A 114,287-nucleotide genomic window follows, 5' to 3' on the forward strand; every position below is an offset into this window, starting at 1 on the left:
GAGGGGGTTTTTTTGGGGGGGGGCCCCTCCCCCCCCCCCAAAGCAGCCCATCCAATCACTTCAACGCCGGATCGCCCATGTTCATTTTCTTCCAGCCCTGCAACAGCACCTGCGCCTTGGGTTCATGGCCGTTATTAAGGTAGTACTGGATCAACGCCAGGCGCGCATTGCGGTTGGCCGGCTGCACTTTCAGCAGTCGTTCCAGTTCTGCGCACGCCTCATCGATTTTGCCGCTGTCGTGCAGCGCCACGGCCAGCACATAGCCAAACTGCGCACTCTGCGGTTCGAGTTGCGCGGCTTTGCGCAGGAACGGCATGGCCTGGGCGGACTGGCCGGCGCGCACCAGTGACAAGCCCTGGGTGTGTTGCAACAGGGCGGCGTCCGGGTGCTCTTTCAGGCTCTGCGCCAAGAGCGCCTGCGCCTCCTGACGGCGGCCATTGGCCTCCAGCCATTGCACCAGCGTCACCAGGGCCGGGTAGAAGCCCGGATCACGCTTGAGCGCGGTTCGCAGTAAGCCCTCGACCTCGTCACTGCGTCCGCTGGCCTGATACAGCATGGCCAGGTTGAGGTTGGATTCGGCACGCTCGGCGAGGCTCTTCTGCACGTTTTCGTACTCGCTGATGGCCGCCTCCCAATTGGCCCGTGCACTGCCCAGACCCGTGTTAGCCACGCTGAGCAGGTCCCTGGCTGCGGCAATGCGCACGGCTTTCACCGGATCGCCGAGCAACGGCGACAGCAGCGCGGCGCGTTCCTCGGGCGGCAGGAACGCACTGATGGCGTGGACCGCGCTTTCACGCACTTGCGGAGCCGGATGGCTCAGGTCCCTGGTCGCCAGTTTCAACGCCTGTTCGCTCGGATACAGCGGCAGCTCAGCGAGCAGGGTCGCCCGTTGAATCGCCGGCAGGTTGCTGCGTTGCAGCTGCTCGTAGAGTGCCTGCGCCGCGCCCGGCTGGCCGTTGCGAATCAACCACAGGCTTTCGTCGTAGCGCGGGGCCTGGACGGGGCTGGCATTGGCGGTGTTCCACAATTTGAACTGCTCGGTGACCTTGTCGCCTGCCTTGCCCTGGTGACAGCTCAGGCAGGCGTCCGGTGTGCCGAGTCTTGCCGCACGCTCGGGGTTGGGAATGCTGAAACTGTGGTCATGGCGGAAGTCGTTGCCCATGTAGAACTTGCCGGGCATGTGGCAATCCACGCACTGCGATCCGGGCTGGCCCATGGCGTGACGGGTGTGTTCGATGGAGTCGTAGTTCTTCGCTTGCAGGCCCTTGCCATCGACGGTTTCCACGGTCGTCTTGCCGGCGGTGTTGTGGCATTGCAGACAGACGCCATTACCCGGCGCCTTGAGCTCGGCGCTGTGCGGGTTGTGGCAATTGCTGCAGCGCACACCCTTGTCGAACATCTTGCTCTGGGCAAAGGAGCCGTGTTCGAACACTTCGTCCTTGATCTTGCCGTCCAGGGCATACAGCTCTCGGGTCAGGGGGCTCGGCAGGTAGTCATCCATCAGGCGCTTGCCAACGGTGTAGCCGTCGTCCAAGGGTGCGCGGCGCGAGTGGCAGCGGGCGCAGGTTTCGATTTCGACGGTGGCGTTCTTGTCCTTGAGATCGACGGCGAAACCGGCGTGGATCAGGTCGGTCTTCTTCGCGGCCCATTCCAGGTGATTCGAGGCCGGGCCGTGGCAAGCCTGGCAGCCGACCCCGAGGCTGTTCCACTGACTGTCGAAGGTATTTTTCGCCGCATCGAAATTACGCTTGAAACCGGTGGTGTGGCACTCGATGCACATGAAGTTGGCGTTCTGGCTCGGTTTGCTCCAGTGCAGCGGGTCCTTGAAGGTCACACCCTGGCCCGGATACAGATGAAACCAGCGGTGCTTTTCGGTATCCCAGGCCACGCCCAGGGCTTGCAGTCGACCTTCGCCGACCTCGATCAAGTACTGCTGCAAGGGGGCAATGCCGAAGGTGTAGGCCACCTTGAAGTCGGCGTTCTTGCCATCGCTGCCGGGGGTGTTGACCCAAAAGCCGTCGTCCTTGCGCGAAAAGCGGGTGGTTTCGTTTTCCGCCTTGAAGGTGACGTTGTTGAAGTCGCCGAGCAGGGTGTCGGCGTTGGCTGGCTGCATCGCCAATTGGTGATGGGAGCCTTGCCAGTCCTTGACCTGTGCGCTGTGGCAGCCCTGGCATTGTTGCTCATCGACCATTTTGGCCGGCGCCAGGGCAACGGGTAGAGGTTGTGGTTTGGCCGGTTCAACCGCGGCTTTGCTGATCGGCGCATAGGTCACGGGTGCCGGATCGTTGCCGAACAGAAACCAGCCGATGCCCGCGACCGCCAGCAGCAAAACGCCAATGGTGACGGGAAACAGGTAGCGATTGATCAGGGGCGGTTGCGAATCAGGGGTGGCGGTTGCAGCTTTGTTTTTATGTTTCGGCATTGCGACTTCCCTGGTCCAGGTGCGTTTTCCAGCAGGCATGCGTGCTGCGAGAGGCAGCTTTGCCGGATGGTCGGCGTCTGTCAAATGACGATTGTGATCGGTGATGCGGCGTTGTGTTGCCCAGGTCGTGGGCAATGGAAAACTGCATAGGGTGCTGTTGGCAGGTGTTCATTCTTCGATGGGGCGGGCGCAGTCCCTATCCGATGATGCCTTATTGAACACCTCAGCCAGGTTGATCTATTGCGTTGGCTCTGTTGAGACAGCATCGAACGGATAGATCCGACGCCATTCGGCCGCCATGTCGACGACGGTCCAGCCACGTTTATTCGCTTCGTTCAGGGCCTTGTCCAGACGGCCGATCTGCGACTCGCGGTCATAGGCCCACTCGCGCTTGGCGTCGGTGTGATGCACCAGGCCCATGAAGCGTTTGCCAGGCCCGGCAGCGGTCCACTGCAGCATTTGCAGGTCGCCGTCGGAGTTGCCGAACGCCAGAATCGGCCGCTTGCCGATGACCGCGTCGATGCTTTCCGGTTTGCCCGGGCCGTCGTCGTTATGGGCCAGTTTTGGTGTGCGCAGGATCGACGCCTGCCCATCCTTGTACTGAAACACTGTTACGAAGGTGGTGCCGATCACCTGCTCGGGCGGGATGCCATAAACCTTCTGGGCGAAGGCGCGCATGAAACCGGTATCGCCACCAGAGACGATGTAGGTCTTGAAGTCTTCGCTGCGCAGGTAGTCGAGCATTTCCAGCATCGGCTGGAAGATCATCTCGGTGTAGGGCCTGCCGGTTTTCGGATGGCGAGCCTGGCTGAGCCAGGTCTTGGCGTAGTCGTCGAAGGCCTCGGTGGTCATGCCGGTGTGGGTCGCACCGAAGATCTTCATCATGCCGTCCAGCCCGGTTGCAGCCAGCGCCTTGTGATCGTTTTCCAGTACCGCCTTGAACGGCTGGGTGGTTTTCCAATCCGGGTGTTGTGGCGCGGTGCGCTTGACCTCTTCCAGGGCAAACAGCAGTTCGAAGTACATCGGCTGCTCGCTCCACAAGGTGCCGTCGTTATCGAACACGGCGATGCGGTCTTCGGGTTTGACGAAGTCCTTGCTGCCTTGATCGGTCACCGCCTGCACGAACTCGATGATGTTCTTTTTCGCTGGGCCGTCGTTCCAGGAGGGCAGTGGTTCGGCGGCCTGAGCCAGCAGTGGCAGGCTTAAAGCCAAGGCTAATAGCAGCTTCAACCCGTGAAAGTGGCGGTGGCTGATCGGGTTCGTCATGGGCGTTCCTTCGAGTGAACCGGATTGAGTGTTTGCAGTCCGGGAACGGCAGCTCATTTGCTGCATTCGGCCTGACTATGGAGCGTAGTCAAGGATTCCCTGCTTGGGGTGCGGAGCTTGATCGTTAGTCGCTCCAGGTGACCTGTATAGATAACGGGGTATTTGGCGGCCGTTTCGACGTGAGTGTGGGGGCTGAATCGACGAAACCCGCCGTCTGCGTGAAGGCAAAAGGTGGGTTTCAAGGATCTGTGGTGAGAGGGCCCCAACGCGGTAGACGCGATTTATCGAGAAAAAGGTTCGACAATTCCGGAGGCGCCCGCGCACCCGACAGGCAATCACCTCGTCACAAAGGGTCAGAGGTGATCAGCGGGGAACAAGATTATCCAGCACCCGGTTAACAGCCAGTTCTCCCAGCATGATCGACTGTTGAATACCCAGCAGCGTATTGCTCTGGGACCCCTTCAGATACCTCGCGAAGTCACTGGCAGTGCCGAGGGTTGGATTGGCGTCGTACCTGCGGTTGTACCCTGGCCGATACCGTCGGCCCACAGATGGAAACCCTTGGTGCCGCCGGCCAGCGAACACCTTGGATCGACGACATCGCCGATCTCACCGACCGACCCCTTGGTTTATCCCGGCAGCCCGACCATCCCCGTCCTACCGCCAATCGAGACGTTTCCGGCTGTTGATGAAGCGGAGATTGGTGCGAGTATTCCGGGGTTTCCGGGGGATATGGAATTGCCTTCGCCGGATGCCCTGTTTCGTGATCGACGGGACGATCCGGGAGTTGCGACCGGAGTGGGGAAAGCGGTTTCGGGGGTATGGTTGGGGGAGGCTGCGCGAGCGCAGGGAGCGCCTATACCTTCGCAGATTGCTGATCAGTTAAGAGGGCGTGAGTTTGCTAATTTTCATCGGTTCAGGGAGGCGTTTTGGAAGGCGGTGGCAGCGGACACGATTTTAAGTGCTCAATTCAGTGCTACCAATCTGAGATTTATGGGCAAGGGTACTGCGCCCTTCCCGAGCACGAATGATCAGTATGGTGGTCGAGTAAAATTCGAGCTTCATCATCAAGTGGAGATTGCGCAAGGAGGAGCGGTCTACGACATGGAAAATATTGTCGTAATGACACCGAGACGACATGTTCTAGAGCATAAAGGAGGAACACAACCATGAAAGAAAACTCACGTCTCGAAGACTACACGGAGTCTGAATTTTTGGAGTTTCTTAGAGAGCTTTTTGAAGGTGGAGGAGATTTGACTGCGGATGAATTTGATAAATACATGCTAAAACGCATCAAGCACTTTGAGCTGGTCACCGAACATCCAAACCGTTCAGATGTCATCTTCTACCCAAAGGAGGGCCAGGAAGACAGTCCCGAAGGCATCCTGAAAGAAGTCAAAGCATGGCGTGCCGCCAATAATAAACCTGGGTTCAAGCCAGAATAACTCACACCTCGACGAAGGCAACATCGAGATTGAGCGCGAGAGGTACATGCTCTTCACAAACAACAGGGGTGGTACTAATGGATGTGGTAAAAGTAATGGAGCTGATAGCAGGAGTTGGTCGAACGTATAAGTCGTTGCTGGCAAGCGGAATCATTCCTGCCAGATCTCTTTTTGAACTCTATCCTGGGTGCGATCGGCTGGATCTTGAGGTCGAAGATGGCGTAGAGCTGACGTTTTGGTATGAAACTAAAGTGTTGGATAGTTTATTTTTTACTTTGATTGAAACAATGCTTACTACGGTGAAATATAAAGGCGACCTTCCTGCTCCCTACAGAATGGCCATGACCCAGTCCGATGTGCATGCGCTCTTCGGTCAACCAATGGAATCAAGAGGTCCAATCAAAATGCCAGAACCTATGGGCCAAACAGGTGGATGGGAATCCTATCTGCTGGATCCTGTTGTTTTTCCAGGCAAGAAGGTCGTATTTCAATATACAGCGGCAATGGAAGTTAAAACCTTGGTCTTTACATTGGTCGATAAAGATCATGATTAAAACCTTGCTGTAGCGGCTGAGCTTTGTGAACAGTTGTTCAGGGGTGTAAATTGCGGGCTTGATGAATGTAGATTCGTCTAAATATAACGTTGTTTTCCGTTTTCGGATATTCGATCCTGCCGCTAATCGAGATGATTGCGGCTATTGATGAGGAGGAGAATGGTGCTGGTATTTCAGGTTTGTGGTTTTTTGAGTGCGCTTCATTATCGGAAAGAAAATAAGTGCGAATTAAAGTCGAAACTCGCCATTTCGTATAGGTAGCCCAGCGAAGCGGAGTTTTCGTAACGGAAAATTTGATTGTAATGATGTCAAGGCAGTACGTTGATTTTCATGGACAAGGAAGTTAATCATGATTTTCAAAGAGAAACTTGAAGACTACACAGAAGCTGAATTTTTGGAGTTTTTACGCGGCCTTTATGAGGAACGAGACGACTTGTCTGTAGAAGCGTTTGATAATTTCATCGCCGATGGGGTGCAGCATTTCGAATGGGTGACCGAACATCCAGATCGCTCTGATGTGATTTTTTATCCTAAGGAAGGATGTGTGAGTACACCTGAGGATGTCCTAAAGGGTTATTAAGGAATGGCGTGCCGCCAATAACAAGCCCGGTTTCAAGTCTGATAACAAACCAGGGCGGATGCGCGAGGGCCTTTGATCGTACCCACGATTTGCAGATCAAAGTGGAGGACGTAAAACGTTTGAACTTCACCACAATGTCGAAGTTTCGATGGGCGGTGATGTTTATGGGATTGATAATATTTCGGTTGTGACACCACAGCGTCATATGCAACTACACCGGGAAAGAAATCATCATGATCTTTAAACAGAGATTAGAAGACTACACCGAAGCGGAGTTTTTGGATTTCCTTCGAGGGTTCAGCATTTATCCGGACGGATTGCACGGTAAAGCGTTGGAGGCATATTTGGATCGCCTTCTCACACATTTTGAAAAAGTCACAGAGCACCCAGGCCGTTCAGACGTCATCTTCTACCCAAAAGAGGGCCAGGAAGACAGTCCCGAAAGCATCCTGAAAGAAGTCAAAGCATGGCGTGCCGCCAATAATAAACCCGGCTTCAAGTCTGAATAACTCACACCATCTACGATGGCAGTTGCTTGGAAGGCTGTTGCGGTGGATGCATTACTAAGTGCGCATTTAATATAGGTAACATCGAAAGAGTGCGAGATGGTTCAGCTCCATGCTCCACGAGGATTGATCAAATCGGAGGGCGGAAGACATTCGAGCTCCATCATCAAATTGAAATTTCAAAAGATGGCGCTGTTTATGATCTGGATAATTTATTGGTAATGACCCTGAAGCGTCATATTAAACTGCATAAAGGTAACCATAATGATCTTTTTTAAAGAAAAACTCGAGGATTACACTGAGGCGGAATTTCTGACTTTTTTGGGCGAGTTTTTTCATCAGACAAGCAGTTTAAAAGGGCGAGCGCTTGAGGAGTATCGAGACAGACTCTTAAGCCATTTTGAGTTAGTCCCTGAACATCCAGACCGCTCGGATGTGATCTTTTACCCAAGAGAAGGTCAGGAAGACAGCCCCGAAGGCATCCTGAAAGAAGTCAAAGCATGGCGTGCCGCCAATAATAAACCCGGCTTCAAGTCAGAATAACTCGGCGGTGGCTCAATTTTCATGGCAGAACACCACTGGTGCTCCACTCGCCACCCAGTGCGCTCCTGTGCTGCATTTCGGATTTTCCAGTCGTGCAGATGCCCAGATTTACGGCCTTAGCACGCCGTTGTCAGAACTGGTGCCTATCGAAGGTATGGATTGGCAAGCACTGGCACGGAGCAGGGCGGAGATAGAGATCCCATTCAGGATGAGTTCTGCCGTCATTACCGCCACACCTGGCACCTCGCTCCTGGGCATGCAGGGTGTCAGTTCCATGTCGCAGGTTTTCGTCACTGCGTCTTTGTCTGGACACTCAACTCCCAAAGTGCGGGTGAGGCCGGCCTATCCAGGCCAGGGAGTGAGTGCGTACAGTTTTACTGCTGATGGCGCAGCGCCGGTTACGATTTCCTGGGCCGGCGAGATTTCTCTTGAAAACAACAAACCTGGGAACTGGCAACAATCACGTTCGTTGCTGTTTGTTGAATCTCCTCCCGTCCCGGTTCTGACGCCCTTGGGCAATAACGAAGGTGTCCATTTTGACGACTACATTGTGGTTTTCCCTACCGCGTCAGAGCTGGATCCTCTTTATGTCATGTTTAGAAACCGACATGAGTATCCCGTCTAGCAGGTGATCGCCGAGCATTCGATCACGTCCATTGAGACTGGAAATACTCGGGACGTGATCGCACGAATCGTCGTTACCTGCTCAGGCACAAATATTCAGCACTTCTTATGCCCAAACGCCCGCTCTTCCTGCTCGCGCAGTTCCGGCGTGAACTCTTCGCCGAAATCCTCCATTTCGAACACCTGGCGGATTTCGATCTCGGCTTCAGTGCCGGGCATCGGATTTGGGCAGCGCTTGACCCACTCGATGGCCTCTTCTTTGGATTTCACCTGCCACAGCCAGTAGCCGGCGATCAGTTCCTTGGTTTCGGCGAAGGGGCCGTCGATCACCGTGCGCTTGTCGCCCGAGAAGTGCACGCGGGCGCCTTTGCTGCTGGGGTGCAGGCCTTCGCCCGCGACGAGAATGCCGGCCTTGGCCAGTTCTTCGTTGTAATTGCCCATGGCGGTCAGCAATTCGTTGCTGGGCATGACGCCGGCTTCGGAGTCCTGACTGGCTTTGATGATGATCATGAATCGCATGGTTTCGATCTCCGCTGGTTTTGAGTGAGTCAATTTATAGTCGTACGGCGGAGGGCCAAATCGACACTGTTGCAAAATAAATCGCCTACGAAGTCGATGCTCGTATTTCTTAATGAGTCCGGGGGCGGCTGGGGAGGGCGATTGCCTATTGGGGCGGGCAAGCCGGGCTCCCACAGGGTTTTGTGGTGATTGTGCAAGCGCCGGATTTCAGATTGCTCGACGACTGTTCACAAATTGTATCCAGAGTAGGTCGTCCGACAATTTCGTGGTTAACTTCGACCTCTTCAAATTTCTCTACCACAACGTTCAGAAGGACTCCGTTCATGGCTCAAGTCACTCTTAAAGGCAACCCGGTTCAAGTCAACGGCCAACTGCCTCAAGCCGGTTCCAAGGCGCCAGCCTTTTCCCTGGTTGCCGGCAATCTGTCCGACGTCTCCCTGAAGGACTTCGCCGGCAAGCGCAAAGTGCTGAACATCTTCCCAAGCGTCGACACTCCGACCTGCGCCACGTCCGTGCGCAAGTTCAACGCCCAGGCCAATGACGTCGCCAACACCGTGGTGCTGTGCATCTCCGCTGACCTGCCGTTCGCCCAGGCCCGTTTCTGCGGCGCCGAAGGCCTGGAAAACGTACAGAACCTGTCGACCCTGCGCGGTGCCGAGTTTATTCAGAATTATGGCGTTGCCATCGCTGACGGCCCGCTCAAAGGCCTGACTGCCCGCGCCGTGGTGGTGCTGGACGAGAACGACAACGTCCTGCACAGCGAGCTGGTCAAGGAAATCGCTGAAGAACCGAACTACGAAGCGGCACTTGCTGTACTGAAATAAGCCTGCGTTTACATTTGTTAACGGCCTGGCCCTCCCCAGGCCGTTTTCATTTGTGTTTCAGTGTCTTGGATAAATCTCCTGATACGTAAGCCGAAAGTAAATTGCCGGTAAAGGCGCTTTGCTTAAAACCCGCCAGTGCTTATCGTTCAGCCTCATGTAAAAGAAGCCCACGCGCCTAATGGTTGATCACTCAATGCAATCCTCCGCCCCCCGTAGTCCTCGTCGCTGGCTGTTTGGCCTGCTTGTCCTGTTGGTCATCGCTGGTCTGTGCTGGAAATTCTGGCCCGGCAGCGCTGTGCCGAAAGACGCTGCGGGTCAAAAAGCCGTTGCCGGACACACGGGCAAGTCAGGCGCGATGCGTCCAGGGTTCGGCGGTGCGACCGGGCCGGTTCCGGTGCGAGTGGCTCCCGCGGTCAAGGGCGACTTCCCGCTGTACTACAAGGCGCTGGGCACTGTCACGGCGCTCAATACCATCAACGTGCGCAGCCGCGTTGGCGGTGAGCTTGTCAAGATCTATTTCGAAGAAGGGCAGATGGTCAAAGCTGGCGATCTGCTGGCCGAGATCGACCCGCGCCCCTACCAGAACGCCTTGCTCCAGGCCGAAGGCACCTTGCTGCAGAACCAGGCTCAATTGAAAAACGCCCAGGTGGACGTCGAGCGTTATCGTGGCCTGTACCGTGAAGACAGCATCGCCAAGCAAACCCTGGACACCGCCGAAGCGCTGGTGGGACAGTTCCAGGGCACGGTCAAGACCAATCAGGCGGCGGTCAACGACGCCAAGCTCAATCTGGAATTCACCCGGATCCGCGCACCGATCGCCGGGCGCGTCGGTCTGCGGCAACTGGACGTCGGCAACCTTGTCGCAGCCAACGACACCACGGCGCTGGCGATCATCACTCAGACTCAACCGATCAGCGTGGCCTTCACCTTGCCGGAAAACAGCCTTGAGGTCGTACTGGCCCGCTATCGCAGCGGCGCCAAGCTGCCGGCCGAGGCCTGGGATCGCGGTGACACCAAACTGCAGGCCACCGGCGTGTTGCAGAGCCTGGACAACCAGATCGACGTCACCACCGGCACCCTGAAATTCAAGGCCCGCTACGATAACCGCGACCAGTCGCTGTTCCCCAACCAGTTCGTCAATGTGCGGCTGTTGGCCGACACCCTCAAAGACGTGGTACTCGCGCCTTCCGCGGCGATCCAGTTCGGCACCAATGGCACGTTCGTCTATGCCCTGGACGGCGACAAGAAGGTCAAGATTCGCCAATTGAAAATCGGTGCCAGTGACGGTGTAAATACCGTGGTCACTGAAGGTCTTTCCGCAGGTGATCGCGTGGTGCTGGAGGGCACCGATCGCCTGAAAGACGGCAGCGACGTGGAAGTGGTCAACACCCCCGAGGACGTACCGACCAGCCCGGCCGGCCACCTGCAAGGCAAATCGGCGGCCAGCGCGACTGAGCAGACCACCGACAAGGCGAAAAAGGGCGGCGCATGAATCTCTCGCGGCTGTTCATCCTTCGCCCGGTAGCGACCACCCTGAGCATGCTGGCCATTATTCTGGCCGGCGTGATCGCTTATCGACTGTTGCCGGTCTCGGCATTGCCCCAGGTCGATTACCCGACCATCCGCGTCATGACCCTTTATCCCGGCGCCAGCCCGGACGTCATGACCAGCGCCGTGACCGCACCACTTGAACGGCAGTTCGGACAGATGCCCGGCCTGACGCAAATGGCGTCCACCAGCTCCGGCGGCGCCTCGGTGCTGACCCTGCGTTTCAGCCTCGACATCAACATGGACGTCGCCGAGCAGCAGGTGCAAGCCGCGATCAACGCCGCGACCAACCTGCTGCCCAAGGATCTGCCGGCACCGCCGGTGTATAACAAGGTCAACCCGGCCGATACCCCGGTACTGACCCTGGCCATCACGTCCAAGACCATGCTGTTGCCCAAGCTCAATGACCTGGTCGACACGCGCATGGCACAGAAAATCGCCCAGATCAGCGGCGTCGGCATGGTCAGCATCGCCGGCGGCCAGCGCCAGGCGGTGCGGATCAAGGTCAACCCCGAGGCCCTGGCGGCCAACGGCCTGAACCTGTCGGACGTGCGCACGCTGATCGGCGCCTCCAACGTCAACCAGCCCAAGGGCAACTTCGATGGCCCGACCCGGGTTTCGATGCTCGATGCAAACGATCAACTGACGTCGCCCAAGGACTACGCCAACCTGATCCTGGCTTACGCCAACGGCGCGCCATTGCGTCTCAAGGACGTGGCCGAGATCGTCGACGGTGCCGAGAACGAACGCCTGGCGGCGTGGGCCAACGAAAACCAGGCGGTGCTGCTGAATATCCAGCGCCAGCCCGGGGCCAACGTCATCGAGGTGGTTGACCGGATCAAGGCCTTGTTGCCGAGCATCACCGACAACCTGCCGGCCGGCCTCGACGTGACGGTGCTGACAGACCGTACCCAGACCATCCGTGCCTCGGTCAAGGACGTGCAGCACGAGTTGCTGATCGCCATCGCGCTGGTGGTGATGGTGACGTTCCTGTTCCTGCGTCGGGCAAGCGCCACGATCATTCCGTCGGTGGCCGTGCCGCTGTCGCTGATCGGTACCTTTGGCGTGATGTACCTCGCAGGCTTCTCGGTCAACAACCTGACCCTGATGGCCCTGACTATCGCCACCGGTTTCGTGGTGGACGATGCGATCGTCATGCTGGAGAACATTTCCCGATTTATCGAAGAGGGCGACAGTCCGTTGAATGCGGCGCTCAAGGGCGCCAGGCAGATCGGTTTCACCCTGATTTCCCTGACGTTGTCGCTGATCGCGGTGTTGATTCCGCTGCTGTTCATGGCGGACGTGGTGGGGCGGCTATTCCGCGAGTTCGCCATCACCCTGTCGGTGGCGATCCTGATTTCCCTGGTGGTGTCCCTGACCCTGACGCCGATGATGTGCGCGCGGTTGCTCAAGCGGGAACCCAGGGAAGAAGAACAAGGCCGTTTCTATCGCGCCAGTGGCGCGTTCATCGACTGGATGATCGCGGCCTACGGGCGCAAGTTGCAGTGGGTGCTCAAGCACCAGCCACTGACCCTGCTGGTGGCCATCGCCACCCTGGCGCTGACGGTATTGCTGTACATGGTCGTGCCCAAGGGTTTCTTCCCGGTACAGGACACCGGGGTGATCCAGGGGATTTCCGAGGCGCCGCAGTCGATTTCCTTTGCCGCGATGAGCGAACGTCAACAGGAACTGGCCAAGGTGATCCTGGCCGATCCGGCGGTTGAAAGCCTGTCATCGTATATCGGCGTTGATGGCGACAACTCGACGCTCAACAGCGGTCGGTTGCTGATCAATCTCAAGTCCCACAGCGAGCGCGACCTGAGCGCAATGGCAGTGATTGCCCGACTGCAACCGGAGCTGGACAAACTGGTCGGCATTCGCCTGTTCATGCAGCCGGTGCAGGATTTGACCATCGAGGATCGTGTCAGCCGGACGCAATATCAATTCAGCATGTCGTCGCCGGACTCCGAACTGCTCAGCCTGTGGAGCGGGCGGCTGGTCGAGGCCTTGGCGCAACGGCCGGAGCTGACAGACGTCGCCAGTGATCTGCAGGACAAGGGCTTGCAGATCTATCTGGTGATCGACCGGGATGCGGCATCGCGGGTCGGGGTCTCGGTGTCGAACATCACCGATGCACTGTACGACGCCTTCGGCCAGCGGCAGATTTCCACCATCTATACCCAGGCCAGCCAATACCGTGTGGTGCTGCAATCGCAGTCCGGGGAGAAGATCGGCCCGCAGGCGCTGGAGCAGATCCACGTCAAGACCACCGATGGCGGTCAGGTGCGATTGTCCAGCCTGGCGCACATCGAAGAGCGCCAGGCGCAACTGGCGATCACCCATATCGGCCAGTTCCCGGCGGTGATGATGTCGTTCAACCTCGCGCCCGGCGTGGCGCTGGGGCATGCAGTGCAGATCATCGAACAGGTGCAGAAGGACATCGGCATGCCGATTGGCGTGCAGACCCAGTTCCAGGGCGCGGCCCAGGCTTTCCAGGCGTCGCTGTCCAGTACCTTGCTGCTGATTCTGGCGGCGGTGGTGACCATGTACATCGTGTTGGGCGTGCTGTACGAAAGCTACATTCACCCCATTACCATTCTCTCGACCTTGCCCTCGGCGGCAGTCGGCGCGTTACTCGCGTTGATCCTCAGCGGCAATGACCTGGGCATGATCGCGATCATCGGCATCATCCTGCTGATCGGCATCGTGAAGAAGAACGCGATCATGATGATCGACTTCGCCCTGGACGCCGAGCGTAATCAGGGCATGGACCCGGAAACGGCCATCTACCAGGCGGCCTTGCTGCGCTTCCGGCCTATCCTGATGACCACCCTGGCGGCCCTGTTTGGTGCGGTGCCCCTGATGTTGGCCACCGGATCGGGGGCGGAATTGCGCCAGCCGCTGGGCCTGGTGATGGTGGGCGGTTTGCTGGTCAGCCAAGTGCTGACGTTGTTTACCACGCCGGTGATCTACCTGTATTTCGATCGCCTCGGTCGGCGCTGGGGCCGCACGCCTGAATCCGTGGAAGCGGTAGAGCAGCCATGAACCTTTCCGGTCCTTTCATCAAGCGTCCGGTCGCGACCATGTTGCTGAGCCTGGCGATCATGCTGCTGGGCGGTGTCAGCTTCGGCTTGTTGCCGGTGTCTCCGCTGCCGCAAATGGACTTTCCGGTGATCGTGGTGCAGGCCAGCCTGCCTGGTGCAAGCCCGGAGGTCATGGCGTCCACCGTGGCCACGCCGCTGGAGCGTTCCTTCGGCGCCATCGCCGGGGTCAACACCATGAGCAGTCGCTCCAGCCAGGGCTCGACCCGGGTGATCCTGCAATTTGACCTCGACCGCGACATCAACGGCGCCGCGCGGGAAGTGCAGGCGGCGATCAATGCCTCGCGTAACCTGTTGCCCAGCGGTATGCGCAGCATGCCGACCTACAAGAAGGTCAACCCGTCCCAGGCGCCGATCATGGTGCTGTCGCTGACCTCGGATGTGCTGGAAAAAGGCCAGCTCTATGACTTGGCATCGACCATCCTGTCCCAGAGCCTGTCCCAGGTGCAGGGGGTCGGCGAGGTCCAGATCGGCGGCAGTTCGCTGCCGGCGGTGCGCATCGAACTCGAACCTCAGGCGCTCAATCAGTACGGCGTGGCGCTGGACGATGTGCGCAACACCATCGCCAATGCCAACGTGCGCCGGCCCAAGGGCTCGGTGGAGGACAGCCAGCGCTTGTGGCAGGTCCAGGCCAACGATCAACTGGAGAAAGCCAAAGACTACGAATCGCTGATCATTCACTACGCCGACGGAGCAGCCTTGCGCCTGAAGGATGTGGCCAAGGTCAGCGACGGCGTCGAAGACCGCTACAACAGCGGGTTCTTCAACAACGATTCGGCGGTATTGCTGGTCATCAACCGGCAGGCCGGCGCCAACATCATCGAGACGGTCAACGAGATCAAGGCCCAGTTGCCGGCGTTGCAGGCGGTGCTGCCGGCCAGCGTCAAACTGAACCTGGCCATGGACCGCTCGCCGGTGATCAAGGCCACATTGCACGAAGCGGAAATGACCCTGTTGATCGCCGTGGCCCTGGTGATTCTGGTGGTGTTCCTGTTTCTCGGTAACTTCCGTGCGTCGCTGATTCCGACCCTGGCGGTACCGGTGTCGCTGGTCGGCACCTTTGCGGTGATGTACCTCTATGGCTTCTCGCTGAACAACCTGTCGCTGATGGCGCTGATTCTGGCCACCGGGCTGGTGGTGGACGATGCCATTGTGGTGCTGGAGAACATTTCCCGGCACATTGATGAAGGTGTGCCGCCGATGAAGGCCGCGTACCTCGGTGCCCAGGAAGTCGGTTTCACCCTGCTGTCGATGAACGTGTCGCTGGTGGCGGTGTTCCTGTCGATCCTGTTCATGGGCGGGATCATCGAAAGCCTGTTTCGCGAGTTCTCGATCACCCTGGCGGCGTCGATCGTGGTGTCCTTGGTGGTCTCGCTGACGCTCACGCCGATGCTTTGCGCCCGTTGGCTCAAGCCCCATGTGCCGGGCCAGGAAAACCGGCTGCAGCGCCGGAGCCGGCAGGCCAACGAATGGCTGGTCGGAAAATACGCGACGAGCCTCGACTGGGTCCTGCGTCATCGTCGGTTGACCTTGTTGAGTCTGTTGGTGACCGTTGGCGTCAACGTTGCGCTGTACGTGGTCGTGCCGAAAACCTTCATGCCGCAACAGGACACCGGCCAGTTGATCGGTTTTGTGCGTGGCGATGACGGCCTGTCGTTCAGCGTGATGCAGCCGAAAATGGAGACCTTCCGCCGCGCCGTGCTCAAGGACGAAGCGGTGGAAAGCGTTGCCGGTTTCATCGGTGGCACCAACGGCACCAATAACGCCTTCATGCTGGTGCGTCTGAAACCGATCAAGGAGCGCAATATTTCGGCGCAGAAAGTCATCGAACGTCTGCGCAAGGAAATGCCCAAGGTTGCCGGGGCGCAACTGATGTTGATGGCCGACCAGGACCTGCAATTCGGCGGTGGTCGCGAGCAGACCACCTCGCAGTATTCCTACATTTTGCAAAGCGCTGATCTTGGCGAGTTGCGCCAGTGGTACCCGAAAGTCGTCACGGCGCTGAGGGCCTTGCCGGAGCTGACCGCGATTGACGCCCGTGAAGGCCGTGGCGCCCAGCAAGTGACCTTGATTGTCGACCGCGACCAGGCCAAGCGCCTGGGGGTCGACATGAACATGGTCACGGCGGTGCTGAATAACGCCTACAGTCAGCGGCAGATTTCCACCATCTATGACAGCCTCAACCAGTACCAGGTGGTGATGGAGGTCAATCCGAAATACGCCCAGGACCCGATCACCCTCAAGCAGGTTCAGGTGATTACCGCTGCCGGTGCGCGGATTCCGTTGTCGACCATCGCTCACTACGAAAACAGCCTGGAAGATGACCGGGTCAGCCACGAAGGCCAGTTCGCTTCCGAAAGCATCTCCTTTGACATGGCCGAGGGGGTCACGGTGGAGCAGGGCACGGCGGCCATCGAGCGGGCGATTGCCAGGCTGGGGATGCCGGAGGACGTGATCGTGAAAATGGCCGGCACCGCCGATGCCTTTGCCGCTACCCAGAAGAGCCAGCCGTTCATGATCCTTGGCGCACTGGTGGCGGTTTACCTGGTATTGGGTGTGCTGTATGAAAGCTACATCCATCCGCTGACCATTCTGTCGACCTTGCCCTCGGCCGGGGTCGGCGCGTTGCTGTCGATCTATGCCCTGGGCGGGGAGTTCAGCCTGATCTCGTTGCTGGGCCTGTTCCTGCTGATCGGCGTGGTCAAGAAAAACGCCATCCTGATGATCGACCTGGCCCTGCAGCTCGAACGCCAGCAAGGCATGGCGCCGCTGGAGTCGATCCGCAACGCCTGTCTGCAACGTTTACGGCCGATTCTGATGACTACACTGGCGGCGATCCTCGGAGCCTTGCCATTGTTGCTCAGTCGTGCCGAAGGGGCCGAAATGCGCCAGCCACTGGGCCTGACCATTATCGGCGGGCTGATCTTCAGTCAGGTGCTGACCCTTTACACCACCCCGGTGGTTTACCTCTATCTCGATAAGCTGCGCCATCGCTTCAACCATTGGCGTGGGGTGCGTACCGATGCTGCTCTGGAAACTCCGCTATGACTGACCGTTCGCTTTACAACCTGACTGCACCGATGATCGCGGCTCGAGGCTCGCGTTTGTTGAGCCTGTCGCTGTGCGTGGCGATGCTCAGTGCCTGCGCCGTCGGCCCCGATTACCAGCGCCCGCAAACCGCCTCGCCGGCGCAGTACAAGGAAGCCGCCGGCTGGCGTCAGGCCAATCCCAGCGATTCCCTGGCGCGCGGCGCGTGGTGGGAGTTGTACGGTGATCAGCAACTCAATGGGCTGGTCGAGAAACTCAATGCGTCCAACCAGACCGTGGCCCAGTCCGAAGCCCAGTATCGCCAGGCCCAGGCCCTGGTGCGCAGCGCACGAGGCGCTTTTTTCCCGACGGTGGACCTGACCGTCGGCAAGAACCGTTCAAGCCAGGGCACCGGCAGCAGCAATTCCAGCCTGACCAGTTCTTCCAGCGGCATTCGCGACACCTACACCGCCCAGGCGGGCGTGAGTTGGGAAGCGGATGTCTGGGGCAAACTGCGCCGTGGCCTGGAAGCCGACACCGCCAACGCCGAGGCCAGTTTTGCCGATCTGGCGGCGATGCGCCTGAGCCAGCAGTCGGAACTGGTGCAGAACTACCTGCAATTGCGCGTGATCGATGAGCAGAAACGTCTGCTGGAAGCGACCGTCGAGGCCTATCAGCGTTCGCTGAAAATGACCGAGAACCAGTACCGCGCCGGGGTTTCCGGCAAGGACGCGGTGGCTCAGGCGCAGACGCAACTCAAGGGTACCGAGGCAGACATGGTCGATCTGATCTGGCAGCGTGCCCAGTTCGAAAACGCCATTGCGGTACTCGTCGGTCTGCCGCCCGCCGAGTTCAGTCTGGTGGAAATCAACAGCATCCCGGCATTGCCGCAAGTGCCACTGAGCCTGCCTTCGCAATTGCTTGAACGACGCCCGGACATTGCCTCCGCCGAGCGTTCGGTCATGGCTGCCAACGCCAACATCGGTGTGGCCAAGGCGGCCTATTACCCGGACCTGACGCTGAGCCTGAATGGCGGTTACAGCAGCAGCACGTACTCCAATTGGATCAGCCTGCCTAACCGTTTCTGGTCGGTCGGCCCGCAACTGGCCATGACCTTGTTCGACGGTGGCCAGCGTTCGGCGGAAGTGGACCGCAGCGAAGCGGCCTACGATGAAACCGTGGCCAAGTACCGCCAGACGGTGCTCGACGGTTTCCGTGAAGTGGAAAATTACCTGGTTCAACTCAAGGTGCTGCAAGACGAAGCGGTCGTGCGTCATCAGGCACTGGATGCTGCCCGTGAGTCTTTGCGTTTGACCCAGAACCAATACAAGGCCGGGTTGATCGCGTACATCGATGTGGTGGTGACCCAGGCGGCGGCCCTGAACAATGAGCGCAGCAACCTGAGCCTGCTGCAAAGTCGCTTGATTGCCAGCGTGCAGTTGATTGCGGCGTTGGGGGGCGGCTGGGATGGCCAGCTTCAAGTGAGCGAAAACCGGTAAGGCAATGCCTGTAGGCACAGGTGGAGAGAGGTCGAACAAGCGTTTCATCGACTTGCTGGCCTTTTGCTAATTTTGTGAGTGCGTTCTCAATTGGAATCAGTACAATCGCCGGATTTGCCCTGCCGAGAATGAATTCCATTACGGAGGGTGTTGGCGAGAAGTCTCATGCTTATCGGCAGTTATTCCCCCACCCTGGTTATCATCTCCCTTTGTGTCGCGATTCTCGCTTCGTACACGGCCCTCGACTTGAGCGGACGCATTGCCACGGCCAAGGGACGGGCCGTGCATTTATGGACGGCGGGTGGTGCTTTTGCCATGGGCATTGGCGTGTGGTCGATGCATTTCATCGGCATGCTCGCGTTCAAATTGCCCATCGACCTGGGCTACGACCTCACCTTGACGCTGTTGTCGCTGTTGATCGGCATCCTGTCTTGCGGCTTTGCGCTGTGGCTGGTCAGTCAGCCGCAACTGCCGGCCTGGCAATTGGCTTTCGGCGCAGTGGCGATGGGGACCGGCATCAGTGCCATGCATTACACCGGCATGGCGGCCATGCGCATGCAGCCTGGTATCGATTACGACCCGACGCTGTTCAGCGCATCGCTGCTGATCGCGGCGGGCGCCTCCGGTGCGGCGCTATGGATCGCATTCCGCCTGCGCCAGCACGCGCCGTATGTGCGCCTGATCCGTGGCGGTGCGGCAGTCATCATGGGGATTGCCATCGTTGGCATGCATTACACCGGCATGGCGGCTGCGCGTTTCGCGGATGGCAGCTTTTGCGGCGCTGCCGTCAATGGCTTGAATGGCAAAGGCCTGGACAACCTCGTCCTGATCACCACCCTGGCGGTGTTGAGCATTGCCTTGCTGACATCGATCCTCGATGCGCGGCTGGAGGCCCGCACCGCTGGCCTTGCCCAGTCGCTGACCGAAGCCAACCGCGAACTTACCCAACTGGCCCTGCACGACACCCTGACGGGCTTGCCGAATCGGGTCCTGCTGGCCGATCGCATCGAGCAGGCGATGTCCAGGGTGGACGCCGAGGGCGGTTGTTTTGCGTTGATGTTCATCGATCTGGACGGCTTCAAACCGGTCAATGATGCCTTTGGTCATCATATGGGTGACCTGTTGTTGCGCGAGGTCAGCCTGCGTTTGCGTGAAGAACTGCGTAGTCAGGACACCCTGGCGCGAATCGGCGGCGATGAGTTCGTGCTGCTGGTGCAACTGGGTGAGCAGATCGATGCCATGGGCCTGGCGGCGCGCCAGGTCGGATTGATCGCCCGTTCGTTCCGGGTCGCCGAACATGACGTGCAGATCTCTGCCAGCATCGGCATTGCGCTCTATCCGGGCAATGGCCAGACCGTCCATGAGTTGCTGATGAATGCCGATGCGGCGATGTATCACGCCAAGGGCGCAGGCAAAAACGGTTACAGCTTTTTCGATGCCTCGATGAACAGCAACGCGCGCAAGCAGCTGCAACTGCTGCAAGACCTGCGCAACGCGCTGGACCGGAACGAATTCAGCCTTCACTACCAGCCCAAGTTCGACGCCGGCACGGGTCGGCCGGTCGGTGCCGAGGCGTTGTTGCGCTGGCAGCACCCGACGCAAGGCATGTTGCTGCCGGACAAGTTCATCCAACTCGCCGAAAAGACCGGGCTGATCATTCCGATTGGCGACTGGGTGCTCAATGAAGCCTGCCGCCAGATGCGTGAGTGGTACGTGCTCGGCTACACCGACTGGCGCATTGCAGTGAACCTTTCTGCCATGCAGTTCTGCCATGTCGGCCTGGTACAGAGTGTCGCCAAGGCGCTGACCACGCACCAACTGCCGGCCAACAGCCTGACCCTGGAAATTACTGAAACCACGGCCATGAGCGATGCCGATGCGAGCATGACGGTGCTCCAGGCGCTGTCGGACATGGGCGTTGACCTGTCCATCGATGATTTCGGTACCGGCTATTCCAGCTTGATGTATCTCAAGCGTCTGCCGGCCAACGAACTGAAGATCGACCGCGGTTTTGTGCGGGATCTGGAGCGTGACAGCGACGACGCCGCCATCGTTTCCGCCATTGTCGCCCTGGGCCAGGCGCTGGGCTTGCGGATCGTCGCCGAAGGCGTGGAAACCGGGATGCAACAGGACTTCCTGACCCAACTCGGTTGCGACTCATTGCAGGGTTACCTGCTCGGGCATCCATTGCCGGCCGAGCGTTTCATCGTGGAAATTCACCGTTCGGAGCAATCGGCCGTCGTCTGATCGGTGGCGAGGGAACTCGTTCCCTCGCCATATCGAATGGCAACAGACCCATGCAAAAACCGAAGAGGACGGTTATCCTTCCCCCCGGTTCGCTTACGCTTGAAACGGGGAAAGCTTGTATGGACAAAGTCATTGTTATCACCGGCGGCAGTCGCGGCATCGGTGCCGCCACAGCCCTGTTGGCCGCCGAACAAGGGTACCGGATCTGCATCAACTATCAGTCTGATGAACAAGCGGCCCAGAGCGTGCTGGATAAAGTCCGCGCACTGGGCGCTGAAGCCATCGCCGTGCGTGCCGATGTCAGCATCGAAGATGAAGTGATCGCGTTGTTTCACCGGGTCGATACCGAGCTCGGCCGGGTCACCGCACTGGTGAACAACGCCGGCACCGTGGGACACAAGTCCCGTGTCGACGAAATGTCCGAATTCCGTATCCTCAGAACCCTCAAGACCAATGTGCTGGCACCCGTTCTGTGCGCCAAGCACGCGATTCTGCGCATGTCGCCCAAGCACGGCGGGCAGGGCGGCAGCATCGTCAATGTGTCTTCGGTCGCCGCCCGCCTGGGCGCGCCCAACGAATACGTCGACTACGCCGCGTCCAAGGGTGCACTCGACACCTTCACCATTGGCCTGTCCAAGGAAGTGGCCGGCGAAGGCATTCGTGTCAACGCCGTACGTCCCGGCTACATCTATACCGATTTCCATGCGCTGAGCGGCGATCCTGATCGGGTCAGCAAACTCGAGTCGGCGATACCCATGGCCCGGGGCGGGCGTCCGGACGAAGTGGCGGAGGCGATTGTCTGGTTGCTGTCGGACAAGGCGTCCTATGCAACCGGGACTTTCGTTGATTTGGGCGGTGGACGTTAGACCTCTGGATTGTCGCTCCCACAATTGACCGAGTCGCCCTGTGGGGGCGAGCCTGCTCGCGATAGCGTCCTTTCAAGCGACATCTGAACGTCAGAAGGACCTGACAATCCGGCCCAACGTCTCCATCGCCTTTTCCGCAGCCTCGTTCCACGGGCTCCCGTAATTCAATCGAATGCAATTCCTGAACCTTTGGGTCGGCGAGAATATAGGCCCCGGCGCAATGCTGATGCCCTGGGCCAACGCCATCTGAAACAACTTCAGCGAATCCATCTGCTCCGGCAATTCCAGCCATAAAAAGTAGCCGCCCGCCGGTTGGCTGACGCGAGTCTGTGCCGGGAAATAGCGGGCAATGGCTGCGAGCATCGCGCTTTGCTGTTCTTCCAGCGCGTACCGCAGTTTGCGCAGGTGCCGGTCATAGCCGCCGTGCTGCAGGTAGTCGGCGATGGCGGCCTGAGCCGGCATTGAGGCGCAAAGCGAGGTCATGAGCTTCAGGCGTTCGATTTTTTGCGCGTAGCGGCCGGCGGCCACCCAGCCAATGCGATAACCGGGAGCAAGGCTTTTGGCGAAGGAGCCGCAATGCATCACCAGGCCTTCGGTATCAAACGCCTTGGCCGGTTTCGGTGCCTGTTGACCGTAATACAACTCGGCGTAGACATCGTCTTCGATCAGCGATACTTGATGGCTACGCAGCAGCTCCACCAGTTCCTGTTTTTTCGCCTCGGGCATGGTGGCGCCCATGGGGTTCTGGAAACTGGTCATGCACCAGCACACCTTGATCGGGTGACGTTCCAGGGTTTGTGCGAGCACGCCGAGGTCGATGCCGTCGCGCGGATGCACCGGGATTTCCACGGCTTTGAGTTTCAGTCGTTCGAGAATCTGCAGGCAGGCATAGAACGCCGGGGCTTCGATGGCCACCAGGTCGCCGGGTTGGGTCACGGCTTGCAGGCACAGATTCAGTGCTTCCAGTGCGCCGTTGGTGATCAGCAGTTCTTCCATGGGCAGCATCAGCCCGCCGACCATGTAGCGCAGGGCGATTTGCCGACGCAACTGCGGGTTGCCCGGCGACATGTCGGTCACGACCATGCGCGGGTCCATCGCGCGACTGGCGCTGGCCAGCGACCGTGACAACCGTTGCAATGGAAACAGGGTCGGGCTGGGGAACGCCGAGCCGAAGGGCACGGTGTTTGGGTCCTTGATCGAATCGAGGACCGAGAACACCAGTTCGCTGACATCGACTTCGGTCGATTCGTTGACCTGGCTGCTGATCTCCGGCTCGGAAAACGGCCGCGGTGCATGGGCATTGACGAAATAGCCGGAGCGCGGCCGGGCGCGGATCAAGCCGCGGCGCTCAAGCAGGTAGTAGGCCTGGAACACCGTGGAGGGGCTGACGCCGTAGGTCTGGCTGGCGTAGCGTACCGATGGCACGCGCTGCCCGGGGCCGAGAACGCCGGAGCGGATCAGTTCAGCGATGTCATCGGCGAATTTTTCGTAGCGTTTCATCGGTATCCCGCGATGGAATCGAATCGAATGACTGTGGCCAGGGCGCTTGTTCCCTGACCACAAAGGTGTGCATCTTAAAGGCTCAACGGTTCATTGGCGCCACAAACCGGCTCTTGGCCACGCTGTAGATGCCGGGCTCGTCGCTGTCGACGATTTTGAAGCTGATGCTTTTCGAGCTGCTTTCCGGCCGTTCCGTCGTCATTGCCACCGACACCGGCACATCGACGATCTCGCCGGGCGCCAGGCTCAGTTCGGTTTTGCCCTGTAACTGGAAACCGTCGCCGTCGACCAGCGTCAGGTGGTAGTCCTGGCGCTGCTGGGTCTTGTTGATCACTTTCAGGCTGTAGATGTTTTCGATCTGCCCCTGACTGTTCTCGCGGAACAGGCCGCGGTCCTTGCTCACGTCCAGCGACACCATGGGTCGTTCGACCAAGGCCAGCACCAAAGCGCCGATCATCACCAACAGCACGGCGGTGTAGCCGATCAGCCGTGGCCGCAACAGGTGAGTCTTGCCACCTTGCAACTGATGCTCCGAGGTGTAGCTGATCAGCCCGCGAGCGTAGCCCATTTTGTCCATGATCGAATCACAGGCGTCGATGCAGGCGGCGCAGCCGATGCACTCCATCTGCAAGCCGTCGCGGATGTCGATGCCGGTTGGGCACACTTGCACGCACAGTTGGCAATCAATGCAATCTCCCAGCCCGACTTGCGCCGGTTTGACCTCACGCTTGCGCGGGCCACGGTTCTCGCCACGGGCGACGTCGTAGGAAATGGTCAGGGTGTCTTTGTCAAACATCACGCTCTGGAACCGCGCATAGGGGCACATGTGCATGCACACCGCCTCACGCAGCCAGCCGGCATTGATGTAGGTCGCACCCGTAAAGAACAGCACCCAGAACAGGCTGACACCACTCAGTTGCAAGGTCAGCAGTTCTTCGGCCAGCGGTCGGATCGGCGTGAAGTAGCCGACGAAGGTCAGTCCGGTCAGCAGGCTGATGGCCAGCCACAGCGTGTGCTTGGCCGAACGGCGCATCAGTTTGTTCAAGCCCCAGGGCGCGGCTTGCAGTTTGATGCGCTGGTTACGTTCGCCCTCGGTGATTTTCTCGCACCACATGAAGATCCAGGTCCAGGAGCTTTGCGGGCACGTATAGCCACACCAGACCCGGCCGGCGAACACGGTGATCGCGAACAGCCCGAACGCGGCAATGATCAGCAGGGCCGAGAGCAGGATGAAATCCTGGGGCCAGAACGTCGCGCCGAAGATGTGGAATTTGCTTTCGGACAGGTCCCAGAGCACCGCTTGGCGGCCACCCCAGTTCAACCACACGGTGCCGAAGAACAGCAGAAACAGAAAACCGGCACCGCTCATGCGCAGGGTGCGGAACAAACCGGTGAAGCTACGGGTATGGATCAGGTTGTCACTGGTCTTGACCTTCACCTTCGGGCGTGAAGGTTCATGGATTCTTACGGTCGGGGCGCTTTCTACGGTTCGGACGGGGATTCTCTCGCTCATGGTCTTTCGCTCATCAGCCTCCATCAGGCATGAGCACTATGAGCGGCCATCTGTTTGCATAACAGACTCAGGTATTGCAATAAAAACAGGATCAGATGAGTGCCGCGTGCTCCCCTGCGGCAAGTTGAAGCACCTTTCGCAACGGGACGCGGGCGGCTATATCAGGTGTTTGCGGCCGATGTTGATCCGGGTCAGTCAAATCACCGAATCACTGTCCGTCGCCTTCAGGTGTCGGCGACCGTCGACCGCGCCAGCGAGGGTCAATGCGTCGGCTTCAGCTTCGGTGATGTAAATGTGCTGGCCGTTGATGTCCACCGCAGACATGGCTTTTTCCGCGTCGGTGACAATGGTGACGTCGGTGCACAGACGAATTTCTTCGCCGTCTTCGGTGGTAAAGAAGCAAGTCTGGTTTTCGATGCGCACGGTCATGGAGATGTCCTTCTTTCAGCGGGATCTACAGTGTTAGGGCACGCCCGGCGGCCATCGTTCTGTGCAACCGATTAATGGTCGGCGCTGTCCACCCTCCATGACCTTTTCAAGGACCACGCCATGAACGCCTGGTGGCACGAAGTCTGGGTGACCCTGCAAGCCGAATTCGCTGACATCGCAGACGCCTCGCAATTGACACGCATCACCGTGCGCCTGCTGATCGCCGCGAGCCTGGGTGGCATTCTCGGCTTCGAGCGCGAGAGCAAGGGCAAGGCGGCCGGAGTGCGCACCCACATGCTGGTGGCGCTTGGCGCGGCGCTGTTCGTATTGGTGCCACAGATGTCCGGCTCCCAGGCCGATGCCATGAGCCGGGTCGTGCAGGGCGTCATCGCCGGCATCGGCTTCCTCGGCGCCGGCACCATCCTCAAAAACCAGGAAGGCGACGAAGGCCACGTCAAAGGCCTGACCACCGCCGCCGGCTTATGGATGACCGCCGCCATCGGCGTGTCCGCCGGGTTGGGCAGGGAGGCGACGGCGGTGTTCAGTACGGTGTTGGCGTTGGTGATTTTCAGTGTGGTGCCGAGAATCGTGAAGGTGCTCGAAAGGAAGAACGACCACCTGTAGGAGCGAGCCTGCTCGCGATGGTCGTTAACGATGACGCGGAAAACCAGACACTCAGCGGTGCTCGTTATTCCAATGCAATCGGGCTCGCTCCTACAGGTACAACGGTGAAAGATCGTCAGCCTATGGTCATTCCGGCGTAACTATCACCGGCGGCATGGTCTTAGGCGGTTCTTCCCGTGGTGGCGTGGTGTCGGGCGGATCCTGCTCGGGCACAGGTTGCGGGTCCGTCGGTGGGATCACCGGGTTGTCGATATTCGGATCGGGTGTTTGTCCGGGGAATGGATTGGTCATGGTCTAGCCTCCAGTGGCACATGGCGTGAGTCGTGCTTAAGTTGATTGACCGCCACACCACGGATTTGATTCCGGCCAATTGCCGATGAACTTTTCCGGGCGCCCGGCGCTCGGAACCTAAGTGAGTTCATTGGGATGACAACCAGACACAAGAGCGTCCATGGGGCGTAACGGAGAGATGCTCGATGACGACTGAAAAACCGACAGAACTGAGCTACAACCCGCACATGCCGCTGTCACAGGCGCTTTTACTGCCACGAATCGTGATTGAAGACACCATGCCGACCCTCGACGGTGGGCAGTTTGCCATCAAGGCCGTGGTGGGGCAGGACGTGGTGGTGACCAGTAAAGTGTTTGCCGACGGTCACGACAAGCTCGCGGTACGGGTGCGTTGGCGCGCCGAGGGCGATGAGGTCTGGCAGAGCGAAGTCATGACGGACCTGGGTAACAACGGCTGGCAGGGCCGCTTCCGCGTCGAAGACCAGGGGCGTTATGTGTTCTGCATCGAAGCCTGGATCGATCAATTCGCCAGTTTCCGCTACGAGCTGGAAAAAAAGCACATGGCCTCGGTCCCGGTCAGCCTGGAGTTGCAGGAAGGCCGCCATCAGGTTCAGCAAGCGGCCGAGCGCACCGAGGGGCAACTGAGCGAACAACTGACGGCGTTGCACCATCAATTGTCCGGGTTGCTCGAAACCGAGCAGGTCGCGTTGTTTCTGCACCACCGTAGCGCCGAGTTGATGGCCCAGGCCGATCACCGTGCTTACCTGAGTTTGAGCCCCGAGTATCCGGTTGATGTCGAGCGCGAACTGGCGCAGTTCGCCAGTTGGTATGAGTTGTTTCCACGCTCGATCACTGACGATCCAGCGCGCCACGGCACCTTCAACGACGTGCATTCGCGTTTGCCGATGATTCAGGACATGGGCTTCGACGTACTTTATTTCCCGCCGATTCATCCGATTGGTCGCAGCTACCGCAAAGGCCCGAACAATTCCCTGAGCGCCGGGCCGGACGACCCCGGCAGCCCTTACGCCATCGGTAGCGAAGAGGGCGGCCATGAGGCGATTCATTCGCAACTGGGCACCCGCGAAGACTTCCGTCGGCTGGTGGTGGCCGCGTCCGAATACGGGTTGGAAATCGCCCTCGACTTCGCCATTCAGTGCTCCCAGGACCATCCGTGGCTCAAACAGCATCCCGGCTGGTTCAACTGGCGGCCGGACGGCACGATCAAATACGCCGAGAACCCGCCGAAGAAATACCAGGACATCGTCAACGTCGACTTCTATGCCGCCGAGGCGATTCCCAGCTTGTGGATCGAGTTGCGCGACATTGTGGTGGGCTGGGTCGAGGAGGGCGTGAAGCTCTTTCGCGTCGACAACCCGCACACCAAGCCGTTGCCGTTCTGGCAGTGGCTGATCGCCGATGTGCGTGCGTTGTATCCCGAGGTGATTTTTCTCGCCGAGGCTTTTACCACCCCGGCGATGATGGCGCGGCTGGGCAAGGTTGGTTATTCCCAGAGCTACACCTACTTCACCTGGCGCAACACCAAGCAGGAGCTGGCGACCTATTTCACCGAGCTGAACGAATCGCCGTGGCGCGAATGCTACCGGCCGAACTTCTTCGTCAACACGCCGGACATCAATCCGGCGTACCTGCACGATTCCGGGCGCCCCGGGTTTCTGATTCGCGCGGCACTGGCGACCATGGGCTCAGGTTTGTGGGGCATGTATTCCGGGTTTGAGCTGTGTGAGTCGGCAGCGATTCCGGGCAAGGAGGAATACCTGGACTCCGAGAAGTACGAGATACGTCCGCGGGACTTCACCGCGCCGGGCAATATCATTGCCGAGATCGCCCAGCTCAATCGCATCCGCCGACAGAACCCGGCGCTGCACACGCATTTGGGCCTGAAGGTCTACAACGCCTGGAACGACAACATTCTGTATTTCGGCAAGCGCAGCGTCGATGGCAGCAATTTCATCCTGGTGGCCGTCAACCTCGACCCGCATCACCCGCAGGAGGCGAATTTCGAATTGCCGCTGTGGGAAATGGGCTTGCCCGACGATGCCACGACCCACGGGGAAGACTTGATGAACGGCCATCGCTGGACCTGGTACGGCAAGCACCAGTTCATGCGGATCGACCCGGCGCACCAGCCGTTCGGGATCTGGCGGATTACCGCGTCCTGAGTCCACCACAGGTCATAACCACACTGGAATGGGTGATCGGCTCAGAGGCTATTACGAATTCGACAGGAGTTTCCAATGGCGAAGAAACCCAAGGCAGCGACCTTCATCAAGGACCCGCTCTGGTACAAGGACGCAGTGATCTATCAGGTTCATGTCAAATCGTTTTTTGACTCCAACAATGACGGGATCGGCGATTTTCCCGGCCTGATCGCCAAGCTTGATTACATTGCCGACCTCGGCGTCAACACCATCTGGCTCTTGCCGTTCTACCCCTCGCCACGGCGCGACGATGGCTACGACATCGCCGAGTATCGCGGCGTCCACAGCGACTACGGCACCCTGGCGGACGCCAAGCGCTTTATCGCTGAGGCGCACAAACGCGGCTTGCGGGTGATCACCGAACTGGTCATCAACCACACTTCGGACCAGCACGCCTGGTTCCAGCGTGCCCGCAAGGCCAAGAAAGGTTCGGCGGCGCGGGATTTCTACGTGTGGTCCGATGACGATCAAAAGTACGACGGCACGCGCATCATCTTTCTTGACACCGAAAAGTCCAATTGGACCTGGGACCCGGTCGCCGGCCAGTATTTCTGGCACCGTTTCTATTCCCACCAGCCGGACCTGAACTTCGATAACCCGCAGGTCATGAAGGCAGTGTTGTCGGTGATGCGTTACTGGCTCGACATGGGCATCGACGGTCTGCGCCTGGACGCGATCCCGTACCTGATCGAGCGCGACGGCACCAACAACGAAAACCTGCCCGAGACCCACGACGTCCTCAAGCAGATCCGTGCGGAAATCGACGCCAATTACCCAGACCGCATGTTGCTGGCCGAGGCTAATCAATGGCCGGAAGACACGCAGTTGTATTTCGGCGACACAGACAAACAGGGCCTCAACGGCGACGAATGCCACATGGCCTTTCACTTTCCGCTGATGCCGCGCATGTACATGGCGCTGGCCCAGGAAGATCGCTTCCCGATCACCGACATTCTGCGCCAGACCCCGGAGATTCCCGCCAATTGCCAGTGGGCGATTTTCCTGCGCAATCACGATGAACTGACCCTGGAAATGGTCACCGACAAGGAACGCGATTACCTGTGGAACTACTACGCGGCCGACCGTCGGGCGCGGATCAACCTGGGGATTCGGCGTCGCCTGGCGCCGTTGATGGAGCGGGACCGACGCCGGGTGGAATTGCTCAACAGCCTGCTGCTGTCGATGCCTGGCACGCCGACGCTGTACTACGGCGATGAAATCGGCATGGGCGATAACATCTACCTCGGTGACCGCGACGGTGTGCGCACGCCGATGCAATGGTCGATCGACCGTAACGGAGGCTTTTCCCGCGCCGACCCGGCCAGCCTGGTGCTGCCGCCGATCATGGACCCGCAATACGGCTACCTCTCGGTCAACGTCGAAACCCAGGCCGGCGACCCGCATTCGCTGTTGAACTGGACCCGGCGCATGCTCGCGGTGCGCAAGCAATCGAAGGCGTTCGGGCGCGGCACGTTGAAAATGCTTTCGCCGAGCAACCGCAGGATTCTGGCCTACACCCGGGAATTCACCGGGGCGGACGGCAAGCACGAAATCATTCTGTGCGTGGCCAACGTGTCCCGCAGTGCGCAGGCCGCTGAGCTGGACTTGTCGGCCTACGTCGGCATGGTGCCGGTGGAGATGCTTGGCGGTAACGCGTTTCCGCCGATCGGACAGCTGAATTTTCTCCTGACCCTGGCCCCTTATGGCTTCTATTGGTTCGTCCTGGCGACGGAAAACCAGATGCCGAGCTGGCACGTGGAACCGGCCCAAAGCTTGCCGGACTTCACCACGCTGGTGCTGAAAAAACGCATGGAAGAACTGCTCGAAGCCCCGGCGCGACGTACGCTGGAGCAGGACATCTTGCCCAACTGGCTGCAAAACCGCCGCTGGTTCGCTGGCAAGGACGCGGCCATCGAGCAGGTCCATCTGGCCTATGGTGTGCGTTTTGGTGATGCCACGCACCCGGTGCTGTTGAGTGAAATCGAAGTCACCAGCGGTGGCCAGACCAGTCGTTACCAACTGCCGTTCGGCTTCATTGCCGAAGACCAGGTCGGGACGGCATTGCCGCAGCAATTGGCACTGTCACGGGTTCGACGTGGGCCGCAGGTCGGCTTGATCACCGATGCCTTCAGTCTCGAGAATTTCATCCGCACCGTGTTGCAGGGCATGCAGGACCACCTGGTGCTGCCTTCGGACGGTGGTGAGATCCGCTTCGAGCCGACCGCCGAGCTGGCCAGGCTGGGGCTGACGGCTGAATCGGAAGTGCGTTATCTGTCCGCCGAGCAATCGAACAGTTCAGTGGTGATCGGCAACAGCCTGGTGTTGAAGCTGATCCGCAAAGTCGCCTCCGGTGTGCACCCGGAACTGGAAATGAGCGCGTATTTGACTCAGGCCGGTTTCCGCAACATTTCACCGTTGCTGGGCTCGGTGGTGCGCCGGGATGCCAAGGGCGAGGACAACTTGCTGATGATTGCACAAGGCTACTTGAGCAATCAGGGCGACGCCTGGGAGTGGACGCAGAACAACCTGGAGCGGGCACTGCGCGACGAACTGGCGGACGCCATGTCCGAGCAGGAACAACACTACAACGCGCTCGGTGAATTGAAAGATTTCGCTGCCATGCTGGGGCAGCGCCTGGGGGAAATGCATCAGGTGCTGGCCGCGCCGAGTGACAATCCGGATTTCGCTCCGCACCTCACTACGCAAAAAGAGGCACTGGCGTCGACCAGGGATGTCGTGGCACAGATCGAGCATGCGCTGACGTTGCTCAAACAGCATCAAACGGAACTGACCCCGGCGGACAAAACCCTGGTCAGCCGTTTACTGGATAACAAAAAAGCCATCCTCAGTCATGTGCAGGAACTGGGCAAAAAATCCGCAGGCGGCCTGAAGATTCGCGTGCATGGCGACTTGCATCTGGGCCAGGTATTGGTGATCAAGGGTGATGCTTATTTGATCGACTTCGAAGGCGAACCGGCGCGACCGTTGCATGAACGTCGTGGCAAGCACAGTCCATACAAAGATGTGAGCGGCGTTTTGCGATCTTTCGACTACGCTGCGGCCATGGCCATCAACGTTCATAACGTTGATAACACTGCTGAAGCCCGCTCGGCTCGCCAACGGGTTTCCGATCGCTACTTGAGCGAAGCGCGGCAAGCATTTGTCGACGCTTATCGGCTGGCGGCAGCTAGTCTGGGTCATGCATGGCAAGATCCTGAAGGCGAGGACGCCGCGCTGGCGTTGTTCGGCCTGGAGAAGGCAGCGTACGAAGTGGCCTACGAGGCAGAGAACCGCCCCACATGGCTGTCCGTGCCGTTGCACGGTTTGTACGGGTTATTGAACGGGCTTAAACCCTTTTCCGATCTTGGTGGAGAGTAGTCATGAGTTTCTCGAACAAGGAACAGGGTCAGTACAAAGAAGCCCTGCTACCCAGGGCGCGGGACATCGATGCGCTGGTGCGCGCCGAACATCACGACCCCTTTGCAATTCTTGGTCCCCACGGCGATGGCGCCGGTGGACAGTTCATTCGGGCTTATCTGCCGGACGCCTTGAGCGTACAGGTGGTGGCCAGGGACTCTGGAGAAGAACTCGGCAATCTGGAACCGACACAGACACCGGGGTTATTCGTCGGGCACTTCGACCGGGCGCAGTCCTATCTGCTGCGCACCCGCTGGGCCGGTGGCGAGCAGATTGCCGAAGACCCGTACAGCTTTGGTCCACTGCTCGGCGATATGGATCTATACCTGTTCGCCGAAGGCAATCACCGCGACCTGAGCAGCTGCCTGGGTGCGCAACTGATGACGGTCGACGGGGTCGATGGCGTACGTTTCGCCGTGTGGGCGCCGAATGCCAGGCGGGTGTCGGTGGTCGGTGATTTCAACGTCTGGGATGGTCGCCGCCATCCGATGCGTCTGCGTCATCCCACGGGGGTCTGGGAGCTTTTCATTCCGCGCGTGCAGGCGGGGGAGGCGTACAAGTACGAGATTCTTGGCAAGGACGGGATCCTGCCGCTGAAGGCCGACCCCATGGCCCTCGCCACGTCCCTGCCGCCGGACACGGCCTCGAAAGTGGCCCCACCGCTGAAGATCGACTGGCAGGACCAGGAATGGATGCAGTCCCGTGGCGAGCGTCAGCGCCTGACGGCGCCGCTGTCCATTTACGAACTGCACGCCGGCTCGTGGCAATGTGAGCTGGATGATCTGGGCGAAGTGGCTCGCCAGTACACCTGGCCGGAACTGGCCGAGCGGCTGATTCCGTATGTGAAGGAACTGGGCTTCACCCACATCGAGCTGATGCCGATCATGGAGCACCCGTTTGGCGGCTCGTGGGGTTATCAGTTGCTCTCGCAATTCGCCACCAGCGCCCGCTACGGCACCGGGGATGAGTTCGCGGCCTTCGTCAATGCCTGCCACCAGGCCGACATCGGTGTGATCCTCGACTGGGTGCCGGCGCATTTCCCGACCGATACCCATGGCCTGGCGCAATTCGACGGCACGGCGCTGTACGAGTACGGCAATCCACAGGAAGGCTTTCATCAGGATTGGGACACGCTGATCTATAACCTTGGCCGCACCGAAGTGCATGGCTACATGCTGGCGTCGGCGCTGCACTGGCTCAAGCATTTCCATGTCGACGGCCTGCGGGTCGATGCCGTGGCGTCGATGCTGTATCGCGATTACTCGCGCAAGGCCGGCGAATGGGTGCCGAATCGCCATGGTGGTCGGGAAAACCTCGAAGCCATCGACTTCCTGCGCCACCTCAACGACGTTGTGGCACAGGAAGCACCGGGTGCCCTGGTGATCGCCGAGGAGTCCACCGCATGGCCGGGCGTCAGCCAGAGCACGCAACAGGGCGGCCTGGGCTTCGCCTACAAATGGAACATGGGCTGGATGCACGATTCATTGCATTACATCCAGCAGGACCCGGTGTACCGCGCCCATCACCACAACGAGCTGAGTTTCGGCCTGGTCTACGCCTGGTCCGAGCGCTTTATCCTGCCGATCTCCCACGACGAAGTGGTGCACGGCAAGCATTCGCTCATCGACAAAATGCCCGGCGACCGCTGGCAGAAATTTGCCAACCTGCGGGCTTATTTGAGCTTCATGTGGGCGCATCCGGGCAAGAAACTGTTGTTCATGGGTTGTGAGTTCGGTCAGTGGCGCGAGTGGAATCACGACCAGCAACTCGATTGGTATTTGCTGCAGTACCCCGAACACAAAGGTGTTCAGAAGCTGGTGAGCGACCTCAATCGGCTGTATCGCGAAGAGCCGGCGCTGCACGAGCAGGATGATGTACCGCAAGGGTTCCAGTGGCTGATCGGCGATGACGCCATCAACAGCGTGTATGCCTGGTTGCGCTGGAGCAAGGACGGCAAGCCGGTGCTGGTGGTGGCGAACTTCACCCCGGTGCCGCGTGAGGCTTATCGCATCGGTGTGCCATTTGCCGGCCGCTGGGCCGAGTTGATGAACAGTGATTCGGCGACCTATGCCGGCTCCAATTATGGCAACAGCGGCGGGGCGTTCACCGAGGAAGCGCCGAGTCATGGTCAGGCGCTGTCATTGGTGCTGAATCTGCCGCCGTTGGCGGTGCTGATGTTGCGCCCCGAGGGCTGATCCGAAAACGCCTCGCCACATCGCGAGTCAACTCGCTCCGACAGGTTCCGTGTGGCCCTTGTGGGAGCGAGCGTGCTCGCGATGGCGTCAGCCCGGTCAACAGTCTTTTCGAGGTCTGACCCTCACCACCGCATCCGTACACCCAGGCTGGCGATCAACCCGTTCAAATCATTTTGGTCGACGTCACTGCTGTAATCGGCGCTGACGTACAGGCTCACGGTCGGGGTCATTCTGGCCACCAGGCCCAATCCCAGCTCGACCGTCGACGAGTTCCGGCTGCTGCTGATCTTGTCGACCTGATCGAGGGTCACGGTATTGCCGGTGTTCACCGTGTGCCACAAGTTGGTCCGCACGTAGGGCTCCACGGGCAGGCCATTGATGTCGTAACTCCCTTTCAATTTGGCGCCGACCCGGCCACTCCACGACGACAAGTCGATGGAGGAGGCATTGCCCGAGCCTGCGTAAGGGGTGTCCAGGGTGATCCGTTGATTGATCAATTGCGCCTGGGGTTCAACCACCCAGTGTTCGCCCAGGCTGATGGGGAATCCGCCTTCCATCGACAGCGTCATCGCGCTGCCCTCGGCGGCTTGCCGCACACCCTGTTCGTTGCGGGTATAGCCATTGACCCGGCCGCCACTGGCCGTCAAGTCCACGTGCCAGCCTTGTGGCCCGATCAGGCTCCAGTAGGCGCCGAGGCTTTGGCCTTGCAGGCTGAAGGTGTCGCTGTTGGCGTCGGATTGGGCGCGATTGGTGAACAAGCCCGTGCTGTTGCCCTGGATCATGCTGGTGCCACCGATCAGGCCGACCCGCTGAGTACGGCCATTACCGCTTTCCAGGGTCATGAGTGCCGGGCCTTTGAGTTGACTGGCACCGGCAGTGGAAAGGCCTTCGGCGAGAACATCGTTTTGTGCCTGGCGCGAGGCCTGTCCGTACACCTGATCCCAGGCAGCAGGCGAGGCATCTTCGGTCGTCAGGTGCGAACTTCGAAGATCGGGCATGGCGCTGAAACGGCCGGGATACGTGGAAACTTGTGCGGGCAAGAAGAGCACCGGGACGTCCTGGCGATACCAGGGCGAAGTCTCTTCCTCGACAGGCGAGGCCTGCGCTTCCATGGAAGAGCACAGCAGGAGTGAGCTCGAGACTGTGCAAAAAGTGATTTTGATCTCTTGTTGGGTGAATGAAGTTTTCATGGGGGTCTACCTTGCAATCGCATGCCGTTCTCGCTTTGCCGTCTCTCCTACCCCGAATGAGGGGCGACCGATGGATGGGGGCAAGCCGGGGGCCGCCCGTGTATATGGGTGACTTGGGGGCTTGCCCCTGATTGTGGTTCCGGGGGTAGTAACGTGAATTCAAGGAGACCGCTGCCACTGCGTCAAGAAAATGGCCGATAAATGGTATGGGTATTTTAGGGGGTGTAAGTGGCTGATTTTTTGGCGCTCACTAAGTTCTTGTTTAATGGCGCAATCGCCAAAAAAGTCACGAGCTAGAGCCTTTGCTCAGTTTTACCAACTGATCCTGATACCGGCATTTCCCATCGTTCCCCGCAGGTGCTGACTGTCGATATTGCTGGAGAAGTCGGCACTGGCGTACACGCTGACGGAGGGCGCCAGCGTCAGCACGGCACCGATACCAAGATCGGCGTAGGAAGATTTTTGCCCGGTGTCGATATCGGTGTTTCCGGCAAAGGTGACCGTATCGGTGCCGGAAAACGTATGCCACAGGTTGGCTCGCAGATAAGGTTCCAACGGCAAGCCACTGACCTCGTAGCGGCCCTTGAGCCGGGCGCCGAGACGGCCGGTCCAGGCTGGATCGGAATCGAACGATACCTGCGAGATTCCATCGTTCTGGCTGTCGAGGCTAATGTTCTGATGGATCACCTGCGCCTGGGGTTCGATCACCCAGTCGCCTGCCAGGGGGAAGGGGTAACCGGCCTCCACCGAGAGCGTCACCACGTGCCCCTTGTTATCGAGCTTGAGGCCGCGCTCGGAATGGCTGTCGCCGTCGAGCCAGGTATACATCGCCACCGTGTCGATGTACCAGCCCCTGGCGTCCGTCAGGGTCCAGGACGCACCGAGGCTGTCACCTCGCAGCTCGACCTTGCCCGCGCGTTTGCCTTCGAAGCCCTGGTTGAAGCCGTCGACATCACCCTTCAAGCGGCTATGGCCGACGAAGAACCCGCTGCGTTGGGTTTGGCCCTCGGACGTCTGCGAGGCGTACAGATCGTTGCCCACCTGGAAGCCGTCAAGTGAACCATCGAGCCGTGGCGTGACGGTGCCGGCCCATGTCTGGTCGACATTCTTGCCATAGACACGACCCCAGCCCGCGCCGAAGGTCCCGGTTTCGCTCAGCAGGCGTTGATCGCCCTGGCGATCGTGGAAAGTGCCCAGGGCGGTCAGGGTCAGTTGCGCAGCCGCTGGCGGCAAGACGGACCAGACCGGCACTTCCGCACGGTACAGGGGAATTGCGGCGGCACCGGGCTGGGCAATGGGCAGCGGCGGGCTACCGGCAGCGGCGACCGGCGTTGCCACCACTGGCACCAGAATCGGCGGCAGGGCCGGGTCGGGGTTAGGGACGGCCACCAACGGCACGGCGACGACGGAGGAGCGCAGGTACCAACTGTTTTCGCTGCCGGCGGTGATACCGCCCTTGTACAAGACGTAATCGAACGCACCCGCCGACACTGGCGTTTTCAGGGTAAAGGCACCGTTGTCGCTGATGGCCGTCCCCTGGGCCTGAACCACCTGGATGCCGTTCTGTTGGGTCAACGCACCTGCGCCACCGAGGTTGCTGACGCTGATCGAGGTGGTGCCGGTCAAGGTGCCGTCGATGACCACCAGCTTGTCACTGGGCGAATTGTCGTCGCCCACGGCACTTTGCAAAAGCAGTTGCCCGTTGTTGCCCGAATAATTGCCCTGCACGGTCAGGGCATCATTGGTGCGCGTATTGCCGCCGCTCAGGTCGATCACCCCGGCGTTGTTCAGGGTCGCACGCTGGCCAGCAATGGCGGGCACGATGCTGCCCTGGCTGGACGTCAGTACGCTGCTGCCATCGATGTTGAATACACCCGTGCCGCTGCTGCTGTCACCGAGCACGAAATTGCCGGCGAGGTCGAATTGCGAACCGTTGTTCAGGTTGACGATTTCCCAATTGATGTAACGGGCGGCGCCGGCGGATGTGGTGTGGTCGAAGGTTAATTGATCGGTGCCCGTGCCACCGTCGATGCTCGGGGTCAGGGCAAGGGTGGTCTCACTCAGATTGCGCACAATGGCTGTGTCATTGCCATCGCCCATCAGGATCGCCGAGCGGATGATGCCGCCACCGTCCCACACAAGTGTGTCATTGCCGGCGCTGGCGCGGATTTCACCGGCGATCTCGCCGCCTGTCACCGTAATGTTGTCATTGCCACCGCTGACACTGATGTTGCCGCCAATTCGACCGCCCGCCACGATGATGGTGTCGTTGCCAAATCCGGTGACCAGATTTCCCAGGATCTGCCCACCGGACATATCGAACGTATTGTCGTCGAGCTTCATGTCTACCCGGCCGATGGTGCCTCCGGTCATCTTCGCGAAGTCTCCGTCTTCGAAGGCGCCGACGATCGTCCCGCCGGTCATCAGGAAATTGTCGAAGCCCTCGCCTTGCGCCAGAGACTGGATGCGTCCGCCGTTCATGATGAAGGTGTCGATACCGTTGTGCTGATGGACTTCGCCGGTGATCACCCCGTTGTTGATTTGCAAAACATTGGCGCCATCGCCCTGGTCAAGTACGCCAGCGAGGGTGCCGGAGTCCATTTTGACGGTGTCGTTGCCGCTGCCAAACGTCACATTGCCATTGATGGTGCCGGTGCCATTGGTGGGGAACGTCAGGGTGTTGTTGCCCGCCAGATCGGTCAGCGGTCCACTGGTGGCGCTGTCACAGACGAAGTTATCGTTGCCAGCGGTGGGGGTGAGGGTGCAAGCGGCGAGGGTGGAAGGTGACCAACTGGCACACAGCCAGAGGGAAAAGGCGCAGGCGCTGTAACGGAACTTGGGAAGATCTGGCCATGGATTCATGCTCGTCTCCGCATCGGGACCGGCGGCTGATTGGCCACGGCCTCAGCGTCGGCCGTGCGTCAGCCACTCTCGGCAGCGCGAGTTGCGAGACAGCATCGGGAGGCAATCTCCCGTCATCCAGATTTCTTCGGCAACGCTCGCTACGTTGTTTGCCTATCCGTAGGGGCTTTCCTGCGGATAGGGGCAACGTAGCAGCAGCGTCTAGTTGTATCTACTGTCAGAAATACCAGCAATGACCAGCGTTGCGGCTGATGCAACGGTTTTTCGGGGCGATTTAAACCGTCACAAATGCACTTCCACCGCCAATGGCAGGTGATCCGACAGGTGCGTCCAAGGTTTGCTTCCGAGGATTGTCGGGTGATGGCTACTGGCATTGCGCAGGTAAATGCGGTCCAGGCGCAGCAGGGGAAACCGCGCCGGATAGGTTTTTGCGGGGCGTCCGTGGTGGCGTTCGAAGGCTTCATGAAGGTCGTCACGACGGGCGAGGGCGGCGTTGCCTTGCAGCTGCCAGTCGTTGAAGTCGCCGGCAATGATCACCGGCGCGTCGACAGGCAGGGACTCAAGCAACTGACAGAGCAGCTGCAATTGCAGTTGGCGATGGCTTTCCAGCAAGCTCAGATGAACGCAGATCGCATGGACCTCGGCGTGGCCCGGCACATCGAGTACGCAATGCAGCAGTCCACGCCGTTCCGGGCCGGTGATGGAAACGTCGAGGTTGCGGTGTTCGCGAATCGGGTATTTCGACAACAGGGCATTGCCGTGATGGCCATCCGGGTAGACCGCGTTGCGCCCGTAGGCAAAATCGCTCCACATGCTGTCGGCGAGGAATTCGTATTGCGAGGTGGCCGGCCATTGGTTGTAGCGCGAGGCGTGACGCTCGTGTTCGCCCACCACTTCTTGCAGAAACACCAGATCCGCCGACGTACTGCGTACCGCTTCACGCAGTTCCGGGAGGATGAAACGCCGGTTGAGGGCGGTAAATCCCTTGTGGGTATTGACCGTCAGTACGCGCAGTCGATGGATGGCCGGGGGTGTGCTCGATGGCACTGATTCAATCGTGTCGCGTTTGGAGTTGCGGACCACTTTCACGCCTCTGAATCCGGGTTGCTTATGTATGCGACTGATACACAAGCGGGCAGTTCAGTTTGAGTCAGGCAAGGATAGTCCTCACGCGCGCATTGGCTGTTGGTCGTGTCAGACAAATACGATTTCGTAAGGCAAACGCATCCGCTCCAGCAACACCCGTGGCAGCATCGGTGCAAGGCCGATCGCCGGTTCGCCATCGAGTTGGCTGGCATAGGCGTGGGTGGCGTGGCTCTTGCGCGCGACCGTCCAGCTGTCCAGGCGTACCTTGCGCGCGCGGTGCCAGGGGATAGAGCCGTAATCACGCGCCGGCCAGTGCCAGGCCCAGACCGGCACTTCATGGAACGTTGCACCGGCCATGTTCGCGGCATTGGCGCTGGCGCGGCCCACGGCATCGTGGTCGCTGACGCCATCCTCGCTCCAGGTGCTGAATACCACGTCGCCGGGGCGCAGGTAGCGCGCAATGAATTGCGTCAGTTTCAACTCATGGTCGGCCAAGGCGTTGTCGGTAAAGCCGCCCCGAATCCATTTCAGGCTATGCATGGGCAACCCGAGGCGACGCAAGGCTTCGACACTTTCCTGGGAGCGAAACACACTGAGGCGTTTTTCCGACCACTGCCGGGATCCCTGATGGCTCGCGCTGCCGTCAGTGACCGAGATCAATTGCAGCGGGTGAGCGCTGGCGCTGAGCAATTGCAGCAGGCCGCCGCAGGTCACCACTTCATCGCCGGGATGCGGGGCGATCACCACGGCGCGAGCGCCAGGGGGGACCAATGACTGAGTACCGATTACCGGAATGTTGTCCAGTTGCGCGGCGCTGTTCCAGATTTGTCCCGACTGGCTGCTTTCACAGAGGGATACAGGTTTCATGGGCTACGTCCTTGTTCCTTATTGCCTTCAGTCGTGCGCAAGCCTTGTACATGACCAGCCGGCAGACCCGTGAGGGCGGGTTGATAGCAATGCGCGGCGCTCCGAACCCTGGAACGCCGCGCATCGAGTATTGCTCACGGACACGTATTCGTCGATCTGAAACAAATTTTTATCCGCCGGGAGTCCGGCTCATTTCAATCCTCTTCTTCGTGCTGCAGTTCGAACAGCAGCAGTGAACGGCCCGTCACTGAATACTCGTGGCCGAACTCGAAGCGCTCCTGGCCGCGAATCGACGGTTGATTGGTATCGACCATACAGGTCCAGAAGCCGCCATCGGGCACTTCCGGCAAGGTGAAATTGACGATGTCGTGATGGGCGTTGACCACCAGCAACAGGGTGGCGTCGGCCCCCTGGCGGCGTATGCCGGTTTCCTGCGCACGTCCATCCAGCAGCATGCCCAGGCAACGATTGTGCGCATCATGCCAATGTTTGGTGGTCATCTCGCTGCCATCCGCGGCCAGCCAGGTGACGTCCTTGACGCCGATATCCTCATTGAAATTGCCGACCAGGAAGCGCCCGCGGCGCAGGATCGGATAGGCCAGGCGCAACTTGATCAGGCGTTTGACGAATTTGAGCAGGGCCTTGCCGTCTTCACTCAGGTCCCAATTGACCCAGCCGATTTCGCTGTCCTGGCAATAGGCATTGTTGTTGCCGTCCTGGGTGCGGGCGAATTCGTCGCCGGCCACCAGCATGGGCGTGCCTTGGGACAGCAGCAGCGTGGCAAAGAAATTGCGCATCTGCCGCTGGCGCAGCTCATTGATTTGCGGGTCGTCGGTCGGGCCCTCGACCCCATGGTTCCAGGACAGGTTGTTGTTGCTGCCGTCCTGATTGTTTTCGTCGTTGGCTTCGTTGTGCTTGTCGTTGTACGACACCAGGTCGTTGAGGGTGAAGCCATCGTGGGCGGTGACGAAATTCACCGAGGCATAGGGCCGTCGGCCGCGCTGGTTGAACATCTCGCCGGACGCGGTCATGCGACTGGCGAAATCTGCCAATTGCCCATCGTCGCCTTTCCAGAACGCACGCACGGTGTCGCGAAACTTGTCGTTCCATTCCACCCAGCCCGGCGGGAAGTTGCCGACCTGATAGCCGCCGGGGCCGCAATCCCAGGGTTCGGCAATCATCTTCACCTGACGCAGCACCGGGTCCTGGCGACAGGCCACGAGGAAGCTGTGACGCTCGTCGAAGCCATCGTGGTAGCGCCCCAGAATGGTCGCCAGGTCAAAGCGGAAGCCATCCACGTGCATCTCCTTCGCCCAGTAGCGCAGGGAGTCGGTGACCATTTGCAGGACGCAGGGATGGCTCAGGTCCAGGGTGTTGCCGGTGCCGGAATCGTTGATGTAGAAGCGCTTGTCGTCAGGCATCAAGCGGTAATAGGAGGCGTTGTCGATGCCACGCATCGACAGGGTCGGACCTTGTTCGTTGCCCTCGGCGGTGTGGTTATAGACCACATCCAGGATCACTTCGAGGTTGGCTTCGTGCAGGTGCGCGACCATTTCCTTGAATTCGGCGATCTTGCCGCTGGCCAGGTAACGCGGGTCGGGGGCGAAAAACGCGATGCTGTTGTAGCCCCAGTAATTGGTCATGCCCTTGTGCAGCAGATGCTGGTCGTTGACGAAAGCATGAATCGGCAGCAGCTCCACGGAGGACACGCCGAGCTTGCGGATATGTTCCAGGACGTCGTCGACCATCAACCCGGCGAAGGTGCCGCGCACGTTCTCGGGGACGGAAGGGTGACGCATGCTGATGCCGCGCACATGGGTCTCATAAATGATCGTTTTTTCCCACGGTACGCTGACCCGGTGATCGTGGCCCCAGGTGTGCGCCGGGTCGATGACTTTGCATTTGGGGACGAAGGGCGCGCTGTCCCGTTCATCGAAACTGAGGTCGGCGTCGGGATGGCCGATGGTGTAGCCAAACAATGCCTCGGACCATTTCAACTGGCCGACCAGTTGCTTGGCGTAGGGGTCGATCAACAGCTTGTTGTGGTTGAAGCGGTGACCGTTGGCGGGATCGTAAGGGCCGTAGACGCGATAGCCATAGATCAGCCCTGGATGGGCGTCAGGCAAGTAGCCGTGGAAGGTCTCGTCGGTGTATTCCGGCAGTTCGATGCGTTCGAGCTCGACTTCGCCGGCATCATCGAAAATGCACAGTTCGACCTTGGTGGCGTGGGCGGAGAACAAGGCAAAATTGACCCCCAGACCATCCCAGGTCGCACCCAGTGGAAAGGGCAGGCCTTCACGAATTCGCGAGGCCTCGACTTGAGGGGCTGGCGCGGTTTTCTTCGGACTGGGCATAGGTGCTCCTGCAAAGTGAGGTACAAAACGCCGCAATCTGTGGGAGCGAGCCGGCTCGCGATTGCGGAGTGTCAGGTAACGCATGTGTCGAGGGTCAATCGTCCTCGCGAGTCGGCTCGCTCCCACAGGTTTTGTTGAGGGTGAGCGTCCGTCGGTGGCGAGCGGACTCGCCACGCGTTCGATCAGGAAAAAGCCCGGGCCAATCAGACCGCTGGCGGTTTACGCGCGGCGCGAGGCTTTTTGCCGGCGGCTTTTTCTCCGGGTGGAATCACGGTCGAGGCTGCCGCCGGCTTGGCCTTGGCTTTTGGTGCGGCCGCCTTGACCTCGCCAGCCTTGCCATTGGCGGTTTTGCTGACGGCCGGTTTGCTCGCAGGCGCTTTTGCCGGTTGTTTCGGCGCCAGCGCTTCAGCTTCGGCGAGTTTGCGGGCCATCTCCCAGTGACGGCTTTCCTGGCCTTCGGGTTTCCCTTCGGACTCCCAGATCTGATAGGCAAATTCGCGGATGCGTTTATCGTCGGTACTCATCGCAATGCTCCTGAACTGAACTCAAGTGTCGGTAGTTTGGATAAAGAGATTGACCGGGAAGTCCCCCAGCGCGGCGCTGATCATCAGCTCCCTGTTTTTTGTGACTGTGATGCTTGAAAAAAGTCCCTTTAGATTCTCGTCAGCGGTCGCGAACGGCACATGGATTCGCGTATCGCCCCACAGCGGCGCGTTCACCTGCGGTTCGGCACTGTTTTCCAGCAGCGCTGCGCAACGGATTGGCACGATGACGATGGCGCGTTTGCCCTCCCATTCACGAACAAATCCCAGCACTCGATGGGCCTGGCTGCCGACGACTTCGAGGGCCTGGTAAGTCCCCCGTCGAAACAGTTCGGCGTGCTCGGTGCGTACGTTCAAGGTCTGCGCAATCAAGGTTTGCTTGATGCGCCCGTCGCGCCAGTTCGCCAGTAGATCAGGCAGATTCACGGCTTGCTGCAAGGCCTGTTGGCGGCTGGCGTAGTCCACTGGCCGGCGGTTGTCCGGATCGACCAGGCTGAAGTCCCAGAACTCGGCGCCCTGATAGAGATCCGGGACCCCCGGCACGGTCATGCGCAGCAAGGTTTGCGCCAATCCGTTGAGTGCCCCGGGCACGGCAATCGCGTGCACGGCCTTGCCGAGCGCCGTGCGCAGAAAGTTGCCCTGCGGGCTCAACAGCAGGCGCTGGATGAAGGTTTCAACCGCTTGTTCGCAGGCGTCGTTGGGCGCGCTCCAGCTGCTTTGCAGCTTGGCTTCACGCAGGGCTTTGCGTTGCCACTGCCAGAGGCGTTCGGCGTAGGCCTGCAGCGCCGGCTGATCGTCAGCGTTCAGGTCCAGCGGCCAACTGCCGAGCATCGCTTGATACAGAATCAATTCATCACCCGCCGATGGCTGCTGATCATCGTCACGCAACGGGCGGGCGAGGGCGCGCCAGAGGCCGATCTGTTCGACGTACCACTGACTGCGTTCGCTCAACACCGCCAGGCGCGCGCGAGCGTCTTCGCCGCGCTTGTGATCGTGGGTCGCGGTGGCCAGCAGATTGTCCGGGAACTCGGCGAGACGCTGTTCGCATGCCGCGTGAAAACCCTCGACCGGCGCGCTGAACCGTTCGGTGCTGAAGCCGACGTCGTTACGCGACAGCAGCACCGCCGAACGATAGAACGCGGTGTCTTCCACGGCCTTCGCCGCGGCCGGTGAGGTCAACTGCTGAAACCGCACGCAGGCATGTTTGAGGCGTTTGCGCGCGCGTCCGGCCGGGTATTTTCGCCACCGCTCGCCGCCCAGCCAGCGGGCCAGGCAATCGAGTACCGGCCAGTCCGCTTCGCCCAGGGTTTGCCGGGCACCGTCCATGGCCTGCTGGAAAAAAAACTCGTCCTGGGCCGATCGCCCGAGGGGGCTGATGTAGGTGCGGTACACCGGAAAATGCACGATCAGTTCCTGCAGTGCCCGGCGGATCGCGCCCAGGGTCAGGTCGCGGGTCATCAGGTCTTCCCGGGCCACTTGCAGCAGCGCCTGGGCGACACTTTCGAAATCCCCGGCCAGGGAGCCGTTGAGGATCTGTTGCCGGGCCAGTTGCGCTTCCGCACGGAAATCGGCGGGACGTTCGCTGTGCCGCTGCCAGATTTTGCCCAAGGCCTGCTCGCCTTGGGGATCGTGTTGCAGCAACGATACCTGGTTCATGAATTCATAGCCGGTGGTGCCGTCCACCGACCAGTCGCGATGCAGGGTTTCGCCTTCGCCGAGTATCTTCTCCACGTAGATCGGCAGGTGCCGGTCGGGGACCAGGCTGTCGACCCGCCGCCGCAGCTTGCGGCAGTAACCCCGAGGGTCGGCGAGGCCGTCGATGTGGTCGATGCGCAGGCCATCGACCAGTCCTTGCGCCACCAGCTGGAAAATCTTTGCATGGGTCGCCTCGAACACCGCCGGGCGTTCGACCCGCAGGCCGCCGAGTTCGTTGATATCGAAAAAACGCCGCCAGTTGATGTCATCCGCAGCCGTGCGCCAACTGGCGAGGCGATAGCTCTGGCGTTCCAACAGGTTATGCAGGCACTGGAAACCTTCACGGGTGAGCGAATCGTAGGCTTTCAGGTTGTGCTCGATGGCCTGGAACACGGCCGGGTCGGTGGCCAGTTCACGCAACTCGTCCTGCAAGGGGATCGCCAGGCTGTGGGCATCGGTCTGGTAGCTCAATGTGCTGAATCGATCGGCCAGGGATTTCAGCGGCTCGATGTCGGATTTGAGCAGCTCGCCGTAGGTCATCGGGCAAATCGGAAAGTGGTGTTCGTAATGCTCGACAAAAAACGCGCCGTGTTGCGCATCGAAGCGCAGGGGCAGGGTGCCGTCCTGCAGGGCGACCCCATAGTCGCTGCCGAGGAACGGCAGCAGCAGTTGCCCCTCCATCAACGGGTCGGCGGAGTGCCACTGGATATCGAAGAACTCGCCATAAGGGCTCAGGCGACCCCACTCAAGCAAGTCCAGCCACCAGGGATTGTCACTCCCGCCGACCGCCATGTGGTTGGAGACGATATCGAGGATCAGCCCCATGCCTTGTTCGCGCAACGCGCTGACCAGGCGGCGCAACGCCGCTTCCCCGCCCAGCTCCGGGTTGACCGTGGTCGGGTCCACCACGTCGTAGCCATGCATCGATCCGGCGCGGGCGCGCAGCAGCGGCGAGGCATAGACATGGCTGATGCCGAGGCGGGCGAAGTACGGCACCAGCGGCACCGCATCGTCCAGGGTAAAACCCTTATGGAACTGCAGTCGCAGGGTGGCCCGCAGCGGCTGCGTTGGCAGCGTGCTCATTGGTCACGCTCAGCCGCCTGAAGCCGCGCGCAGGCAAGCAATTCCAGGCGTCGCGAGGCGTCCGGGTCGTCCAGCAGGGCCTCGCTGTAGCCCGGCAGGCGTCGTGACCAGTTGGGATGAGTATCGATGGTGCCGGGCAAGTTGGCCTGCTGTTCGATGCCCAGTGCATCTTCCAGTGGCAGCAACACCAGCGGCGCACGGGTATGGCCCAGGAAACGCACACTGGCGTCGAGCACCTGATCGGTCTCGTGGGATTCTTCGCGAAAGTTCTGCGGGTCCTGGCTCAAGGCCCTTCGCAGACCTTCACGTTCGCGTTCGCGGTGATGGCGCCACTCGATTTCAGCGTTGGCATCGATGAGGTTGAGCCGCGCGTTCCAGTCGATGTCGCGGCCATGCCACCAACCGTTGAGGGTTGGCAAATCATGGGTGCTGGTGGTCGCCAGTGCGTTGTCCGGCCAGTCGAGGATCGGCTTGAAGTGGGTGTTGTCCTGTTCGAACAGCAGCACTCGCATGCCCAGCATCGAACGGGCGATGAGTTTTTCCCGCAGACCTTCGGGCACCGTGCCGAGGTCTTCGCCAAGGACGATGGCCTGGTGGCGATGGGATTCCAGGGTCAGCAGCCGCAGCAAGTCGTCCACCGGGTAATACAGGTACGCACCGTCGGCGGGCGGCGCGCCGTTGGGGATGACCCATAAACGTTGCAGGCCCATGACGTGGTCGATACGCAGACCGCCGGCGTGGGCAAAGTTGGCCCTGAGCATTTCGATGAAGGCGCGAAAGCCGTTGCGTATGAGGCCTTCGGGAGAAAACGCGGAAATCCCCCAGCCCTGGCCGGTGCGGTTGAGAATGTCCGGCGGTGCGCCGACGGTGAGGGAGGCGAGCAATTCGTCCTGGCGACTCCAGGCCTGGCTGCCACCACCGTCAGCGCCCACGGCCAGGTCGGTGATCAGGCCAATGCGCATGCCGCTGCTGCGGGCGGTTGCCTGCGCACGCTCCAGGCAACGGGTGATCAGCCACTGGCAGAAAGCGAAGAAACCGATGCGGCCCGCGTTTTCTTCGGCGAACTCGGCCAGGGCGGCGCTGCGCGGGTCGCGCCATTGCTCGGGCCACTGACGCCAGTCGAGGTTTTCGCCCCGTGCTTCGCGAACCTCTTGAATGGCTTCGAACCGGCAGTGATTTTCCAGGGCTTCGCCGCCGGCGTGACGAAAACTGCTGAAGTCGGCATGCAACGGGTGTTCGCCCTGTACGAAGCCTTCGTACAACGCTTGCAACAGCCGGTGCTTGGCTTCGGCGGCGGCGGGCCAGTCGATCAAGGCGCGCTCTTCCAGATCCTTGAGCTCTACGCTCAGGCCGGTGGCCTCGATGGCGGCGCGCATCGCATGCTCACCGAGGATCGTCCCGGGCGCGCAATACAGGCTGTTGAGAAACAACCGGCTGGACGGAGAGTAAGGACTGTAGCGCCGGGTATCGCTGGCAAACATGGCATGCAGCGGACTGATCGCCAGCGCCTCGGCGCCGCGTTCGCCCGCGACCCTGGCCAGGTCTTCCAGGGCCTGGGTATCGCCGAAGCCACCGTCACCTTTGCGCCGCAGGGCATACAACTGCACGCTCAGGCCCCAGGTGCGCGGGATCGGGCTGTCCACGGCATCGCCTACGCTGAAGCAACGTTCGGGGGCCACGGCCAGGGTAAAGGTCTGGCCAGCGATTCTGACGTGCTGGTAACCCACTGGAATCAACCCCGGCAGAATCGCCTCGGCGTCCAGCTTGAGGGTGAGCCGCGAACCATCCTCGAGGTGGATCTCGCACGGCGCGTGCGGTTCGAAATGATGGGCCAGATCGAGACCGACACCGAAGTCGGCGGTAATCAGTGGCGGCAGTTGCCGGGTTTCTTGAACCTGCTGCAATTGCTGCAGGCTGGCGTCGATTTCCTGAGCGCTGCCGGCCGGGTGGCCGAGTCCGGTCAGAACGCTGCGCAAGACCGAGGGTGCAACTTTTTGCGGGCGACCATTGGCATCAATCCAGTCGACCGCGAGGCCAGCCCGGCTGGCCAGGATTTCCAGTTGCGCATCACTCATTGGCGCTCTCCATCAGGGGTTGCAAAGGGGTTGCGGCCGTGAGGCTGACAAGCGCGCAATACGGCGCCAGAGTGCCTTTGTCCAGGCGCTCGGCCGAATGTGGCGGATGTTCGAACAACAAAGAGCTGCTGACCGACGCTGTGTGGAGTACCGGCGTGGCACTAAGGTTCAGATCAATGCGCAACAGACGGCCATCGCCCAGTCGCCATGACGCACTCACCGCACCGACTGCCAAGACCTCGGCTCCCAGTGCCTGGGTGCCGGGCAGGTACGGGATGATCTGCCGATGGCGGATATGCAGCAGGCGGCGATACAGCTCGTGCATGGGCGACGATCCATTGGCTGTCAGCACCGGGCGGGATGACTCGAAGGTCTGTGGCGCGTTAGGGTCGGGAATCCGCTCGCGTTTATGCGGATCAGTAAACGCGGCGAAGGCTGCAAACTCGTTACGCCGTCCCTCACGCACCCATTTCGCCAGTTCGCCGTGGTGGCTGGTGAAAAACAGAAAGGGTTGTTCGGCGGCGAACTCGTCGCCCATGAACATCAACGGAATCATCGGCGACAGCAGCAACAGGACGGTGGCGGCCTGCAGTGCCTGAGGAGGGGCCAATTGATGCAGGCGCTCGCCGAAGGCGCGGTTGCCGATCTGGTCATGGTTCTGCAAAAACAGCACGAACGCGCTGGGCGGAAGGTGCCCGCTGGGCTCTCCGCGGGGTTTGCCGCGACGGTCGATGTGTCCCTGGAAGACAAAGCCCTGGCTCAGGCAGCGCGCCAGTTGCCCGGTAGGGTTTTGTGCATAGTCGGTGTAATAGGCGTCGGTTTCACCGGTCAGCAATACATGCAAGGCGTTGTGGCCGTCGTCGTTCCACTGCGCGTCGTAACCCTGTTCCAGCAGGCGGGCCTGGTTGTGCTCGTTTTCCACCATCAGCCAGACATGGCGTGACGGATCGCTCTGCTGGCGCACCCGCTGGGCCAGCTCCTGGAGAAAATCCGGGTCGTCGATGGCGTGTACCGCGTCCAGGCGCAAGCCGTCGAAACGGTACTCCAGCACCCACATCAGCGCATTCTCGATGAAAAAATCCCGCACTTCGCGCCGACGGAAGTCGATGGCCGCGCCCCAGGGGGTGTGCACGTCTTCGCGGAAGAAGCCGCTGGCATAGCGATGCAGGTAATTGCCGTCGGGGCCGAAGTGGTTGTAGACCACATCGAGAATCACCGCCAGACCATGACCGTGGGCGGTGTCGATCAGGTGATTGAGTTGGTCGGGCGAACCATAGGAGGCCTGGGGAGCATAGGGCAGCACCCCGTCGTAGCCCCAGTTACGCTCACCGGGGAATTGCCCCAGGGGCATCAGTTCGATGGCGGTGATGCCCAATTCCACCAGGCGCGCCAGTTGTTGCTCGACCGCTGCGAAACCGCCAAGCACCCCCACGTGCACTTCATAAATCACCGCCTCGTGCCAGGGGCGACCACGCCAGGTGCTGTGTCGCCATCGATAGGCATGCGGATCGACCACCACGCTGTGTTGGTCGATATCGCCGGCCTGGGCGCGGGAGGCCGGGTCGGGCACCTCCATTTCGCCATCGATGCTGTATCGATAACGCGTGCCCGCCGGGCAACGGGTTTTGACTACGAACCAGCCGTTGTCCTGCGGCAACAACGGCAAGGATTGTCCATTTTCCAGTTCGACACTGACGTAGAACGCATCTGGCGCCCACAACGCAAATTGCGTGTGCTCCGCGTCCAGCATGATTGCGCCGTGGGGCCAGGTCTTCAGGGTCCGTAACGGCATTTCAAACCCTCTTTATTGTTTGTGCGATTTCCCCAGCGCCTTGGCCACCAGTTGTTCGTAGAGTTCGGCGTAGGGTTCGACGGCCTTGCACCAGTTGAACGGTGCCGCCATGGCCCGGCAACGCATGGCATGCAGCAGATCGGGGAATGCGAACACCTTGAAGGCACGGCTCAGGGCTTGCTGATAACTCTCCACCGTCGATTCATCGAACAGGAAACCGGTCACACCGTTTTCAATGGTGTCGGCCAGACCGCCGGTGTTGCGCGCCACCGGCAACGAACCGAAACGCTGGGCGTACATCTGGCTCAAGCCGCAAGGCTCGTAACGCGAAGGCATCAACAGGAAGTCGCTGCCGGCGAACATGCGTCGGGCGTCGGTCTCGTTGAAGCCGATGCGTACGCCGATTTGCCCGGGGAAGCGCAACGCCAGTTCGCGCATGGCTTGTTCTTCTTCCGGTTCGCCCCGGCCGATGATCGCAATCTGGCCACCGGATTTGACAATGTATTCGGAGACCGCTTCGGTCAGGTCCAGGCCTTTCTGGTAGACCAGTCGCGAGACCACGGCGAACAGCGGGCCTTCGGAGTCTTCCAGGCCAAACAGTTCGCGTACGTGGGCGGCGTTGACTGCTTTGCCTTCCCAATCGCCAATGCTGAAAGGGCGGAACAGGTGGGTGTCGGTGGCCGCATCCCAGCTTTCATCGATGCCGTTGGGAATGCCGCTGAGCAGGCCTTGCTGGGTCTTGGCGGCGAGGAAACCATCGAGACCGCAGCCGAAGGCTGGTGTGGTGATTTCCTGGGCGTAGGTCGCGCTGACGGTGGTGATGTGGCTCGAATAGGCCATGCCGGCCTTGAGGAACGACATCTTGCCGTAGAACTCCATGCCTTCCTGTTGCAGCGCGTGGTGGGGAATGCCCAGTTCCGGGCAGGAGCCGAGGCTGGTTACGCCCTGATACGCCAGGTTGTGGATGGTGAACAGGGTTGGCGTGCGTTGCCCGCGCCAGTGCATATAGGCGGGCGCCAGGCCGGCCGGCCAGTCGTGGGCATGCACCAGGTCCGGGCACCAGTGAATTTGTGCCAGGTTGGCGGCGATATCGGCGGCCGCCAGGCCCAGGCGGGCGAAGCGAATGTGGTTGTCCGGCCAGTCGCGACCGTTGTTGGCGCCATAAGGCGAACCTTCGCGTTCGTACAGCTCGGGGCAGATCAACACGTAAATGACCAGACCGTCGGGCATGTCCATGCGCCCGATCTTGCAGGGTGGCAGGGCGGCATGGCCACCAAGCTCACCGATGATATGAATCGGGTTCTCGCTGTGCAGCACCTGCGGGTAACCGGGAATCAGCACGCGCACGTCGTGCAGATGCGACATCGCGCGGGGCAATGCCGCGGAAACGTCGCCCAGGCCCCCGGTTTTCACCAGATCGGCGATCTCGGAGGTCACAAACAGTACTTTTTTCTTGTTCGGGTTCTGACTGGCAACCGGTGTCAGCACCTTGGTGACGGGCACACTAATCGATTGGGCGCTGTGGGCGCTCACGGCGCTCGATTCACCGACCTGTTGATGAGCACGCTCTCCCTGAATATCTAAAGCCGCACTGATCATATGCATCTCCCGTGTTGTTGATCTAATTCTTAGGTCTGGCAAACGGCATTTCATGGCCAATTCCTGTGGCCGGGCGCAAAAGCGCTACACATCGATGAGCAAGTGCTGCCCAAATGCGCTGAAGCAGAATGGGTGGAGGAGCCGTTGCAAAGATTGCACCAGTCGTAACGCACCTACCTTTCAGTCGACCGATCACCCAAGGCAAAAGTTTCGACTTTTTTTCCACTTTGTGACCGACCGGTTTTTTCCCGCGAACGTGAGTCTAGGCCAGAACTTAGAGCGGTGAAGCTCAGATGGCAAAATTGTTCGACAATCGGTTTAACGAGGTACGGACGTGCCGGATTGCGAGGCAAACGCACCGACGAAGTGCAGTTTTTTTTGTTAAAACGGCTGAAAAAGAAGCAGAACTGTCACATCGGTGTGCGTAGGCAAACAGTTGGGGCGCACCATTGCGGTGCATGAGTTGGCGGCGTGGTGTTTGATCTGGCCTTTTCGCGAGCAAGCTCGCTCCCACAGAAATTCGCAGTGTGCACAAAACCTGTGGCAGCAGGCTTGTACTCAGATCAGCAACCGAATGGGCGTACCGGCGGACCAGGCCTGAATGTCTTCGATCATCTGTGAAAAGAACAGCTGGTAATTCTGTTGGCTGACATACCCGACATGGGGTGTGGCCAGGACGTTGTCCAGGGTCCTGAAGGGGTGCAGAGGGGGCAACGGCTCGATGTCGAACACATCCAGCGCCGCGCCTGCCAGCTGACGTTTCTGCAAGGCCTTGATCAAGGCAGCCTCATCGACAATCGGCCCCCGCGCCGTATTGACCAGCAGCGCCGTGGGTTTCATCCAGCCCAGTGCCTCGGCGTCCACCAGGCCTCTGGAGCGCTCGCTGAGCACCAGATGCACCGACAACACATCGGCCTGTTCGAACAGCTCCTGTTTGCTGACATGGCTCACACCCACTTGCGCGGCCCGTTCGGCGGTAAGGTTCTCACTCCAGGCGATGACGCGCATGCCAAACACCTGCCCGAACTGCGCGACACGCTGGCCGATGCTGCCCAGGCCGAGAATCGCCAGGGTCTTGCCGTGCAGGTCGCCGCCCAGCCCTTGCTGCCATACACCGGCACGCAGGGCATTGGCTTCCGCCACGAGGTTGCGGGTGGCGGCCATGATCAGCGCCCAGGTCAGTTCCGGGGCCGCGTGCTTGTAGCTGTCGGTACCGCACACCTGGATGCCCTGGGTGGCGGCGGCTTTGAGGTCGAGGGCGAAATTGCGCATGCCTCCGGTGACCAGCAATTTGAGTTTGGGTAACTGGCGAAGCAGCGCCTCATCAAAGCGCGTGCGTTCGCGCATCACGCAGATCACGTCAAACTCACTCAAGCGAGCCGCCATCGTGGCGTCGTCCGCAGGGTATTGATGAATGAAACTCACTGGGCCGATGCCTTCGAGCACTGACCAGTCGACCACGTTGCGGGCCACGTCCTGCCAATCGTCAATTACTGCAATTTGCACCGCCATTTGCCTTACCTCATCAACGCACGGGGTTGGTTTTGTTTAGCCAGGCGAGCAGCGCCTGATGGAATTTTGCCGGTTCTTCCATCTGCGGTGCGTGGCCCAGGCCCGGGAACTCAATCAATGTCGATTGCGCAATCCGTTGTGCCACTTGCTTGCCGAGCACGTCGTAGTGGCCGATTTTTGCCTTGACCTCGGGAGCCGCGATGTCGCTGCCGATGGCGGTGGTGTCGGACGTGCCGATCAGCAGCAGGGTCGGCATCTTCAGGTTCTGGAACTCGTAATACACCGGCTGGCTGAAGATCATGTCGTAGATCAGCGCCGAATTCCACGCGACTTGCGCATGGCCCGGGCCTTTGTTCAGGCCGGCCAGCATGTCCACCCAGCGGTCGAACTCAGGCTTCCAGCGCCCGGCGTAATAGGTGTTGCGTTCATAGGTGCGGATACCGTCGGCGCTGAGCTTGAGTTCGCGCTCGTACCATTGGTCAACGGAGCGCCAGGGAACGCCGAGGGCCTTCCAGTCTTCCAGGCCGATGGGGTTGACCAGCGCCAGTTGCTCGACTTGTTCGGGGTATTGCAGCGCGTAGCGGGTGGCGAGCATGCCGCCGGTGGAGTGGCCGAGCAGGCTGGCCTTCTGGATACCCAGGGCTTTGAGCAGTTGCTGGGTGTTACTCGCCAGTTGCTGGAAGCTGTACTGATAGCGCTCGGGTTTGCTGGAGGTGCAGAAACCGATCTGGTCCGGGGCAATGACCCGATAACCGGCGTCACTCAGGGCTTTGATCGAGGTGTCCCAGGTCGCACCACAGAAATTCTTGCCATGCATCAGTACGACGCTGCGGCCATTGGCCTTGCCATGGGCGGCGACATCCATGTAGCCCATTTGCAGGGATTGGCCCTGGGACTCAAACTCGAAATGCTTGACCGTGTAGGGGTAGTCGAACCCTTGCAGCTCAGGACCATACGCCGGTCCCTCGGCGTAAGCGCTGAGCGGCAGCGCAGCGCTCAGCAGCAGACCGGGCAACCAGCGGGAGAGGGTAGGTGACATGGGGGAACTCCATGGGAAATCCGCCGATGCTGGATCGGCTGGATTAGGGCGACATTAATCAGGCAATCGCCGTCGCGGTGGGTTCAACCCATCCAGCCCAGGGTGATCAGGGCCAGCACCCCATAACGGGCGCCCTTGGCGAGCGTTACGATCAGCAGGAAACGCCCCAATGGCTCACGCATGACGCCGGCCACCAGGGTCAGCGGGTCGCCGATCACCGGCAACCAGCTCAGCAGCAGCGACCAATGACCGTAACGCTGGTAATGATGACGGGCCCGTTCCAGATGCCGAGGACTGACCGGAAACCAGCGCCGTTCGCGAAAACGTTCGATGGCGCGGCCCAACCACCAGTTCAGCAGGGAGCCGAGGACATTGCCCAGGGTCGCCACTGCCAGCAGCGACCACAGCCAATACCGGTCGCTGAGCAGCAGCCCCACCAGGACCGCTTCGGACTGCAAGGGCAGCAGCGTCGCGGCACCGAAGGCTGCCAGGAACAGCCCCATGTAAGCGCCGAAAATCAATGGGCCGGGTAGTCCGCTACCACCACATCGGTGCCGTCCTTTTTCAGGCCGATAACTTGATACGCATCGCTCATGCCATCCATCTCCATGCCGGGCGAGCCCATGGGCATGCCGGGCGCGGCAACACCCAGGAGATCGTCACGCTTGCTCAGGGCCACTACCTGATCGGCCGGTACGTGACCTTCGACGAATTTGCCGTTTATCAAACCGGTATGGCACGACGCCAGACGCGGTGGCACGCCGTGCTGTTGCTTGAATTCGCTCATGTTGCTTTCGACATGGTCCTCGACCTTGAAGCCGTTGGCCTCCAGGTGGCTGATCCATTTTTTGCAGCAACCGCAATTGGCGTCGCGATGGACTTCGATAGGGATCAGGTCGGCGGCCTGGGCCAGGGAGGAGATCAACAGGGCGCTCAAGGCAGCCAGACGCAGAGGGTTTCGCATGGAAAATGGGTCTCGTCTTGCGGGCAAAGGAAAGCATTCTGACCAAAATATCCTTTCGGGCATTCAAGGATTGTTTCTAATTGATACAGAGTTGCTCAGCCCTAGCCTCGCAGATCCCATCTGACAAGCCGATGAGGCGGACATTACAAAACTGTCAGGTACCTCGTAGAGGGGGATGCAGAGCCTGAAACTGATGTCGAGAGCGGCGACCCGGCGCTTAGACCTGGCAGGAACGTCGAACGACAGCCTGAATTCAAACAGTGCTGGCCCGCTCAGGCAATCGAACGGGCCAGGCCATTATTTTTCCGGATCAAGACTCCACTAAGAAAACCTGTTTGTCAGTTCGCTGACTGAAGGACGCGCCGTCTGATGAATGACGGGTGTTATCGACGCTGGTAGTAACCCGGTCCGCCGTGATCGTAGTGACGGTCATGGTCGTGCCAGCCACCGTGGGGGAACACGATGCAGCCACTCAGGGACAATAGAGCCAGCAGGGGAATCAGCAGGGTGATTCGACGCAACATTTGAAAATCCTCATGGTTATCGCCGAGATAAAGCTAAAACTCTTCATCGGCTGTAACATGAGACCCCGTTTGCGGCCACTCATCCCCGAAAGACAGTAGGGTCTTGGCATGCATTCGGATACAAAGCGGATACATTTTTCAGGTTCAGGCTTACATTCAGGAAATGGCAATGACCCAGTCGCAACGTTTGAAATACTCGATTCTGATTTCCCTGGTGGTGCTGGGAATCATGTTTGGCCTTTCGTATTTGCAGAGCACAGGGGTCATCAGCGAAAAGCTGTTTCAGTACATCGCCATTGGCGTGGCGGTGATTGTGGTGGTCATCAATGGCGTGATGCGCCGCAAGGTCAAGCCCTGAGCAATAGGCCCAGGGTTTGATCATGCCTGTTGCAGGACAGCGGCGGCCTTCGGGTGCAGGCTGTAGCTTTTGTCCGGATTGAGGACAATCACGCCTTCACTGCACAGGCGTTTGAGCACTTCGCGCACACTCAGGAAGGACAGCGGAATATCCAGTTCCAGCAATTGAGTGTGCACGCCACGCACGCCCAGGCTGCGGTCTTGTTCGGCGGCCCTCAGCAAGGCGTCGATGACTTTCAGGCGAATCAGACTGGTTCGCAGGCCGAAGCTCTTGAGCAGTAACCTGATCCGCTCATTGCCGTGGCGTTCGGCAGGCGGGTCAAAGGTATCGCTCCCGATGGCGGTGCTGACTGGCGCATGGCTACCGTCCGTCGGCAGTTGCGAGTTGTACATGGCAAAACTCCTGTTGCGAGGCTCATCAGGAAAAACACGTGTGCGCTCGTACCTGACTGGACGTATGAGCCACGCAAATCATGAAGACAAGAATGTAGAAATTTCGTCGTCATTGCGTCAGCAACCCGTGAGCCCCGCAGCATTACCCGCCATTGGCCTGGATTTTCGTCGTTTGTTTCGTTGCGCAGTGGATGCGCTGTGCGTGTCAGTACGCAGAACCGGGGGGCCGCACCCGGCAAGGGGGGGCGGCCTTCAGCTTTTCGGCGTTTGTTGCGCAATGGAGTTGACGACCGGGTTGCCGTCCTTGTTGCGGGTCAGGTAGACCGGCAGCACCTTGGGTAGTGTCGCCACCAGGGTGTCGAGCTCCTTGATGTTGTAGACCCCGCCGATACGGATCGCACCGGTGCCGTGATCCGCGATCATCAGCGGCTTTTTCAGGTAGCGGTTGATCAATGGCAGCGCATCGCTCAGCGCCAGGTCATCGAGGACCAGTTTGCCGCTACGCCAGGCCAGCGAATTGTCGTGGTCGTCAGTCTGACTGATGCGAGGGACGCGATCACCCTGTTGATAGCTTGCCTGCATGGCAGGGCCGAGTCGCACACCATCGCCGGACGGGTCATCGTGGCTGCTGACCAGCACCGAACCTTCGATCAGGTTCACTTTTACCTGGTCTTCGTACATCCAGACATTGAATCGGGTGCCGGTAACGCGGATCTTGCCTTCGCCGGCCTTGACCACGAACGGGTGGGTGGTGTCATGGGTGACGCTGAAGAAAGCTTCGCCTGTTTTCAAGGTGACCCGACGCTGATCCTTGTAGTGGCTGTACGTCAGCTCGCTGCCCAGGTTCAGCTCGACCTGACTGCCATCCTGCAGGGTGACCTGACGAACAGAATCGGTGGCCTCGAAGTGCTGGTACGAATTCGGCAACCAGCCGAGGTTCCAACCGCTGTAGGCCGCCAGCGGCAGCGCCAGGGCACACACCGCCGCGGCGATGCCGAAGGTACGCCAGGGTGTCCGGGGTTTGGCTTGAACCATCGGTGCGACGACAGGTTCGGGACGGGGCAAATCCCCGGCGACATCCCAGATTTCCAGCATCGCCTGGTACTCGAACGCATGGAGCGGGTGGGCATCCCGCCACCGCTCGAACGCCAGACGTTCCTGCGCGGTACAGTCATCGGCGTGCAAACGCATGCACCAGTGCGCTGCCGCATCGGTGATGGCATCGTATTCGGCTGGCGAGAGAGCGTTGTCGGTCATTGACTCATCCTGATTTCCCGCATTCTAACCTTGAGCCAGTCGGCGAGAACATCAGTCATGGCAATTACCCATCAAAGGACGCTTGTTTTTCGGCAAGACACGCAAACCTGGCGGTGCCAGGTCGTGTCCATCATCGCAGCAAAAAAACATGCGCAGCCCCGCGCGGCCGCGCCTGTTCGTGTCGGTCAGACCTGTGGGGCGGACGTGCCGGGCAACGGGTCCAGTTGTCGGCCCATCTCGCAGATCAGAAATGCAATCGAATCGGCGTTGCGCAAGATGATCTCAATCCGCTTGTCCGGGTTGTGCTGGTCGAGAAAGGCTTCCCGTGCCCCTTCCATTGTCCGGGTGCCGACGATTTTCAGGATCGCCTTGCCCACGTGATTCAAGCCTGGAATCTCGTCCAGGTCGATCCATGCCTGCTCATTGTCACTCCAGCGGGCGAACAGTTCCTCCCGAGGTGTCGCGAGCGATAGCGCTGCTCGCTGGAAATCAACCTGGGTTTGCTTCATCGCATGCCCATATTGGGTAATAGGTGTCACCAGATCACTGAATGGCCGTCTCGCTTCCAGCGATGCGATATCCACGGCCTTTGAAAACTGGTGCGCGAACTCATGGATCAGCGTGGCGGCCTGACTGTGTCCGTCGACATTGAAGGGCTCGGTCAAACAGGACTTGTACCAGTCCAGTTGCTGATCGAAGAACCTTTCGGTGAAATGCACGTTTTTGCGTGCATCCTGCTCCACGACGAAAGCGATCAGGTTGGCGTATTGGTATTTGTTCGAACCGACGATAAATCGTTCGCTGTTCAGCAAGTCTTCATCGGGATCTACCAGTGCCGTGCAGATGGGAACGATGGTCTGTTTGATTTTGTCGAGCAGACTGTTATCGACGTTGCGAACATCAAAGAAACGTTTGAGGAAGGTATCCAGTCGCGTACCGGGGAGCAGTTGCCTGAGTTGCGCCAGGTTATGCAGGCTGTTGAAGGCGTAGTAGCGCGCCATATCGATGGCCTGCACGATCATCCGGGCCTTTTCGGGATGGTGGGTGCGTATGTCTTCCATGCCCCGTGCTTCGATGTTCAATACCTGCCTGACCTCATGGGCAATCACGTATTGATTGTGCATTTTCGACAGGGCTTTGCCGTAGTGCACGGTGTGCATGTCCGGGTCGACCACCATTTGCCGTGTCAGCGATTGCCGCAGCGACGGGCCGCTCACTTTGTCCCGCAGGAGCTGCCAGACCGCACCCGGTTTGTTCACCGTGTACACCTTGCCGGCGATGGCGGCGTAGCTTGTTTTGCTGACCGGGTCGGAGTAGGTGCCGTCAGTCTGGCTCTTGTTAAAATCCTGCAAGGCCACGGTGGGTGCTTCGAAGGGCTGCAGTGCCGTACGCGACGTCGCCGTCGGGCGGATTGTGGCCCATTGCGGATCGGTCACCGGGGGAACCACCGGCGCTGCTTCGGAGGTGGCTTGTTCGGCAATGGTGGAAGTTTCCAGCGACAACCGTCCCAGGGAGACCATTTGAATGGCACCGGCAACGAAGGCCTGCAGGGCCTTTTGCCAATGGTGGTCCTGCAGTGCTTCGGCGGACGCCTCGAAGTCTTTGAAGCTTTGCCACAAAAACGACACGCAGGCGAGTTTGCCCGGCAACAGGCCAATCCCCCGTTTGATGCCAGCGCTGAACAGGTTTTTTATCGCCTCCCAGTCCGACTGACCGCGGGTCTCGGACTGGCTGTAGAACATCTGCGACAACAGGTTGGCGTTGTCGCTGAACATCTGGCCCAGAAAGTTGCCCGCCAGGGGGGATGAGGCGAGGGTGACTTCGCTCGCTTGTCCGACGGTGGACTTGAACAGGTTGGCGAACACCGTGCGCTGACTTTCCGGTAGACGGCGAATCAACAGGTCCTGCAGCGACCCCGGTTGATTGAAGGCCGCGATCAGGCTGGCTTCGTTCTCGAACTCGCTGAAAACCGCCGTCGGGTGGTAGGGCGCATACAGGATTTGGGGCCCGTCTTTTCCGGCTTCGGGACCGATCAGGTAAAGACCCGGGGCTTTTACGGCGTTGGCCCCCGGCGTCTTGATCAGTTCCAGCGGCCGGACGATGGCGTGCGCTCCCTGGACGGCCGCCCGGGCGATCGCGTCCGGCATGTCCACGACTTGCCCGATCAAGTCGAAGGCGGCGGCAGACAGGCGTTGCTGCAGTTTCAAGGCATGGGCGTGTTGCAACAACTGCCACGGCAGTTGCCGGACAAAACGCAGCTTTCGGCTGTCTGCATCGGCACCGGTCAACGCGTCGTTCACCAAGGTGGCGTAGTCGCGCTGGATCTCCAGCGACTGAAGCAGTTGCTGGATGGCTGTCCGGTCGAGACGGTCTGGCAAGGTCTGGCCGGTCGCCGAAGCGATCTTGAATCCGGTCCCTTGAGCGATGTTGATGTGGTTCAGGGCAAACTCGGTCAGGGTTCGAGACGGTCCGGCCAGGGCCAGGTTGGGGGTGATTTCGATCTCGTCAGGGTCTAGCGTCGTGTCGGGGAATCGGCTGGCGAGCAAGGTTTTCAGGCGGGCATGCACGTAGGACGACAGGGTCTGTATCCCGTGCAGATAGTCTTTATCGTCTGTCACGCTGTGGCGATGTTGCTCCAGCAATTCCATGTGCAATTGCTGCTCTTGCACCGGTGCCATGCCAAGCCAGGCCGGCAAGGTCTGCTGTCGCGAGATGCTCTTGGCGATCAGCGTGGCCCGGCGCAAATTGGTGTCGATGACGGTATTGGCAAGCGACTTGAGGGCTTTGTGCTTTTTCTCATCGCCAAGGTCCTGTGTGCGTAGGTGCTCGCAGGCCGACAGAAAGTGATCGATGGCCGATTGCGAGAGGTGCTGCAGGACGTTGCCCTCGATCAATCGCAGGGAGTTGAGTGAATAACGGCCATGGATTTTGCGTTGGGCGGCCGTGAGGTTTTCCAGCAGTGCCAGGCGCTTGCGAGGGTCCAGCAGGCGCAGGTTCAGTGCCTGTTTTACGCTCTCGACCGAAGCGAAGATCTCCAGCCCTGCCGCCGGCGTCCACAGAATGGCCCGGCCTGAATGCTGATTATCGAGCCCGCCACGCTCGGTCAGCACCAGGCAGTTGGACAGCGGCAATACGTCCTGCTGCCCGGAGCACTCAAGGACCAGTGAGTAAGCGTCTGGCCGGAAACCGTTGAGCGCGCGGCGATTCTTGCGATCCGGTTGGTCTGGGTTGAGCACGGTATCGACGATCGCTTGTTCGACGTCTCGCAGCGTGGCTTGCAGGACGCGCAGGCTGGCTTCCCCGCGTATCCCGACGGAAAGGGCGTGGGCCAGTCGAGGTTTCATGTTCGCCAGATAGACCCGTTGCAGCGCCAATGAGGCAAGCGGTTGAGCGGCGAAGTCGGCGCGGATCAGCGCCTCCACATCGTTGAAGGTTTTGATGTGCTGGGCGGCCGTGTCTGCCCGCACGATCGAGGGCTGTTGCTTGCCCGCCAGCACCGGCCGGGTACTCCAGCGCCCATGGGCGTCGAGCGTCAGCAAGCGCTCGCTGAGCATCGGGCGTATATCCAGCGCCTTGTCGAACAGGGCGTGGATGTCCACGTTGCCGTCGCTGTGACGGAACACCTGCAAGGCGTACTCCATGTTTTGCAATTGTTTGCAGATGATCGCCTCGAACAGGGTGTTGAATGTCGAACCGGAAATCACTTCCCCTGAAACATGAGGTTTATCGAAGCCGAGGAAGCGATTGCGTTCCTCCAGTGTGAGCAGACCAAAGAGTTCGTCCTCGTGACCGGCCGCGCTGAACTTGCTCAGTAACGTGGCCTTGAGGTCCTCATAGTCCTTCAATATCTGTAACCCCTGAGTCGGGGTGTAGAGGTAGGCATTGGCATGGCTGATCATCAACGAGCCGGCCAGCTCGACATAATGCGCCGGGTACTCCCACAGACGCAGGGTTTCCGCCGTCGGGCGCCTGATCGTCGTGGCGGTCGGCTCAATCATGCCGTGCAAGGCCTGGAACTGTTCCGGGCTGAGGATTCCGGCTTCGCGTTTGAGCAGTAACTCCGCGCGTGCCTGCTCACCGATTGCGCGACTGAAAAACCTGCGGCGCGAACCGCCACCCAGCGCAACCGCTTCCCAGTACCGCTGCAGTAGCTTGGAAAGCAGGTAATTGAGTTTGTTCGAAACGGCTTCTACAGCGGTTTCCCAGTGCTGCTGCTCGGTGCTGGTCGATGTCCTGTCCGGATGGGCAAACTCATGAAGTTCGCCGCTGGGCCAGTGTTGATGGCGGTAGTAAAGCAATACCGCGTCACTCAGCGACAGTGAGCTGCGCCAGCGTCGAACCTGTTCCTGGTGGGGGTTCTCCGGCGTGGGCACGGCGTAGAAATTGACTCGGGTTCGGCGTTGATCCAGGCCTGGAAATGCCGACTGCAGCCACTCATCAAGCATCGTATTGAGCAACGAGGCGAGGGACGGGAGCATGAGCAATTCATCGAGTATCGCCTGATCGTTGAGTCGTTGCTGGTGCGCGATGGCCGCGCGCTGGTCCTCGAATACGTCACCCTCGACGACCTGGAATGTCACCTGGATCTTGTCGCCGGCAGCCAAGGCTTTACGCTGCGCCAGCGACATCAGTGCCAGTAGCCGATCGTCCTCGGTGGCACTGTTGAGGCGCTGTTGAAGTTGGTTTTTCAGCGTGACAAGACTGTCGAACTTCTTGATGCCGTCGTAAGGGGTGTAAAGGATCAATCCGTTGTCATCCGGCATCAGGCTCAAGACAAAACTGCCGACCAGGGGCGTGGAGTCGATTCCTTCGGCGTGGACCAGGATGTTGTGCGCCAGCATGGGCGGCGTTTGTTGATTGCGCAGTGCCTGGCTGGCGAGTTCCACGTGGCCCAGCCATTCGAAGTCCTTGCGGGACAACCCGTGGATTTTGCCAAGGTCGTTCCAGAGTCCGGGGGATTGCAGGGCCTCGGGGAAAAAAAGTGGAGCGGGGGATGCGGGCATCGTCGAGTCTCTTTCGGGGCGCCGATGAGTGCGCCGGTGGGTAGAGTCTCGAGCCTAAAAAACCTCGAATGGCTAAAGGTGGTAGATAGTTATTACCCGGTTGTCAGGCGTTTGTGACACCGCAATACTCCTCCCGGATGCCATGGCCTCATCTAAAAGTTGACAGGTCGTTCGCCCCGCGTTGTTAATCGTCGGTCTATATACGCTGTTGCCCCCTCCAAAAATTAGTCTGGAGCTTCAGATGTCTGCGCCACACGATCAAGTGTCTACTGTTGTCTCGCAAAACCTGTCCTTCGATGAGCTGACAGCGTTGCTTGAGAAGATATTCCAGCATCATGGCACCTCGGCCGAGGTCGCTCGGGTGCTGGCTGAAAACTGCGCGGGCGCCGAGCGCGACGGCGCGCACAGTCATGGGGTGTTCCGGATGCCGGGATACGTCTCGACGCTGCAGAGCGGTTGGGTAAACGGCAAGGCCGTACCGGTGGTCGAGGATGTGGCTTCGGGGTTTGTCCGGGTCGACGCCGACAACGGCTTCGCGCAACCGGCCCTCGCCGCCGCACGGGCCTTGCTGGTGGAAAAAGCCCGCAGTGCCGGCATCGCGGTACTGGCGATCCGCAATTCCCACCATTTCGCCGCGTTGTGGCCGGACGTCGAGCCGTTCGCTTATGAGGGGCTGGTAGCGCTCAGTGTGGTCAACAGCATGACTTGCGTCGTCCCGCATGGCGCCGACCGACCGTTGTTTGGCACCAACCCGATCGCCTTTGCGGCGCCGCGGGCCGACGGTGATCCGATTGTCTTCGACCTGGCCACCAGTGCCACTGCCCATGGTGACGTGCAGATTGCCGCGCGCAAGGGCGAGCGGTTGCCACCCGGCATGGGCGTGGACAGCCTCGGTCAGCCGACCCAGGACCCGAAGGCGATCCTCGAAGGTGGCGCGTTGCTGCCGTTCGGCGGGCACAAGGGCTCGGCGCTGTCGATGATGGTGGAGTTGTTGGCGGCGGCCCTGACCGGAGGCAATTTTTCTTTCGAGTTCGACTGGAACAACCATCCCGGCGCCAAGACCCCATGGACCGGACAATTGCTGATCGTGATCGATCCTTCCAAGGCGGCGGGCCAGAGCTTCGCCGAGCGCAGCCAGGAGTTGGTGCGGCAGATGCACGGGGTGGGTTTGAAGCGCTTGCCGGGTGATCGGCGTCATCAGCAACGCGCGAAATCGGCAACGGCGGGTATTGCCCTGGATGAGCAGACACTGGCCAGTCTGCGGAAACTGGCGGGGCTTTGATCCTGGAATAACACCCCCGATCAATGTAGGAGCGAGCTTGCGCCGGGCGGCGTTTCGACGATAGCGGTCGATCAGGCACATTGATGTTGAATGTGCCGCCGCCATCGCGAGCAAGGCCGCTCCTACACGTTCAAGGGTGACCGGAATTCAGCGGCGGGCCAGCAGCAACCCGACCACCAGGCCAAACCCGGCAGAAACCGCAACGGTTTGCCATGGATGGCCGCCAATGTAGGTTTCGGTGGCGTCGACCGCAGGTTTGGCCCGATCACGCACACTGGTGACCGAGTCCCGGGCCAGCTGGAGTTTCTGGGCAATCTGCCCGCGGAGCGTCTCGGCTTCCTCTCCCACCAGGGAGGCACTGCTTTTCAGCAGCTTCTCCGACTCTTCTATCAGCGCCGATAACTCACTGAATGCCTGATCCTTGATTTGATCTTCGGCGACTTGTGCGGCGGTTTTCCGGGCCATTTAAGGACTCCTTGCAGGTAAGTGGACAGTGAACAATGGAGTGCGCCGCGATTGAAAAAGTTGCAGCGACTTTTCCCACGGACTTGATCCTGCAAAAATCCGGCGCAGGACGATTCATCCTACAGTGTAAGATGTCGCCTATTTTACGCAGCAGGAAATTCCCATGAGCTTCAATCTGGCCGACAAACCCCTTGCCGAGCGCGCTGCGCTTGAAGATGAGAAATCACGTCTGTTCGAACTCTGGCAAACCAACCTGGGCAAAGCCAAGGGCGAAGCCGCACGGTTGTTTGGCGAGCGCGCCAAACGCAAAGGCAAATGGGCCGAGTGGGTCCGCGCCGAACTGGATGGCATGTCGCCGCCGGAGTTCTCGAACATGGTGCGCAGTGAAGTCAATCGCCTGATGGCGGCCAATAAGTAACGCCTAGGCAAAACTCGCGACGATCGCTTCACGCACTTTCAACACCACCGGATCGAGCTGAGTGCTGGTACGCCAGCCCAGTTCGATCGGGTAGCGGGGTAGCGCCAAAGGGCAGGGCAGCAGCGCCAGCCCTGTGAGCGCCGCGATGCTTCGGGCAGCGTGGGCCGGGATGGTCGCCACCGCCTGACTGCCCTTGAGCAGATGCGGCAATGCCGCAAAATGCGTGGTCGAGGCACAGACCCGTCGGTTCAAACCGACCGCCGCCAGGCCTTCGTCGGTGATCCCGATGAACCCACCCGACGACACCAGAATGTGTTCGCGGGCCACGAACTCCTCAAGACTGATGTGCTGCTGGCCCTCGACCAGGCTGAGTGGATCGACCAGGCACAGGTAGCTTCCTTCCCCCAGCACCTGACGACTGAGCAAGCGTTCGGCAAACCCGCCGGCGGTAATCGCCAGATCGATACTGCGGTCCATCAACGCCTGCGCGACGATCTGGCTGTGAGTCTGGCGAAAGATCAGGCGCAACTTCGGTGCGCTGCGGGCAATTTCCTCGATCAATCGTCGGCCGTAGGCAATCTCGAAATCATCGGACATGCCCACCGTCACGGCGCGCCCGTCGTAATGGTTGGCCGTCGGGTCGACCATGGCCAGGCTCTGCCGGCATTTGTTCAGCGCATCGCTGACCACCGGTTTCAATTGATTGGCTTTGAGCGTTGGTGCGAGGCCACGACCGGTGCGCACGAAAAGCGGATCGCCATACACCTCGCGCAGCCGGCGCAACGCCGCACTGACTGCCGATTGCGTGACGCCCAGGCGCAGGGCGGCGCGACTGGCGCTGGACTCCTCATGCAGGGCTTCGAAGACTTTGAGCAAGTTGAGGTCGACGTCGGTGATATTCATTTGATTCATATCATTCAGCAGTGAGTGGGGCTTTATTCATGATTGCGTGAGGCCGGAGAATCAGCAACACCTGATGTGAATGGAGTGACCGCGATGCCCAAATCAATTGTTGCCGCCCTGCAAATTGGCGCCTTGCCCGGTGGCAAGGGCGAAACCCTGGAACAGATCCTGTCGTATGAAAACGCAATCATCGAATCCGCCGCTGCGCTGGTGGTGATGCCCGAAGCCTTGCTGGGCGGTTATCCGAAAGGTGAGGGCTTTGGCACGCAATTGGGCTACAGATTGCCCGAGGGCCGCGAAGCCTTCGCCCGCTATTTCGCCAACGCCATTGATGTACCAGGGGTGGAGACGGATGCGCTGGCCGGGTTGTCGGCGCGCACGGGCGCCAACCTGGTCATCGGCGTGATCGAGCGCGCCGGCAGCACCTTGTACTGCACCGCGCTATATTTCGACCCGCAGGCGGGGCTGGTCGCCAAGCACCGCAAGTTGATGCCCACCGGCACCGAACGCCTGATCTGGGGCAAGGGCGATGGTTCGACCCTGCCGGTGATCGATAGCCAGGTCGGGCGGATTGGGGCGGTGGTGTGCTGGGAAAACATGATGCCGTTGCTACGCACTGCGATGTACGCCAAAGGCATTGAAGTATGGTGCGCGCCGACCGTGGACGAACGGGAGATGTGGCAGGTCAGCATGCGCCATATTGCCCATGAGGGCCGCTGCTTTGTGGTCAGCGCCTGTCAGGTCCAGGATTCGCCGCAAGCCCTGGGCGTCGACATCGCCAACTGGCCGGCGCAGCGACCGCTGATTGCCGGTGGCAGCGTGATCGTCGGTCCCATGGGCGACATTCTGGCCGGCCCATTACGTGACGGGCCAGGTTTGCTCACGGCTGAAATCGACACCGATGATCTGGTCCGCGCCCGTTACGACTACGACGTGGTGGGCCACTATGCGCGTCCGGATGTATTCGAGTTGACGGTGGATGAGCGAGCCAGACCCGGTGTGAAATTCAGCGCATAGCTTCTGCAGGAGCGAGCTTGCTCGCGATCACGGAGGCGCATCCAACACGTTTGTTGACTGTTCCAACGCTATCGCAAGCAAGCTCGCTCCTACATTTGAGTGGCGGCATTCCAAGTGTCGGTGTTCATTCGCCGAGGAAATGATGAGTCAGCGTTGCTCGAGCCACTCGGTGCGGGTGATTTCCCAGACGTCTTTCGGAAATCGTCCACCCACAAAATCGCCCACCTCGGTGTGGATGAGGCGCATGCCGGTACGCTCGGAAAGTTTGCGCGAAGCAATATTCGGCGCCGCTTTGGGCACGCGCAACACGTCACGACCCAGGGTTTCAAACCAGTACCGGGTCACCGCCTCAGTCGCTTCCGTCATTAGTCCCTGACCTTGCCATCGAGGTGCAAGCCAGAATCCGCGGTTGTTGTCCTGTTCATTCATCAGGCTGATATTGCCGATCAATTGCCCGGGGGCCGACTTCAAACGGATCGACCAATGCCATTCCTCGCCCCGGGCGATGGCCGGCAGGGCGATGTTTCGCAAGTAAATGAACGCTCCATCGGCGGGATAGGGCCATGGCACCAAGACGTTCAGGTAGCGCACCACTTCCCAGTGCGGGAATTGTTGCTGGATGGCTTCGGCATCGGCCAGTTCCAGCGGACGCAGAATCAGGCGCTCTGTGGAAAGCGTGGGGGTGGCTTCCATGTTCTTTATCGCTCCTTGAAATCGTGCTTACCGGCTGCCGGTCATCGGCCCCGGCAGGCTGAGTTTGCCACTGTCCACGAAACGCGTGGTGCCGAACAGGCCACCGGCCAACTTGCCGCGCAGGACGTAGGGCAGATTGTTCAGGGTTTGTACCTGGCTCAACCCAATGGTCTGCCGCAGCACCGAGAAGGCCGACACGCTGACCGGCACGGTCAACACGGTCTCGGAATAGCGCGAAATTGAACCGGACTGATCGCTGACCCCGGAGGCGAAGGGTTGACCGTTGATTTCCAGGTCCAGTGCCACGCCGTTGTAGTTGACGTTGGTGCCATTGGGGTTCTGCACGCGGATCTTCACGGCGAAACGAACTTCCATATCCTGGCCTTGCAGCGGCTGGATGCCGACGACGTTGACGTTCAGCGGATCGCTGTTGGGGAACGAGCTACAGGCGCTCAGGCCGAGCATCAGGAGGGAAAGAAGGACCGCTTGGACACTGCGCATTGACGTGCTCTCATGGAGAAAAGGGCTGAACCACCAGCGACTCAGCCCTTGAGCGCGATCTAGCGGTTCACCTGTGCGACACCCGCAGGCGTTTGGGGTTCACCCCGGGGCGGGACATCGGGATTCTGCATCACTTGCAGTACCGAGGCCTCGGGATCGAACTCGTCCTCTTCCAGCTCAATGAACTCTTCAGGCAGGAAGATATTCAGAACGATAGCGCACAGCGCGCCGACGGTGATGGGCGACTCGAAAATGTTGTGCAGGGCCTGGGGCAGTTCACGCAGGACTTCTGGTACTGCCGCCACGCCCAGGCCCATGCCCAGGGAAATCGCCACGATCAGCATGTTGCGCCGATGCAGTCCGGCTTCTGCAAGGATCTTGATCCCGGCCACCGCCACCGTGCCGAACATCACCAGCTCGGCACCGCCGAGCACCGGTTTGGGCATCAGTTGCAGCACCGCGCCGATCATCGGGAATAACCCCAGCAGCACCAACAGGCCGGCAATGAAAAACGCCACGTAACGGCTGGCCACGCCGGTGAGCTGAATCACGCCGTTGTTCTGCGCGAAGGTCACCATCGGCATGCTGTTGAACACCGCCGCCATGGCCGAGTTGAGGCCGTCGGCCAACAGCCCGGACTTGATGCGGCGGATATACACCGGGCCTTTGACCGGCTGCCGGGAAATCATCGAGTTGGCCGTCAGATCACCAGCCGCTTCCAGTGGCGACACCAGGAAAATCACCGCCACCGGCACGAACGCCACCCAATCGAACGAAAACCCGTATTTGAACGGCACCGGCACGCTCATCAGCGGCACGGCGGGCAGGCTGGCGAAGTCGACGTGCCCCAACAGCCAGGCGACCCCGTAGCCCAGGGTCAGGCCAATGACAATGGCGCCAAGACGCAGGAACGGCACATCAACCCGGTTCAGCACCACGATCGTCCCGAGCACCAGCGCGGCCAGGCCCAGGTGGCTGGCTGCTCCCAGGTCGCTGGCGCCGAAACCGCCGGCGATGTCGGTCATGGCGACCTTGATCAGCGACAGCCCCATGAGCGTGATGATCGTGCCGGTCACCACCGGAGTGATCAGCATGCGCAGTTTGCCGATGAACTGGCTCAACACCACTTCGATGAACGCAGCGAAAAAGCACACGCCGAAAATCGTCGAGAGAATTTCATCGGTGCCGCCCCCTCGGGCCTTGACCATGAAGCCGGCGCTGAGGATGACGCTGATGAACGAAAAACTGGTGCCTTGCAGGCACAGCAGGCCGGAACCTACCGGCCCGAAACGCCGCGCCTGAACGAAGGTGCCCAGGCCCGAGACGAACAGGGCCATGCTGATCAGGTAAGGGATTTCGCTTTGCAGGCCCAGGGCGCTGCCCATGATCAGCGTCGGGGTGATGATGCCGACGAAACTGGCGAGCACATGTTGCAGGGCGGCGAAGACGGTGGCGGTCAGATGCGGGCGGTCGTTAAGGCCATAGATCAGGTCGTTGTGGCGCGGGGCAGGCGGTTTTTCAGAAGCAGTCATGGGGTTGTGCAAGCCAGAAGGCGGGCCGGGTCAGAAAATGGAGGCGCAGGATGCCAGAAAGCCCCTTTTGTGGCGAGCAAAGCCCCGAAACCCCGCACAACCTGTGGGAGCGAGCCTGCTCGCGATAGCGGTGAGTCAACCAACGTAAATGATGCATGACACGCCGTCATCGCGAGCAAGCTCGCCCACAGGGCATTCGCTGGATTTCAGGCAAACGCGGCGAGCAAATCCTCTTCGAACGCCTTTTGCGCATCCCCCGGGACCAGAGCGCGATGGCGGGCCAGGTGAAACGCTACATCGAAGCTCATGCCTTCACGGCGGACGACCCGCAGCAAGCCTTTGTCTTCCCAGCTTCGGGCGAAGTGGCTGGGCAGATACCCGACATGCTTGCCGGACAGGATGAAGGCGAGGGTGCCTTCGACCTGCTCCGAGCGCGCCGAACACAATTTTCCCTGGAACGGTTCGTCGCTGCGCAGGAAGCGGTAGGGATGATCGACCCGGTCGCAGGCCTGCAATGCCTGATCATCCGGCGCGTCATTGTCGAACAGCGGATGACCGGGGGCGCAATACAGGTGCTGGGTTTCGCTGAACAGCTCGCGGTAATCGAAAGCGCTTTGTACCTGGGAGAAATAACCGATGGCCAGGTCCAGCCGCTGTTGCAGCAACAAGCGCTCCATTTCGCCGGGCATCGCACTGATCAATTCGATGCGCACCGATTCGTCTCGTTCACGGAAACGCCGGATAGCGTCGGCCACTCGTTGCAGCACCGATTGATCCAGGGCTTCGGACAGGCCCAGGCGCACTTCGCCGATCAATCTTCCGGCCACGCCGTTGGATTGATGGCGGAACGCTTCGATGGATTCGAACAAAGCCTTGGTGGCCGAGAGCAACTGTTCGCCCTTGGGGGTGATCTTGAATCCGCCCTTGCCACGACTGCACAGGCGATAACCGAGCCGGGTTTCCAGTTTGGCCATTTGCTGGCTGATGCTGGACTGGCTCAAGCCCAGTTCACCCTGAGCCGCGCTGAATCCGCCGCATTCCACCACGCTGACGAACAGGCGCAACAGTTGCAGGTCCAGATCGTGGAGTTGACCGAGCATCAAACATTACTCCCGGGTAATGTCAGGTTAATAAACTTGATATTTCACCAATGTATCCGACGACGCATCCTGCAGTCACTTCCTCTTGACAGGTGTTCGTCATGGCTCCCAAGTTCAAGCTGTGTTTAACCGCGTTGCTCCTGGCCGTGGCCGCCTCGGCCCAGGCTGAAGACAAAGTCGTCAATCTCTATAGCTGGGCCGATTACGTTGCCCCCGAAACCTTGCAACGTTTCGAGCAGGAAACCGGCATTCATGTGCGCTACGACACCTTCGATGCACCGGAAGTGCTCGAAACCAAGTTGCTCACCGGTGGCAGCGGCTATGACGTGGTCGTGCCCTCGTCCAGCGTACTGGCGCGTGGTCTGGCGGCGGGCGCGCTGAAAGCGATTCCCCATGAAGGCCTCAAGGGCTACGCGAATCTTGATCCGGATCTGCTGGAGAAACTCGCCGCGGTCGATCCTGGCAATCAATATGGCGTGCCCTACACCTGGGGCACCCTGGGGCTGGGGATGAATGTCGAAGCGGTGCAAAAGCGCCTGCCGAATGTGCCGCTCAACAGCCTGGATTTGCTCTTCAAGCCCGAATACGCCAGCAAGCTCAAGGACTGTGGCGTCGCGATCATTGATTCGCCGCAGGAAGTGATCGGCCTGGCCTTGCACTACTTGGGCAAAGACCCCTACAGCACCGACAAGAACGATCTGGATGCGGCGCAGGCGCTGTTGCATCAATTGCAGCCATCGGTGCTGTACGTCGCCAGCGGGCGGCAGATCAATGACCTGGCCAATGGCAGTATATGCCTGGCGTTGACTTACAACGGTGATGCCAGCATGGCTGCGGATCAGGCGCACAAGGCCAACAAGCCGTACGAAATCGCCTACCGGATTCCCAGGGAAGGCACCATCGTCTGGCAAGACAACCTGGCGATCCCCAAGGATGCGCCGAACCCCGAAGCCGCCCGCCAGTTCATCGAGTTCATGTTGCGCCCCGAATCGGTCGCCGCGCTGACCAACACGCTGTTCTTCGCCACGGCCAACCAGGCAGCCACGCCGCTGGTGGATGAGGCTGTGCGCACTGATCCGGACATCTATCCACCCGCCGACATTCGTGACCGCCTGTACGCCGACCGCAGCATGAGCCTCAAGGACATGCGTCAGCGCACTCGCGTGTGGACCACTTTCCGTAGCCGCCAATAACAAGGAACCTTCAATGGACGTCCCAGTGCAGAACGACCAAGCCATCACCCGTGACAGCCTTTACGGCACTGCCGCCGAAAGCACCTACGCCGGTATCACCAGTTTCATGCGTCGTCGCTACAGTCGCGATTTACGCGGTGTCGACGTCGCGGTCAGCGGTGTGCCATTCGACACGGCCACCAGTAACCGTCCCGGTGCACGCTTCGGGCCACGGGGCATCCGTGCCGCGTCCACCGGCATTGCCTGGGAACGCCACTGGCCGTGGACCTTCGACCCGTTCGATCACCTGGCGGTCGTTGACTTTGGCGATTGCGACTTCGATTACGGATCGCCGCAGTCGACGCCGGAATGCATCGAAGCCCATGCCGAACACATCCTCAATGCTGGCACTGCGATGTTGACCTTCGGCGGCGATCATTTCATCACCTATCCGCTGCTCAAGGCCCATGCCCGCAAGCACGGCGCGCTGTCGCTGATTCACTTCGACGCCCATAGCGACACCTGGCCGGACGAGGAGGGCAAGCGCATCGACCATGGCACCATGTTCTGGCACGCCGCCAAGGAGGGGCTGGTCGATCCTTCGCGGTCGGTGCAGATCGGTTTGCGCACCACCAACGACGATCACCAGGGCTTTGAAGTGCTGGATGCACGGCAAGTGCATCGGCGGGGCGTGGACGCGATCGTCGAGGCCATCCGTTCGCGGGTCGGCGACCACCCGGTGTACCTGACGTTCGACATCGACTGCCTCGACCCGGCCTTCGCTCCGGGCACCGGGACGCCGGTGTGCGGCGGTTTGAGCACGGTGCAGGCGCTGGAGATTCTGGGCGGCTTGCGCGGGATCAACCTGGTGGGCATGGACGTGGTGGAAGTGGCGCCGGCCTATGATAGCGCCGAGATCACCTCGCTGGCGGCCGCGACCCTGGCCATGGAAATGCTGTGCTTGTACGCGGCGAAGCATAAGGTTGACCGGTAACTACAACCCGGCATTTGGGCGCCTGCTCGGGGTGAGAGTGTCACAGGCCATGTTGTATTCGACCTGAGTGATGCTTTTTCCTCGATGCAGAACCCACGGGACATTTCACTGAAGATAATGCTGTCCAGTGGCATACTGCCGCCCATGAATGTCGACTCCCCACTCAGCGCCTGGCAACACGCCATAGAACAAAAGGGTTTCGTCCAGGACGAAGCCCAGGAACATGCCGTCTGGGCGTTGCAAACGTGCCACGAAGCCTTGCATGAAGGTCGGGCGCCGATCATGGGCGTGTACCTCTGGGGCCCGGTCGGGCGCGGTAAAACCTGGTTAATGGACCAGTTTTACCAACACCTGCGGGTGCCGGCCCGGCGCCAGCACTTCCACCACTTCATGGGCTGGGTGCATCAGCGTTCGTTTCAACTGACCGGCACTGCCGACCCGTTGAAGGCACTGGCTCGGGAGCTGGCCGACGAGGTGCGGGTGCTGTGCTTCGACGAACTGTTCGTCAATGACATCGGTGACGCCATCATTCTCGGGCGCTTGTTCCAGGTCATGTTCGAGCAGGGCGTGGTGGTGGTCTGCACCTCCAACCTGCCGCCCGACCAGTTGTACGCCGACGGCTTCAATCGCGACCGTTTCCTGCCCGCCATTGCGGCGATCAAGCAGCACATGCAGGTGATTGCGGTGGATGGCGGGGAAGACCATCGCCTGCATCCGGGGCAGGGCTTGCAGCGTTATTGGGTGGCCACGCCCGGACAATCGAGTGCCCTTGGCGATGTGTTCAAGGCGTTGACCGTCGGTCAGGCGGTTTCCAATGCTCCGATTCAGGTTGGCTACCGCTCGCTCAATGTGGTCCAGGCCAGCCGGGGCGTCGTCTGGTGTCGTTACGCCGACCTCTGTGAACAGCCGTTTTCCGCCATGGATTTCATGGCCCTGTGTGACACCTGCAGCGCTATTCTGTTGAGCGATGTACCCAATCTCAGTGCTCAAAAACGCGAAGGGCGCATAGCCCGTGGCACTGAGGATGGGGTCGAGCGAGTGGTGGCCGGCGATCGCGAGTTGCCGCAGTTGTCGGTGCATGATGATGGCGTGCGCCGGTTCATCGCCCTGGTGGACGAGTGCTACGACCGCAAGGTGCCGCTGTACCTCGAAGCGCAGGTGCCCATGGACTCGCTCTACACCCAGGGCTATCTCGAGTTCCCGTTCCGCCGCACCCTCAGTCGCCTGCAGGAGATGCAGCTGCAACGCTTCGCCGAGGCGTGACAATCAGGAGGCGTGAAGATGAATCAACCGCTGTCACACCATTTGCTGACCATGGCCTACCAGAACGCCTGGGCCAACCATCGACTGGCCAAGGCCTGGTGCCAGTTGAGCCAGGATGAGCTGGCGGCGCCGCGCACCAGTTTCTTTCCCAGTCTCCGCGCGACCCTCAACCATATCCTGACCTGTGACTGGTTTTATGTAGATGCTCTAGAGCGCGAGTTGCGCGGCGATGAGCCGCACCCCGATTGCTACGTTTTTTTCAAGGACGACGAGCCGCACACCCTGGCCGCCGATCTCATGCGTGAGCAATCCCATGTCGATCGACGCTTGATCGCCTACTGCGAGCAAATGCGCGATGCGGACCTGAGCAGGACCGTGACCATCGCCCGGGACACGCCACAGTACGAGAGCCGTCTGCGTCTGTTGTCGCACTTGTTCGAGCACCAGATTCACCATCGCGGTCAGGTCCACGGGATGCTCAGCGCGACTTCAGTCAAGCCGCCACAGCTGGATGAGTTTTTCTGTGTCGGCGAATCGCATCTGCGGGCCGGGGATTTTGCCGAATTGGGCTGGACCGAGGCTTTGATTTGGGGGCATTGAGCCTGCGATCCTTTGATTTGCAGCGGCGCCCACGATATCTTCACCCGGCCTTCCAGCGCGAACAACGCGCTGGGGCTACTGCAAACGAGGATGGAAATGGATTCCGCGGAAATACTAGTACTGCAAGCCAGCTATACCAATCCGGTGCATGCCGAAGCGATCTGTCTGGTGTTGAACAGTTACGCTGAAGACCCGATGGGGGGCGGTCACTCCTTGCCTGCCAGTGTGCTGGAACACCTGCCGGGCGAGCTGGCCAAGCGTCCCCATGCCTTCAGCGTGTTGGCCTTTGTCGGCGGCGAGCCGGCCGGGCTGGTCAACTGCTTCGAAGGTTTCTCGACCTTTGCCTGCCGGCCGTTGGTCAATATTCACGATGTGGCGGTGGTGCCGAAGTTTCGCGGATTGGGATTGAGCCAGCGGATGTTGCAGAAGGTCGAGGAGATCGCCCGCCAGCGTGGCTGCTGCAAAATCACGCTGGAGGTGCTGGAGGGCAATGCGGTGGCCCAGGCGTCGTATGGCAAGTTCGGCTTTGCCCCGGGCGAGTTCGATCCGGCGCACGGGCGCATGATGTTCTGGATCAAGGCGCTTTGATCAAGGTGCTCTGATCATGGCAAAAAAGGGGCGCCCATCAGGACGCCCAATGATCGACTCTGACTGCAGAGCAGGACAGTCAGAGGTGTAACAATCATTTCGGTCTGTAGGATTCGGTCATCTGCGCGGTTTGATCGTCCGGGACCCGCATCGGCGTCGTCTGACTTTGCGTGGCGTTGCCCAACGCCAGTTGTTGGTTGTATCGCAGGGTTTCGTAGTAGTACCGCATGCGTTCGGCTCCGCCTTCGGCAAAGGCGCAGGTGGAGCCAAGTGTCATCAGGATGGCGAGGGTCAACGTAATACGTTTCATGGTGTGCCTCCCACTAATAGCTGTCGGATGCCATTCGTCCATGAATCAATGAATCGAAGTCGAATCCCGATTATCCGCCGATTCCATTAAAAGGGAATTGGCGAGATCTGGAATTTCAAGTCCAGTTTCCAGTCCAGGCTGAGTGTCGTCGATTATCGGGGGCCGGCCCGTCAGTGCCCGCCAATTGCCGGGCAGGTGGTACGCCTTGGCCAGCTCGGCCTTGCGCGCGCCCAGGAAAAAGGGGCCGGAACCGGCCCCTGAAAAGGTTTACTGCTGAACGACGGCAGACGCTGCCTTGGGTTTCATCAGGCTGAAGTCGATCAATGGCCGCTGTTGGCGCTCGTACGGATTGCCGATCAGCAAGGGCCGTGGCTTGAAGCTGTCGCTGACCAGGCTTTTGCTGCGATCCAGTTCATCGAAACTCAGACCGGCCAGGTCGGCCCAGGTGTGGATCAGTTGCGAGCTGCTGTAAGGGCGTCCCAGATCGCCGGCAAAACTCCAGTCATGGGTTTCGCGCCATTTCGGCGAGGCCCATGCCATGAACGGAATGGTGTACATCGGTGCTGTCGGCTTGTTTTCGTTGCGCCCCAGCGTGCCATGGCCAGTGGAATCGAAAACGTCTTCACCATGATCGGAGAGGTACAGCAGGAAGCCGTTCGGATCAGACTTGGCGTAATCCTTGATCAGGCTCGAGACCACGAAGTCGTTGTACAGCACCGCGTTGTCATAGCTGTTGTAAGTGGGCACCTGATCGTCGCGCACGCCTGACGGTACGCCGTTACGGTCCTTGAACTTGTCGAAGGACGCAGGATAACGGTACTGGTAGCTCATGTGCGTGCCCAGCAAGTGCACCACAATCAACTTGCGCGGTGCCGCGTCGGCCAGGGCCTTGTTGAAGGGCTCGATCACGTCGCCATCGTATTGGGCGGCATTCTGGTTGCGGTTGTTGTTCAGGTACACCTGCTCGTCGGCCTGCTCGGAGAAGGTCGTGAGCATGGTATTGCGCTTGGTCATGGTCTGCTGGTTGGTGATCCAGAAGGTTTTGTAGCCAGCCTGTTTCATCATGCTGACCAGCGATGGTGTCGACAGGTACAGGTCAGGATGTTCTTCGTCGGCAAAAGTCAGCACCTGTTGCAGCGCCTCGATCGTGTACGGGCGCGGTGTGATGACGTTGTCGAAAACCGCCAGTTGATCCTTGAGCTTGTCCAGTTCCGGCGTGGTTTCCCGCGGATAGCCGTACAGGCTCATGCGCTGCCGGTTGGTGGATTCGCCGATGACCAGTACCAGGGTCGCGGGCTGGTTGGCCATCGCGTCCTTCAGATTGTGCAGCGGCGGGATCGTGCTGGCACTTTTGAGCATGTCCTGCATGCCGGCCAGGGTTTCCCGGTAACGGTGATAGGCCACGGCCATCTGCCACGGCACCGCAGGTTCGATGCGACTTTCGAATTTGTCGAATCCTTGCGCGAAACTGCCTGCCCGCACCGTCTGTTTCATCAGGGGATAACCGACCACTGCCACCAGAATGGCGGTCGCGGCCACCAATGCCTTGCCACGGGGCAGGTACACGGGGCGCAGGCGCGTCCAAAGGAAATAGGCAAACGCGGTATGCGCGAGGAACGCGAGCACCATCCACCAGGAGAAGTACTGGGTCATGTACTCGCCGGCTTCAGACACGTTCGACTCGAACATGATGAAGATGACGCTTTGGGAAAATTCCTGCTGATAGATGAAGAAGTAACCCAGGCTCGCCATGGAGCAGGCCCACAACACCACGCCGATCACCGCAGCCATGACGCGTGTTTTTTTCGGGAACAGCAGCATTGGCGCAAGCCAGAGGGCACTCATGAAAAACGCTTGGCGGAACCCGGAGAAACCCGAGGTGCCCGTCAACTGGATCAGCAGTTGGGTGATGCCGGAGAAATACCAGAAGAACAGAAACATCCAGAGAAGGGCGGTCCAATCGAAACCTTTCACAGCCACATCGCTGCGCTTAAACCAAAACATTCAACGCTCCAGCCAGAGTTCATCACCGTCAGTCAGAGGGGGCGACAGACGGGAGGCGCACGCAAGAGGTGGCCACGACATTTAAAGGGCGCAGAGTATTACCAAGAAAATGTGAAAAATTCGTGAGTTGGCATGGTAGACGAAAGGCTACCCTGCATCGGAAGCAGTGCAGAGCTGCTTCCGATTTGAGCGAGGGAGGTCAGGCGGAGGAGGCGTCCTGAGTCAAGGGCAAGGGCTGTTGCCTCTGGAGCAGCAAGCGCAATTGCGCCAATTCGTGTTTCAACTGATCGCGTTCGTCTTTCAACTGGCGCAATTCATCGCGACGGACAGTGACATAAAGGGTTTGTGCTGGCAGTGCGGTGTGTACTGTGCCCATTGCTCACCTCGCAAATGGCGTGTCTCAACTGTAAATCCGCCCACATCAGCGGCTGATCTACTATCGGCGCCGATTTTGATTTCTTTCGCTCCCGAAGGGAACTTTTTTATTTTTTGCGGTCGTTGTGTCTTCGGCACGATTCCCGACGTTATCAGTCTGGATCGGGCACAATGCCCGGAAACTTCATCCCGACGCTCTGGACTAAGCTTCATTAGTCGCGTTGGGCTATAACCTTTGACACACTTTTATTTGTAGTAAGGAGCATCAGCACATGCAACTCGGGATTATTGGACTGGGCCGCATGGGCGGTAATATTGCGCGGCGCCTGATGCTCAACGGGCACACCACCGTTGTGTACGACCGCAATACCGCCTTCGTCGACGCGTTGAGCGAAGAGGGCGCCACCGGGGTTGCCGATTTGCCGGCCCTGGTCGCTGGCCTGGCCAAACCACGAGCAGTCTGGGTCATGCTGCCGGCAGGCGCGCCGACCGAAGACACCATCGACACCCTGAGCAGCCTGCTCGAAGCCGGCGATACCATCATCGACGGCGGCAACACCTTCTATAAAGACGATATCCGTCGCGCGAAAACCCTCTCGGAAAAAGGCCTGCACTACATCGATGTCGGCACTTCCGGCGGCGTCTGGGGCCTGGAGCGCGGTTACTGCATGATGATCGGTGGCGATGCCGAGACCGTAGAGCGCCTCGATCCGCTGTTCCGAAGCCTGGCACCGGGCATGGGCGACATTCCGCGCACCAGGGACCGCCAATCCGATGATAACCGTGCCGAACACGGCTACATCCATGCCGGCCCGGCGGGTGCCGGGCATTTCGTCAAGATGATTCACAACGGTATCGAGTACGGAATGATGCAGGCCTTCGCCGAAGGTTTCGACATTCTCAAGACCAAGGCCAGCACCAACCTGCCGGAAGACCAGCGTTTCGACTTGAATGTCGCCGACATCGCCGAAGTCTGGCGTCGTGGCAGCGTGGTGTCGTCCTGGCTGCTGGACCTGACCGCCGACGCTCTGGCCAGCGACCCGAAACTTGAAGGCTACTCCGGTTCTGTGGCGGACAGCGGTGAAGGCCGCTGGACCATCGAAGCGGCCATGGAACAAGCAGTACCGGTTCCGGTGCTGTCGAACTCGCTGTTCTCGCGCTACCGTTCCCGTGGCCAGGGCACCTTTGGCGACAAGATCCTTTCGGCCCAGCGCTTCGGCTTTGGCGGTCATGTGGAGACACCTAAAAAATGACCCATGTGATCCGCAGAAAATCCAAGGCTGAACCCACGCCACCGACCACGCTGTTTCTGTTCGGCGCCCATGGCGATCTGGTCAAGCGCCTGCTGATGCCGGCGCTGTATAACCTCAAGCGCGACGGGTTACTCGGGGATGGACTGCGGATCATCGGCGTTGACCACAACGCCATCAGCGATGAAGGCTTCGCGCAAAAACTCGAAGACTTCATTCGCAACGAGGCGGCCGCGAAAGTCGGCAAGGGCGATCAGGCCCTTGATCCGCAGGTGTGGGCCAAACTCGCCAAGGGCATCAGCTACGTCCAGGGCGATTTCCTGGACGACAGCACTTATCAAGCGCTGGGGGCAAAAATCGCTGCCAGTGGCACTGGCAATGCGGTGTTCTACCTGGCCACCGCGCCACGTTTTTTCAGTGAGGTGGCGCGTCGTCTCGGCGCGTCCGGTTTGCTGGAGGAAAGCCCCGAATCCTTCAGAAGGGTGGTGATCGAAAAGCCTTTCGGTTCCGATCTGCAAACCGCCGAAGCCTTGAACGCATGCCTGCTCAAGGTCATGACGGAAAAGCAGATCTACCGGATCGATCACTATCTGGGCAAGGAAACCGTGCAGAACATTCTGGTCAGCCGGTTTTCCAACAGCCTGTTCGAAGCATTCTGGAACAACCATTACATCGACCACGTGCAGATCACTGCCGCTGAAACCGTCGGCGTGGAAACCCGTGGCAGTTTTTATGAGCACACCGGCGCTCTGCGGGACATGGTGCCCAATCACCTGTTCCAGTTGCTGGCGATGGTGGCCATGGAGCCTCCGGCGGCCTTTGGCGCCGATGCGGTTCGTGGCGAGAAAGCCAAGGTGGTCGGCGCGATCCGTCCCTGGTCGGTCGAAGACGCGCGGATCAATTCGGTACGCGGTCAATACACCGCCGGCGAAGTCGACGGCAAACCACTGCCGGGGTATCGCCAGGAAGACAAGGTCGCGCCGGACAGCAACACCGAAACCTATGTGGCCCTGAAGGTCATGATCGACAATTGGCGCTGGGTCGGTGTGCCGTTTTACCTGCGCACCGGCAAGCGCATGAGCGTGCGCGACACCGAAATCGTCATCTGCTTCAAGCCGGCGCCCTATGCGCAGTTCCGTGATACCGAGGTCGAAGAGCTTGCACCGACCTATCTGCGGATCCAGATTCAGCCCAATGAAGGCATGTGGTTCGATCTGCTGGCCAAACGGCCTGGCCAGGCACTGAAGATGGAAAACATAGAACTGGGCTTCGCCTACAAGGATTTCTTTGAAATGCAGCCGTCCACCGGCTACGAAACCTTGATCTATGACTGCCTGACCGGGGATCAGACGCTGTTCCAGCGCGCCGACAATATCGAAAACGGCTGGCGGGCCGTACAACCGTTCCTTGACGCCTGGCAGCAGGATTCAGCGGTACAGAGCTATGCCGCGGGTGAAAACGGGCCGCAGGCCGCCGAAGAGTTGCTGGCTCGCGACGGTCGCGTCTGGCATGGTCTCGGATGAGTGAGGTAGCGCAACATCCCATCCGGTTCTTGCTCAGTGACATGGACGGCACGTTGCTGCTGCCCGATCACAGCCTCAGTCAGCGCACCATCGACGCGGTACGCGCGTTGCGTGAGGCCGGGGTGCTGTTCAGTCTCGCCACCGGCCGGCCCCCCAAAGCCATGTTGCAGGCGATCGAGGCACTGGGCGTCGACTTGCCGACGGCGGCCTTCAATGGCGGCACGATCGTCAATCCGGATGGCAGTTTGCTGGTCGCGCATTACTTGCCTGCCACGGCGGCGCTGATCGCCCTGGCATTGTTCGCCGATCAGCCGGATATCGAGGTGTGGGTGTTCAGTGGTGGCGACTGGCTGGTGAAAGATCCGAGCGGCCCCATGGTGCCGCGAGAGCAGCACGGGCTGGGGTACCCACCGGTGAGCGTCGACAGTTTCGAGCCGTTTCTTGCTCGCATCGACAAGATCGTCGCCGCCAGCAGCAACGCCGAGTTGCTGGTTGAGCTGGAGGCGCGGTTGTTACCGCTGGTGGAAGGGCAGGCCCAGGTTTCGCGTTCGCAGCCGGTGTATCTGGACGTGACCGCGATACGTGCCAACAAGGGTGACGCCCTCGCGACATTGGCCGGGTTTCTCGGTGTACCGCTGCAACAGGCGGCGGCCATGGGCGATGGCGGTAATGATCCGGCCATGTTCCATCGCGCCGGTCTGTCGATCGCCATGGGGCAGGCCGAGGAAGAAGTCAGACGCCAGGCCGATGTGGTGACGGGCGCCAATACCGAGGACGGTGCGGCTCTGGCGATTGAGCGGTATATCCTCCCTCGATAACCCTTTAGACCCAATCGAGGGAGCAGGCTCGCTCCCTCGTTTTTTGGGGCAGTGTTAGAGCCAGAAGCTCACGGCATACCAACCAAGACCACCCATCACTACCGTATAGGGCAGCGCCATCCACACCATCCGTCCATACGACAGGCGAACCAGCGGTGCAATTGCCGACGTCAGCAGAAACAGAAACGCAGCCTGACCATTGGGTGTCGCCACGCTCGGCAAGTTGGTGCCCGTGTTGATCGCGATGGCCAGGGTCTCGAAATGCTCACGGCTCATGTGCCCGGAAAGGAACGCCTGTTTCACTTCGGTGATGTAGATGGTCGCCACGAACACGTTGTCACTGATCGCCGAGAGCAACCCGTTAGCGATGAACAGCATGCCCGGTTGTTGATCGGCAGGCAGCGCCAGCACCCATTGGATCAATGGCGTGAACAGTTGTTGATCGTGAATCACTGCCACCACGGCGAAAAACACCACCAGTAGCGCGGTGAATGGCATCGCATCCTTAAACGCGTTACCGAGACGGTGTTCATCGGTGATGCCGGTGAACGCTGTGATCAGCACGATCACCATCAAACCGATCAAACCCACTTCCGCCACATGAAAGGCCAGGCCGGCAATCAGGATCAGTGCGGCCGCGCCTTGTACGATGAGGGCTGCACGCTGTTGCGAGGTGCGTTCGGCATTGTCCTCGGCGGCGTAATTGGCCAGCACGGCGCGGACGTTGTCCGGCAGCAAGGTGCCGTAGCCGAACCAGCGCAATTTTTCCAGCAGGACGCAGGTGACCAGACCCGCGACCAGGACAGGGAGTGAAACCGGAGCGACTTTCAGGAAGAACTCGGAAAAATGCCAACCCATTTCATGGCCGATCAGCAGGTTCTGCGGTTCACCCACCAGCGTGCACACGCCACCCAACGCCGTACCGACGGCACTGTGCATCAGCAGGCTGCGCAGAAACGCACGAAACTGGTCGAGATCGCCATGATGAAGGGAAGGCAGGTGCCGATCATCGCTGTACTCGCCGTCTTGGCGGGGATCGGTGCCCGAGGCCACCCGGTGGTACACCGAGTAAAAACCGACGGCAGCACTGATGATGACGGCTGTCACGGTCAGGGCGTCGAGAAAGGCCGACAGGAACGCCGACAAAAAGCAAAACATCAACGACAGCAGCGCCTTGGAGCGGACCCCAAGCAGCAACCGCGAGAACAGAAACAACAGCAGGTCTTTCATGAAGTAGATGCCGGCCACCATGAACATCAGCAGCAGGATCACCGGAAAGTTGTGCACCAGCTCGTCATAGAGCGCTTGTGGCGTGGTCATTTTCAGCAACAACGCTTCGACGAGCAGCAAGCCGCCAGGCATCAGTGGATAACACTTGAGCGCCATGGCCAGGGTGAATATGAATTCCAGCACCAGCAACCAGCCGGCTGCCACCGGACCTGCTGTCCACAGCACCAGGGCATTGAGAATCAGGAAGCCGACAATACAAACCTTGTACCAGCGGGGTGAGTTGCCCAGAAAATTACGGGCGAACGCCTGGGCCATCGAGCCGGACATTGGCTGCTCCTTGTATTAAGAAGCGCGCAACTTGCCGTAAGCGGATGGGAAGATCAAGTGTAGGAAAAAATCCAGTGGGCTAAGCCAGGTAACGGGCGACGATCGCCCGATAGTGGCCGTCCAGGGAATAACCGCCCACGACAATGTTTCCATCACGCTGCACGGCCACCGAGGTGGCGGTGTCCAGGCTGCGACCGAGACGGGTGCGAACCCAACCGTTGCCATCGCCAAAGTCCGGATCGAGCTGGCCGTCAGGCGAGTATCGCCCCAGCAGAAAGTCGGCCTCGACGCCACCAATGGTTGCGCCGGCTACCACCACACTGCCGTCCGGTTGCGCCTGTGCGGCGGTCCATTGGCAACCGTTATTGGCGATTTCCAGCAATTGCGGCTGCCCGCCGTTGCAGTGACTGTCCGGGCGGCCATTGATGTGGACTTTCAAGGCCAGGCAGCGCATCGGCTCACGACTGCTGCCGAAACACTGCACGTCGCCATTGTCTTGCTGGACGATCCGGTTGACCTGAGCGCTATGTCCCCGCGCCTCGAAACGCATGAAGCCGTCCACGGCAAAATGGGTGTCGAGACTGCCGTCCGCGCGATAACGGGCCAGCAATCCTTCTCCGGGGAGGTTGATCGACCCGCCCACAAGGATTCGCCCGTCACACTGAATCTTCAGGCTGCTGAGCCAAGTGTTCATCAGCAAGTGCCTGACGATCACGAACCCGCGGCCATTGAATGTGCTGTCCAGCGATCCGTCGGGGTTCAGTCGAATGAGCAGGCCGGCATGATCGGCCCGTTCGAAGTGATGGTTGGCCATCAGCAGGATCCGACCGTCCGCTTGAACGTCGACATCGCAGGCTTCGGCGCCCGGTACGCCGGGTGGAAGCCAGGCATCACGCATACCATGGGAGAGCTTGCCTGGCAGACGCACGATGCAGCGACCATTGTCACCGAAGTCCTGAACGGGACGACCCTGTGGGTCAAACAATGCCAGTGCGGGGAGGGTGAGGTGCGTATTTGCGTAGTGCAGGCCGACGACCAGAATGCGCTCATCGGGGAGCACGCGAACCCTGGCAGCCATGGCTTCAAAACCTTGTTGGAACTGCCCGATGACACTGCCTTGATTGCCAAAGGCGAGATCCGCCGAGCCGTCCTCCAGCAGGCGAGCCAGACCGAAGCGACTGCCGCCCGGGGTGCCTACCTTGGCCGCCACCAACAGGCGGTCCTGGGAATCTATTGCGACGTCATGGGCGATGCTTGAAAGACTGCCGGCGAAATAGACCTGGGATTTGCCTTGGGTGGCGAATGCAGGATCCAGTTTGCCTGCATGACTGAGTGTTGAGGGCGAAGCCACAACGGACTGGCTTGACATGCACGCACCTCCTTGCAAGTCGTCCTGATCCGGGAATTGGGTGGCGACTGTATAGGGAGAATATTCAAAACCTGAATGGTTGAATGCACAACTGTCATAACTAACAGATGGAGGGTCGCTGTGTGCCACAACAGTGTCTTTTCGAACCAGTGGCAAGCCTGCAATGTATAAAGGCACACGGAAGTTTGAATAAAGGCATGTCATAAGTTCAGCTGGCAATGATCAGCCAACCTGTTAACGACGGGGAAGGGCGCGGATTACCCCGGAGTAATCCGCAAAAAAATATTAATGCGGCATCGACCACGACTGGAGCGTATAACCTTCGTGGCTCAACTCGGCACGCGCCTGTTCGAGCAGGCGTTCAAGTTGTGCCGGGTCGGTGTAGGCGCTGCTCGGGATCAGCTTGCGGCCTATACTGTTTTTGGTGCGATCGATAACGGTCAGGCTGAGTTCACCGTTGCCGTCCTGTGGCGCCCAGGCCACGCACTGGAAAGGCTGGAATGCGCGGTCGGCAATCAGAAGAGCTTCGTTGATACGGAGCGGGGCGTTCATTGGATGTTCCCTCGGTATGCCCAATCAAGTGATAGGCCGACGGTTGGGCTGACCCTTCGGCTGGTTACTTGTACTGATGCCCGCAAGGGTGGTTCGGGTCACATGCAATCAAAAGAAATTTCAACTTTCTTTCATATACCCGGTTGGCCCGAGTCATTTTGAACGCTGAATGAAAACCTGGGCTTGTCAGGTATTTTTATCGAAGTCTCTTCTTATAACTAATACCAGGGCCGCTCTATAGTCAAACGATACAAGGCTCTGTCAAATTCTTGCTAATGTTACAGTCAGGTTTGCCAAATGACTGTTTTTAATAATTTTTCCTGACTTTGGCGCCAAGGAACAGTCATGAGCGATGCGCCTGCCTTAAGACGTTTACTTGTGGTGGATCCGTGCGACGACTGCCATCAACTATTGCCCGGATTACGCTCCGTGGGTTGGGACGTTGACAGCTGCACGCTGGAAAACGCCACCGACCGAACGTGTGACGTAGGTTTGTTGCGTTTGCAGCCCTGGCATCTCGAGCACCCGGACGCCGTCAAAGAGGTGATCAGCCGCAGCGGTACCGAGTGGATCGCCGTGCTCAACCAGGAAGTGCTTCGACTGCAGAATGTCGGGGATTTCGTCTGCGAGTGGTTTTTCGATTTCCATACCTTGCCTTTTGATGTCTCCAGAGTCCAGGTGACGCTGGGCAGGGCTTTCGGCATGGCCCGTCTTCGCGGGCAGGGCACGGTGCATATCGATCAGCCCGAGCACGAGTTGCTCGGTGACAGCAAGCCAATACGCGAGTTGCGCAAGCTCCTGAGCAAACTGGCGCCTACGGAGTCTCCAGTGTTGATTCGCGGCGAAAGCGGGACAGGTAAAGAGTTGGTCGCCCGCACGCTGCATCGGCAATCGTTGCGCCACAACAAACCCTTTGTCGCGATCAATTGTGGCGCGATTCCCGAGCACCTGATCCAGTCCGAACTGTTCGGTCACGAGAAGGGGGCCTTTACAGGCGCCCATCAACGCAAGGTCGGGCGAATAGAAGCGGCTAATGGCGGTACGCTGTTCCTCGACGAAATCGGTGACCTGCCTCTTGAACTGCAGGCGAACCTGTTGCGCTTCCTCCAGGAGAAGGACATCGAGCGAGTGGGTGGCAGTCAGCCGATTCCCGTGGATGTGCGGGTGTTGGCCGCGACCCACGTCGATCTTGAGGCTGCGATCGAGAAGAAGCGCTTTCGCGAAGATCTGTATTATCGCCTGAACGTCTTGCAGGTCTCGACTGCGCCCCTGCGTGAGCGAAATGGCGATTTGTCGATGTTGGCCAACCACTTTTCCCATTTCTACAGTCATGAAACCGGCCGCCGTCCGCGCAGCTTCAGTGAGGATGCCTTGATAGCCATGGGCAAGCATGACTGGCCGGGCAATGTTCGCGAACTGGCCAACCGGGTACGACGCGGGTTGGTCCTGGCCGAAGGCCGGCAGATCGAGGCGCGAGACCTGGGGCTGATCAGCCATCAAACCGGTTCCGCACCGATGGGCACGCTGGAAGACTACAAACACCGGGCAGAACGTCAGGCGTTGTGTGATGTGCTTAACCGTCATAGCGATAACTTGAGCATCGCCGCCAAGGTATTAGGGATATCCAGGCCGACCTTCTACCGTTTGCTGCACAAGCATCAGATACGTTGAGTAGCGAGGTGTATGGCTGCAGGTCAATGCTCCAATAGCTCGTAGAACCCACGAAAAAGCCCGCTGAAACAGCGGGCTTCTTGTTGTCGCAGCATTAGAAGTAGTAAGGGAATTTCAGGCTGAAGGAAAAATCGGGCGCGTCATCGGTCATCCCGATGGACAGTTGCGGGACGATCGTCAGGTTATTGCTTGCTGCCAGGGTCATGCCGATGTTGAAGTTGGCCGAGTTGTAATCGCTGTTGGTGATGGATTGCCACTCACCCCCGCTCGGCTTGATCTTGCTCTTGCGGGCGAACTGATCGGTGAACGAGAACGACATACTCATCTTCTCGTTCAAGGCGAATGCGATGCCGGCACCGACCTGCCAGGAATCGCCGAGTTTCACGTCTCCTGGCACCTTGGAGTTGACTTGGGGGCTGATGTCGCTGAACGAGTCTTCCATGTTGTAGGTATACGCCAGGCTGCCGAACAGCACGGCAGGGTCGAAGGTCTTGACCAGCGAGATGCCCGGGGTGATCGACCAGACCCCGTTGCCGGTCGGCAAGCTTTCGGGTACCGCCAGGTTATTGTTGTTCGGGTCCTCGATCAGCTTGATGCCGTAAGGGTCTTCACCCGTAGGTGCCTTGATGCGCAGTGTGGCGACCGCGTCGGGATAGTTCTCCGACTCATCGAGAAACTTGTAGGCAACGCCAACGTTGATATCGCCGATGGTCGGGTCGCGGGTGACGGATGCATCCGACGTCACCGGGCCTGCGCCACCGGCGCCTCCGGAGGAATACGTCGATTCCCGATAGATCACGGGAACGTTGATGTCGAACTGCCAACGTTGTGCCAGGTTGTAGCGGGCGGTCAGGTCCAGGGTCCAGTTATCCGCCTTGATGCGGTCGATGTTGATGTTGCCGAGAAAAATCGAATCCAGTGCCAGGAAGCCGTTGAGCGTCAATGCCCGGGTATCGTAGTGCGTGTAGGTCAGGCCGGTTTCGAAACTGAACTTGCCGCCACCGAAGAAGCCGCTGGCTTCGTCATACAGGTTTGAAACGCTTTGCGCAGGCTCCGAGTCATCCTTGAGCGACTGACCGTATGAACTGCCCGTGGCTCCCGACCCAGAGGTGGCTACTGTCTGGCCACCCTTGGTCTTTTCCGCGGGGGATTTGGTCAGGCGCTTGGGCGCCGGTGTCGCCGGTGTTTCTTCGACCTGGCGAACGCGCTGCTCGAGTACCATCAGCGCGTTCTGTTGTGCTTCATAACGTTGTTTCAGCTCCATGAGTTCTTGTTTTAGTGCTTCGACCTGGGGATCCGGTGCTGCGTACAGCAATGAGGCCGGGGCCAGGCTACTCAAACAAACGATAGCCCTGAACGTTAAAGATCGATGCATGGGTGAGCCGTCCCTTCTGACACGTCTGGTGACACTGAGCGTAGATCAGAATCCGCTGGTGCGTAGCCCTCTGAGCTGGTCAAGATTGCCGCTCAGCGAGCCGGCTGTCGGAACGGTGTCACGCAGCACGACATTGAGCGATGTGATGTTGCGGACCTGGTTGCCGGCGCCGAGCAGCGTCGTGTTTTGCAGCAGCCCGCCCTGGGCCAGGCGTTGTACCGTACTGCCCTGGTTGTTGTTGGCCAGAATGTTGAGTTGTATGCCACTACCGGTCGAGGTAACGCTCATCGAACCCGCACCGTTGGCGCCGGTTAATGTCGAGCCAGCGGCCAATGCCTGGCCCTGCTGTTGTGTGGCTGGGGCCTGATTGGCCTTGGTCACGTTGATATCAACGTTGTTGTAGGCCGTGTTGTAGTCACCGGCAGCACGCACGACTTGTGTGACACCTCCGGTGCTGTTGAGGCCGTTGCCGCCAGTGACGGTGCCGGTGCCTTGTGATTGCGACGTTCCAGTGCCTTTTTCATCGATCTTCGACACATAGAACTGTGGCTGGATGGTGGATTGTTGAATCTGCATCGAGGACGTTGCCCCGATCACTTCACCGTTGGCATTTTGCCAGCTGCTGGTCATGGCGATGCCGAAGCTGATGATGCGTCCGGGCATGACAAAGCGGCCGCGCAGGCTCGCCAATTCCTGGTCATTCAGTTCGATGGGTTTGAAAGTCTCTGCATGGGTTGGCAGGCTGGCGGCGAGGCAAGCCACGGCCAGCCAGATTGGAGTCTTCATTGGATACTCCCGGAGCTTCGTGCTCCCTTGTTATTAGAAGAAGTCGCTTTGGATGAATCCGAAATCCATCAACTCGGCGTCTTGCACCGGGTTGAAGGTGTTGATGCGATTCTTGGCGCTCAGTGGCAACGGCGGGTCGAGCAACACATTGGTTTTGTCGTAGCCCTGACCGATGACGGCAAAGATGATGCCGTTCCAGCCTTTGACAAAGTCGTCGACTTTGTAGCGTTTATGACCGAGAACCGGATCTCCGATATAGACCCAGCCCTCATGGACCCTTTGCATGACTACAAAATGTTTGTAGCCACGGATATCCATGAGTACCACCACGGGAATCTTAATTTCACCCAGGGTTTCCGGCGCCACCCGGTAGCCACGGGCGCGCATGCCGATGCTTTCCACGTAGTGCTTCATGTCGAGCATGGAGAAGCCCTGAACGCGGACAAGATCCTGATCGGAATGTGCCAGCATGCCTTCGATGATCTGGTCTTCTGTGACGTCCAGCCAATAGGCTTGGCGCAAAATGGTTGCCAGCGCTGCTGCGCCGCAACTGAAGTCGGTTTTCTGTTGCACCAGGTCGGCAAATTTACGCTCGCGGATGCTCTGGATCGGCTTGAATACCACCGCACCGCCCGGCAGGACGGACAGCGGCATTTGTGCAGCCTCGATCACACCGGTCACGCAAAGCAAAAATGCCAAGGCGATAATGCGCATGGGGGGATGCCCTCTGGCCATATTGAAAAAAGGCCCCCGTAAGGGGGCCTCCAGAGACAGCATTAGAACGACTGGTTGGAGATAGCCAGCGAGTTGCTTTGTTGGTTGCCCACACCAGCAGACACGTTGACACCCAGGTTGCCGCTGCCGCCATTCACCGAACCATTCAGGGTTGCAGTGTTGGTCACAGGGTTTGCCCAGCCGGTTGGAGTCAGCACTTGATAAGAGTAGGTGTTGCTCAAATCAAATGAACTGCTTTCGCTGTAGCTCTTCGTTACGTCTTTAGAAGACGCAGACGATTTGTCGCCTGATTTGGCGTACGAGGAGTCATACGCTTTTGTGAACGAAGAGTCGTGCGATTTGGTGTAGGAAGAGTCGGACGAATTGCTGTTCGACGTATTGAGAGACCCACTGGCCGATGCATCAAGCGATGCGGTCAGCGATGCATCAGCAGACCTGCTGCGGGTGTGATCGGCGCCACCATTATTCCAGGTGACCGATCTGGAAGCACTCGCCGAAGCGTCCAGGTTAGCGTTCAGAGAAGCATCGAAAGAAGCGCTGCTCGAAGCACTGGAATCTGCGCTTCTCGATCCGCTTGCATCAAAGCTTTTGGATCCGCTTGCATTGAAGCTATTGGATCCGTTCGCAGACCAACTGCTGGAAGCGCTCTTATCAACACTCAGACTGGAGTCCTTGTTGTAGGAGGAACTACCGCTAGCCGTTTTGGTAAACGTCAGCGTATCCACGCGGTAAGTCCGGTCGGCGACGTTGTTCACGGTCAGGCCAGGGCTGCTTTGATCAGCCGAGGCAGTGGCGGTAGCGTTGCCCAGCGGGGAGTTGGAGTTGGCGATTGCCATGGTGTTTTTCTGTTGGTTAAGGTCACCACCAGCAACGTTGATACCCATATTGCCGCTGCCGCCGTTACCTGAGCCACTCATCGTTGCAGTGTTCGTGACGCCATAGTTATCAACCCGGTTGTTATTGCCGTATTGAGTGACTTTGGCAGTGGCAGTGGCAGTGCCGAACACGAAGCTGTTATCCAGGCTTGAGGTGGAGGAAGCGTTGGCGATGGCAGCCGCGTTGTCTTGTTGGTTGCCACTGCCGCCTGCCACGTTGACGCCGACGTTGCCGCTGGCACCGGAGGCAGAACTGCTCATCTCGGCAGAGTTTTGAGTGCCTTCGTTATAGATGCGGTTGCCGGTACTGGTCTGCTTGTCGGTTGCACTGGCAGTCGCATTGACAAGGATTTTGGTTGGAGGAGGTGGGGTGTGGCCGTGGTGATGGTCACGCCGATCGTTTTGCCCAGCTTGTACAGCAACAGCCATGACCGCAGCAATTGCGAAAACCAGAGGCTTTAATGCCATCGAAGGTTTCATGGTGATTCTCCGTACTTATTTTAGGTTAAGTGTTGAAACTACCTGTTTGGGTCAATCCGCGACCCGTACGCTAAAGGTGTTGGCCATTCGGTTTCCCACCCCTGCGCTCTGATTCAACTGAATTACCCCGCGGCTACCGGTGAAGGCCTGGTCGCTGGTAGCGACCTGGCGATAGCCTGGTGCAGAGTCAGTTGGATCGGAGTTGTTGAGCAGCGTCACGTTCTGTTGCATGAGGACGCTGTCGTCGATGCTTTGCGGCTGAGCACTGATGCTGATACGCACTGCGTTGGCTTGCTGGGTATTGGCGCCCGAACTCTGGTTCACGCCCAGTACGCCGTTGCCGTTACTGAAGGAGTTACCCTGGATGCTTGAGTGCGCATCCATGGCGGGGTCGACCTGGCCGCGCAACCGTTGGCGAATCTGTACCGTCGCACTGGCTCCATGGCCAATGGCGATGGCTCGGGCGTTGGCCTGTTGCTGTAGATCGCCAGCCGCCTGGTTGACGGAGAAGTTGCCTTGGTACTGCGCGCCTGAATTATCGATTTCGGCGTTATTGATGACGGGAGGTTGGGCAAAGGCCGATGTACTACTGCAAAGCATGGCGATAATCAGCAGCGTGCGATTCATCTCAACGGTCTCCCGTTATGATTCTCAAAGCGCCCAGGCCTTGCTGGACGTTTGAATTGACCATGTTGGCAATGCCGTTGTTGCCCGAATTTCCCGAACGCCCGGCGGGTAGGTTGGAAAGTTGTGTCTGATTAGTGATATTGCCGCCCAGGTTATTGGTGCCTTGGGCGACCAGGCGTGAAATGCCTGCACCACTGGCGACAGTGGCAAAGTCACCGTCGCTCAATTCGCTCGTCTGATTGAGGATCTGTTTCGACGGGTTGGCATTGGCGGTCGTGGGGTTAGGATCGGGGGCTAACGACGGAGTCACCGCGTCTCTCACCTGGACATCACGTTTGATAATGATGATGCCGTTGTCAGCCTGTACAGGCAGGCAAACACTTGAGCCCAATGCACATCCGATCAGCAGGAGGCTAAAAATGTGGTTATCAAGTTTCCCCACGGCGGCAATTCCTTCTGTAAGTGGAGCGCTGGTGTTAATCAGCACTGCGGGGAAGAGAGCAGAAGGTGTGCCGGTTTTTGTTTTTCCTTAAAAAACAGTAAGTTGTAAATATTTGCCGTGGCGGTCAAAAAAATTTGTATCACCGCTGAGACAAAGCCGCGCAAAAACGCCGTCCAGATGGGCGCCATTGCTCGTCAAGGTGGCTTGAGGCAGGTTGTATCAGTGGCTTAACATTTTCTTGCTGCAGCGCTCGGGCCGCTTTAGTTCGAGGGTTTGCGCGGGGGAGGGTGTTTCAGGAATGGACATATGTGACAAGGCAGGGTAGCCCTGTCAGGCCTTGAGCAAGCGTGTCACGGCCTCAAATGCGGCGTCCTTGCGTTGTTGCCAATCACCTTCAAGTACCTGATAACGCTGGTGGTGCTGCTCAAGCCATTGGCGGCTGGCCTGGAAAAACGCCTGGCGTTCTGCCAGTTTCGGCTGGCAGCGTTGTCCATCGTCATGCCAGGCCACGTTTTCAGGGCTCAGCAGTAAATGCATGTCGTAGTGCCGGGTCAGCAGTGCCTGTTCGATCCAGGTCGGGCAAGCGCCAAACAACGTACGACTCCAAAGAATGTTGCTTAAAAGATGCGTATCGAGGATCAGTAGCGACGGTTGTGAGGCACGTGCGACATCCTCCCAGGTCAGCTGGCCATGTGCTATTGATTCAATATCATCGTAGCAGGTTTCCCGGGCTTTGCTTTCGATGAAGTGCCTGACGTACTCATCGACCAATATGCCGCCAAAGTTGGCGTGAATCTCACTCGAAAGCCAGCTTTTTCCGCTGGATTCCGGCCCTGCCAGCACCAGCACCTTCATGGGCACAGCACCGGATCGCTGCGCCATGAGCGCCAGCCTTGAATGGCCAGCAGGGTGAACAGGCCATACAGGGCCGCCGTCACGTACATCCCCTTGTACAGGAACAGACCGACGAAAATACAATCCAGCACGATCCACAGCGGCCAGCACTGCAGGCGCTTTTGCGCCATCCACCATTGCGCCACGAGGCTGAAGGCGGTGAGGAAAGCATCGAGCCAAGGCTGGGCGGCATCGGTCCAGTGCGCCATGGCGGCGCCCAGCAACAGACTGCACGCCGCACCGATGGCCAGTCCCGACACCACCGCATGTTTGCCTAGCCGGCTGACCTCGCGTCCATGATGCGCATCGCCAGCGCGGGTCCACTGCCACCAGCCATAGAGCTGCAATGCGGCGTAAATCACTTGCAGCAGCATGTCCGAATACAGCTTCACCTCGAAAAAGATCCAGCTATAGACAAGCACCATGACCAGACCGATCGGCCAGCACCAGGGGTTCTGTTTGACCGTCAACCATACGGCAATGACACCGAGGGCGGCGGCAAACAGTTCAAGCCCGGACATGGAGTTTCCTTGGGGAAGTCGAAGAGGGGGCGGATTGTAACTGAAGATCAATCGATCGCAGCCTTTGGCGGCGCCTCACAGGGTGACGTTTACCCTGCAGGCGCTGCCAGAGGCACGGATCGCGTTCGGACGCTCTTTTTCGAATTAAACCCGGAACTGCCTGAGCAAACCGTTCAATTGCTCGCTCAATTCCTTCAGTCTCAGGCTCGCCTTGCTGGATTGTTCAGCCGCCAGCGCGGTGCTGTGGGACAACCCGGCGGCTTGGGTGACGTTCTGGTTGATGTCTTCGACCACATGGGCCTGTTGCAGGGTGGCGCTGGCGATGGACGCATTCAGGCCGTTGAGGTTGCGCAACGCCTGACCAATGGCATTCAGACTTGTACCGGCCAGACCCGCCTGTTCGATGGTCAGCTGCGATGCCCGGCTGCTGTCGCCAATCACCTTGACCGCCGCCTCGGAATGACTTTGCAGTTGTTCGATCATCGACTGGATTTCCGCCGTGGACTTCTGGGTCCGCTGGGCCAAAAGGCGAACCTCGTCGGCTACCACCGCGAAACCCCGACCTTGTTCGCCAGCCCTTGCTGCCTCGATGGCGGCGTTGAGCGCCAGCAGGTTGGTCTGATCGGCAATCGAGCGGATCACTTCCAGCACGCTGCCAATCTGTGTGCTTTCGGTGGCCAGGGTGCGGATCACGTCCACGGCCTGATTGATGGTGCACGACAGCGTGTCGATCTGCTGCAGGCTGCCATCAATGTTGACCTGGCCTTGTTGGGCCTGAGCTTCGGCATCGCGCATTTCGCTGGCGGCATGTTCGGCATTCTTTGCCACATCCTGCACGCCGGAAGTCACTTCATTGATCGCCGTGGCCACCCGTTCCATCTGCTGCGACTGTTGCTGGCTGCGTTGCTGGGCCTGGGTCGCGTCGTTGCCCAATTCGCTGGACGATTGGCCTAGCGCACTGGCGCAGACCTGCAGTTCACCGATGACCTGGCGCAATTTGGCGGTAAAGGCATTGAAGTGCCGGGCCAATTGTGTGACTTCATCCTGGCCGTGGGTGTCGAGGCTGCGGGTCAAATCGCTTTCACCACTGGCGATGTTGGCCATCGCGTGGACGGTTTCCTGAAGCGGGCGAACGATGCTACGGGCGATGAGGATCACCAGTGCCGCCATGATCAGCGCGATTGCAAAGCCAATGACCGAGGCTTTCCAGAACTGACCATAGAATTCGGCTTGCATGTCATCAATGTACACGCCCGAGCCGATCATCCAGCCCCAGGGCTCAAAGAGTTTGACGTAGGAGGTTTTTCCCACGGGCTCGCTGGCACCGGGTTTTGGCCAGCGGTAATTGATGATCCCGGCGCCCTTGCTCTTGGCCACCGTGACCATCTCATTGAATATCGCAACACCGTCGGGGTCGCGGATCGCCGAGAGATTCTGGCCGTCCAGTTTGGGGTTGGCCGGGTGCATGATCATCACCGGCGTCAGATCGTTGATCCAGAAGTAATCGTTCTGGTCGTAACGCAGTCCGCGAACGGCTGTCAGCGCCTGTTTCTGCGCGGCTTCGCGGGTGAGCGTGCCGGCGGTTTCAAGGTCGTGATAGTAAGTGAGGATGCCACTGGCGGTTTGCACCACATGCTGGGTTTTCTGTGCCTTGGCGACATACAAGTCATCGTGAATCTGCTTGAGCATCAAGACACCCAAGGCCAGCAGCATCATGACGGCCACGACCAGGATGAGCCACAAGCGCCGGCTGATCGACATATTGCGCAAGCTGTTCATAACGTGGTGCTCCGTTTTCTTGTTCTTGTAATGAATGATCGCCAGCATTCGGCCAGGCCCGATAACGCGAAAGCACTTATCGGACTTGTCTGATAGGATTTCGGCCCCGCACGGGAAAACCTGAATCCAAATGTTTCACGGATTTTTCATGGCCAGGTGTGGAGCCTGAAAGCGTGCGAATTCAACTACGCTGATCGCGATAAATGTTTTTAAAAATACTAACGGGGCATGCAACGGCGCATAGCCTTTTGGGGGATTAATGGATCTTTGGACTGCCTTTCAGGCTTTGATTCTTGGCGTTGTAGAAGGGCTGACAGAGTTTTTGCCCATTTCCAGTACCGGGCACCAGATTATCGTGGCCGACTTGCTCGACTTCGGTGGCGAGCGGGCCATGGCATTCAACATCATCATCCAGCTCGGGGCGATCCTGGCGGTGGTGTGGGAGTTCCGCCGCAAGATTTTCGATGTGGTCATCGGTTTGCCGACCCAGCCCAGTGCGCGACGCTTTACCGCGAACCTGTTGATCGCCTTCCTGCCTGCCGTGGTTCTGGGAGTGATTTTTGCTGACCTGATCCACCACTACCTGTTCAACCCGATCACCGTGGCGACGGCCCTGGTGGTGGGTGGCATCATCATGCTGTGGGCTGAACAGCGTCAGCATGAAGTGCATGCCGATACCGTGGACGAGATCACTTGGAAAGACGCACTCAAAGTCGGGTTCGCCCAGTGCCTGGCGATGATTCCGGGTACTTCGCGTTCCGGCTCGACGATCATCGGCGGCCTGTTGTTTGGTCTGTCGCGTAAAACCGCCACCGAGTTCTCGTTCTTCCTGGCCATGCCGACGATGGTGGGTGCGGCCGTGTACTCGGGCTACAAGTACCACAAGCTGTTCGTGGCGGCTGATTTTCCGGTATTTGCCCTTGGCTTCGTGACTGCATTCATTTTCGCGATGATTGCCGTGCGCGGGTTGCTCAAGTTCATCGCCAGCCACAGCTACGCGGCGTTCGCCTGGTATCGCATTGCCTTCGGCCTGCTGATTCTGGCCACGTGGCAGTTTGGCTGGATAGACTGGACCGCGGCCAAGCCATGAGTGATTCCAGCGCGCGCTATCGTTCCGCAGGCAAGTCCGGGGGACATATCCAGCATCTACGCCTCAAGCTGCTGGTGTTCGCAACCCTGTGCGCGCTGCCGTTGTTCGGGTCGATGTCGTTGTGGTTGCGTGGGGTGTCGCTGATTCCCCTCGCGGTCTACGGCATCGTCAGCCTGCTGACGTTTTTGCTGTACTGGAGCGATAAGCGCAAGGCCCGTGTCGATCAATGGCGAACACCGGAAAACGTGCTGCATGCACTGGAGTTCGCGGGTGGCTGGCCGGGGGCGTTGCTGGCGCAACAAGTGTTTCGGCACAAGACGCGCAAGGTCTCGTTTCAACTGGTGTTCTGGCTCATCGTGATGCTGCACCAAGTGTTCTGGATCGACAGGCTGTTTCTCGGTGCAAACCTGTTGGCACTGTTCTAAAGCAATAACCCGACCTGCGTTCGTTTGGGCAATTTGCTCACCACCAGTTGATGAGAGCGTTGCAACAAGCCTTGCAGCTCTTCGGCACCCAGTGGGTAGGGCGTGTTCATGATGATCCACTGGGCCCGCGCCAGATAAGGCGCCGGATGAATGCCCGGACGGTCGCAATGACCGAGGAACAAATCCTTGTCGACCTTGAACGCCAGGGATTCGCCGCGCAGGTTCTGCAGCGCGAACATCTTGTTTCCGGCAACCGAAAACACCCGTACGCCTCCCCATTTATAGTCTTCCCGCGCACCGGGCAGCGCCAGGCAGAATGTCGCGACGTCCACTTCGCTCATGCATCCAGCCTTCATATCAAACGGTCCCCGCAGGCATTGAATGTTTCGATCAAATGGTCGAGCCAGGCACGCACGGCCGGCATCACCCCGCGTCGATGAGGGTAGACCGCTTGCAGCCAGCCACCGGGCAGCGACCATTCAGGCAACAGCTGCACCAGCGAACCATTGGCCAGTTCTTGCTCGCAATACATCATCGGTAGCGTGGTAAACCCCTGCCCGGCGAGGGCGCAGGTCTTGCGTACGATAAAGTCGTCGACGCCCAGGCGCGCTTCCATTGCCAGATCGTGGCTTTTGCCCTGGCGATCGACCAGGCGGATGTGCACCAGCCGATCCGGTTCGAGGGCACCGAGCACTGGCAGGTCTTTCAAATCATCGGGGCGGTTGATCTCACGCCCCAGCAGGAATGTGGGGCTGGCCACCAGGAGCATCTGTGCCTGGCGCAAGCGGCGGGTCACCAACAGCGGATCTTCATCGCGCGGTTCACGCACGCGCAGCGCGACATCCACGCCTTCGGTGACCAGATCGACGCGGCGATTGACCAGTACGACCTCAAGTTGCACCTGGGGGAATTTCTCCAGAAAGTTGCTGATGACTGCCGGCAGAATCTCGTGGGCCAGGCCGACCGGGGAGGACACCCGCAAACGTCCCCGGGGTTCGCTGGACATGCTGGCCACGGCTTCATCAGCCATTTCGGCTTCCAGCAGCATGGCCTGACAGTGTCGCAGGTAGCGTTCGCCCACGGCGGTCAGTTTCAGCTGGCGAGTGGTTCGTTGCAGCAGGCGCGCGCCCAGGCGTTCTTCCAGTTCGGCGATACGCCGCGACAACCGCGACTTGGGAATGCCCAGCAAACGCCCGGCCGCCGCGAAGCCGCCGGATTCCACCACCTTGGCGAAATAATAAAGGTCATTGAGGTCTTGCATGGCTGATGACTCGATCGTTCTACCAGTGAGACAAACTATCGCATTGTTGCGGTCTAATCACCTATTGGTTTCATCTGTAGGATTGTTTCCATCAGATCGCCCTTGTAGCGATCCTCACCCGGAGATCCCACATGAAACTGCTGCATATCGATTCGAGCATTCTTGGTGACAACTCGGCTTCCCGTCAGCTGAGCAGCGAAGTCGTAAAAGCCTGGCAAGTCGCCGAACCATCCGCTGTGGTGACTTACCGCGACCTGGCGGCCGATGCAATCAGCCATTTTTCGTCGACCACCCTGGTGGCTGCCGGCACCGCCGCTGAATTGCGCAACGCCGCACAGCAGCACGAAGCCGAACTCAGCGCTTCTACACTGGCCGAATTCCTCGCTGCCGATGCCGTGGTGATTGCAGCCCCAATGTACAACTTCACTGTTCCGACCCAACTGAAGGCCTGGATCGATCGCATCGCCGTTGCCGGTCAGACCTTCCGCTACACCGAAGCCGGTCCCGAGGGGCTGTGCGGTGGCAAGAAAGTGGTGATCGTTTCGACTTCCGGCGGGCTGCATGCCGGCCAGGCAACCGGCGTTGCCCACGAAGACTACTTGAAAGTGTTGTTCGGTTTCATCGGCATCACTGACATCGAATTCGTGCGTGCCCATGGCCTGGCCTATGGTGACGATGTCCGTAACAAAGCCATGAGCGACGCTCACGAGCAGATCAGCGAGCAGTTGTTCGCCGCCGCGTAAGGCTTGCATAAAGACTTCAAGCCGGTTGGGCAAACCCTCAAAAAACTCTGTATTCTGAATGCGCAAGTATCAGATACGGAGTTTTTTGTTTCTGTCCATTTCGTTTTGTGGCCCAAGTTATGCAGTCGAGGGTTTATGTCTTTAATCCGGTAACAAGGTGGGGCATCCCATGGTGCGTCTTTGTGCAACTTTACTGACTTGCCTGCTCAGCAGCCTGAATACAGTGCACGCCGCCCCTGCGCCGCATCCTCACTGGAGCGTCGGCTACCACGAGATGAAGTTTCTCGACCCGCTGGACTTGCAACCGATGCGTGCCATCGCCTTCTACCCATCGAGCGAAAAGGAACATTCCAGCCGACTTGAGGGTTACACCGTCGAGGCGGGTGAGGACACGAAAGTCGCCATCGGCCGATTCCCCATGCTGATGCTGTCCCACGGCAACACCGGAACCCCGCTGGCCCTGCATGACCTCGCCACCTCGCTGGCGCGCAAGGGTTTTGTGGTGGTGGCGGTGATTCACCCCGGCGACAACTCCAAGGATCACAGTCGTCTCGGCACCTTGAGCAATCTGTACGGGCGGCCGATCCAGATTTCCGAAGCCATCACTGCGACCCTGGGCGACCGCATGCTGTCGCCGTTCGTCAATGCTGATCAGGTGGGCGTCATCGGTTACTCGGCCGGAGGCGAGACGGCATTGATTCTGTCCGGTGCGACTCCGGACCTGGACCGCCTGCGCCGTTACTGCCAGGAGCGTCCGGATGACCGTGACGCCTGCAACACCCGGGGGGAATTGATCGTCGACCGCGATGACCTGCAACCGGTGGCCGATCCACGCGTCCACGCGCTAATGCTGATGGCGCCGCTGAGCTTGAAGTTCGGTCGCCACACGCTGGCCGATGTGCACGTGCCCGTGCTGCTTTACAGCGGAGACGGCGACAATCTGGTGCCCATCGACAAAAACGCGGTGGCGTTGGCGCGCAAGCTGCCAGTCGCGCCGGACTTCAAGTTGCTGGCCGGGGCAGGGCACTTTGTATTCATGGCACCGTGCAACGACGAGCAGATCGTCATCATGCCGGCGCTGTGTACTGATGCCGATGGCGTTGACCGCGAAGACATTCACCGCAACATGATCTCTGAAGCCGGACGCTTCTTCTCTCGCACGCTGGGCAAGGCGACGCGGGCCGGGATGCAGACTGCCGATCAGTAGGCGTCACGCCATGGCCCGGTGCTTGAGCAACAGGGTCAACCCCAATCCGCTTACCGACAACACCGCTGCGCTGAAGAAAATCCACGCGTACCCCAGGTTCAGGGCGATCGCGCCCATCAAGGGGCCGGCAATCGCCAGCGCCAGGTCGAAAAATACGGCATAAGCGCTCAATCCGGCACCACGACTGGAGTTGGGCACCTGCTTGATCGCCTCGACGCCAAGCGCCGGGTACACCAACGACAGACCGAAGCCGGTCAGGCCGGCACCGATCAAGGCATAGCCGGTCGAGGGCGCGAACCACAGCAACATCAGGCCGATGGTTTCAATGGTCATGCAGGCGATGGCCGAGGTGAATCCACCGAAACGGCTGATGCTGGAGATGAACAGCAGGCGCGCCAGGATGAAGCACACGCCGAAGACGGTGAGGCAATAAGCGGCGCCGGTCCAGCCACGGTTGAGGTAATACAAGGTGATGAAAGTGGTCAGGGTGCCGTAGCCAATGGAGGCCAGGCACAGGCTCGCACCGAAAGGCGCAATGCGCCCGAACACCGCCCAGAAGGGCAACCGCTCGCCCCGGATCACTGGCACCGACGGCTTGTTACGAATCAGCAGCAGTGCTGCCAGGGCCAGCACAGACAGGGCGATGCCCAGGCTGACGAAGCCCAGTTGATCGACCATCACCACGCCCAGTGGCGCGCCGATGGCAATCGCGCCATAAGAAGCGATGCCGTTCCAGGAGATTGAACGCGCGGTGTGTTCGGCCCCTACCTGACCCATGCACCAACTGATGGTGCCGACTCCGATCAAGCCTTGGGCAATCCCAAGCAGCAAGCGGCCGGCGATCAGGATCAACAAGCTTAATAAAGGAACGCTTTGCAACAAGGTCGACAGCCACGTCAGCACGCCGCTCAACACAATCCCGGACAACCCGTAAATGATCGCCCGCTTGGTGCCGACATTGTCGGACATGCGTCCCGCCATGGGGCGACTGAGCAGGGTAGCGAGATATTGCGAACCGATGGTCAGCCCTGCGACAACGGCACTGAACCCCAGTTGTTCATGGACATAGCCGGGCAGCACCGCAATCGGCAGGCCGATGCAAAGAAAGGCAATAAAGGTATAGAAGACGATGGAGACGATCTGCAGGGTGATCGCCATGGAGCTTTGCGGTGGCTGTTGCTGCGCAGACATGAGAGCTCGTTCGCGGGCGGCGGTGGGAGAGCGGCATGATGGCTTGGCATTGATATAAAAGAAAGCAGGCTAACTACCTTTGCCATGACATTATCGCTGTCGCTCGCGATGATTGATGCACCGACAAGAAACCTTGGTCTGAAATGCAAAAAGCCCCGTCACAAAAGACAGGGCTTTTCACTTGAAGCTTGCAGCTAAAGGCTGGTAGCTGCCTTTAGAACACCACACCCTGGCTGCGCAGGTAGTCGTCATAGGTGCCGCTGAAGTCGGTCACGCCATTCGGGCTCAGCTCGATGATGCGGGTGGCCAGGGACGATACGAACTCACGGTCGTGGCTGACGAAGATCAGCGTGCCCGGGTAGTTCTCCAGCGCCAGGTTCAGTGCTTCGATGGATTCCATGTCCAGGTGGTTGGTCGGTTCGTCCATCACCAGCACGTTCGGCTTTTGCAAGATCAGTTTGCCGAACAGCATGCGACCTTGTTCACCACCGGAGATCACTTTGACCGACTTGAGGATCTCGTCGTTGGAGAACAGCATGCGACCCAACGTGCCGCGAATGATCTGCTCACCTTGCGTCCACTGGCCCATCCAGTCGAACAGGCTGACGTCGTCTTCGAAATCGTGGGCGTGGTCCTGGGCGTAGTAGCCCAGCTCCGCGCTTTCGGTCCACTTCACGGAACCGGCGTCCGGGGTCAGCTCGCCCATCAAGGTGCGCAGCAGGGTGGTCTTGCCGATACCGTTCGGCCCGATGATCGCAACGCGCTCGCCGGCTTCTACGGTGAAGCTGAAGTTCTTGAACAGGGTCTTGCCGTCGAAGCCCTTGGACATCTGCTCGATGGTCACGGCCTGACGGTGCAGCTTCTTGGTCTGTTCGAAGCGGATGAACGGGCTCACGCGGCTCGACGGCTTGACCTCGGCCAGCTGGATCTTGTCGATCTGCTTGGCGCGGGAAGTGGCCTGTTTGGCTTTCGAGGCGTTGGCCGAGAAGCGACTGACGAACGTTTGCAGTTCGGCGATCTGGGCTTTCTTCTTGGCGTTGTCCGACAGCAATTGTTCGCGCGATTGAGTCGCGGCAGTCATGTACTCGTCGTAGTTGCCCGGGAACAGGCGCAGCTCACCGTAGTCCAGGTCAGCCATGTGGGTGCAGACGCTGTTAAGGAAGTGACGGTCGTGGGAAATGATGATCATGGTGCTGTTACGCGCCGTGAGAATGGTTTCCAGCCAGCGAATGGTGTTGATGTCCAGGTGGTTGGTCGGTTCGTCGAGCAACAGCACTTCCGGGTCCGAGAACAGGGCCTGGGCGAGCAATACCCGCAGTTTCCAGCCCGGAGCGACTTCGGTCATCGGGCCGAAATGCTGTTCCAGGGGAATCCCCAGGCCCAGCAGCAGCTCACCGGCGCGGGATTCGGCGGTGTAACCGTCCATTTCAGCGAATTCGGTTTCCAGCTCGGCCACGGCCATGCCGTCTTCTTCGCTCATTTCCGGCAGCGAGTAGATGCGATCGCGCTCGGCCTTGACCTTCCACAACTCTTCATGACCCATGATCACGGTGTCGATCACGGTGAATTCTTCGTAGGCGAACTGGTCCTGGCGCAATTTACCCAGGCGTACGTTCGGCTCCAGCATGACCTGGCCGCCGGATGGCTCGAGGTCACCGCCGAGAATCTTCATGAAGGTCGACTTGCCGCAACCGTTGGCGCCGATCAAGCCATAACGATTGCCGCCGTTGAATTTGACCGAAACGTTTTCGAACAACGGCTTGGCGCCGAACTGCATGGTGATGTTAGCTGTGGAGATCAATTACCTTACCTATCAATGGGTTAGAGCTGGTCTTTTTTTGCCTGATACCGATTTGATACCAATCTGGAGCTTTTCCAGCTCCGCCCAGTCTGAGCTTGAGTTGAGCCAACGCGCATAGGTCGTCAGCAACATTTGGACACTGTGGCCAAGCTGCTGAGCGATGAATGCGGGGTTCATGTTGGACATTGAGCATATTGTCGCATAAGTATGACGGCAGTTGTACGGTGGTCGATAAGGCATCGCCAGTGCCTGGAGCTTGCCGACCCCTTATGCACGGCGCATGGCGTACTGGCGGGCGAACTCCAGCGCATGCAGTGCACGTTCGTTGAGTGACACGAAACGATTTTTCCGGTTTTGGTGCGTTAGCCGGGTTCTTCTTGATCAGCGCTTCGGCAACTGCGGCTTCCAGAATCGTCAAGAGCTTGACCAGAGCATGGCGACGAACACCCGGAGAAGGCCATGCCGTGGCCGCAATGAGGCGGCGCAGGAGGGTGGTGGTAATCAAGTCTATGCTTAAACAAACAGCCTCAGATCGAGCAGATTGCAATTTGGCGGGTGCGCTCTTCACATCGTGCTTCCATGCACCATGTGGCCGGGTTGGATGTATTTTTTGCATGCCGCCTCCTATGCAGGCATGCCCGATTTTCTATCGCATAACGCCTCAGCGAAACACCTCTATTTTTGGCTTTCAGCACGGTTTGTGGCGGCCGTCATGTTGCTCTTGGTGACCTTGCGTTCCTGGCAACGTTTGATGACGGTCTTCACCAAATACCTGATTTTCTCAGCTCTGTTGTTACTCACCGCAATTGTTAAGTGGGTGGTCATTTACTACCAGGATTGGCTGCCTCACCTTTTCATTCCGCCATCGAGATCATGAACAACTTGCACTCGCGCGGGGTACGCATGTCCAGTGATGACTTTGGGGCGGGTATTCCTCGTTGAGCTATCTCAAGAAGTTCAAGGTTTATAAACTCAAAATCGATCAGTCTTTCGTGCGTGATATCGCAATCGATGCCGATGATCGAGCCATAGTCAAGACCATCGTACAAATGGCTCGTAGCGTGGGTTTTATCACTATCACCAAGAGGGTGGAAACACCGGCGCAGTGGGAGTTTCTCAGGGATATTTGTTTAGCCGGCCACTGTCCACAGATCAAATTCCAGAATTCGTCAGGAAGGTCGAGGCTCAACGCGAGATTCAGGTTGCGGATGCTCTTGAACTTTCGGAGCAGAGAGAAATTTGGCAATCCGAATTATTCTAGTAAGAGGGGGCGATTCATAACCAGGGTTGAGGCAGTACCGAATCAGTCCCCGTTCCGCCATTCGGATCACGGGAAACGCGACCCGGTCAGAAGCGGAAGATCCATCTGGCAATCAGTGGACAGGAGCATGTGAAGCGCTTGGCCCAAGTCGAAGCGCGCTGAGGCCGGTCAATCAGGAGGCCCGTAAAGTTTGGGTGGGCTGGCTCTCTAAGCCATAAGGCAAAAAGGCAGTGGTGATGTTTTGGTGGTGAGAGATGACAGTTTTTCGCGGCTTCGGTTCACTTTTGGTTACAAATTGTGGCTAAAATGCCACCGATCATCGGGTGCCGATAAGCAGCGCCGGCTCAAGGATGTGCCCTCGGGACAGCTTTCGTATTAAGACTCTGCACAAGCCCCTGGGCCAAGGGCTGCCAAGGGGTGCAGTTTGTTCAATTCTGACGTGTGACGATTTCCGTGAAACTCATTATTGCCGCTATCTATGTTGTCTCCATCGCATACGTCCACTTGCGAGGGCAGGTGCGACACAAGCTGGGCCGCCAGTTGAGTGATCACTCGACGTTTCTGGCCCCGATCAATTGCTTCCTTTATCTCTTCTCGAAGATACCCAACAAACCTTTCCTCAATCCTGCCGACTTTCCCGACCTGAGCCCGTTGCAGGCTCACTGGGAAGAAATCCGCGCCGAAGGCCAAAACCTGTTGCGGGCAGGGGAGATCAAACGCTCGAGCCAGTACGACGATGTCGGTTTCAACTCGTTCTTCAAATCAGGCTGGAAACGCTTCTACCTCAAGTGGTACGGCGACAGCCATCCATCGGCGATGAAACTCTGTCCGCGCACCACTGAACTGGTGCAGAGCATCGGTTCGATCAAGGCTGCGATGTTCGCTGAATTGCCTCCGGGCTCGAAACTGGTGCGTCACCGCGACCCGTATGCCGGTTCCTATCGTTATCACTTGGGCCTTGAAACCCCCAACGATGCCGGTTGCTACATCAATGTCGATGGCGAGAACTACCATTGGCGCGACGGTGAAGCGGTAATGTTCGATGAGACTTACATCCATTACGCTGAAAACGCCACCGAGCAGAACCGTATCATTCTGTTTTGCGACGTTGAGCGCCCGATGAAGTATCGCTGGGCGGCCGCGTTCAACACCTGGTTCAGCCGCAATGTGATGGCGGCGGCCGGCGCGCCGAATGAGGCGGGTGACAAAACCGGGGGCATCAATCGACTGTTCGGCAAAATCTACAAAATTCGTCTGCGCGGCAAAGAACTGAAAAAGCGCAACCGCACACGCTATTACGTGGAAAAGTGGGCAATCTTTGGCGGGTTGCTGGCCATCTTCATCCTCGTCTGATGCTTTCGCCGGGCCGACCGAGGGCCTCGCGGGCTTGCCTGCGATGATCCTGGGCGGCCCGCCCATTACGTGCTGGCTTTTTTTCTCGCCGCTGGTTTGGCGGACGGCTTGGGCTTTGCGGTCGCCTTGCCTGGCGCCTTGCTGCCCAGACTGCGTTTGAGCAGCTCAGTCAAGTCAATGACATCCGCTGTTTTGCGTTGCTCTTCGCCGGCGACTGTTTCAACGTCCTCAATCTTGCCTTCTTGGGCTTTCTTCTCCACAAGGGCCATGATCTTGTCTTCAAACTCATCCCGGTAGTCATCCGGCGACCATTCGGCGCTCATGTCCTCCACCAATCGCCTGGCCATATTTAGTTCGCTCTTGGTCAGCTCGGCCTTGGTCAGGTCAGGGCCTAACGCCAACTCGTCCAGGCTGCGTACTTCCGCCGGCCAGCGCAGTTTCATCAGCACGATGGCCGATTCCAGCGGCATGAGCGCGGCCAGATATTGGCGGGTATGCAGCACCACGCGGGCCAGGGCGACTTTTTGGGTTTGGGTGAGCGTTTCGCGCAACAGCGCATAAACCTTGCCCCCGCGTTTATCCGGCGCCAGATAGTAAGGTGTGTCGATGTTCTGCAAGGGAATCTGGTCGCTATCGACAAAGGCAAAAATGTCGATGGTCTGGGTCGACAGAGGATGCGCCGAGCGAATGTCCTCTTCGCTGAGCACCACATACCGACCCTTTTCGAACTGGATACCTTTGACGATGTGTTCCTTGGTGACTTCTTTACCGGTGACCTTGTTGACGCGCTTGTAGCCAACCGGGTCCATGCTGCGGCTGTCGAGCCAGTCGAAATCCACCCCTTGGGAAGACGTTGCCGAGACCAGCGCCACTGGGATGTGCACCAGGCCGAAACTGATTGCGCCCTTCCAGATTGCCCGCGCCATGGTCGTCTACTCGTGAGTGATGATCAGGTGACCCATGGCCTCTTGAAAAAGTTTCAGCCGCATTGAGCCCTGCCGCGATGGGGCGTCAACGTCGTGTTACATCTTGTCGGAGGTTTTTGTTAACAAATACGAACCCCGAGCGTAGCGTGCTATCGAAGACTCTATTCTGGCTCACGTCGAGAGGCTCCCCATGAACCGATGCATGCTTGGCCTCATCACGCTCGCCCTGAGCGGCGTCATCAGCCAAACGGTGCAGGCTGAAGCTGCAAGGGCAGGTGCGTCGTTGCAGATCGCCCAAAACCTGCCGGGCAACAACAACCCCTACAACAGCCCGATTCGCCGCGCCAATCCAAACAGCATGCAGGGCACGCAGCCCAATGCGCCGGCCATCCGCGGGCCGAACACTGTGCCGGTACCGAGGCCACCGACCCTCGATAACGGCGGTATCGGCAATCGCTATCCCCAGGATCGCCCGGCGCCCGCGAGCCCACCCAAATTCATTCCCAATCCGCCTCTTCGAGACTCGGACACCCGCAACCCTTGAAGGCAGGGCAGCCAGGCTGTCGGCGATTCACCTGACAAAAGGATTCGTGCTCAACCAACGCATTCGCGATGTGCGCCAGGGATCGGATGGTTATCTGTTCGTGCTGACCGATGAAGAAAACGGCGGGTTGTACAGGGTGGGATTGAAATAACGCGGATACCTGTGGCGTGGGGGCAAGCCCCCTCGCCACAGAAAACGGAGCGTTCACTCACTACGATACAAAATTACCGCCGCCCGCAACTTGTCCCGGCCGAAAGTGCACATCTTGTCGAATTCCCCATGGCTGACCGGCAGATGCTGGCAGTCCATGGGTTGGCGATGCTGGCTGTGATCCACATCGGGATCATGCAGGTAGACGAATTCGTCGTCGCAATCGGTGACAATCACCCAATGCGGGGATTTCGAACGGGTCAGTCGATAGCTGCTGATCAGTACCAACGGCTGTCCGCCGTGCTCCAGCAGACGTGGCAGGTTCAATGCCCCGCCCATCACACACTCGACATCGGTGGCCTGCAATTGCAGTGTGAACTCATCGTGCACCAGACGCATGACGTCTTTTTTATGCGCGTCGCGCACACCGTCGAGGAACAAAGGGCCGGCCATGCTGAGTTGCAGACACACCCGAAATCCACGTCGCCAGGCCGCCAATGCCAAACCCTGTGGGCTGCAACCACCGTGGCCGGAGGTCATGAACACGGTGGTCGCCTCGCGCCAGATCTGCAATTCTTCGCGGCGTTCCAGCACACGACCCTGTTGCAGAGCACCCATGGCCATCAGCAGGCAGGCCGGGCCGCAGGTGAAATCGGTGGTTTGCGGGTAATAGGGCACCTGGATGTTTCGTGAGTCGCGGTGCTCAAGGATGCGCTTTTCCAGGCGCAACGCGTCGGCATGATCCTGGTAATAGTCGTGAATCAAGGCGAAGCGCCGATAGCCATTGCGCTCATACAGGGCAATGGCCGCCGGGTTATCGATGCGCACTTCCAGCCGTAAATAGGCGCAATCGTGTTCCAGTGCACAGGCTTCGATCCGCTCGAGCAATTGTTTGCCCAAACCGCTGCCCCGCGCCTGAACCGCGATCGCGATCGAATACAGGCGCGCCAGCGACGTACCTCGATGGAATAGCACAACGGCATACCCCACCAGGTTCTCGCCGCGCTGGGCCACCAGCAGTTGGCCGTGTGCCCGATTGATCATCCATTGAAAGCTGCGACTGTTGAGCCGATCGGTGGTGAAACACTGTTCTTCAAGTTGCAGTAGTGCCGGTAGATCCTCAGTGACCGCCAACCGAAAAATCAGATTCATATGACCACCGTAAAAGTTGCGTAACGAAACGGGACTTTCGAAAAAGTTCGTGCTTAATAGGAAAGGTCTTGTTCTCCAACGGATCAATCACTATGTCAGCGGTACAGGGTCATTGGCGCGAAGTATCCGAACAAACTTTGCCGACAGCAATCACTTCTGCAACTTATTTAAATGATGCGAATAGAACTTCCAGCCAATTGATTATCATTGTCGAACGCAAGGAAGACTGGGCCTCTTACTTCCCCAGTGAAGACATCGTTACGGCCCAGGAGTACCTTGAGCAAACCCGTGACAATGACCAGGGCAAACGCGTCCAGGTGATCAACCTGTGCCGCAGCTACAAGTACCTGGGGCACGGCTACTACTGTTCGCTACTGGCCGAGGCGCGGGGGCACAAGGTCATTCCATCGGTGCGGACGATCAGCGAGCTGACACGCAAGTCCCTGTATGGACTTGCGCTGGATGACCTGGATAAGACTTTGGAAAAGGCCCTCAGCCATCACCTCTACAGTGATACCGAAGGCTTTACCCTGACCTTGTATTTCGGCAAAACCAACATCGAACCTTTACAGGATCTGGCGCGCCAACTATTTGAAGTGTTTGCTTGTCCCATTCTGTTAGTGGAGTTTCGCCGAACTAACGGTTGGCACATCGAAGTTATAAAGTTTGGTGCCTTGCACAAGTTGCGTGAGGACCAGGAAGATCAGTTTGCGAATGCGCTGGACAGTTTTAGTCGAAAGATCTGGCGATTACCGCGATCAAGGCGCCTGGCGCGTTATGATCTGGCGATATTGCACGATCCCCAGGAAGCCTTGCCGCCGTCCAATGCCAAGGCACTGGACAACTTTGTCAGGGTCGGCAAGACCCTGGGTATCGACGTCGAGTTGATTGAGCGCAAGGATTACGCGCGAATTGCCGAGTACGACGCCTTGCTGATCCGCGAGACCACCAGCGTCGACAACCACACCTATCGTTTCGCCAAGAAAGCCGAGAGCGAAGGGCTGGTGGTGATGGACGACCCGACCTCCATCCTGCGCTGCACCAACAAGGTGTACCTGACAGACCTGCTCAAAAGTCATCAACTGGGCATGCCCGCCACCGAAATCCTCTATAAGGAACGACCGGAGGACTTCGAACGGGTCGGCGAGCGCCTCGGTTTTCCGTTGGTGCTGAAAATTCCCGACGGCTGTTTCTCCCGAGGCGTGATCAAGGTCGAAAGCCAGCAAGCATTGCTCGAAGCCACGGCCGAGCTGTTCGAACACTCGGTGCTGTTGCTGGCCCAGGAATTCTTCTACACCGAGTACGACTGGCGCATCGGCGTACTCAACCGCAAACCGATCTTTGCCTGCCAGTACTTCATGTCCAAGGGGCACTGGCAGATCTACAACCACAAGGCCAAGGGCCAGGACATCAATGGCGAATGCCGGACCCTGGCGGTTCACGAAGCCCCCCGCGCGGTAGTGGAACTGGCGGTGAAGACCGCGAATCTGATCGGCGATGGCTTGTACGGCGTCGACCTCAAGCAGTCCGGCGACAAAGTGGTGGTGATCGAGGTCAATGACAACCCGAACATGGACGCCGGTATCGAAGACGCCTATTTGCAGGACGATCTGTATTCACTGGTGCTGGAAGAGTTCGTCAGGCGCCTGGAACTAAAGCGTCGCGGCCAGGCCTGGTGAGCGGCCCATGATCAAAAGCTATCAATTGACCCACGGCACGCTGCACGCGGTCGAAAGACTGGACGCCGAGGTGATGTTGTTCAGCAATCCCGACGCCGCCGAACGGGACCTGCTGCACAGTCATTTCAAGCTGGATGATCATGCCCTGGCCTCGGCGCTCGACCCGGACGAGGTGTCGCGTATCGAGTTTCATCCGGACAACCTCTTCTTGATCTGGAAGCGACCGGACAATTACTCCGGCGCCGACAGCCTGGCCTTCGAAGTGTCGTCGTGCGGCCTGCTGTTTTGCCCGGATCGCTTGCTGGTGATCGCCACCGACGATGCGCCCCTGAGCGGGCTCGGCAAGCGCCAGCCGCTGAACACGCCCCTGGATGTGCTGCTCGAATTGCTGTTCAACAACATCCATCACTATCTGGGGCACCTCAAGGTGATCAAGATGGTTGCCCGCGAGTTGCAGCAGAAATTCAACGCGTCGATGCAGAACCAGCACTTGATCCAGATGTTCAATCTCAGCGAAAGCCTGATCTATTACATCAACGCCATTCACAGTAACGGCGCGGTGCTGACCCGGTTGCGCAATCATGCGCAAAAGGAGCACTTCGGCGCCCATGCCATTGGTCTGATCGACGACCTGATCATCGAAAACAATCAGTGCTACAAGCAGGCGGAAATCTACTCGACGGTGTTCTCCGGGCTCATCGACGCCCGGGGCAACCTGATGAACAACAGCATGAACAACCTGCTGCGCAAACTGACGTTGATCAACGTGGTGTTTTTGCCGCTGAACCTGATCGCGAGTATCGGCGGCATGTCCGAGTTCAGCATGATGACGGCGGGAACCCCGTGGTGGGTTTCTTATCCGTTGTTTTTGCTGGCGATGATGTTCGGGGCAGGGGTGATGGTACTGGGACTCAAGCGGCTGGCGAAGTGAATGAGATCATCGGCAGGGTATTTGAAGCGCTCAACAAGTATGGGAGCTGCCTTGGCGGCGAGAGCACTCTCGACGAGGCTGCAAATTCCGGATCAACAGGCCAAAGGGAATTGGCCATTGACTTGCCATCAGCGCCCGGCTATTTTCCGGGCATGACTTCCACCGTATTGCGCTGCCAGCCAAGCATTATTACCGCCATTCCTCATTTGGCGGGCTAGCTCACGACTGCAGCACCCAACCCGCCCTAGAGGCGGGTTTTCATTTTCTGTCTCGGGGCTCTGATCAATGTCAGGAGACGATCATGACCCGCGTGCCCGCCCAACAATCCCTGCTTGAGCATTACGTTAAAAAGATCCTTGCTGCGCCAGTCTATGAGCTGGCGGTGCGCACGCCGTTACAAGCGGCGCCGGCGTTGTCCGCAGCACTGGGCAATCAAATCCTGCTCAAGCGCGAAGACTTGCAACCGACCTTTTCCTTCAAGATCCGAGGCGCCTACAACAAACTGGTACAGCTGAGCCCTGAGCAAAAGGCGCGGGGCGTGGTGACGGCGTCGGCGGGAAATCACGCCCAGGGCGTGGCACTGGCGGCGCGTGAGCTGGGGATCGACGCAACGATCGTGATGCCCGCTACCACACCGGAACTGAAGGTGCTCGGGGTGCGCAGCCGTGGCGCACAAGCGTTGTTGCACGGCGAGAGCTTTCCATTTGCCCTGGCCTTTGCGCTGGACCTGGCGCAAACAACCGGGAAGACTTTTGTTTCGCCCTTCGACGACCCGGATGTGATCGCGGGACAGGGCACCGTGGCCATGGAGATCCTGCGTCAGCATCAAGGTCCGCTGGACGCGATTTTCGTACCGGTGGGCGGTGGCGGCTTGATCGCCGGAATCGCGGCGTACGTCAAATACCTTCGCCCTGAAATACGCATCATCGGCGTCGAGTCGGAACATTCCGCTTGCTTACAGGCCGCATTACAGGCGGATCAGCGCGTCGTTCTGCCGCGCGTCGGCACCTTCGCCGATGGCGTGGCCGTCGCACAGATCGGCGCCCATGGTTTCGAGGTGTGCCGGTTTTGCGTCGATGAGGTACTGACCGTCAGCAATGACGAACTCTGCGCCGCCATCAAGAATATCTATGACGATACCCGCTCGATCACCGAACCTTCCGGCGCATTGGCGGTGGCTGGCATCAAGAAGTACGTGGCAAAAAGCGCAGCCCGCGGCCTGACCTTCGTGGCCATCGATTCGGGGGCCAACATCAATTTCGACAGTTTGCGGCATGTGGCCGAGCGCGCCGCATTATGCGACGCCCCGGCGTGAAGCGAGTCAGCCGGCAAGCGGACGCCGTCCGTCCGCTTCACGGCTACTCTTCGACGGCTTTATCGACCTTGCTGGAGGCAGACCAGATTCGATAACGCACCTCAACGTCCTTGGGCACGTACAGTACGATCGGCAGCTTGCTGTTATAGCGCAGCATGAATCCGTCCCCGACCACCGGCACGAAATCCTGGTGGCTCTTGCCATCCGGGCACGCCATGAGGGTGCTCATCGGGCCGATGACTTTTTCCAGGCGGTAGAACGGATAGCCCCAACCCTCAAGGTTTTTCTCTTCGAGAATGCCGCCCAGGCGTTGCCGATTGCAGTCGACTTTCAAGGTCTTTCCGGCAAGGATCTCGACCTGATAATCATCTTCACGGGCCTGCGGCGTGAGGTGGATAACCTGGCGGGCAAAGCCGCTCTCAGGTTTGGGAAAGGGCGCGACTTCTTCAAGTTTTGCTGCGTGCGCGGCGCTGGACAGCGCGGCAACTATCAGCCCAACGGTGGTGTTAATGGTCCAGTAACCCATGTTGCCTCCTTGCCTCTGTGCGGTGTCAGCGGATACTGAATAAACATGTCTCTATTTTTGACGGCATCGATGGCTAATGCAAACCCGCCACCGAAGTGTGCAAATTGCAGGGCTTCTGAATGTGATTTTTGCAAATTGCATGGTCAAGAATCAGTGGGTTTGAATAACTGATTGATTTACCGATGAACTGCACGGCGAAATTCAAGGCATGTTTTATGCTGGAGTAGTTCTCAAGCTGGCCAGGATTTCACATGAGTCAGTGCCGATAATTGATTGGCAGTCTCACGAAGGAGAGGGTCACCATGTTTTTATCTGCCTTGGAGCTACGCAACATCATTGAAAGCAGTTTTCTACCGAAGCGGTGTGAATGTTCGCTCTCGTCGGAGTTGTCGATGACGGTGAAAGTCTATTCGGACGGTGCAACCGATCAGTTGGATCTATTGAAGACGGGTATAAATGCAAAACGTCTGAATGGTTGCCGGGAAATCAATGATTTGATCGCCGAACTGCGTTCCGACCTGCAGCTTCACCATACAGAAAGCGAGCACCGCCACGTGGTTGGCAAGGTCGGTTAGCCCGCTGTTTCAAGCTCCGCCGACACGCGCCGGGTCTGGAAAAACGCCAGGCCCAGCGCCAGTTCGAATCCGACCGCCAGCAATATGCCCGGACCGGCATGGCCATTGAGCCATTCGCCGAAACCCAGTGCTGCCAGTCCCCAGCAGCCGACCATAAAGCCATAGCTCAGCGCTTGCCGTATGGGGGAAGGCGCTTCATTGCGGACCCGATAAAAAATCACGCACAGCGCTGCAAACAGTACGGCGATGCGCCGTGCCATCAGTCCCGCCGTCAGTGAATATTCGATGTCCCAGGTCGCCAGCAACCACTTGGGCATCACACCCCAGACCAGCGCCAGTAGCAGACATAATGCGGCGGTGAATATCGACAATGTGCGAAACGATAACTGCATGGCGAATCCTTGCGGCAGTGGGGGAAGGCGCTAGAGCATAGCGCCTGAATCCTTTCACGAATACCGCAAGGTGTTATTTCAGACTTTTCAGTCAGTTCTGATAACTACAGGCATCAGACAGTTTTCTGTAGGCGATTTCTGCGGGTTTGCCTGTCTGCTCATCGATGTATTTCATGTGCGCGCTGATCACCTTGCAATCCAGGGTGTCAGGTTCGGTCAGCGCGATGACTTTGCCCACGTGCAGCGGCATGCCGTAATGATAGGAAGGCACGGCCTGAGTGGTGGAGGTGTCATTGGCCTGAGCCATGCCTGTCAATGAGACACAGGCCAGGGCGGCGGAAACGAGCAGGGTGCGCGAGTTCATGGGGCGTTCTCCAGTGCAGACGGAAGTCAGTTCGACGTTTCGTCGAACCTGCCGCACTGGGCGTCAGAGGGCTCTGAGGGCGTGCGGTCCAGTAGAGTGTTTGACTGCGTGATTAAGCATTGGTTAACTCGCCTGAATGCCACCTGTCGCCTGGCCACTACCGTTTGGCGGAGTCTTTCAGACTAAGGTCGTATCCTTGTAAAGAAAGCCCTCTGCCATCATTGCCCATCACCCCCTGCGTTTTCACTTCTTCAGGCCAGCCATTGGCCTGGATGAAGGCTATTTTTGGCTGCTTGCGCTTTGGCGCAAGCGGCACTGTTGGAGTTTTAAATGCGTTCCCCCTTTACCTTTATCACCGTGCGCCAGTCATTCGGCTTCGGCGCTCTGGTCCTGTGCGCCGGTTTTACCGGATCGAGCCAAGCGAGCGGTTTTATCGACGACACCACGGCGAACATCGAATCGCGCACGATGTATTTCAATCGTGATTTCCGTGATGGGCACACTTCCACCGAACAGGGCGCCTCCAAGCGTGACGAGTCGGCCCAGGGTTTTATTCTCAACCTGCAGTCGGGGTACACCGAGGGCACAGTCGGTTTTGGTATCGACGCCTTGGGCATGGCCGGCTTCAAGCTTGACTCCAGTCCCGACAGCAGCAATAGCGGCCTGCTGCCATCCAGTGGGGAAAACCCGCGCGGTTCGGCAGACCAATACGCCAAGCTTGGCCTGACGGCCAAAGTGCGGGTTTCGAAAAGCGTGCTGAAATACGGCGCATTGCGGCCCGATTTGCCACTGCTCAAATACAACGACGGGCGTTTGCTGCCGACGATGTTCAACGGCGCCATGCTGACCTCCAAAGAGGTGAACGATCTGACCCTCATGGCGGCGCGACTGGACAAGTACACCGCCCGGGACTCCACCGATGCCCAGGACATCCGCGTGAACTGCAAGAACAAGCGCTATGCCTGCAACGTCAC

General features: G+C 59.2%; 99 protein-coding genes and 7 pseudogenes (1 of these 106 running past the window's edge). 48 read left to right on the forward strand and 58 right to left on the reverse strand.

Annotation, left to right across the window (positions count from 1 at the left end):
• Positions 1-55: 55 nt before the first annotated feature.
• The 3 genes and pseudogenes from AC1Q6D_RS07625 to AC1Q6D_RS07635 all read right to left on the reverse strand — a co-directional run.
• Positions 56-2,422 (reverse strand): tetratricopeptide repeat protein, encoded by a 2,367-nt coding sequence (locus tag AC1Q6D_RS07625; RefSeq protein ID WP_103406652.1) that lies wholly within the window; start codon positions 2,420-2,422, stop codon positions 56-58.
• A gap of 237 nt (positions 2,423-2,659) precedes the next feature.
• Positions 2,660-3,688 (reverse strand): HAD family hydrolase, encoded by a 1,029-nt coding sequence (locus AC1Q6D_RS07630; protein WP_103406651.1) that lies wholly within the window; start codon positions 3,686-3,688, stop codon positions 2,660-2,662.
• Positions 3,689-4,051: 363 nt separating this feature from the next.
• Positions 4,052-4,174, reverse strand: a pseudogene (locus AC1Q6D_RS07635) (DUF6124 family protein); the annotation flags it as partial.
• Positions 4,175-4,252: 78 nt separating this feature from the next.
• On the opposite strand from AC1Q6D_RS07635, the gene AC1Q6D_RS07640 reads away from it, so the two are divergent.
• From AC1Q6D_RS07640 to AC1Q6D_RS07680, 9 genes and pseudogenes are all read left to right on the forward strand, one after another.
• On the forward strand, positions 4,253-4,861 hold the full coding sequence (locus AC1Q6D_RS07640) for a pyocin-S2/colicin E7-DNase domain-containing protein (RefSeq protein WP_256590399.1): 609 nt from the start codon (positions 4,253-4,255) through the stop codon (positions 4,859-4,861).
• Positions 4,858-5,133 (forward strand): bacteriocin immunity protein, encoded by a 276-nt coding sequence (locus AC1Q6D_RS07645; protein ID WP_103406650.1) that lies wholly within the window; start codon positions 4,858-4,860, stop codon positions 5,131-5,133. The genes AC1Q6D_RS07640 and AC1Q6D_RS07645 overlap by 4 nt, the downstream gene beginning before the upstream one ends.
• Before the next feature lie 77 nt (positions 5,134-5,210).
• The gene (locus tag AC1Q6D_RS07650; protein ID WP_103406649.1) at positions 5,211-5,687 is read left to right on the forward strand and encodes a DUF6392 family protein; all 477 of its coding nucleotides are present in this window, start codon (positions 5,211-5,213) and stop codon (positions 5,685-5,687) included.
• Between the two features lie 349 nt (positions 5,688-6,036).
• A pseudogene (locus AC1Q6D_RS07655) lies at positions 6,037-6,343 on the forward strand (bacteriocin immunity protein).
• Positions 6,344-6,358: 15 nt separating this feature from the next.
• A pseudogene (locus AC1Q6D_RS07660) lies at positions 6,359-6,511 on the forward strand (pyocin-S2/colicin E7-DNase domain-containing protein); the annotation flags it as partial.
• Complete coding sequence (locus tag AC1Q6D_RS07665; protein WP_103406648.1) at positions 6,501-6,776, forward strand: bacteriocin immunity protein; 276 nt, start codon at positions 6,501-6,503, stop codon at positions 6,774-6,776. The pseudogene AC1Q6D_RS07660 and the gene AC1Q6D_RS07665, both read left to right, overlap by 11 nt.
• A gap of 89 nt (positions 6,777-6,865) precedes the next feature.
• Positions 6,866-7,051 carry a pyocin-S2/colicin E7-DNase domain-containing protein gene (locus AC1Q6D_RS07670; protein WP_371919941.1) on the forward strand — a complete coding sequence of 62 codons (186 nt, stop codon included), beginning with the start codon at positions 6,866-6,868 and terminating at the stop codon, positions 7,049-7,051.
• Positions 7,038-7,316, forward strand: a complete 279-nt coding sequence (locus AC1Q6D_RS07675) for a bacteriocin immunity protein (protein ID WP_103406647.1) — start codon at positions 7,038-7,040, stop codon at positions 7,314-7,316. The genes AC1Q6D_RS07670 and AC1Q6D_RS07675 overlap by 14 nt, the downstream gene beginning before the upstream one ends.
• A 7-nt stretch (positions 7,317-7,323) precedes the next feature.
• Positions 7,324-7,941, forward strand: coding sequence for an S-type pyocin domain-containing protein (locus tag AC1Q6D_RS07680; RefSeq protein WP_146041539.1), 618 nt, complete (start codon positions 7,324-7,326; stop codon positions 7,939-7,941).
• Between the two features lie 95 nt (positions 7,942-8,036).
• On the opposite strand, the gene AC1Q6D_RS07685 is transcribed toward AC1Q6D_RS07680, so the two are convergent.
• Complete coding sequence (locus AC1Q6D_RS07685) at positions 8,037-8,459, reverse strand: YciI family protein (RefSeq protein ID WP_103406645.1); 423 nt, start codon at positions 8,457-8,459, stop codon at positions 8,037-8,039.
• 323 nt (positions 8,460-8,782) lie between these two features.
• On the opposite strand from AC1Q6D_RS07685, the gene tpx reads away from it, so the two are divergent.
• From tpx to AC1Q6D_RS07720, 7 genes are all read left to right on the forward strand, one after another.
• Positions 8,783-9,283 (forward strand): thiol peroxidase, encoded by a 501-nt coding sequence (gene tpx, locus AC1Q6D_RS07690; protein WP_090469360.1) that lies wholly within the window; start codon positions 8,783-8,785, stop codon positions 9,281-9,283.
• 178 nt (positions 9,284-9,461) lie between these two features.
• Positions 9,462-10,775 (forward strand): MdtA/MuxA family multidrug efflux RND transporter periplasmic adaptor subunit, encoded by a 1,314-nt coding sequence (locus tag AC1Q6D_RS07695; RefSeq protein ID WP_103406105.1) that lies wholly within the window; start codon positions 9,462-9,464, stop codon positions 10,773-10,775.
• Positions 10,772-13,876: an MdtB/MuxB family multidrug efflux RND transporter permease subunit gene (locus AC1Q6D_RS07700; protein ID WP_103406104.1), complete on the forward strand. Its 3,105-nt coding sequence runs from the start codon at positions 10,772-10,774 to the stop codon at positions 13,874-13,876. Before AC1Q6D_RS07695 ends, AC1Q6D_RS07700 begins: the two co-directional genes overlap by 4 nt.
• Positions 13,873-16,980 carry an efflux RND transporter permease subunit gene (locus tag AC1Q6D_RS07705; RefSeq protein ID WP_103406103.1) on the forward strand — a complete coding sequence of 1,036 codons (3,108 nt, stop codon included), beginning with the start codon at positions 13,873-13,875 and terminating at the stop codon, positions 16,978-16,980. The genes AC1Q6D_RS07700 and AC1Q6D_RS07705 overlap by 4 nt, the downstream gene beginning before the upstream one ends.
• Positions 16,977-18,458 (forward strand): efflux transporter outer membrane subunit, encoded by a 1,482-nt coding sequence (locus AC1Q6D_RS07710; RefSeq protein ID WP_103406102.1) that lies wholly within the window; start codon positions 16,977-16,979, stop codon positions 18,456-18,458. The genes AC1Q6D_RS07705 and AC1Q6D_RS07710 overlap by 4 nt, the downstream gene beginning before the upstream one ends.
• Before the next feature lie 165 nt (positions 18,459-18,623).
• Entirely contained in the window at positions 18,624-20,705 is a 2,082-nt protein-coding gene (locus AC1Q6D_RS07715; protein ID WP_103406101.1) for a putative bifunctional diguanylate cyclase/phosphodiesterase, read from the forward strand.
• Between the two features lie 119 nt (positions 20,706-20,824).
• Positions 20,825-21,571, forward strand: coding sequence for an SDR family oxidoreductase (locus AC1Q6D_RS07720; protein ID WP_103406100.1), 747 nt, complete (start codon positions 20,825-20,827; stop codon positions 21,569-21,571).
• Positions 21,572-21,661: 90 nt separating this feature from the next.
• Here the strand turns inward: AC1Q6D_RS07720 and mapR are convergent, their stop codons facing one another.
• From mapR to AC1Q6D_RS07735, 3 genes are all read right to left on the reverse strand, one after another.
• Positions 21,662-23,071 (reverse strand): GntR family transcriptional regulator MpaR, encoded by a 1,410-nt coding sequence (mapR, locus tag AC1Q6D_RS07725; protein WP_103406099.1) that lies wholly within the window; start codon positions 23,069-23,071, stop codon positions 21,662-21,664.
• A gap of 82 nt (positions 23,072-23,153) precedes the next feature.
• Positions 23,154-24,584, reverse strand: coding sequence for a cytochrome c oxidase accessory protein CcoG (ccoG, locus tag AC1Q6D_RS07730; RefSeq protein WP_103406098.1), 1,431 nt, complete (start codon positions 24,582-24,584; stop codon positions 23,154-23,156).
• Positions 24,585-24,779: 195 nt separating this feature from the next.
• Positions 24,780-25,013 (reverse strand): DUF3203 family protein, encoded by a 234-nt coding sequence (locus tag AC1Q6D_RS07735; RefSeq protein WP_103406097.1) that lies wholly within the window; start codon positions 25,011-25,013, stop codon positions 24,780-24,782.
• A gap of 120 nt (positions 25,014-25,133) precedes the next feature.
• Between AC1Q6D_RS07735 and AC1Q6D_RS07740 the strand changes: the two genes are divergently transcribed.
• The gene (locus AC1Q6D_RS07740) at positions 25,134-25,637 is read left to right on the forward strand and encodes an MgtC/SapB family protein (RefSeq protein ID WP_103406096.1); all 504 of its coding nucleotides are present in this window, start codon (positions 25,134-25,136) and stop codon (positions 25,635-25,637) included.
• A 126-nt stretch (positions 25,638-25,763) separates the two neighbouring features.
• On the opposite strand, the gene AC1Q6D_RS07745 is transcribed toward AC1Q6D_RS07740, so the two are convergent.
• Positions 25,764-25,928 (reverse strand): hypothetical protein, encoded by a 165-nt coding sequence (locus AC1Q6D_RS07745; RefSeq protein WP_178083158.1) that lies wholly within the window; start codon positions 25,926-25,928, stop codon positions 25,764-25,766.
• A 185-nt stretch (positions 25,929-26,113) separates the two neighbouring features.
• On the opposite strand from AC1Q6D_RS07745, the gene AC1Q6D_RS07750 reads away from it, so the two are divergent.
• The 3 genes from AC1Q6D_RS07750 (at position 26,114) to glgB (ending at position 33,762) form a co-directional block, all read left to right on the forward strand.
• A complete protein-coding gene (locus tag AC1Q6D_RS07750) occupies positions 26,114-28,111 on the forward strand; it encodes an alpha-1,4-glucan--maltose-1-phosphate maltosyltransferase (RefSeq protein WP_103406095.1) in 1,998 nt (665 codons plus the stop codon).
• A gap of 75 nt (positions 28,112-28,186) precedes the next feature.
• Entirely contained in the window at positions 28,187-31,528 is a 3,342-nt protein-coding gene (treS, locus tag AC1Q6D_RS07755; protein ID WP_103406094.1) for a maltose alpha-D-glucosyltransferase, read from the forward strand.
• 2 nt (positions 31,529-31,530) lie between these two features.
• Positions 31,531-33,762: a 1,4-alpha-glucan branching protein GlgB gene (gene glgB, locus AC1Q6D_RS07760; protein ID WP_103406093.1), complete on the forward strand. Its 2,232-nt coding sequence runs from the start codon at positions 31,531-31,533 to the stop codon at positions 33,760-33,762.
• A gap of 122 nt (positions 33,763-33,884) precedes the next feature.
• Here the strand turns inward: glgB and AC1Q6D_RS07765 are convergent, their stop codons facing one another.
• From AC1Q6D_RS07765 to AC1Q6D_RS07835, 15 genes are all read right to left on the reverse strand, one after another.
• Positions 33,885-34,952, reverse strand: a complete 1,068-nt coding sequence (locus AC1Q6D_RS07765) for an autotransporter outer membrane beta-barrel domain-containing protein (RefSeq protein ID WP_103406092.1) — start codon at positions 34,950-34,952, stop codon at positions 33,885-33,887.
• 312 nt (positions 34,953-35,264) lie between these two features.
• Positions 35,265-37,814, reverse strand: coding sequence for an autotransporter family protein (locus tag AC1Q6D_RS07770; protein ID WP_103406091.1), 2,550 nt, complete (start codon positions 37,812-37,814; stop codon positions 35,265-35,267).
• A gap of 282 nt (positions 37,815-38,096) precedes the next feature.
• A complete protein-coding gene (locus AC1Q6D_RS07775) occupies positions 38,097-38,897 on the reverse strand; it encodes an endonuclease/exonuclease/phosphatase family protein (RefSeq protein ID WP_103406108.1) in 801 nt (266 codons plus the stop codon).
• A gap of 111 nt (positions 38,898-39,008) precedes the next feature.
• Positions 39,009-39,767, reverse strand: coding sequence for a PIG-L deacetylase family protein (locus AC1Q6D_RS07780; RefSeq protein WP_103406090.1), 759 nt, complete (start codon positions 39,765-39,767; stop codon positions 39,009-39,011).
• A 194-nt stretch (positions 39,768-39,961) separates the two neighbouring features.
• Positions 39,962-42,121, reverse strand: coding sequence for a glycogen debranching protein GlgX (gene glgX, locus AC1Q6D_RS07785; RefSeq protein WP_103406089.1), 2,160 nt, complete (start codon positions 42,119-42,121; stop codon positions 39,962-39,964).
• Positions 42,122-42,324: 203 nt separating this feature from the next.
• Complete coding sequence (locus AC1Q6D_RS07790; RefSeq protein ID WP_103406088.1) at positions 42,325-42,645, reverse strand: DUF2934 domain-containing protein; 321 nt, start codon at positions 42,643-42,645, stop codon at positions 42,325-42,327.
• Positions 42,646-42,666: 21 nt separating this feature from the next.
• Complete coding sequence (locus tag AC1Q6D_RS07795) at positions 42,667-45,441, reverse strand: malto-oligosyltrehalose synthase (protein WP_103406087.1); 2,775 nt, start codon at positions 45,439-45,441, stop codon at positions 42,667-42,669.
• On the reverse strand, positions 45,438-47,516 hold the full coding sequence (gene malQ, locus AC1Q6D_RS07800; RefSeq protein WP_103406086.1) for a 4-alpha-glucanotransferase: 2,079 nt from the start codon (positions 47,514-47,516) through the stop codon (positions 45,438-45,440). Before malQ ends, AC1Q6D_RS07795 begins: the two co-directional genes overlap by 4 nt.
• The gene (gene treZ, locus AC1Q6D_RS07805) at positions 47,509-49,308 is read right to left on the reverse strand and encodes a malto-oligosyltrehalose trehalohydrolase (RefSeq protein WP_103406085.1); all 1,800 of its coding nucleotides are present in this window, start codon (positions 49,306-49,308) and stop codon (positions 47,509-47,511) included. Before treZ ends, malQ begins: the two co-directional genes overlap by 8 nt.
• 12 nt (positions 49,309-49,320) lie before the next feature.
• Positions 49,321-50,907 carry a glycogen synthase GlgA gene (gene glgA / locus AC1Q6D_RS07810; RefSeq protein WP_103406084.1) on the reverse strand — a complete coding sequence of 529 codons (1,587 nt, stop codon included), beginning with the start codon at positions 50,905-50,907 and terminating at the stop codon, positions 49,321-49,323.
• A 558-nt stretch (positions 50,908-51,465) separates the two neighbouring features.
• A complete protein-coding gene (locus tag AC1Q6D_RS07815) occupies positions 51,466-52,419 on the reverse strand; it encodes a D-2-hydroxyacid dehydrogenase family protein (protein ID WP_103406083.1) in 954 nt (317 codons plus the stop codon).
• Between the two features lie 13 nt (positions 52,420-52,432).
• Positions 52,433-53,458, reverse strand: coding sequence for an alpha/beta fold hydrolase (locus AC1Q6D_RS07820; protein ID WP_103406082.1), 1,026 nt, complete (start codon positions 53,456-53,458; stop codon positions 52,433-52,435).
• Positions 53,459-53,541: 83 nt separating this feature from the next.
• On the reverse strand, positions 53,542-53,976 hold the full coding sequence (locus tag AC1Q6D_RS07825; protein WP_103406107.1) for a YqaA family protein: 435 nt from the start codon (positions 53,974-53,976) through the stop codon (positions 53,542-53,544).
• Positions 53,976-54,422: a DUF411 domain-containing protein gene (locus AC1Q6D_RS07830; protein ID WP_103406081.1), complete on the reverse strand. Its 447-nt coding sequence runs from the start codon at positions 54,420-54,422 to the stop codon at positions 53,976-53,978. The genes AC1Q6D_RS07825 and AC1Q6D_RS07830 overlap by 1 nt, the downstream gene beginning before the upstream one ends.
• A gap of 383 nt (positions 54,423-54,805) precedes the next feature.
• Complete coding sequence (locus AC1Q6D_RS07835; protein WP_167361821.1) at positions 54,806-54,946, reverse strand: hypothetical protein; 141 nt, start codon at positions 54,944-54,946, stop codon at positions 54,806-54,808.
• Between the two features lie 169 nt (positions 54,947-55,115).
• Here AC1Q6D_RS07835 and AC1Q6D_RS07840 point away from each other — a divergent pair, with 169 nt between their 5' ends.
• Positions 55,116-55,304, forward strand: coding sequence for a hypothetical protein (locus AC1Q6D_RS07840; protein WP_047528508.1), 189 nt, complete (start codon positions 55,116-55,118; stop codon positions 55,302-55,304).
• Between the two features lie 20 nt (positions 55,305-55,324).
• On the opposite strand, the gene AC1Q6D_RS07845 is transcribed toward AC1Q6D_RS07840, so the two are convergent.
• The 3 genes from AC1Q6D_RS07845 to AC1Q6D_RS07855 all read right to left on the reverse strand — a co-directional run bounded on the left by AC1Q6D_RS07845 (position 55,325) and on the right by AC1Q6D_RS07855 (position 61,956).
• Positions 55,325-55,696 (reverse strand): fe2+ zn2+ uptake regulation protein, encoded by a 372-nt coding sequence (locus tag AC1Q6D_RS07845; protein WP_103406080.1) that lies wholly within the window; start codon positions 55,694-55,696, stop codon positions 55,325-55,327.
• Between the two features lie 252 nt (positions 55,697-55,948).
• The gene (locus AC1Q6D_RS07850) at positions 55,949-56,953 is read right to left on the reverse strand and encodes a FecR family protein (RefSeq protein WP_103406079.1); all 1,005 of its coding nucleotides are present in this window, start codon (positions 56,951-56,953) and stop codon (positions 55,949-55,951) included.
• Positions 56,954-57,138: 185 nt separating this feature from the next.
• Positions 57,139-61,956, reverse strand: a complete 4,818-nt coding sequence (locus AC1Q6D_RS07855) for a dermonecrotic toxin domain-containing protein (protein ID WP_103406078.1) — start codon at positions 61,954-61,956, stop codon at positions 57,139-57,141.
• Between the two features lie 241 nt (positions 61,957-62,197).
• Between AC1Q6D_RS07855 and AC1Q6D_RS07860 the strand changes: the two genes are divergently transcribed.
• Complete coding sequence (locus AC1Q6D_RS07860; protein WP_103406077.1) at positions 62,198-63,238, forward strand: Ldh family oxidoreductase; 1,041 nt, start codon at positions 62,198-62,200, stop codon at positions 63,236-63,238.
• A 147-nt stretch (positions 63,239-63,385) separates the two neighbouring features.
• Here the strand turns inward: AC1Q6D_RS07860 and AC1Q6D_RS07865 are convergent, their stop codons facing one another.
• Positions 63,386-63,703 carry an ElaB/YgaM/YqjD family protein gene (locus tag AC1Q6D_RS07865; RefSeq protein ID WP_047528515.1) on the reverse strand — a complete coding sequence of 106 codons (318 nt, stop codon included), beginning with the start codon at positions 63,701-63,703 and terminating at the stop codon, positions 63,386-63,388.
• 163 nt (positions 63,704-63,866) lie between these two features.
• On the opposite strand from AC1Q6D_RS07865, the gene AC1Q6D_RS07870 reads away from it, so the two are divergent.
• Positions 63,867-64,121 (forward strand): hypothetical protein, encoded by a 255-nt coding sequence (locus tag AC1Q6D_RS07870; RefSeq protein WP_047528516.1) that lies wholly within the window; start codon positions 63,867-63,869, stop codon positions 64,119-64,121.
• A gap of 3 nt (positions 64,122-64,124) precedes the next feature.
• On the opposite strand, the gene AC1Q6D_RS07875 is transcribed toward AC1Q6D_RS07870, so the two are convergent.
• The gene (locus AC1Q6D_RS07875) at positions 64,125-65,033 is read right to left on the reverse strand and encodes a LysR family transcriptional regulator (RefSeq protein ID WP_103406076.1); all 909 of its coding nucleotides are present in this window, start codon (positions 65,031-65,033) and stop codon (positions 64,125-64,127) included.
• Between the two features lie 84 nt (positions 65,034-65,117).
• Here AC1Q6D_RS07875 and AC1Q6D_RS07880 point away from each other — a divergent pair, with 84 nt between their 5' ends.
• Positions 65,118-66,041: a carbon-nitrogen hydrolase family protein gene (locus AC1Q6D_RS07880; protein ID WP_103406075.1), complete on the forward strand. Its 924-nt coding sequence runs from the start codon at positions 65,118-65,120 to the stop codon at positions 66,039-66,041.
• 147 nt (positions 66,042-66,188) lie between these two features.
• Here the strand turns inward: AC1Q6D_RS07880 and AC1Q6D_RS07885 are convergent, their stop codons facing one another.
• From AC1Q6D_RS07885 to AC1Q6D_RS07900, 4 genes are all read right to left on the reverse strand, one after another.
• Positions 66,189-66,734, reverse strand: a complete 546-nt coding sequence (locus tag AC1Q6D_RS07885; protein WP_103406074.1) for a GNAT family N-acetyltransferase — start codon at positions 66,732-66,734, stop codon at positions 66,189-66,191.
• 27 nt (positions 66,735-66,761) lie between these two features.
• Complete coding sequence (locus AC1Q6D_RS07890) at positions 66,762-67,235, reverse strand: LEA/WHy family protein (RefSeq protein ID WP_103406073.1); 474 nt, start codon at positions 67,233-67,235, stop codon at positions 66,762-66,764.
• 59 nt (positions 67,236-67,294) lie between these two features.
• On the reverse strand, positions 67,295-68,767 hold the full coding sequence (locus AC1Q6D_RS07895; RefSeq protein WP_103406072.1) for a nucleobase:cation symporter-2 family protein: 1,473 nt from the start codon (positions 68,765-68,767) through the stop codon (positions 67,295-67,297).
• A 206-nt stretch (positions 68,768-68,973) separates the two neighbouring features.
• Positions 68,974-69,867 (reverse strand): LysR family transcriptional regulator, encoded by an 894-nt coding sequence (locus AC1Q6D_RS07900; protein WP_103406071.1) that lies wholly within the window; start codon positions 69,865-69,867, stop codon positions 68,974-68,976.
• A 101-nt stretch (positions 69,868-69,968) separates the two neighbouring features.
• Here AC1Q6D_RS07900 and AC1Q6D_RS07905 point away from each other — a divergent pair, with 101 nt between their 5' ends.
• The 5 genes from AC1Q6D_RS07905 (at position 69,969) to AC1Q6D_RS07925 (ending at position 74,484) form a co-directional block, all read left to right on the forward strand.
• On the forward strand, positions 69,969-71,060 hold the full coding sequence (locus AC1Q6D_RS07905; RefSeq protein ID WP_103406070.1) for a polyamine ABC transporter substrate-binding protein: 1,092 nt from the start codon (positions 69,969-69,971) through the stop codon (positions 71,058-71,060).
• Between the two features lie 13 nt (positions 71,061-71,073).
• On the forward strand, positions 71,074-72,033 hold the full coding sequence (speB, locus tag AC1Q6D_RS07910; protein ID WP_103406069.1) for an agmatinase: 960 nt from the start codon (positions 71,074-71,076) through the stop codon (positions 72,031-72,033).
• 144 nt (positions 72,034-72,177) lie between these two features.
• Complete coding sequence (zapE, locus tag AC1Q6D_RS07915; protein ID WP_103406106.1) at positions 72,178-73,296, forward strand: cell division protein ZapE; 1,119 nt, start codon at positions 72,178-72,180, stop codon at positions 73,294-73,296.
• Between the two features lie 18 nt (positions 73,297-73,314).
• Positions 73,315-73,896, forward strand: coding sequence for a DinB family protein (locus AC1Q6D_RS07920; protein WP_103406068.1), 582 nt, complete (start codon positions 73,315-73,317; stop codon positions 73,894-73,896).
• A gap of 96 nt (positions 73,897-73,992) precedes the next feature.
• On the forward strand, positions 73,993-74,484 hold the full coding sequence (locus AC1Q6D_RS07925; protein WP_090469446.1) for a GNAT family N-acetyltransferase: 492 nt from the start codon (positions 73,993-73,995) through the stop codon (positions 74,482-74,484).
• Between the two features lie 94 nt (positions 74,485-74,578).
• On the opposite strand, the gene AC1Q6D_RS07930 is transcribed toward AC1Q6D_RS07925, so the two are convergent.
• From AC1Q6D_RS07930 to AC1Q6D_RS07940, 3 genes are all read right to left on the reverse strand, one after another.
• Entirely contained in the window at positions 74,579-74,794 is a 216-nt protein-coding gene (locus AC1Q6D_RS07930; protein WP_103405709.1) for a hypothetical protein, read from the reverse strand.
• A gap of 267 nt (positions 74,795-75,061) precedes the next feature.
• Positions 75,062-76,798, reverse strand: a complete 1,737-nt coding sequence (locus AC1Q6D_RS07935) for a phosphoethanolamine transferase CptA (RefSeq protein ID WP_103405708.1) — start codon at positions 76,796-76,798, stop codon at positions 75,062-75,064.
• 199 nt (positions 76,799-76,997) lie between these two features.
• On the reverse strand, positions 76,998-77,174 hold the full coding sequence (locus tag AC1Q6D_RS07940; protein ID WP_178083146.1) for a DUF6026 family protein: 177 nt from the start codon (positions 77,172-77,174) through the stop codon (positions 76,998-77,000).
• 271 nt (positions 77,175-77,445) lie between these two features.
• Here AC1Q6D_RS07940 and gnd point away from each other — a divergent pair, with 271 nt between their 5' ends.
• Genes gnd through AC1Q6D_RS07955 form a run of 3 tightly spaced genes read left to right on the forward strand, consistent with a single transcriptional unit; the run spans position 77,446 to position 80,764 of the window.
• Positions 77,446-78,426 carry a phosphogluconate dehydrogenase (NAD(+)-dependent, decarboxylating) gene (gnd, locus tag AC1Q6D_RS07945; RefSeq protein WP_103405707.1) on the forward strand — a complete coding sequence of 327 codons (981 nt, stop codon included), beginning with the start codon at positions 77,446-77,448 and terminating at the stop codon, positions 78,424-78,426.
• A complete protein-coding gene (gene zwf, locus AC1Q6D_RS07950; RefSeq protein WP_103405706.1) occupies positions 78,423-79,946 on the forward strand; it encodes a glucose-6-phosphate dehydrogenase in 1,524 nt (507 codons plus the stop codon). Before gnd ends, zwf begins: the two co-directional genes overlap by 4 nt.
• Positions 79,943-80,764, forward strand: coding sequence for an HAD family hydrolase (locus AC1Q6D_RS07955; protein ID WP_103405705.1), 822 nt, complete (start codon positions 79,943-79,945; stop codon positions 80,762-80,764). The genes zwf and AC1Q6D_RS07955 overlap by 4 nt, the downstream gene beginning before the upstream one ends.
• 54 nt (positions 80,765-80,818) lie before the next feature.
• On the opposite strand, the gene nhaB is transcribed toward AC1Q6D_RS07955, so the two are convergent.
• The 3 genes from nhaB to AC1Q6D_RS07970 form a co-directional block, all read right to left on the reverse strand.
• Positions 80,819-82,321: a sodium/proton antiporter NhaB gene (nhaB, locus tag AC1Q6D_RS07960; RefSeq protein WP_103405704.1), complete on the reverse strand. Its 1,503-nt coding sequence runs from the start codon at positions 82,319-82,321 to the stop codon at positions 80,819-80,821.
• Between the two features lie 79 nt (positions 82,322-82,400).
• Positions 82,401-83,690 (reverse strand): NHL repeat-containing protein, encoded by a 1,290-nt coding sequence (locus tag AC1Q6D_RS07965; RefSeq protein WP_103405703.1) that lies wholly within the window; start codon positions 83,688-83,690, stop codon positions 82,401-82,403.
• 285 nt (positions 83,691-83,975) lie between these two features.
• Positions 83,976-84,242, reverse strand: coding sequence for a hypothetical protein (locus tag AC1Q6D_RS07970; protein WP_047528546.1), 267 nt, complete (start codon positions 84,240-84,242; stop codon positions 83,976-83,978).
• Positions 84,243-84,587: 345 nt separating this feature from the next.
• On the opposite strand from AC1Q6D_RS07970, the gene AC1Q6D_RS07975 reads away from it, so the two are divergent.
• On the forward strand, positions 84,588-85,913 hold the full coding sequence (locus tag AC1Q6D_RS07975) for a sigma-54 dependent transcriptional regulator (RefSeq protein ID WP_103405702.1): 1,326 nt from the start codon (positions 84,588-84,590) through the stop codon (positions 85,911-85,913).
• A 94-nt stretch (positions 85,914-86,007) separates the two neighbouring features.
• Here the strand turns inward: AC1Q6D_RS07975 and fapF are convergent, their stop codons facing one another.
• From fapF to AC1Q6D_RS08025, 10 genes and pseudogenes are all read right to left on the reverse strand, one after another.
• On the reverse strand, positions 86,008-87,288 hold the full coding sequence (gene fapF, locus AC1Q6D_RS07980; RefSeq protein ID WP_103405701.1) for a fibril amyloid transporter FapF: 1,281 nt from the start codon (positions 87,286-87,288) through the stop codon (positions 86,008-86,010).
• A gap of 45 nt (positions 87,289-87,333) precedes the next feature.
• Positions 87,334-88,074 (reverse strand): fibril amyloid subunit FapE, encoded by a 741-nt coding sequence (gene fapE / locus AC1Q6D_RS07985; protein WP_103405700.1) that lies wholly within the window; start codon positions 88,072-88,074, stop codon positions 87,334-87,336.
• Positions 88,075-88,107: 33 nt separating this feature from the next.
• Positions 88,108-88,788, reverse strand: a complete 681-nt coding sequence (gene fapD, locus AC1Q6D_RS07990) for a fibril amyloid maturation endopeptidase FapD (protein WP_103405699.1) — start codon at positions 88,786-88,788, stop codon at positions 88,108-88,110.
• A 62-nt stretch (positions 88,789-88,850) separates the two neighbouring features.
• Positions 88,851-90,164, reverse strand: a complete 1,314-nt coding sequence (gene fapC, locus AC1Q6D_RS07995) for an amyloid-like fimbrin subunit FapC (RefSeq protein WP_103405698.1) — start codon at positions 90,162-90,164, stop codon at positions 88,851-88,853.
• A gap of 51 nt (positions 90,165-90,215) precedes the next feature.
• Positions 90,216-90,791: a fibril amyloid subunit FapB gene (fapB, locus tag AC1Q6D_RS08000; RefSeq protein WP_103405697.1), complete on the reverse strand. Its 576-nt coding sequence runs from the start codon at positions 90,789-90,791 to the stop codon at positions 90,216-90,218.
• Between the two features lies 1 nt (position 90,792).
• A complete protein-coding gene (gene fapA, locus AC1Q6D_RS08005; RefSeq protein WP_103405696.1) occupies positions 90,793-91,233 on the reverse strand; it encodes a functional amyloid chaperone FapA in 441 nt (146 codons plus the stop codon).
• A gap of 330 nt (positions 91,234-91,563) precedes the next feature.
• Complete coding sequence (locus AC1Q6D_RS08010) at positions 91,564-92,088, reverse strand: AAA family ATPase (protein WP_103405695.1); 525 nt, start codon at positions 92,086-92,088, stop codon at positions 91,564-91,566.
• Positions 92,085-92,648 carry a nicotinamide riboside transporter PnuC gene (gene pnuC, locus AC1Q6D_RS08015; RefSeq protein ID WP_103405694.1) on the reverse strand — a complete coding sequence of 188 codons (564 nt, stop codon included), beginning with the start codon at positions 92,646-92,648 and terminating at the stop codon, positions 92,085-92,087. Before pnuC ends, AC1Q6D_RS08010 begins: the two co-directional genes overlap by 4 nt.
• A gap of 144 nt (positions 92,649-92,792) precedes the next feature.
• The gene (locus AC1Q6D_RS08020; protein ID WP_425272131.1) at positions 92,793-93,527 is read right to left on the reverse strand and encodes a methyl-accepting chemotaxis protein; all 735 of its coding nucleotides are present in this window, start codon (positions 93,525-93,527) and stop codon (positions 92,793-92,795) included.
• 168 nt (positions 93,528-93,695) lie between these two features.
• Positions 93,696-94,475 (reverse strand): annotated as a pseudogene (locus tag AC1Q6D_RS08025) (cache domain-containing protein); the annotation flags it as partial.
• Positions 94,476-94,686: 211 nt separating this feature from the next.
• Between AC1Q6D_RS08025 and AC1Q6D_RS08030 the strand changes: the two are divergent.
• Positions 94,687-95,517: an undecaprenyl-diphosphate phosphatase gene (locus tag AC1Q6D_RS08030; protein WP_090469468.1), complete on the forward strand. Its 831-nt coding sequence runs from the start codon at positions 94,687-94,689 to the stop codon at positions 95,515-95,517.
• Entirely contained in the window at positions 95,514-95,942 is a 429-nt protein-coding gene (locus AC1Q6D_RS08035; RefSeq protein ID WP_103405692.1) for a DUF1294 domain-containing protein, read from the forward strand. The genes AC1Q6D_RS08030 and AC1Q6D_RS08035 overlap by 4 nt, the downstream gene beginning before the upstream one ends.
• On the opposite strand, the gene AC1Q6D_RS08040 is transcribed toward AC1Q6D_RS08035, so the two are convergent.
• Positions 95,939-96,298, reverse strand: a complete 360-nt coding sequence (locus AC1Q6D_RS08040; protein ID WP_103405691.1) for an MmcQ/YjbR family DNA-binding protein — start codon at positions 96,296-96,298, stop codon at positions 95,939-95,941. The genes AC1Q6D_RS08035 and AC1Q6D_RS08040 overlap by 4 nt on opposite strands.
• A complete protein-coding gene (locus AC1Q6D_RS08045; protein ID WP_103405690.1) occupies positions 96,295-97,203 on the reverse strand; it encodes a LysR substrate-binding domain-containing protein in 909 nt (302 codons plus the stop codon). The genes AC1Q6D_RS08040 and AC1Q6D_RS08045 overlap by 4 nt, the downstream gene beginning before the upstream one ends.
• Before the next feature lie 131 nt (positions 97,204-97,334).
• On the opposite strand from AC1Q6D_RS08045, the gene AC1Q6D_RS08050 reads away from it, so the two are divergent.
• Positions 97,335-97,946, forward strand: a complete 612-nt coding sequence (locus AC1Q6D_RS08050; RefSeq protein WP_047528566.1) for an FMN-dependent NADH-azoreductase — start codon at positions 97,335-97,337, stop codon at positions 97,944-97,946.
• A 169-nt stretch (positions 97,947-98,115) separates the two neighbouring features.
• Complete coding sequence (locus AC1Q6D_RS08055) at positions 98,116-99,153, forward strand: alpha/beta hydrolase family protein (RefSeq protein ID WP_103405689.1); 1,038 nt, start codon at positions 98,116-98,118, stop codon at positions 99,151-99,153.
• Between the two features lie 3 nt (positions 99,154-99,156).
• Here AC1Q6D_RS08055 and AC1Q6D_RS08060 read toward each other — a convergent pair whose 3' ends face one another.
• From AC1Q6D_RS08060 to AC1Q6D_RS08070, 3 genes and pseudogenes are all read right to left on the reverse strand, one after another.
• Positions 99,157-100,344: an MFS transporter gene (locus tag AC1Q6D_RS08060; RefSeq protein ID WP_103405688.1), complete on the reverse strand. Its 1,188-nt coding sequence runs from the start codon at positions 100,342-100,344 to the stop codon at positions 99,157-99,159.
• Positions 100,345-100,558: 214 nt separating this feature from the next.
• Positions 100,559-102,145, reverse strand: a complete 1,587-nt coding sequence (locus tag AC1Q6D_RS08065) for an ABC-F family ATPase (RefSeq protein WP_090321229.1) — start codon at positions 102,143-102,145, stop codon at positions 100,559-100,561.
• A 12-nt stretch (positions 102,146-102,157) separates the two neighbouring features.
• Positions 102,158-102,656 (reverse strand): annotated as a pseudogene (locus AC1Q6D_RS08070) (site-specific integrase); the annotation flags it as partial.
• A gap of 123 nt (positions 102,657-102,779) precedes the next feature.
• On the opposite strand from AC1Q6D_RS08070, the gene AC1Q6D_RS08075 reads away from it, so the two are divergent.
• The 3 genes from AC1Q6D_RS08075 to lpxO all read left to right on the forward strand — a co-directional run bounded on the left by AC1Q6D_RS08075 (position 102,780) and on the right by lpxO (position 104,759).
• Positions 102,780-103,022 carry an MASE3 domain-containing protein gene (locus AC1Q6D_RS08075; RefSeq protein WP_492618457.1) on the forward strand — a complete coding sequence of 81 codons (243 nt, stop codon included), beginning with the start codon at positions 102,780-102,782 and terminating at the stop codon, positions 103,020-103,022.
• Positions 103,023-103,083: 61 nt separating this feature from the next.
• Positions 103,084-103,539 carry an EAL domain-containing protein gene (locus AC1Q6D_RS08080; RefSeq protein WP_207291525.1) on the forward strand — a complete coding sequence of 152 codons (456 nt, stop codon included), beginning with the start codon at positions 103,084-103,086 and terminating at the stop codon, positions 103,537-103,539.
• Positions 103,540-103,859: 320 nt separating this feature from the next.
• Positions 103,860-104,759 carry a lipid A hydroxylase LpxO gene (gene lpxO, locus AC1Q6D_RS08085; protein ID WP_103405711.1) on the forward strand — a complete coding sequence of 300 codons (900 nt, stop codon included), beginning with the start codon at positions 103,860-103,862 and terminating at the stop codon, positions 104,757-104,759.
• 65 nt (positions 104,760-104,824) lie between these two features.
• Here lpxO and ku read toward each other — a convergent pair whose 3' ends face one another.
• Positions 104,825-105,685, reverse strand: a complete 861-nt coding sequence (ku, locus tag AC1Q6D_RS08090) for a non-homologous end joining protein Ku (RefSeq protein WP_103405686.1) — start codon at positions 105,683-105,685, stop codon at positions 104,825-104,827.
• A 190-nt stretch (positions 105,686-105,875) separates the two neighbouring features.
• Here ku and AC1Q6D_RS08095 point away from each other — a divergent pair, with 190 nt between their 5' ends.
• Both AC1Q6D_RS08095 and AC1Q6D_RS08100 read left to right on the forward strand, forming a co-directional pair.
• On the forward strand, positions 105,876-106,229 hold the full coding sequence (locus tag AC1Q6D_RS08095; RefSeq protein ID WP_103405685.1) for a hypothetical protein: 354 nt from the start codon (positions 105,876-105,878) through the stop codon (positions 106,227-106,229).
• A gap of 49 nt (positions 106,230-106,278) precedes the next feature.
• A pseudogene (locus AC1Q6D_RS08100) lies at positions 106,279-106,380 on the forward strand (PQQ-dependent sugar dehydrogenase); the annotation flags it as partial.
• A gap of 53 nt (positions 106,381-106,433) precedes the next feature.
• On the opposite strand, the gene rimI reads toward AC1Q6D_RS08100, so the two are convergent.
• Positions 106,434-107,531, reverse strand: a complete 1,098-nt coding sequence (gene rimI, locus AC1Q6D_RS08105; RefSeq protein WP_103405684.1) for a ribosomal protein S18-alanine N-acetyltransferase — start codon at positions 107,529-107,531, stop codon at positions 106,434-106,436.
• Between the two features lie 92 nt (positions 107,532-107,623).
• Here rimI and AC1Q6D_RS08110 point away from each other — a divergent pair, with 92 nt between their 5' ends.
• The 4 genes and pseudogenes from AC1Q6D_RS08110 to ilvA form a co-directional block, all read left to right on the forward strand.
• A complete protein-coding gene (locus AC1Q6D_RS08110; protein WP_103405683.1) occupies positions 107,624-109,210 on the forward strand; it encodes a RimK family ATP-grasp domain-containing protein in 1,587 nt (528 codons plus the stop codon).
• A gap of 7 nt (positions 109,211-109,217) precedes the next feature.
• Positions 109,218-110,141, forward strand: a complete 924-nt coding sequence (locus AC1Q6D_RS08115; RefSeq protein WP_103405682.1) for a magnesium transporter CorA family protein — start codon at positions 109,218-109,220, stop codon at positions 110,139-110,141.
• Positions 110,138-110,359: a hypothetical protein gene (locus tag AC1Q6D_RS08120; protein ID WP_146041514.1), complete on the forward strand. Its 222-nt coding sequence runs from the start codon at positions 110,138-110,140 to the stop codon at positions 110,357-110,359. Before AC1Q6D_RS08115 ends, AC1Q6D_RS08120 begins: the two co-directional genes overlap by 4 nt.
• An 83-nt stretch (positions 110,360-110,442) precedes the next feature.
• A pseudogene (ilvA, locus tag AC1Q6D_RS08125) lies at positions 110,443-111,442 on the forward strand (threonine ammonia-lyase, biosynthetic); the annotation flags it as partial.
• Between the two features lie 57 nt (positions 111,443-111,499).
• Here ilvA and eco read toward each other — a convergent pair.
• Positions 111,500-111,982: a serine protease inhibitor ecotin gene (gene eco, locus AC1Q6D_RS08130; RefSeq protein ID WP_103405680.1), complete on the reverse strand. Its 483-nt coding sequence runs from the start codon at positions 111,980-111,982 to the stop codon at positions 111,500-111,502.
• Positions 111,983-112,284: 302 nt separating this feature from the next.
• Here eco and AC1Q6D_RS08135 point away from each other — a divergent pair, with 302 nt between their 5' ends.
• The gene (locus AC1Q6D_RS08135; protein WP_103405679.1) at positions 112,285-112,557 is read left to right on the forward strand and encodes a DUF1652 domain-containing protein; all 273 of its coding nucleotides are present in this window, start codon (positions 112,285-112,287) and stop codon (positions 112,555-112,557) included.
• Here AC1Q6D_RS08135 and AC1Q6D_RS08140 read toward each other — a convergent pair.
• Positions 112,554-112,949 (reverse strand): hypothetical protein, encoded by a 396-nt coding sequence (locus AC1Q6D_RS08140; protein ID WP_103405678.1) that lies wholly within the window; start codon positions 112,947-112,949, stop codon positions 112,554-112,556. The two genes, AC1Q6D_RS08135 and AC1Q6D_RS08140, sit on opposite strands and share 4 nt — an antisense overlap.
• Positions 112,950-113,040: 91 nt before the next feature.
• Positions 113,041-113,313 carry a DUF2790 domain-containing protein gene (locus AC1Q6D_RS08145; protein ID WP_103405677.1) on the reverse strand — a complete coding sequence of 91 codons (273 nt, stop codon included), beginning with the start codon at positions 113,311-113,313 and terminating at the stop codon, positions 113,041-113,043.
• A 330-nt stretch (positions 113,314-113,643) separates the two neighbouring features.
• On the opposite strand from AC1Q6D_RS08145, the gene AC1Q6D_RS08150 reads away from it, so the two are divergent.
• A protein-coding gene (locus tag AC1Q6D_RS08150; RefSeq protein ID WP_103405676.1) for an OprD family porin crosses the window boundary here: on the forward strand, positions 113,644-114,287 show its beginning. Its footprint extends 658 nt past the window's final position; only the first 644 of its 1,302 coding nucleotides appear in the window; it begins with the start codon at positions 113,644-113,646; its stop codon lies beyond the right edge, outside the window.

This window comes from Pseudomonas sp. MT92 (assembly GCF_058792515.1).

Excerpts from the sequence above, each read along its gene's own strand:
- AC1Q6D_RS07625 (WP_103406652.1), bottom strand. The coding sequence starts at position 2,422 with ATGCCGAAACATAAAAACAAAGCTGCAACCGCCACCCCTGATTCGCAA.
- AC1Q6D_RS07630 (WP_103406651.1), bottom strand. The coding sequence starts at position 3,688 with ATGACGAACCCGATCAGCCACCGCCACTTTCACGGGTTGAAGCTGCTA.
- AC1Q6D_RS07645 (WP_103406650.1), top strand. The coding sequence starts at position 4,858 with ATGAAAGAAAACTCACGTCTCGAAGACTACACGGAGTCTGAATTTTTG.
- AC1Q6D_RS07650 (WP_103406649.1), top strand. The coding sequence starts at position 5,211 with ATGGATGTGGTAAAAGTAATGGAGCTGATAGCAGGAGTTGGTCGAACG.
- AC1Q6D_RS07665 (WP_103406648.1), top strand. The coding sequence starts at position 6,501 with ATGATCTTTAAACAGAGATTAGAAGACTACACCGAAGCGGAGTTTTTG.
- AC1Q6D_RS07675 (WP_103406647.1), top strand. The coding sequence starts at position 7,038 with ATGATCTTTTTTAAAGAAAAACTCGAGGATTACACTGAGGCGGAATTT.
- AC1Q6D_RS07685 (WP_103406645.1), bottom strand. The coding sequence starts at position 8,459 with ATGCGATTCATGATCATCATCAAAGCCAGTCAGGACTCCGAAGCCGGC.
- tpx (WP_090469360.1), top strand. The coding sequence starts at position 8,783 with ATGGCTCAAGTCACTCTTAAAGGCAACCCGGTTCAAGTCAACGGCCAA.
- AC1Q6D_RS07695 (WP_103406105.1), top strand. The coding sequence starts at position 9,462 with ATGGTTGATCACTCAATGCAATCCTCCGCCCCCCGTAGTCCTCGTCGC.
- AC1Q6D_RS07700 (WP_103406104.1), top strand. The coding sequence starts at position 10,772 with ATGAATCTCTCGCGGCTGTTCATCCTTCGCCCGGTAGCGACCACCCTG.
- AC1Q6D_RS07705 (WP_103406103.1), top strand. The coding sequence starts at position 13,873 with ATGAACCTTTCCGGTCCTTTCATCAAGCGTCCGGTCGCGACCATGTTG.
- AC1Q6D_RS07710 (WP_103406102.1), top strand. The coding sequence starts at position 16,977 with ATGACTGACCGTTCGCTTTACAACCTGACTGCACCGATGATCGCGGCT.
- AC1Q6D_RS07715 (WP_103406101.1), top strand. The coding sequence starts at position 18,624 with ATGCTTATCGGCAGTTATTCCCCCACCCTGGTTATCATCTCCCTTTGT.
- AC1Q6D_RS07720 (WP_103406100.1), top strand. The coding sequence starts at position 20,825 with ATGGACAAAGTCATTGTTATCACCGGCGGCAGTCGCGGCATCGGTGCC.
- mapR (WP_103406099.1), bottom strand. The coding sequence starts at position 23,071 with ATGAAACGCTACGAAAAATTCGCCGATGACATCGCTGAACTGATCCGC.
- ccoG (WP_103406098.1), bottom strand. The coding sequence starts at position 24,584 with ATGAGCGAGAGAATCCCCGTCCGAACCGTAGAAAGCGCCCCGACCGTA.
- AC1Q6D_RS07735 (WP_103406097.1), bottom strand. The coding sequence starts at position 25,013 with ATGACCGTGCGCATCGAAAACCAGACTTGCTTCTTTACCACCGAAGAC.
- AC1Q6D_RS07740 (WP_103406096.1), top strand. The coding sequence starts at position 25,134 with ATGAACGCCTGGTGGCACGAAGTCTGGGTGACCCTGCAAGCCGAATTC.
- AC1Q6D_RS07745 (WP_178083158.1), bottom strand. The coding sequence starts at position 25,928 with ATGACCAATCCATTCCCCGGACAAACACCCGATCCGAATATCGACAAC.
- AC1Q6D_RS07750 (WP_103406095.1), top strand. The coding sequence starts at position 26,114 with ATGACGACTGAAAAACCGACAGAACTGAGCTACAACCCGCACATGCCG.
- treS (WP_103406094.1), top strand. The coding sequence starts at position 28,187 with ATGGCGAAGAAACCCAAGGCAGCGACCTTCATCAAGGACCCGCTCTGG.
- glgB (WP_103406093.1), top strand. The coding sequence starts at position 31,531 with ATGAGTTTCTCGAACAAGGAACAGGGTCAGTACAAAGAAGCCCTGCTA.
- AC1Q6D_RS07765 (WP_103406092.1), bottom strand. The coding sequence starts at position 34,952 with ATGAAAACTTCATTCACCCAACAAGAGATCAAAATCACTTTTTGCACA.
- AC1Q6D_RS07770 (WP_103406091.1), bottom strand. The coding sequence starts at position 37,814 with ATGAATCCATGGCCAGATCTTCCCAAGTTCCGTTACAGCGCCTGCGCC.
- AC1Q6D_RS07780 (WP_103406090.1), bottom strand. The coding sequence starts at position 39,767 with ATGAAACCTGTATCCCTCTGTGAAAGCAGCCAGTCGGGACAAATCTGG.
- glgX (WP_103406089.1), bottom strand. The coding sequence starts at position 42,121 with ATGCCCAGTCCGAAGAAAACCGCGCCAGCCCCTCAAGTCGAGGCCTCG.
- AC1Q6D_RS07790 (WP_103406088.1), bottom strand. The coding sequence starts at position 42,645 with ATGAGTACCGACGATAAACGCATCCGCGAATTTGCCTATCAGATCTGG.
- AC1Q6D_RS07795 (WP_103406087.1), bottom strand. The coding sequence starts at position 45,441 with ATGAGCACGCTGCCAACGCAGCCGCTGCGGGCCACCCTGCGACTGCAG.
- malQ (WP_103406086.1), bottom strand. The coding sequence starts at position 47,516 with ATGAGTGATGCGCAACTGGAAATCCTGGCCAGCCGGGCTGGCCTCGCG.
- treZ (WP_103406085.1), bottom strand. The coding sequence starts at position 49,308 with ATGCCGTTACGGACCCTGAAGACCTGGCCCCACGGCGCAATCATGCTG.
- glgA (WP_103406084.1), bottom strand. The coding sequence starts at position 50,907 with ATGATCAGTGCGGCTTTAGATATTCAGGGAGAGCGTGCTCATCAACAG.
- AC1Q6D_RS07815 (WP_103406083.1), bottom strand. The coding sequence starts at position 52,419 with ATGGCGGTGCAAATTGCAGTAATTGACGATTGGCAGGACGTGGCCCGC.
- AC1Q6D_RS07820 (WP_103406082.1), bottom strand. The coding sequence starts at position 53,458 with ATGTCACCTACCCTCTCCCGCTGGTTGCCCGGTCTGCTGCTGAGCGCT.
- AC1Q6D_RS07830 (WP_103406081.1), bottom strand. The coding sequence starts at position 54,422 with ATGCGAAACCCTCTGCGTCTGGCTGCCTTGAGCGCCCTGTTGATCTCC.
- AC1Q6D_RS07835 (WP_167361821.1), bottom strand. The coding sequence starts at position 54,946 with ATGTTGCGTCGAATCACCCTGCTGATTCCCCTGCTGGCTCTATTGTCC.
- AC1Q6D_RS07840 (WP_047528508.1), top strand. The coding sequence starts at position 55,116 with ATGACCCAGTCGCAACGTTTGAAATACTCGATTCTGATTTCCCTGGTG.
- AC1Q6D_RS07845 (WP_103406080.1), bottom strand. The coding sequence starts at position 55,696 with ATGTACAACTCGCAACTGCCGACGGACGGTAGCCATGCGCCAGTCAGC.
- AC1Q6D_RS07850 (WP_103406079.1), bottom strand. The coding sequence starts at position 56,953 with ATGACCGACAACGCTCTCTCGCCAGCCGAATACGATGCCATCACCGAT.
- AC1Q6D_RS07855 (WP_103406078.1), bottom strand. The coding sequence starts at position 61,956 with ATGCCCGCATCCCCCGCTCCACTTTTTTTCCCCGAGGCCCTGCAATCC.
- AC1Q6D_RS07860 (WP_103406077.1), top strand. The coding sequence starts at position 62,198 with ATGTCTGCGCCACACGATCAAGTGTCTACTGTTGTCTCGCAAAACCTG.
- AC1Q6D_RS07865 (WP_047528515.1), bottom strand. The coding sequence starts at position 63,703 with ATGGCCCGGAAAACCGCCGCACAAGTCGCCGAAGATCAAATCAAGGAT.
- AC1Q6D_RS07870 (WP_047528516.1), top strand. The coding sequence starts at position 63,867 with ATGAGCTTCAATCTGGCCGACAAACCCCTTGCCGAGCGCGCTGCGCTT.
- AC1Q6D_RS07875 (WP_103406076.1), bottom strand. The coding sequence starts at position 65,033 with ATGAATCAAATGAATATCACCGACGTCGACCTCAACTTGCTCAAAGTC.
- AC1Q6D_RS07880 (WP_103406075.1), top strand. The coding sequence starts at position 65,118 with ATGCCCAAATCAATTGTTGCCGCCCTGCAAATTGGCGCCTTGCCCGGT.
- AC1Q6D_RS07885 (WP_103406074.1), bottom strand. The coding sequence starts at position 66,734 with ATGGAAGCCACCCCCACGCTTTCCACAGAGCGCCTGATTCTGCGTCCG.
- AC1Q6D_RS07890 (WP_103406073.1), bottom strand. The coding sequence starts at position 67,235 with ATGCGCAGTGTCCAAGCGGTCCTTCTTTCCCTCCTGATGCTCGGCCTG.
- AC1Q6D_RS07895 (WP_103406072.1), bottom strand. The coding sequence starts at position 68,767 with ATGACTGCTTCTGAAAAACCGCCTGCCCCGCGCCACAACGACCTGATC.
- AC1Q6D_RS07900 (WP_103406071.1), bottom strand. The coding sequence starts at position 69,867 with ATGCTCGGTCAACTCCACGATCTGGACCTGCAACTGTTGCGCCTGTTC.
- AC1Q6D_RS07905 (WP_103406070.1), top strand. The coding sequence starts at position 69,969 with ATGGCTCCCAAGTTCAAGCTGTGTTTAACCGCGTTGCTCCTGGCCGTG.
- speB (WP_103406069.1), top strand. The coding sequence starts at position 71,074 with ATGGACGTCCCAGTGCAGAACGACCAAGCCATCACCCGTGACAGCCTT.
- zapE (WP_103406106.1), top strand. The coding sequence starts at position 72,178 with ATGAATGTCGACTCCCCACTCAGCGCCTGGCAACACGCCATAGAACAA.
- AC1Q6D_RS07920 (WP_103406068.1), top strand. The coding sequence starts at position 73,315 with ATGAATCAACCGCTGTCACACCATTTGCTGACCATGGCCTACCAGAAC.
- AC1Q6D_RS07925 (WP_090469446.1), top strand. The coding sequence starts at position 73,993 with ATGGATTCCGCGGAAATACTAGTACTGCAAGCCAGCTATACCAATCCG.
- AC1Q6D_RS07930 (WP_103405709.1), bottom strand. The coding sequence starts at position 74,794 with ATGAAACGTATTACGTTGACCCTCGCCATCCTGATGACACTTGGCTCC.
- AC1Q6D_RS07935 (WP_103405708.1), bottom strand. The coding sequence starts at position 76,798 with ATGTTTTGGTTTAAGCGCAGCGATGTGGCTGTGAAAGGTTTCGATTGG.
- AC1Q6D_RS07940 (WP_178083146.1), bottom strand. The coding sequence starts at position 77,174 with ATGGGCACAGTACACACCGCACTGCCAGCACAAACCCTTTATGTCACT.
- gnd (WP_103405707.1), top strand. The coding sequence starts at position 77,446 with ATGCAACTCGGGATTATTGGACTGGGCCGCATGGGCGGTAATATTGCG.
- zwf (WP_103405706.1), top strand. The coding sequence starts at position 78,423 with ATGACCCATGTGATCCGCAGAAAATCCAAGGCTGAACCCACGCCACCG.
- AC1Q6D_RS07955 (WP_103405705.1), top strand. The coding sequence starts at position 79,943 with ATGAGTGAGGTAGCGCAACATCCCATCCGGTTCTTGCTCAGTGACATG.
- nhaB (WP_103405704.1), bottom strand. The coding sequence starts at position 82,321 with ATGTCCGGCTCGATGGCCCAGGCGTTCGCCCGTAATTTTCTGGGCAAC.
- AC1Q6D_RS07965 (WP_103405703.1), bottom strand. The coding sequence starts at position 83,690 with ATGTCAAGCCAGTCCGTTGTGGCTTCGCCCTCAACACTCAGTCATGCA.
- AC1Q6D_RS07970 (WP_047528546.1), bottom strand. The coding sequence starts at position 84,242 with ATGAACGCCCCGCTCCGTATCAACGAAGCTCTTCTGATTGCCGACCGC.
- AC1Q6D_RS07975 (WP_103405702.1), top strand. The coding sequence starts at position 84,588 with ATGAGCGATGCGCCTGCCTTAAGACGTTTACTTGTGGTGGATCCGTGC.
- fapF (WP_103405701.1), bottom strand. The coding sequence starts at position 87,288 with ATGCATCGATCTTTAACGTTCAGGGCTATCGTTTGTTTGAGTAGCCTG.
- fapE (WP_103405700.1), bottom strand. The coding sequence starts at position 88,074 with ATGAAGACTCCAATCTGGCTGGCCGTGGCTTGCCTCGCCGCCAGCCTG.
- fapD (WP_103405699.1), bottom strand. The coding sequence starts at position 88,788 with ATGCGCATTATCGCCTTGGCATTTTTGCTTTGCGTGACCGGTGTGATC.
- fapC (WP_103405698.1), bottom strand. The coding sequence starts at position 90,164 with ATGAAACCTTCGATGGCATTAAAGCCTCTGGTTTTCGCAATTGCTGCG.
- fapB (WP_103405697.1), bottom strand. The coding sequence starts at position 90,791 with ATGAATCGCACGCTGCTGATTATCGCCATGCTTTGCAGTAGTACATCG.
- AC1Q6D_RS08010 (WP_103405695.1), bottom strand. The coding sequence starts at position 92,088 with ATGAAGGTGCTGGTGCTGGCAGGGCCGGAATCCAGCGGAAAAAGCTGG.
- pnuC (WP_103405694.1), bottom strand. The coding sequence starts at position 92,648 with ATGTCCGGGCTTGAACTGTTTGCCGCCGCCCTCGGTGTCATTGCCGTA.
- AC1Q6D_RS08020 (WP_425272131.1), bottom strand. The coding sequence starts at position 93,527 with ATGGAACGGGTGGCCACGGCGATCAATGAAGTGACTTCCGGCGTGCAG.
- AC1Q6D_RS08030 (WP_090469468.1), top strand. The coding sequence starts at position 94,687 with ATGGATCTTTGGACTGCCTTTCAGGCTTTGATTCTTGGCGTTGTAGAA.
- AC1Q6D_RS08035 (WP_103405692.1), top strand. The coding sequence starts at position 95,514 with ATGAGTGATTCCAGCGCGCGCTATCGTTCCGCAGGCAAGTCCGGGGGA.
- AC1Q6D_RS08040 (WP_103405691.1), bottom strand. The coding sequence starts at position 96,298 with ATGAAGGCTGGATGCATGAGCGAAGTGGACGTCGCGACATTCTGCCTG.
- AC1Q6D_RS08045 (WP_103405690.1), bottom strand. The coding sequence starts at position 97,203 with ATGCAAGACCTCAATGACCTTTATTATTTCGCCAAGGTGGTGGAATCC.
- AC1Q6D_RS08050 (WP_047528566.1), top strand. The coding sequence starts at position 97,335 with ATGAAACTGCTGCATATCGATTCGAGCATTCTTGGTGACAACTCGGCT.
- AC1Q6D_RS08055 (WP_103405689.1), top strand. The coding sequence starts at position 98,116 with ATGGTGCGTCTTTGTGCAACTTTACTGACTTGCCTGCTCAGCAGCCTG.
- AC1Q6D_RS08060 (WP_103405688.1), bottom strand. The coding sequence starts at position 100,344 with ATGTCTGCGCAGCAACAGCCACCGCAAAGCTCCATGGCGATCACCCTG.
- AC1Q6D_RS08075 (WP_492618457.1), top strand. The coding sequence starts at position 102,780 with ATGCCCGATTTTCTATCGCATAACGCCTCAGCGAAACACCTCTATTTT.
- ku (WP_103405686.1), bottom strand. The coding sequence starts at position 105,685 with ATGGCGCGGGCAATCTGGAAGGGCGCAATCAGTTTCGGCCTGGTGCAC.
- AC1Q6D_RS08095 (WP_103405685.1), top strand. The coding sequence starts at position 105,876 with ATGAACCGATGCATGCTTGGCCTCATCACGCTCGCCCTGAGCGGCGTC.
- rimI (WP_103405684.1), bottom strand. The coding sequence starts at position 107,531 with ATGAATCTGATTTTTCGGTTGGCGGTCACTGAGGATCTACCGGCACTA.
- AC1Q6D_RS08110 (WP_103405683.1), top strand. The coding sequence starts at position 107,624 with ATGTCAGCGGTACAGGGTCATTGGCGCGAAGTATCCGAACAAACTTTG.
- AC1Q6D_RS08115 (WP_103405682.1), top strand. The coding sequence starts at position 109,218 with ATGATCAAAAGCTATCAATTGACCCACGGCACGCTGCACGCGGTCGAA.
- eco (WP_103405680.1), bottom strand. The coding sequence starts at position 111,982 with ATGGGTTACTGGACCATTAACACCACCGTTGGGCTGATAGTTGCCGCG.
- AC1Q6D_RS08135 (WP_103405679.1), top strand. The coding sequence starts at position 112,285 with ATGTTTTTATCTGCCTTGGAGCTACGCAACATCATTGAAAGCAGTTTT.
- AC1Q6D_RS08140 (WP_103405678.1), bottom strand. The coding sequence starts at position 112,949 with ATGCAGTTATCGTTTCGCACATTGTCGATATTCACCGCCGCATTATGT.
- AC1Q6D_RS08145 (WP_103405677.1), bottom strand. The coding sequence starts at position 113,313 with ATGAACTCGCGCACCCTGCTCGTTTCCGCCGCCCTGGCCTGTGTCTCA.